The organism is Phytopseudomonas argentinensis, from assembly GCF_900113905.1.
GTDB classification, from domain to species: domain Bacteria; phylum Pseudomonadota; class Gammaproteobacteria; order Pseudomonadales; family Pseudomonadaceae; genus Aquipseudomonas; species Aquipseudomonas argentinensis.
In genome coordinates this window covers 508,476-617,824 of record NZ_FORC01000001.1, presented here as the reverse complement: position 1 = coordinate 617,824, position 109,349 = coordinate 508,476, and the positions used below count along the sequence as shown (strand labels likewise).

95 protein-coding genes and 10 tRNA genes (1 of these 105 only partly in view) are annotated in these 109,349 nt (G+C 62.8%); 78 read left to right on the top strand and 27 right to left on the bottom strand.

Annotated elements, in window-relative coordinates:
* The first annotated feature begins 3 nt into the window (after window positions 1-3).
* Window positions 4-80 (top strand) — tRNA-Arg (locus BM154_RS02845).
* Window positions 81-211: 131 nt separating this feature from the next.
* Here BM154_RS02845 and BM154_RS02840 read toward each other — a convergent pair.
* On the bottom strand, window positions 212-709 hold the full coding sequence (locus BM154_RS02840) for a DUF4124 domain-containing protein (protein WP_074880754.1): 498 nt from the start codon (window positions 707-709) through the stop codon (window positions 212-214).
* 320 nt (window positions 710-1,029) lie between these two features.
* On the opposite strand from BM154_RS02840, the gene mgtE reads away from it, so the two are divergent.
* A complete protein-coding gene (gene mgtE, locus BM154_RS02835) occupies window positions 1,030-2,472 on the top strand; it encodes a magnesium transporter (protein ID WP_074880750.1) in 1,443 nt (480 codons plus the stop codon).
* Between the two features lie 60 nt (window positions 2,473-2,532).
* Here mgtE and BM154_RS02830 read toward each other — a convergent pair whose 3' ends face one another.
* Entirely contained in the window at window positions 2,533-2,862 is a 330-nt protein-coding gene (locus BM154_RS02830) for an Arc family DNA-binding protein (protein WP_074880746.1), read from the bottom strand.
* Window positions 2,863-3,304: 442 nt separating this feature from the next.
* On the opposite strand from BM154_RS02830, the gene phnN reads away from it, so the two are divergent.
* Window positions 3,305-3,886, top strand: coding sequence for a phosphonate metabolism protein/1,5-bisphosphokinase (PRPP-forming) PhnN (gene phnN, locus BM154_RS02825; RefSeq protein ID WP_425272796.1), 582 nt, complete (start codon window positions 3,305-3,307; stop codon window positions 3,884-3,886).
* Here phnN and BM154_RS02820 read toward each other — a convergent pair.
* The 3 genes from BM154_RS02820 to BM154_RS02810 all read right to left on the bottom strand — a co-directional run bounded on the left by BM154_RS02820 (window position 3,883) and on the right by BM154_RS02810 (window position 5,140).
* Window positions 3,883-4,065, bottom strand: a complete 183-nt coding sequence (locus BM154_RS02820) for a PA3371 family protein (RefSeq protein ID WP_074882331.1) — start codon at window positions 4,063-4,065, stop codon at window positions 3,883-3,885. The genes phnN and BM154_RS02820 overlap by 4 nt on opposite strands.
* 189 nt (window positions 4,066-4,254) lie before the next feature.
* Window positions 4,255-4,494 (bottom strand): hypothetical protein, encoded by a 240-nt coding sequence (locus tag BM154_RS02815; protein ID WP_074880743.1) that lies wholly within the window; start codon window positions 4,492-4,494, stop codon window positions 4,255-4,257.
* 178 nt (window positions 4,495-4,672) lie between these two features.
* Window positions 4,673-5,140: an Lrp/AsnC family transcriptional regulator gene (locus BM154_RS02810; protein WP_074880739.1), complete on the bottom strand. Its 468-nt coding sequence runs from the start codon at window positions 5,138-5,140 to the stop codon at window positions 4,673-4,675.
* A 198-nt stretch (window positions 5,141-5,338) separates the two neighbouring features.
* On the opposite strand from BM154_RS02810, the gene BM154_RS02805 reads away from it, so the two are divergent.
* The 4 genes from BM154_RS02805 to BM154_RS02790 all read left to right on the top strand — a co-directional run bounded on the left by BM154_RS02805 (window position 5,339) and on the right by BM154_RS02790 (window position 11,488).
* A complete protein-coding gene (locus BM154_RS02805) occupies window positions 5,339-8,806 on the top strand; it encodes an indolepyruvate ferredoxin oxidoreductase family protein (protein ID WP_074880737.1) in 3,468 nt (1,155 codons plus the stop codon).
* Window positions 8,807-8,885: 79 nt separating this feature from the next.
* A tRNA-Arg gene (locus BM154_RS02800) sits at window positions 8,886-8,960 on the top strand.
* 364 nt (window positions 8,961-9,324) lie between these two features.
* Window positions 9,325-9,981 (top strand): YceH family protein, encoded by a 657-nt coding sequence (locus BM154_RS02795; RefSeq protein WP_074880734.1) that lies wholly within the window; start codon window positions 9,325-9,327, stop codon window positions 9,979-9,981.
* 172 nt (window positions 9,982-10,153) lie between these two features.
* Entirely contained in the window at window positions 10,154-11,488 is a 1,335-nt protein-coding gene (locus BM154_RS02790) for an MFS transporter (RefSeq protein ID WP_074880731.1), read from the top strand.
* Window positions 11,489-11,501: 13 nt separating this feature from the next.
* Here the strand turns inward: BM154_RS02790 and BM154_RS02785 are convergent, their stop codons facing one another.
* The 4 genes from BM154_RS02785 to flgA all read right to left on the bottom strand — a co-directional run bounded on the left by BM154_RS02785 (window position 11,502) and on the right by flgA (window position 14,142).
* Window positions 11,502-12,251, bottom strand: coding sequence for a flagellar brake protein (locus BM154_RS02785; RefSeq protein ID WP_074880728.1), 750 nt, complete (start codon window positions 12,249-12,251; stop codon window positions 11,502-11,504).
* Between the two features lie 77 nt (window positions 12,252-12,328).
* Window positions 12,329-12,796, bottom strand: coding sequence for a flagella synthesis protein FlgN (locus BM154_RS02780; protein WP_074882329.1), 468 nt, complete (start codon window positions 12,794-12,796; stop codon window positions 12,329-12,331).
* A 107-nt stretch (window positions 12,797-12,903) separates the two neighbouring features.
* The gene (gene flgM, locus BM154_RS02775; protein WP_074880724.1) at window positions 12,904-13,239 is read right to left on the bottom strand and encodes a flagellar biosynthesis anti-sigma factor FlgM; all 336 of its coding nucleotides are present in this window, start codon (window positions 13,237-13,239) and stop codon (window positions 12,904-12,906) included.
* Between the two features lie 144 nt (window positions 13,240-13,383).
* The gene (flgA, locus tag BM154_RS02770) at window positions 13,384-14,142 is read right to left on the bottom strand and encodes a flagellar basal body P-ring formation chaperone FlgA (protein ID WP_074880719.1); all 759 of its coding nucleotides are present in this window, start codon (window positions 14,140-14,142) and stop codon (window positions 13,384-13,386) included.
* Window positions 14,143-14,221: 79 nt separating this feature from the next.
* On the opposite strand from flgA, the gene BM154_RS02765 reads away from it, so the two are divergent.
* The 25 genes from BM154_RS02765 (at window position 14,222) to BM154_RS02645 (ending at window position 43,130) form a co-directional block, all read left to right on the top strand.
* A complete protein-coding gene (locus BM154_RS02765) occupies window positions 14,222-15,145 on the top strand; it encodes a chemotaxis protein CheV (protein ID WP_074880716.1) in 924 nt (307 codons plus the stop codon).
* Between the two features lie 107 nt (window positions 15,146-15,252).
* Entirely contained in the window at window positions 15,253-16,080 is an 828-nt protein-coding gene (cheR, locus tag BM154_RS02760) for a protein-glutamate O-methyltransferase CheR (protein WP_074882327.1), read from the top strand.
* Between the two features lie 288 nt (window positions 16,081-16,368).
* The gene (gene flgB / locus BM154_RS02755) at window positions 16,369-16,779 is read left to right on the top strand and encodes a flagellar basal body rod protein FlgB (protein ID WP_074880713.1); all 411 of its coding nucleotides are present in this window, start codon (window positions 16,369-16,371) and stop codon (window positions 16,777-16,779) included.
* A gap of 11 nt (window positions 16,780-16,790) precedes the next feature.
* Window positions 16,791-17,234, top strand: a complete 444-nt coding sequence (gene flgC / locus BM154_RS02750) for a flagellar basal body rod protein FlgC (RefSeq protein WP_074880710.1) — start codon at window positions 16,791-16,793, stop codon at window positions 17,232-17,234.
* A 13-nt stretch (window positions 17,235-17,247) separates the two neighbouring features.
* Window positions 17,248-17,919: a flagellar hook assembly protein FlgD gene (gene flgD, locus BM154_RS02745; protein WP_074880707.1), complete on the top strand. Its 672-nt coding sequence runs from the start codon at window positions 17,248-17,250 to the stop codon at window positions 17,917-17,919.
* Between the two features lie 42 nt (window positions 17,920-17,961).
* On the top strand, window positions 17,962-19,443 hold the full coding sequence (locus BM154_RS02740) for a flagellar hook protein FlgE (RefSeq protein ID WP_074880703.1): 1,482 nt from the start codon (window positions 17,962-17,964) through the stop codon (window positions 19,441-19,443).
* 193 nt (window positions 19,444-19,636) lie between these two features.
* Window positions 19,637-20,377 carry a flagellar basal body rod protein FlgF gene (locus tag BM154_RS02735; protein ID WP_074880700.1) on the top strand — a complete coding sequence of 247 codons (741 nt, stop codon included), beginning with the start codon at window positions 19,637-19,639 and terminating at the stop codon, window positions 20,375-20,377.
* A gap of 44 nt (window positions 20,378-20,421) precedes the next feature.
* Window positions 20,422-21,207, top strand: coding sequence for a flagellar basal-body rod protein FlgG (gene flgG, locus BM154_RS02730; protein WP_074880697.1), 786 nt, complete (start codon window positions 20,422-20,424; stop codon window positions 21,205-21,207).
* A 61-nt stretch (window positions 21,208-21,268) separates the two neighbouring features.
* On the top strand, window positions 21,269-21,982 hold the full coding sequence (flgH, locus tag BM154_RS02725; protein ID WP_074880694.1) for a flagellar basal body L-ring protein FlgH: 714 nt from the start codon (window positions 21,269-21,271) through the stop codon (window positions 21,980-21,982).
* A gap of 11 nt (window positions 21,983-21,993) precedes the next feature.
* Window positions 21,994-23,091 (top strand): flagellar basal body P-ring protein FlgI, encoded by a 1,098-nt coding sequence (locus BM154_RS02720; protein ID WP_074880692.1) that lies wholly within the window; start codon window positions 21,994-21,996, stop codon window positions 23,089-23,091.
* An 11-nt stretch (window positions 23,092-23,102) separates the two neighbouring features.
* Window positions 23,103-24,326 carry a flagellar assembly peptidoglycan hydrolase FlgJ gene (gene flgJ, locus BM154_RS02715; protein ID WP_074880689.1) on the top strand — a complete coding sequence of 408 codons (1,224 nt, stop codon included), beginning with the start codon at window positions 23,103-23,105 and terminating at the stop codon, window positions 24,324-24,326.
* Between the two features lie 6 nt (window positions 24,327-24,332).
* The gene (gene flgK, locus BM154_RS02710; protein ID WP_074880685.1) at window positions 24,333-26,372 is read left to right on the top strand and encodes a flagellar hook-associated protein FlgK; all 2,040 of its coding nucleotides are present in this window, start codon (window positions 24,333-24,335) and stop codon (window positions 26,370-26,372) included.
* A gap of 198 nt (window positions 26,373-26,570) precedes the next feature.
* Entirely contained in the window at window positions 26,571-27,815 is a 1,245-nt protein-coding gene (flgL, locus tag BM154_RS02705) for a flagellar hook-associated protein FlgL (protein WP_074880682.1), read from the top strand.
* Window positions 27,816-27,954: 139 nt separating this feature from the next.
* On the top strand, window positions 27,955-29,076 hold the full coding sequence (vioA, locus tag BM154_RS02700; RefSeq protein WP_074880679.1) for a dTDP-4-amino-4,6-dideoxy-D-glucose aminotransferase VioA: 1,122 nt from the start codon (window positions 27,955-27,957) through the stop codon (window positions 29,074-29,076).
* Complete coding sequence (locus tag BM154_RS02695; protein ID WP_074880676.1) at window positions 29,076-29,798, top strand: class I SAM-dependent methyltransferase; 723 nt, start codon at window positions 29,076-29,078, stop codon at window positions 29,796-29,798. The genes vioA and BM154_RS02695 overlap by 1 nt, the downstream gene beginning before the upstream one ends.
* A gap of 14 nt (window positions 29,799-29,812) precedes the next feature.
* The gene (locus BM154_RS02690) at window positions 29,813-30,421 is read left to right on the top strand and encodes an acyltransferase (protein WP_074880673.1); all 609 of its coding nucleotides are present in this window, start codon (window positions 29,813-29,815) and stop codon (window positions 30,419-30,421) included.
* Window positions 30,422-30,452: 31 nt separating this feature from the next.
* The gene (locus BM154_RS02685) at window positions 30,453-34,022 is read left to right on the top strand and encodes a glycosyltransferase (RefSeq protein ID WP_074880670.1); all 3,570 of its coding nucleotides are present in this window, start codon (window positions 30,453-30,455) and stop codon (window positions 34,020-34,022) included.
* 328 nt (window positions 34,023-34,350) lie between these two features.
* Entirely contained in the window at window positions 34,351-35,538 is a 1,188-nt protein-coding gene (locus BM154_RS02680; RefSeq protein WP_074880667.1) for a flagellin, read from the top strand.
* A 75-nt stretch (window positions 35,539-35,613) separates the two neighbouring features.
* Window positions 35,614-35,982, top strand: coding sequence for a flagellar protein FlaG (locus BM154_RS02675; protein ID WP_074880664.1), 369 nt, complete (start codon window positions 35,614-35,616; stop codon window positions 35,980-35,982).
* 73 nt (window positions 35,983-36,055) lie between these two features.
* Window positions 36,056-37,501 carry a flagellar filament capping protein FliD gene (fliD, locus tag BM154_RS02670; protein WP_074880663.1) on the top strand — a complete coding sequence of 482 codons (1,446 nt, stop codon included), beginning with the start codon at window positions 36,056-36,058 and terminating at the stop codon, window positions 37,499-37,501.
* A 421-nt stretch (window positions 37,502-37,922) separates the two neighbouring features.
* On the top strand, window positions 37,923-38,300 hold the full coding sequence (gene fliS, locus BM154_RS02665; protein ID WP_074880660.1) for a flagellar export chaperone FliS: 378 nt from the start codon (window positions 37,923-37,925) through the stop codon (window positions 38,298-38,300).
* A gap of 28 nt (window positions 38,301-38,328) precedes the next feature.
* Window positions 38,329-38,625: a flagellar protein FliT gene (locus tag BM154_RS02660; RefSeq protein WP_074880657.1), complete on the top strand. Its 297-nt coding sequence runs from the start codon at window positions 38,329-38,331 to the stop codon at window positions 38,623-38,625.
* A 222-nt stretch (window positions 38,626-38,847) separates the two neighbouring features.
* Entirely contained in the window at window positions 38,848-40,320 is a 1,473-nt protein-coding gene (locus tag BM154_RS02655; RefSeq protein ID WP_074880654.1) for a sigma-54 dependent transcriptional regulator, read from the top strand.
* Window positions 40,321-40,520: 200 nt separating this feature from the next.
* Complete coding sequence (locus tag BM154_RS02650) at window positions 40,521-41,726, top strand: sensor histidine kinase (RefSeq protein ID WP_074880652.1); 1,206 nt, start codon at window positions 40,521-40,523, stop codon at window positions 41,724-41,726.
* Window positions 41,727-41,729: 3 nt separating this feature from the next.
* Window positions 41,730-43,130 (top strand): sigma-54-dependent transcriptional regulator, encoded by a 1,401-nt coding sequence (locus tag BM154_RS02645; protein WP_074880649.1) that lies wholly within the window; start codon window positions 41,730-41,732, stop codon window positions 43,128-43,130.
* Between the two features lie 201 nt (window positions 43,131-43,331).
* Here the strand turns inward: BM154_RS02645 and BM154_RS02640 are convergent.
* Window positions 43,332-43,407, bottom strand: a tRNA-Asn gene (locus BM154_RS02640).
* A gap of 65 nt (window positions 43,408-43,472) precedes the next feature.
* Complete coding sequence (locus tag BM154_RS02635; protein WP_074880644.1) at window positions 43,473-44,669, bottom strand: amino acid aminotransferase; 1,197 nt, start codon at window positions 44,667-44,669, stop codon at window positions 43,473-43,475.
* A 165-nt stretch (window positions 44,670-44,834) separates the two neighbouring features.
* Between BM154_RS02635 and uvrB the strand changes: the two genes are divergently transcribed.
* The 8 genes from uvrB to BM154_RS02595 all read left to right on the top strand — a co-directional run bounded on the left by uvrB (window position 44,835) and on the right by BM154_RS02595 (window position 50,286).
* Complete coding sequence (uvrB, locus tag BM154_RS02630) at window positions 44,835-46,850, top strand: excinuclease ABC subunit UvrB (protein WP_074880641.1); 2,016 nt, start codon at window positions 44,835-44,837, stop codon at window positions 46,848-46,850.
* Window positions 46,847-47,353, top strand: coding sequence for a nucleoside 2-deoxyribosyltransferase (locus tag BM154_RS02625; RefSeq protein ID WP_074880638.1), 507 nt, complete (start codon window positions 46,847-46,849; stop codon window positions 47,351-47,353). Before uvrB ends, BM154_RS02625 begins: the two co-directional genes overlap by 4 nt.
* 180 nt (window positions 47,354-47,533) lie before the next feature.
* Window positions 47,534-49,015: a glutamate--tRNA ligase gene (gene gltX, locus BM154_RS02620; protein ID WP_074880635.1), complete on the top strand. Its 1,482-nt coding sequence runs from the start codon at window positions 47,534-47,536 to the stop codon at window positions 49,013-49,015.
* Between the two features lie 157 nt (window positions 49,016-49,172).
* Window positions 49,173-49,248: transfer RNA gene (locus tag BM154_RS02615), tRNA-Ala, on the top strand.
* A 59-nt stretch (window positions 49,249-49,307) separates the two neighbouring features.
* A tRNA-Glu gene (locus BM154_RS02610) sits at window positions 49,308-49,383 on the top strand.
* A 49-nt stretch (window positions 49,384-49,432) separates the two neighbouring features.
* A tRNA-Ala gene (locus tag BM154_RS02605) sits at window positions 49,433-49,508 on the top strand.
* 47 nt (window positions 49,509-49,555) lie between these two features.
* Window positions 49,556-49,631, top strand: a tRNA-Glu gene (locus BM154_RS02600).
* Window positions 49,632-49,851: 220 nt separating this feature from the next.
* The gene (locus tag BM154_RS02595; RefSeq protein WP_074880633.1) at window positions 49,852-50,286 is read left to right on the top strand and encodes an acyl-CoA thioesterase; all 435 of its coding nucleotides are present in this window, start codon (window positions 49,852-49,854) and stop codon (window positions 50,284-50,286) included.
* A gap of 4 nt (window positions 50,287-50,290) precedes the next feature.
* Here BM154_RS02595 and BM154_RS02590 read toward each other — a convergent pair whose 3' ends face one another.
* Window positions 50,291-50,680, bottom strand: coding sequence for a hypothetical protein (locus tag BM154_RS02590; protein ID WP_074880630.1), 390 nt, complete (start codon window positions 50,678-50,680; stop codon window positions 50,291-50,293).
* A gap of 157 nt (window positions 50,681-50,837) precedes the next feature.
* Here BM154_RS02590 and BM154_RS02585 point away from each other — a divergent pair, with 157 nt between their 5' ends.
* Window positions 50,838-51,851 carry a tRNA dihydrouridine synthase gene (locus BM154_RS02585; protein ID WP_074880627.1) on the top strand — a complete coding sequence of 338 codons (1,014 nt, stop codon included), beginning with the start codon at window positions 50,838-50,840 and terminating at the stop codon, window positions 51,849-51,851.
* Here BM154_RS02585 and BM154_RS02580 read toward each other — a convergent pair.
* Window positions 51,835-51,987: an SDR family NAD(P)-dependent oxidoreductase gene (locus BM154_RS02580; protein ID WP_083414440.1), complete on the bottom strand. Its 153-nt coding sequence runs from the start codon at window positions 51,985-51,987 to the stop codon at window positions 51,835-51,837. The two genes, BM154_RS02585 and BM154_RS02580, sit on opposite strands and share 17 nt — an antisense overlap.
* A 118-nt stretch (window positions 51,988-52,105) precedes the next feature.
* On the opposite strand from BM154_RS02580, the gene BM154_RS02575 reads away from it, so the two are divergent.
* Window positions 52,106-52,558 (top strand): Hsp20 family protein, encoded by a 453-nt coding sequence (locus BM154_RS02575; protein WP_070886739.1) that lies wholly within the window; start codon window positions 52,106-52,108, stop codon window positions 52,556-52,558.
* 51 nt (window positions 52,559-52,609) lie between these two features.
* On the opposite strand, the gene BM154_RS02570 is transcribed toward BM154_RS02575, so the two are convergent.
* Both BM154_RS02570 and BM154_RS02565 read right to left on the bottom strand, forming a co-directional pair.
* Window positions 52,610-55,531, bottom strand: a complete 2,922-nt coding sequence (locus BM154_RS02570) for a sensor domain-containing phosphodiesterase (protein ID WP_074880624.1) — start codon at window positions 55,529-55,531, stop codon at window positions 52,610-52,612.
* A 116-nt stretch (window positions 55,532-55,647) separates the two neighbouring features.
* The gene (locus BM154_RS02565) at window positions 55,648-56,529 is read right to left on the bottom strand and encodes a LysR family transcriptional regulator (RefSeq protein ID WP_074880621.1); all 882 of its coding nucleotides are present in this window, start codon (window positions 56,527-56,529) and stop codon (window positions 55,648-55,650) included.
* Window positions 56,530-56,846: 317 nt separating this feature from the next.
* Here BM154_RS02565 and leuC point away from each other — a divergent pair, with 317 nt between their 5' ends.
* The 19 genes from leuC to glpT all read left to right on the top strand — a co-directional run bounded on the left by leuC (window position 56,847) and on the right by glpT (window position 76,701).
* Window positions 56,847-58,274: a 3-isopropylmalate dehydratase large subunit gene (gene leuC / locus BM154_RS02560; RefSeq protein ID WP_074880618.1), complete on the top strand. Its 1,428-nt coding sequence runs from the start codon at window positions 56,847-56,849 to the stop codon at window positions 58,272-58,274.
* 11 nt (window positions 58,275-58,285) lie between these two features.
* Window positions 58,286-58,933 carry a 3-isopropylmalate dehydratase small subunit gene (leuD, locus tag BM154_RS02555; protein WP_074880614.1) on the top strand — a complete coding sequence of 216 codons (648 nt, stop codon included), beginning with the start codon at window positions 58,286-58,288 and terminating at the stop codon, window positions 58,931-58,933.
* A 341-nt stretch (window positions 58,934-59,274) separates the two neighbouring features.
* Entirely contained in the window at window positions 59,275-60,357 is a 1,083-nt protein-coding gene (gene leuB, locus BM154_RS02550) for a 3-isopropylmalate dehydrogenase (protein WP_074880612.1), read from the top strand.
* A 54-nt stretch (window positions 60,358-60,411) separates the two neighbouring features.
* Window positions 60,412-61,524, top strand: a complete 1,113-nt coding sequence (gene asd / locus BM154_RS02545) for an aspartate-semialdehyde dehydrogenase (protein WP_074880609.1) — start codon at window positions 60,412-60,414, stop codon at window positions 61,522-61,524.
* 137 nt (window positions 61,525-61,661) lie between these two features.
* Window positions 61,662-62,669 carry an aspartate-semialdehyde dehydrogenase gene (locus tag BM154_RS02540; protein WP_074880606.1) on the top strand — a complete coding sequence of 336 codons (1,008 nt, stop codon included), beginning with the start codon at window positions 61,662-61,664 and terminating at the stop codon, window positions 62,667-62,669.
* A gap of 147 nt (window positions 62,670-62,816) precedes the next feature.
* Complete coding sequence (locus tag BM154_RS02535; protein ID WP_074880603.1) at window positions 62,817-65,633, top strand: motility hub landmark protein FimV; 2,817 nt, start codon at window positions 62,817-62,819, stop codon at window positions 65,631-65,633.
* A 175-nt stretch (window positions 65,634-65,808) separates the two neighbouring features.
* The gene (gene truA, locus BM154_RS02530; RefSeq protein ID WP_074882325.1) at window positions 65,809-66,639 is read left to right on the top strand and encodes a tRNA pseudouridine(38-40) synthase TruA; all 831 of its coding nucleotides are present in this window, start codon (window positions 65,809-65,811) and stop codon (window positions 66,637-66,639) included.
* A gap of 85 nt (window positions 66,640-66,724) precedes the next feature.
* On the top strand, window positions 66,725-67,357 hold the full coding sequence (locus BM154_RS02525) for a phosphoribosylanthranilate isomerase (protein WP_074880601.1): 633 nt from the start codon (window positions 66,725-66,727) through the stop codon (window positions 67,355-67,357).
* 172 nt (window positions 67,358-67,529) lie between these two features.
* Window positions 67,530-68,414: an acetyl-CoA carboxylase, carboxyltransferase subunit beta gene (accD, locus tag BM154_RS02520; protein ID WP_074880598.1), complete on the top strand. Its 885-nt coding sequence runs from the start codon at window positions 67,530-67,532 to the stop codon at window positions 68,412-68,414.
* A complete protein-coding gene (gene folC, locus BM154_RS02515; RefSeq protein ID WP_074880595.1) occupies window positions 68,411-69,718 on the top strand; it encodes a bifunctional tetrahydrofolate synthase/dihydrofolate synthase in 1,308 nt (435 codons plus the stop codon). Before accD ends, folC begins: the two co-directional genes overlap by 4 nt.
* Complete coding sequence (locus BM154_RS02510) at window positions 69,702-70,340, top strand: SPOR domain-containing protein (protein ID WP_074880592.1); 639 nt, start codon at window positions 69,702-69,704, stop codon at window positions 70,338-70,340. Before folC ends, BM154_RS02510 begins: the two co-directional genes overlap by 17 nt.
* Window positions 70,341-70,419: 79 nt before the next feature.
* A complete protein-coding gene (locus BM154_RS02505) occupies window positions 70,420-70,986 on the top strand; it encodes a CvpA family protein (protein ID WP_074880590.1) in 567 nt (188 codons plus the stop codon).
* 28 nt (window positions 70,987-71,014) lie between these two features.
* Window positions 71,015-72,520 (top strand): amidophosphoribosyltransferase, encoded by a 1,506-nt coding sequence (purF, locus tag BM154_RS02500; RefSeq protein WP_074880587.1) that lies wholly within the window; start codon window positions 71,015-71,017, stop codon window positions 72,518-72,520.
* 65 nt (window positions 72,521-72,585) lie between these two features.
* Window positions 72,586-73,797 carry an O-succinylhomoserine sulfhydrylase gene (locus tag BM154_RS02495; RefSeq protein ID WP_074880583.1) on the top strand — a complete coding sequence of 404 codons (1,212 nt, stop codon included), beginning with the start codon at window positions 72,586-72,588 and terminating at the stop codon, window positions 73,795-73,797.
* Window positions 73,794-74,558 (top strand): SDR family oxidoreductase, encoded by a 765-nt coding sequence (locus BM154_RS02490; RefSeq protein WP_074880580.1) that lies wholly within the window; start codon window positions 73,794-73,796, stop codon window positions 74,556-74,558. Before BM154_RS02495 ends, BM154_RS02490 begins: the two co-directional genes overlap by 4 nt.
* A gap of 99 nt (window positions 74,559-74,657) precedes the next feature.
* Window positions 74,658-74,733: transfer RNA gene (locus tag BM154_RS02485), tRNA-Val, on the top strand.
* A gap of 37 nt (window positions 74,734-74,770) precedes the next feature.
* A tRNA-Asp gene (locus BM154_RS02480) sits at window positions 74,771-74,847 on the top strand.
* A gap of 97 nt (window positions 74,848-74,944) precedes the next feature.
* Window positions 74,945-75,021 (top strand) — tRNA-Asp (locus BM154_RS02475).
* A gap of 333 nt (window positions 75,022-75,354) precedes the next feature.
* Window positions 75,355-76,701: a glycerol-3-phosphate transporter gene (gene glpT / locus BM154_RS02470; protein ID WP_074880578.1), complete on the top strand. Its 1,347-nt coding sequence runs from the start codon at window positions 75,355-75,357 to the stop codon at window positions 76,699-76,701.
* 216 nt (window positions 76,702-76,917) lie between these two features.
* Here the strand turns inward: glpT and BM154_RS02465 are convergent, their stop codons facing one another.
* The gene (locus BM154_RS02465) at window positions 76,918-78,315 is read right to left on the bottom strand and encodes an aminotransferase-like domain-containing protein (protein ID WP_074880573.1); all 1,398 of its coding nucleotides are present in this window, start codon (window positions 78,313-78,315) and stop codon (window positions 76,918-76,920) included.
* A gap of 117 nt (window positions 78,316-78,432) precedes the next feature.
* On the opposite strand from BM154_RS02465, the gene BM154_RS02460 reads away from it, so the two are divergent.
* From BM154_RS02460 to BM154_RS02430, 7 genes are all read left to right on the top strand, one after another.
* Window positions 78,433-79,719 (top strand): hydroxymethylglutaryl-CoA reductase, degradative, encoded by a 1,287-nt coding sequence (locus tag BM154_RS02460; protein WP_074880571.1) that lies wholly within the window; start codon window positions 78,433-78,435, stop codon window positions 79,717-79,719.
* A complete protein-coding gene (locus BM154_RS02455; protein WP_074880569.1) occupies window positions 79,716-80,615 on the top strand; it encodes a hydroxymethylglutaryl-CoA lyase in 900 nt (299 codons plus the stop codon). Before BM154_RS02460 ends, BM154_RS02455 begins: the two co-directional genes overlap by 4 nt.
* Window positions 80,616-80,775: 160 nt before the next feature.
* The gene (locus tag BM154_RS02450) at window positions 80,776-82,014 is read left to right on the top strand and encodes a CaiB/BaiF CoA transferase family protein (RefSeq protein WP_074880566.1); all 1,239 of its coding nucleotides are present in this window, start codon (window positions 80,776-80,778) and stop codon (window positions 82,012-82,014) included.
* Window positions 82,014-82,472: an FAS1-like dehydratase domain-containing protein gene (locus BM154_RS02445; RefSeq protein ID WP_074880563.1), complete on the top strand. Its 459-nt coding sequence runs from the start codon at window positions 82,014-82,016 to the stop codon at window positions 82,470-82,472. Before BM154_RS02450 ends, BM154_RS02445 begins: the two co-directional genes overlap by 1 nt.
* Window positions 82,473-82,486: 14 nt before the next feature.
* Window positions 82,487-82,885 (top strand): hotdog family protein, encoded by a 399-nt coding sequence (locus BM154_RS02440; RefSeq protein WP_208609411.1) that lies wholly within the window; start codon window positions 82,487-82,489, stop codon window positions 82,883-82,885.
* A 101-nt stretch (window positions 82,886-82,986) separates the two neighbouring features.
* The gene (locus BM154_RS02435) at window positions 82,987-83,520 is read left to right on the top strand and encodes a hypothetical protein (RefSeq protein ID WP_139225373.1); all 534 of its coding nucleotides are present in this window, start codon (window positions 82,987-82,989) and stop codon (window positions 83,518-83,520) included.
* Window positions 83,520-84,902 (top strand): tripartite tricarboxylate transporter permease, encoded by a 1,383-nt coding sequence (locus BM154_RS02430; RefSeq protein ID WP_139225372.1) that lies wholly within the window; start codon window positions 83,520-83,522, stop codon window positions 84,900-84,902. Before BM154_RS02435 ends, BM154_RS02430 begins: the two co-directional genes overlap by 1 nt.
* Before the next feature lie 40 nt (window positions 84,903-84,942).
* On the opposite strand, the gene BM154_RS02425 is transcribed toward BM154_RS02430, so the two are convergent.
* Together BM154_RS02425 and BM154_RS02420 are read right to left on the bottom strand one after the other, a co-directional pair.
* On the bottom strand, window positions 84,943-88,077 hold the full coding sequence (locus BM154_RS02425) for an efflux RND transporter permease subunit (protein ID WP_083414438.1): 3,135 nt from the start codon (window positions 88,075-88,077) through the stop codon (window positions 84,943-84,945).
* A gap of 14 nt (window positions 88,078-88,091) precedes the next feature.
* Window positions 88,092-89,258: an efflux RND transporter periplasmic adaptor subunit gene (locus BM154_RS02420; RefSeq protein WP_074880552.1), complete on the bottom strand. Its 1,167-nt coding sequence runs from the start codon at window positions 89,256-89,258 to the stop codon at window positions 88,092-88,094.
* Between the two features lie 177 nt (window positions 89,259-89,435).
* Here BM154_RS02420 and BM154_RS02415 point away from each other — a divergent pair, with 177 nt between their 5' ends.
* From BM154_RS02415 to BM154_RS02405, 3 genes are all read left to right on the top strand, one after another.
* A complete protein-coding gene (locus tag BM154_RS02415; RefSeq protein WP_074880549.1) occupies window positions 89,436-89,987 on the top strand; it encodes a TetR/AcrR family transcriptional regulator in 552 nt (183 codons plus the stop codon).
* Between the two features lie 121 nt (window positions 89,988-90,108).
* Window positions 90,109-90,426 (top strand): helix-turn-helix transcriptional regulator, encoded by a 318-nt coding sequence (locus BM154_RS02410; protein WP_074880546.1) that lies wholly within the window; start codon window positions 90,109-90,111, stop codon window positions 90,424-90,426.
* Window positions 90,423-90,788 (top strand): hypothetical protein, encoded by a 366-nt coding sequence (locus BM154_RS02405; protein WP_074880542.1) that lies wholly within the window; start codon window positions 90,423-90,425, stop codon window positions 90,786-90,788. Before BM154_RS02410 ends, BM154_RS02405 begins: the two co-directional genes overlap by 4 nt.
* Here BM154_RS02405 and BM154_RS02400 read toward each other — a convergent pair.
* Together BM154_RS02400 and BM154_RS02395 are read right to left on the bottom strand one after the other, a co-directional pair.
* Window positions 90,770-92,554, bottom strand: a complete 1,785-nt coding sequence (locus tag BM154_RS02400; RefSeq protein ID WP_074880540.1) for a bifunctional diguanylate cyclase/phosphodiesterase — start codon at window positions 92,552-92,554, stop codon at window positions 90,770-90,772. The two genes, BM154_RS02405 and BM154_RS02400, sit on opposite strands and share 19 nt — an antisense overlap.
* A gap of 219 nt (window positions 92,555-92,773) precedes the next feature.
* A complete protein-coding gene (locus tag BM154_RS02395; RefSeq protein ID WP_439650634.1) occupies window positions 92,774-94,864 on the bottom strand; it encodes a carboxy terminal-processing peptidase in 2,091 nt (696 codons plus the stop codon).
* A 128-nt stretch (window positions 94,865-94,992) separates the two neighbouring features.
* Here BM154_RS02395 and BM154_RS02390 point away from each other — a divergent pair, with 128 nt between their 5' ends.
* Window positions 94,993-95,961 (top strand): NAD(P)H-quinone oxidoreductase, encoded by a 969-nt coding sequence (locus tag BM154_RS02390; RefSeq protein WP_074880534.1) that lies wholly within the window; start codon window positions 94,993-94,995, stop codon window positions 95,959-95,961.
* A 79-nt stretch (window positions 95,962-96,040) separates the two neighbouring features.
* Here the strand turns inward: BM154_RS02390 and BM154_RS02385 are convergent, their stop codons facing one another.
* Window positions 96,041-96,745, bottom strand: coding sequence for an SDR family oxidoreductase (locus tag BM154_RS02385; protein WP_074880529.1), 705 nt, complete (start codon window positions 96,743-96,745; stop codon window positions 96,041-96,043).
* A gap of 105 nt (window positions 96,746-96,850) precedes the next feature.
* Between BM154_RS02385 and BM154_RS02380 the strand changes: the two genes are divergently transcribed.
* Both BM154_RS02380 and BM154_RS02375 read left to right on the top strand, forming a co-directional pair.
* Entirely contained in the window at window positions 96,851-97,747 is an 897-nt protein-coding gene (locus BM154_RS02380; RefSeq protein WP_074880525.1) for a LysR substrate-binding domain-containing protein, read from the top strand.
* Between the two features lie 186 nt (window positions 97,748-97,933).
* Window positions 97,934-99,058: a beta-ketoacyl-ACP synthase III gene (locus BM154_RS02375; protein ID WP_074880522.1), complete on the top strand. Its 1,125-nt coding sequence runs from the start codon at window positions 97,934-97,936 to the stop codon at window positions 99,056-99,058.
* A gap of 87 nt (window positions 99,059-99,145) precedes the next feature.
* On the opposite strand, the gene BM154_RS02370 is transcribed toward BM154_RS02375, so the two are convergent.
* Together BM154_RS02370 and BM154_RS02365 are read right to left on the bottom strand one after the other, a co-directional pair.
* Window positions 99,146-99,841: a DUF2057 family protein gene (locus tag BM154_RS02370; RefSeq protein WP_074880519.1), complete on the bottom strand. Its 696-nt coding sequence runs from the start codon at window positions 99,839-99,841 to the stop codon at window positions 99,146-99,148.
* Window positions 99,842-99,996: 155 nt separating this feature from the next.
* Complete coding sequence (locus tag BM154_RS02365) at window positions 99,997-101,094, bottom strand: porin (protein WP_074880517.1); 1,098 nt, start codon at window positions 101,092-101,094, stop codon at window positions 99,997-99,999.
* Window positions 101,095-101,463: 369 nt separating this feature from the next.
* On the opposite strand from BM154_RS02365, the gene BM154_RS02360 reads away from it, so the two are divergent.
* Window positions 101,464-102,588 carry a GNAT family N-acetyltransferase gene (locus tag BM154_RS02360; RefSeq protein WP_074880515.1) on the top strand — a complete coding sequence of 375 codons (1,125 nt, stop codon included), beginning with the start codon at window positions 101,464-101,466 and terminating at the stop codon, window positions 102,586-102,588.
* Between the two features lie 57 nt (window positions 102,589-102,645).
* On the opposite strand, the gene BM154_RS02355 is transcribed toward BM154_RS02360, so the two are convergent.
* From BM154_RS02355 to BM154_RS02340, 4 genes are all read right to left on the bottom strand, one after another.
* The gene (locus BM154_RS02355) at window positions 102,646-102,909 is read right to left on the bottom strand and encodes a DUF2790 domain-containing protein (protein ID WP_074882321.1); all 264 of its coding nucleotides are present in this window, start codon (window positions 102,907-102,909) and stop codon (window positions 102,646-102,648) included.
* Between the two features lie 182 nt (window positions 102,910-103,091).
* Window positions 103,092-104,927, bottom strand: coding sequence for an ABC transporter ATP-binding protein (locus BM154_RS02350; protein WP_074880513.1), 1,836 nt, complete (start codon window positions 104,925-104,927; stop codon window positions 103,092-103,094).
* Window positions 104,928-105,058: 131 nt separating this feature from the next.
* Window positions 105,059-105,613, bottom strand: a complete 555-nt coding sequence (locus BM154_RS02345) for a peptidylprolyl isomerase (RefSeq protein WP_074880510.1) — start codon at window positions 105,611-105,613, stop codon at window positions 105,059-105,061.
* 98 nt (window positions 105,614-105,711) lie between these two features.
* Window positions 105,712-106,638, bottom strand: coding sequence for a LysR family transcriptional regulator (locus tag BM154_RS02340; RefSeq protein ID WP_074880507.1), 927 nt, complete (start codon window positions 106,636-106,638; stop codon window positions 105,712-105,714).
* A 74-nt stretch (window positions 106,639-106,712) separates the two neighbouring features.
* Here BM154_RS02340 and BM154_RS02335 point away from each other — a divergent pair, with 74 nt between their 5' ends.
* From BM154_RS02335 to BM154_RS02325, 3 genes are all read left to right on the top strand, one after another.
* Complete coding sequence (locus BM154_RS02335; RefSeq protein WP_074880503.1) at window positions 106,713-107,027, top strand: 3-phosphoglycerate kinase; 315 nt, start codon at window positions 106,713-106,715, stop codon at window positions 107,025-107,027.
* A gap of 384 nt (window positions 107,028-107,411) precedes the next feature.
* Window positions 107,412-108,314: an EamA family transporter RarD gene (rarD, locus tag BM154_RS02330; RefSeq protein ID WP_074880500.1), complete on the top strand. Its 903-nt coding sequence runs from the start codon at window positions 107,412-107,414 to the stop codon at window positions 108,312-108,314.
* A gap of 96 nt (window positions 108,315-108,410) precedes the next feature.
* Window positions 108,411-109,349, top strand: partial view of a DEAD/DEAH box helicase gene (locus BM154_RS02325; RefSeq protein WP_074880498.1) — the 5' portion only. Its footprint extends 411 nt past the window's final position; the window shows 939 of its 1,350 coding nt (coding positions 1-939); its start codon is at window positions 108,411-108,413; its stop codon lies beyond the right edge, outside the window.

The window sequence follows — 109,349 nt, the reverse complement described above, 5'->3', positions numbered from 1 at the left end:
AACGGACTCATAGCTCAGCTGGATAGAGTACTCGGCTACGAACCGAGCGGTCGGAGGTTCGAATCCTCCTGAGTCCGCCATACCGAAAGGGCCTGCAGCGATGCAGGCCCTTTTTCTTTGTTCGCGATTTATCCTTGCCGGCCCTGCGCGAAACCAGTTGCCGAGGCGCGCGCCGGTTCTGCGGCCCGCTGCGCTGCGGGGTCTCGACGGCCTAGCGTTTGCCGGCCACGCAGTCGTTCTGGTCGAAGACCACGGTGCGTCGCTCGCTGTTGTGTTTGCTGGCGTAGTGGTAGGTGGTCTGGCCGTTGCGCTTGCTGATGCGTTCTGGCTTGCCCAGGGCGCTTTCCACGTCGCTGCGGGTCATGCCGGCGCGTATCTGCTTTCTGATGATCGCTTCGCGCCTGGCGTTGCCGGTAACGGCGTTGTCGCAGCCATCCTGCCGACCACCGACGATGGTCAGCCTGCGCTCGTTGCCGCTTGCCCTGGCATCTTTGTTACCGACTCGAGGTGTTGCCAGTGGAACGGCTGCGCCGCTGCCGGGTCTGGGATTGTGGGTGTTCTGAATCTGCTGTTGCTGGCTGCCGGCGCAGCCGTGGCGCGTGAAGGTGACATGGCCCGTTTCATCCTCGCAGCGAAACACGTTCGACGCCGGTAGCGGGGCAGGGCAAAGCAGCATGGCGCAGAGGGTTAGGCAGGGTATCCGATGCATGGCGGCGTCCTCCGTGACGTTTCAAGCGGCCTACCCGACAATCTTGCCACTGCCAGGTGTCTTGCCAAGCCCGATGTGCGTCGCAGTATTTCGAACTCTTGCCTACGGGCTCAGGAAAACGCTGCAAGCGCTTGTCCTGCCATGCCTTTGTCACGTACGTGGCCGATTGGCATGGTATTATTCGCCCCGTCAGCCCCGCCGGGGCTTGTGGATCCCTTCCATGGACTTACCCAGTAGTAACTCAGAATTCCAAGTGTGCAATCACGTATTGACTGATTGACCCTCGCTGGCGCGCGCCGCCGCTGGGGGCGGAGTGTGCCATGACCGAAGCAGAAGCCAAGAAGCCGCAAGAAAGCCTGCAGGATCGACTCGCACAGGTCGTCGAGCTGTTGCAGCGGCATCGGCTGGTCGAAGACCTGACCCATCGCCAGGAAGGCCCGCACCAGGACCGTGTCGAAGGCCTGGTGCATCGGCAGAACCTGGCAGAGCTGCAGCGCAAGCTCGATGATCTGCACTCGGCGGACGTTGCCTACATCCTCGAGGCGCTGCCGCTGGAAGATCGCCTGGCCATCTGGCAGTTGGTCAAGGCTGACCGCGACGGCGACATCCTCCTCGAAGTGTCGGATGCCGTCCGTGAAACCCTGCTGGCCGACATGGAGGATCACGAGATCCTCGCGGCGGCCAAGGAGATGGATGCCGACGAGCTGGCCGACCTGGCCTCCGAGCTGCCGCGCGACGTGGTGCACGAGCTCATGGAGACCCTCGATGCCCAGCAGCGCGAGCGGGTGCGTTCTGCGCTCTCCTACGAGGAGGAGCAGGTCGGTGCGCTGATGGACTTCGAGATGGTGACCATTCGCGAAGACGTCAGCCTAGAGGTGGTGCTGCGTTACCTGCGGCGTCTCAAGGAGCTGCCGGGGCATACCGACAAGCTGTTCGTGGTCGATTACGACGGCGTGCTCAAGGGCGTGCTGTCAATCAAGCGCCTGCTGGTCAACGATCCGGAGAAGCAGGTAGCCGAGGTCATGGCCAGTGATCCCGTCAGCTTCCATCCTGACGAGGATGCCTACGATGCTGCCCAGGCCTTCGAGCGCTATGACCTCATTTCGGCGCCGGTGGTAGACAAGAACGGCAAACTCATCGGTCGTCTGACCATTGACGAAATGGTCGACCTGATCCGTGAGGAAAGCGAAAGCGAAGTTCTCAACATGGCCGGTCTGCGCGAGGAGGAAGATATCTTCGCTTCGGTCTGGAAGTCGGTGCGCAACCGCTGGGCCTGGCTGGCAGTGAACCTGGTGACCGCGTTCATGGCCTCGCGGGTCATTGGTCTGTTCGAAGGATCCATCGAGAAGCTGGTGGCGTTGGCGGCGCTGATGCCTATTGTCGCGGGTATCGGGGGGAATTCGGGCAACCAGACCATCACCATGATCGTGCGTGCGATGGCGCTCGATCAGGTCAGTACCGGCAATACCTCGCGACTGATTCGCAAGGAATTGGGTGTGGCACTGATCAACGGCCTGGTATGGGGCGGGGTGATCGGTATCGTGGCCTATGGCTTGTATGACAGCTGGTCGCTGGGCGTGGTAATGACGGCGGCGATGACCCTGAATCTGCTGCTTGCGGCGCTTATGGGGGTGCTGATCCCCATGACCTTGATGCGTATCGGCCGCGATCCGGCGATGGGCGCCAGCGTGATGATCACCGCGGTGACCGACAGCGGCGGCTTTTTTATCTTCCTCGGTCTGGCGTCATTGTTTCTGCTCTGAATGCCTGTGGCGACCAACAAAAAAACCGGCCTTGAGCCGGTTTTTTCATGGGATATCGCGTCAGTCGTCGTTGCCGGCGGCCATCTCTGCGTCATGAGCGATCAGCGACACAAGCGCGTTCTGCTGGCGACGCGACAGCTGGCGAAAGCGTTGCAGGAGCTCGCGCTCGTGCAGTGACAACTCGGGGCTGTCGAGACGAATGCCAAGTTCGTCGTCCAGCGCGCCTTCCTGAAGCATGCTCTGTTCGAGGCGAGCAATAATCTCGGAGTTCATGCTGCGGTGGTGTTGGCGAGCCACATCAGCGATGCGCTCGCGCATGCCGTCTGGCAACCGAACGACGAACTTGTCAGCCGTACGGCTGGAGTAAATAGCCTGTTTCATAGGGCGCATACATCAACCAAATTAGTTCAGGGAAACGAAGCTGTAATGGCATATAGCTACGGAATGTCAGGGTTCTGACCATCTTTTGCCCTTGCCGTTCAGCAACGTCGGCATTTTGTCTGGTGATCGTACTTCTTGCCAGCAGATAATTGACGCCAATTACGTGTCGTATTCTGGACTGGGTACCGGCTTTTTGCCAGCACTACTTCTCGGAATTGTTCCCGATTGCGCGCAGCGTCGCATTTATCAAGGATGGCAGAGGGCCGCACTTGGCAATTTTCGTTCACGAGGGAGTCTGGAAGGGGTATTCCCCGTTTGGGGGGCTGCATCAGGAGGGGCGGCGGTCGACACATTGCAGATGATATCGTTGGGCGCCACCTGCTCCGCAAACCGGGGTTTCAGGGGGCGTGATTCCTTTATGTTGCACAGAGGTGCTGCAATGACGCAGGGCATGCTGATTTACCTGATGGGGCCTTCTGGGTCTGGCAAGGACAGTGTGCTCGCGGCGCTGGAACGGCGCCTGGAGAATCGGCGTTGTCGCATTGCCCGTCGGATCGTTACCCGTGGTGCCGATCTGGGAGGTGAAGAAGCCATTGCCGTCTCGTTCCAGGCGTTCGAGGCCCGGGAATCGGCGGGCGGATTCGCCATGTCCTGGCGGGCCAATGGGCTCGCCTATGGTATCGGCCTGGAAATCGACACGTGGCTCGCGGACGGCTATCTGGTGGTTGTCAATGGGTCGCGTGCCTACCTGGATGAGGCGCGCCGGCGGTATCCGCAGCTGGAAGCCGTGCTGCTGGAGGTCGAACCAGCTGTTCTAAGGTCACGCCTGCTCAGCCGCGCTCGAGAAAGCGCCGCTCAGATCGATGCCAGGATGGCGCGCAGCGCGCACTTCGCTGATAGGCGTGGATCCGCCACTGAGGGCGTCCTGCATATCGACAATTCAGGTCCGCTCGAGCGGGCGGTAGAGAGCATGCTTCGTCTCATTGACAGCTTGCCGGGTCCGCAGGAGGGCCGGTCGCCAGGGGCTGGTTAGCGCAGCACGGGGTCGAACTTCACCCGTTTGCCTATCAGCAGGGCAATCGCCAGCGCGGCGCCGCTTACCGCCAGGCTGATCTTGGCCGCGGCACCAAGCCATTGAGCCTGCTCGGGCAGGGCCAGCATAACGGCGGAAGCCACTGCGATCAGCAGAAAAAACAAGGCGGGTTTGGACATCATGCTTTCCTCGCGCGACAGATTCGCCATCTAGAAAAAAGGATCGTGGGGGCCATTGTGCTCATCGCTGTTGGCGCTGTTTGGCGGCGTCCCATCACAGAGGCCATCAATCAGCCAGATGGCTGTACAGGTGATGGTGGTCAGCAGCAAGACGAAACCGGGAAAGAATATGCTCCACATGACCGGCGCTCAAAACGTGAAGCGCTGCTGTTTCGGGCTGGGCTGCCATTCGCCGGTAGTCAGCGGCTTGGCGGCGAACTGGCCCGGTTCGACCTTGGCGGCATGCTCGAACTGTACCGGGGTCGCGCGCATCTGCTGCACGAGATGCATGGCAGTGGCCTGCTGCTGGTTATTCTGGAAATTGGCGAATGCGGCGCCTGCGAGCAGGGTCAGGGCAACGGCGGTGACCAGGACGATGAGGCTGTTCATGGAATGGGTTCTCGCATTCGGATTCTATGCGAGAGAAATTGCAGTTCCCGTGCCAGGAATTTGAGGTAATTAAATCCTTTTAAATCAATGACTTGGCGTTGTGATTGCGCGGCCTTCTCGTGCATGTTGCAAGATGGCCGAATTGCCGCATTGCAAAATGCAAGGTGGCTATTTTGCCTTATTCCAGCGGCAGCTCCGTAGTGCGCTTTACTTCGCTCATTGCGATGCCTGAATGGGCCTCCTGCACATGGGGCCGTTGCAGTAGTTGGTCGCGTAGAAAACGCTCATAACTGGCGATGTCCCGAGCCACCACTTTGAGCAGATAGTCCGAACTCCCCGCCATGGTGTAGCACTCGATCACCTGCGGATAACCGGCAATCGCCCGTTCGAACTCATCCAGATTGCTACGGCCATGGGCCGACAACTTGATACTGACGAATACCGTGATGGTGAAGCCGAGACGCTTGTGGCTGAGCAGGGCCACCTTGCGTTCGATAAAACCTTCTTCCTGAAGGCGGTTGATGCGCCGCCAGCAGGGCGACTGCGAGAGCTCGACCTTCTTGGCAATTTCAGCAGCGCTGAGGTCGGCGTTGCGTTGCAGGAGACGGAGAATCCGGCGATCGATAGCGCTGAGGGTGTCGTGCATGTTCGTTTCCCATTTTTGATTATTGTCGAAACGTTCATGCGCAGTATCCCCACTAGCGGCATAAATGAGAAAGGAAAAATCGCCAAACTCCGGTCTATGCTTAAGGCATTCATCCCCACAGTGATCCTGGGGGATGTGGGCAGGTGAATAACCCTGTCACTTGACAGCTCGCTATAAAAACAACAGGAGCGCCGTCTTATGTCTCTGGCCGAAATCCGTCTGGACGACAAATACCGTCTCGCTACGGGTCATTTGTATCTCACTGGCACCCAGGCCCTCACGCGCCTGCCCATGCTGCAGAAGCAGCGTGATACCACTGCCGGGCTGAATACCGCCTGCTTCATCTCCGGCTATCGTGGCTCGCCATTGGGCGGGCTGGACAAGAGCCTCTGGGAGGCCCGCGAATTTCTGCAGCAGAACGCCATTCATTTCCAGCCGGGGGTCAACGAGGAGCTCGGGGCCACGGCGGTATGGGGCAGCCAGCAGACCAATCTGTTTCCCGGTGCACGCTACGACGGCGTATTCGCCATGTGGTACGGCAAGGGCCCGGGCGTCGACCGCAGCGGCGACGTGTTCAAGCATGGCAACTCTGCCGGGGTATCGCCCCATGGCGGCGTGCTGGTGCTGGCCGGCGACGACCATGGCTGCAAGTCGTCGACCATCGCCCATCAGAGCGAGCACGCCTTTATCGCCGCCTCGATGCCGGTGCTCAACCCGGCCAATGTTCAGGAAATCCTCGACTACGGCATCATCGGCTGGGAGCTGTCGCGCTATAGCGGCTGCTGGGTCGCCTTGAAAACCATCGCCGAGAACGTCGATTCTTCTGCCGTGGTGGATGTGGACCCGCAACGCATCCAGGTCACGCTGCCCGATGACTTCGAACTGCCCGAGGACGGCGTGCATATTCGCTGGCCGGATCCACCGCTGGCCCAGGAGAAGCGCCTCAACGTCTACAAGATCTATGCAGCCCGCGCTTTCGCCCGTGCCAATGGCCTGAACAAGGTGATGCTCGACTCGGCCAACCCGCGGCTGGGGATCATAACCACCGGCAAATCGTACCTGGATGTGCGCCAGGCCCTGGATGATCTGGGGCTGGATGACGCGCTCTGTGCACGGATCGGCCTGCGTGTCTTGAAAATTGGCATGAGTTGGCCGCTGGAGCCGGTGTCGGTGCATGATTTTGCCGAAGGGCTCGATGAGATTCTGGTCGTCGAGGAGAAGCGCAGCATCATCGAGGATCAACTGACGGGGCAGCTCTACAACTGGCCGGTCGGCAAACGGCCCAGGGTGGTTGGCGAATTCGACGAGCAAGGGCAGTCGCTGCTGCCGAACCTGGGCGAGCTGACCCCGGCGATGATCGCCCGGGTCATTGCTCGTCGCTTAGCGCCGATCTACACCAGTGCCGTGATCGAGGCGCGTCTGGGCTTTCTCGACGCCAAGGAAAAGGCCCTGGCGGCGCGCAGTTACAACACCGTGCGTACGCCTCATTTCTGTTCCGGGTGCCCGCACAACAGCTCGACCAAGGTGCCTGAGGGCAGCCGTGCGATGGGTGGCATCGGTTGCCATTACATGACCCAGTGGATGAACCGCAGCACCGACACCTTTAGCCAGATGGGCGGCGAAGGGGTGACCTGGATCGGCCAGGCGCCATTTACCGATACCCCCCATGTGTTCCAGAACCTGGGTGACGGTACCTACTTCCATTCCGGCCATCTGGCGCTGCGTGCTGCGGTGGCGGCGGGGGTGAACATCACCTACAAGATTCTCTACAACGATGCGGTGGCGATGACCGGTGGCCAGCCCGTGGACGGCGAATTACGGGTCGATCAGCTCAGCCAGCAGGTATTCGCCGAAGGCGTCAAACGCGTCGCGGTGGTCAGTGACGAGCCCGACAAGTACCCCAGCCGCTCGAGCTTTGCGCCGATCACCAGCTTTCATCATCGCCGCGAGCTCGACGCGGTGCAGCGCGAGCTGCGCGAGTTCAAGGGCGTGTCGGTGATCATCTACGACCAGACCTGCGCGACTGAAAAGCGCCGGCGGCGCAAGCGCGGCAAACTGCTCGATCCTGCCAAACGCGCCTTTATCAATGCGGCGGTATGCGAAGGCTGCGGCGACTGCAGCGTGAAATCCAACTGCCTGTCGGTACTGCCGCTGGAGACCGAGTTGGGGCGCAAGCGGGAAATCGACCAGAACGCCTGCAACAAGGATTTCAGCTGCCTCGACGGCTTTTGCCCCAGCTTTGTCACAGTGCATGGCGGTGGGCTGCGTCAGCCCCAGGCGCTCGGCGCCGGCGCGCTGTTCGTGGCCTTGCCTGAGCCCCGGCAGCCCGCCCTGGAGCGACCCTGGAACATCCTTTTGCCAGGTGTTGGCGGAAGCGGGGTGACTACGGTGGGCGCGCTGCTGGGTATGGCTGCGCACCTTGAAGGCAAGGGTTGCACGGTGCTGGATCAGGCAGGCCTGGCGCAGAAGTTCGGGCCGGTGAATACCCATGTGCGTATCGCCGCACGCCAGGACGATATCTACGCGGTACGCATTGCTGCGGGTGAAGCCGACCTGCTGATCGGTTGTGACCTGGTAGTGGCGGCGGGGGAGGACGCGCTGGCCAAGCTCAATGAGCAGGTGTCCCATGCGGTGATCAATGATCACGAGGCAGCGACTGCGGAATTCACTCGCAACCCCGACGCCCAGGTGCCAGGGGCTGCGATGCGTCAGGCGCTGGTCGACGCGGTGGGCGCTGACAAGACCTGGTTCGTCAATGCCACGCAATTGGCGACGCGTCTGCTCGGCGACAGTATCGCCACCAACCTGTTCATGCTCGGCTACGCCTATCAAAAGGGTCTGGTGCCCATCAGTGCCCAGGCCATCGACAAGGCCATCGAGCTCAACAACGTGGCGGTCGAGTTCAACCAGCAAGCCTTTCTCTGGGGGCGGCGCGCGGCCTATGACGCAGCGGCCATCGAGCGCCTGGTGCGTTCGCAGGGCGCCGAAGATACTCGCTGTACCACGCTCGATCAGGTCATCGAGGATCGTGTCGCCCGGTTGACCGCCTATCAGAACAGCCGCTATGCCGAGCGCTACCGGGAGCTGGTCGGTCGTGTTCGCGCACGTGACAGCGATCCGCGTCAACGTCTGACCGAGGCGGTCGCGCGCTATTACTTCAAGTTGCTGGCCTACAAGGACGAGTACGAAGTGGCGCGGTTGTACAGCGACGCTGCCTTCAGCGAAGCACTGCATGCGCAGTTCCAGGGCGACTTCCGCCTGCAGTTCCACCTCGCGCCCTCCTGGCTGAGCCACACGGACAGCGCCACGGGAGAGCCGCGCAAGCGCAGTTTTGGGCCCTGGATGCTCAAGGCCTTCAAGGTTCTGGCGACCTTGCGCTTTGTGCGTGGCACCTGGCTGGATCCCTTCGCTCGCAGCGAGGAGCGCAAGCTGGAACAGGCGTTGATCGGAGATTACGAGCGTAGCGTGGCGTCGCTGCTGGAGGCGCTCACGGCTGATAATTATCAGACCGCCGTGGCCATTGCGGAGCTTCCAGAGCAAATCCGCGGCTACGGCCACGTCAAGGAAAAGGCCGTGGAGCGTGCGCGCGTGCTGGAGCGACAACTGCAGGAGAGGCTCAAGTCGGACAGCGCGGTCATCGTCAGGCTATTCGAACCCGCTGCCTGAATCGGGAGAGTGGCATGACAAATTGCGTTTCGCTGGTTAACATGCCGGCCGGCGTCCTCAAGGGCGCCGGATCAAACGGGTCTCCTTAGTTCAACGGATAGAATAAGCCCCTCCTAAGGGCTAGATGCTGGTTCGATTCCAGCAGGGGACGCCATGATCCACCCTCGCCAAGAGGCACTGGCGCGGGTGCACCCGATTTGCGCAAGCCTGATGAAAAGCAAAAAAAGACCCGGCAAAAAGCCGGGTCAATAACCGTGATTAGCCTGATGAGGAGATAACCTGTCAGCATCCGACCAGGAAGCTTTCAGATTATCGAACCAGCCTCGCGGCTGGTGATGTAGATAATAGTCATTCTCGACTACATGTCAATAAAAATAATTCTCATTCATTTCCGGTCTCTGGGATCTTCTCCCGCGTAGCTCGGAATCGGCGCCTTGCGGCCGCCATACTCGCTTTGTTCATGTCAACTTGGGTGCGCTCAGGCTACCCTAGGGCTTCTCCCAGGATTGGTGAACGACATGACCGATGAATCTCACGACATTCCCGGTACAGAGCCACTCAGTGCAGCGCAGGCACGCATATTGGGTTGCCTGATCGAAAAGCAGGCCACTACCCCAGAAGCCTATCCGCTGACCTTGAACGCAGTGGTGCTGGCCTGTAACCAGAAGACCAGTCGCGACCCCCTGATGAACCTTACCTCCGGCAGCGTAGGGCAGGGCCTGCGTAGCCTGGAAGAGCGCGGTCTGGCGCGGCTGGTGATGGGCAGTCGTGCCGATCGCTGGGAGCATCGGGTGGACAAGTGCCTCGGCTTGGTGGCCCCCCAGGTGACGCTGCTCGGGTTACTGTTGCTGCGCGGGCCGCAGACGACCGGCGAGCTGCTGGCACGCAGCAATCGTCAGTATGATTTCGATGATACGCAGCAAGTGCAGCATCACCTCGAGCGATTGATCGGACGGCAATTGGTAGCCCTGGTTGGGCGTCAGGCTGGCCAGCGTGAGGACCGTTACGCCCAGCTTCTGGGTGACCCGGAGCAGTTGCAGGCGCAGTTGCAAGAGCGTGCGCAGCGCCCGGAGCCGGCGCCTGGCGGTTCAGCCGAGCGCCTTGAGGCACTCGAGGCCAGGATCAACGCCCTGGAAGCACGGCTGGCGGCGCTGGAAGCGGGTGTCGAAAGCTGAGGGAGATGTTCTCGCGGGTACGCAGGGTTTGGAATCAGTGAACTGTGCCGGTTGCGCACTATCAATATGGCACAGCGGCAGGTTGCTGGCCTTGGCAATGGGCAAACCTACCTGGTCGTAAATCGAACAACAGCCTGTTCTCGCAGCCGGTACAAGGAGTCGTTGCAGTCCAATGCGTTTGATCTGGAAGTCCTTCAGTTCCCTGTACATCGCCACCGTCCTGATGCTGCTGGGCTCAGGCTTGCTCAGTACCTACCTGGCGCTACGGCTGGCCGAGTCCGGTGAGGGAATCTGGGCGGGCGCGCTGATGGCGGCCAACTACTTCGGCCTGGTGCTGGGCGGCAAGATCGGCCACCGGCTGATCGCCCGGGTGGGGCACATACGGGCTTACGTCGCCTGCGCCGGTGTGGTAACGGCGGCGGTGCTCGGCCATGGTCTGCTCGACTGGCTACCGGCATGGCTGGTGCTGCGTGTGCTGGTGGGCCTGGGCATGATGTGTCAGTACATGGTGATCGAGAGCTGGCTCAACGAGCAGGCCGAGACCAAGCAGCGTGGCCTGGTATTCGCTGGCTACATGGCTGCTTCCTACCTGGGGCTGGTGCTGGGTCAACTGGTACTCGTGGTGCACCCGACCCTGGGCCTTGAGTTGCTGATGCTGGTGGCTCTGGCGTTCGCCCTGTGCCTGGTGCCGGTAGCCCTGACCCGCCGTCTGCATCCGGCGCCGCTGCGCCCGGCACCGCTGGAAATGCGCTTCTTTTTCCGCCGTGTACCGCTGTCGCTCACCACCATTGGCGTTGCCGGCCTGATGATCGGCGCCTTCTATGGTCTGGCCCCTTTGTATGCCACCGAGATGGGCCTGGCGACTGAGCAGATCGGGATCTTCATGGGCTGCTGCATTCTCGCTGGCCTGGTGGTTCAGGCGCCGCTGGGCTGGCTTTCGGATCGCTTCGACCGGGTGAAGCTGATACGCGGCATGTCAGCCGCGATGGTGCTGGTCGCGGCGCCGCTGGCCATCGTTTCCGAAGCGCCGTTGCTGCTTCTGGTGTCGGTGGGATTTATCGTCAGCATGCTGCAGTTCAGCCTGTATCCGCTGGCCGTGGCATTCGCCAACGACCATGTCGAAGCCGATCGCCGGGTCTCGCTAACCGCCATGCTGTTGGTGACCTTTGGGGTTGGTGCTTGTATCGGTCCGTTGCTGGTTGGCGTGCTGATGCGCTTTTTCGGCGCCAACATGCTGTACGCATTCTTCTGTGTCTGCGGGCTGTTCCTGGTCTGGCGCGTGCGCTCGAACATCGTCACCCACCTGCATCAGGTCGATGACGCACCCCTGCAGCACGTGGCCATGCCGGTGAACATGACCGCCTCACCGCTGATGGCGGCGCTGGATCCGCGCGTCGACGAGCAGGTGGTACAGGAGCAGATGCAGGAGCCTGTGGTGACCAACCCGGATGACACGGTGGATCCGGCTGAGCGCCCGGAGCCGCCGGTCACAGCCCCCCAGGCATGACCAGCCAGGCCGCTTACAGAAAGCTTTCGCTCTCGAAGCGACGCGCCTCGCGCTGCAACTGATAGACGAATCGTTCGATCAGGCGCTGTTGAAGCCCGCTCAGGTTGGCGAAATGCAGGCCTGCAAGGGTGACGTCTAGCTTGTCGTCATAGCGGGCATGGCGCAACTCGACGGCGGCCTCCAGCTTGCCCACTGGCAGTTGCGCACAGAAGTCCTCGTAGATCTGCCCGGGCTGCAATTGCTGGCTGGTATCACCGGCCAGCCGGATCTTGCAGCCGGATGCCGAGATATCGAGCATCAGGCCTTCGAGCGGCGCGCGCAGGCGCGTTCCACTGAGCTGCACCGTGACCTGTTCCGATTGCCTGAGCGCAGCGCGAAAGGCATTACGGCGCTGATGGTAGTGCACCTCGGCGGGGATGGTTCCGATATAGCAGCGCTCACCTTGATACTCGCCGGCGCGCATGCCGGTCGGGCAGTCCCAGGCGATGCGCACGCCGTCATGCATTGATTCGATGCTGAACGGCTCGCCATTTTGCAGATAGCGTTCGCCGTCACTGGGGATCATCTCGTCGAGAACCAGCAGATTGCGTTCCCGGTCGATTTCGATCACATAGCTCTGAAAGCGCTGATTACGCTCCTGGAAAATAAGGATCAAGGGGTCATGGTTGTGTTGCAGGAGACGGAGGTTGGCAATGATTTCCAGCGGTGCCTTGAGCACCTTAGGAGGTTGCGGGCCACACTCCTGAGCGAAGGGGTTGGACACGGTCCAGTGTACTCCGGGGCAAGGTACTGCTGCGTCGGGTGATGCGATACTGCCTCACCGCGCATCTTGTCGTTATGTCAGGCCTGGCTGAGCGGGCGCTTGTTGCCGATCTTAGCGGTACTGCCGCTGCTGTCATAGAGCGAAGGCGTTTCATTGCCGCGCAGGATACCGAGCATGCCGGCAGTGGACTTCTGGCTGGAGCGGATAATGCGCCCGTTTCGCAGGTTGGCCTCCTGGCAGCGCTCGAGCAGTTCGCTCAGCTGCTCACTGGCCCGCAGCAGCTCGTCACCCTGTGTCGAGCGTTCGGCCAGTTGCTGCAAGCCTGCACGGTCAGGGCTCAGCTGCAAACTCAACAATATCTGCGTGCGGCTCTTGCCGTGCTGGTCGAGCGTGGCCAGCAAGGGTTGCTTGCTCGCGAGGATTTCCTGCAATGGGCTCAGGTCATGTTCACCGAGCGCGTGATATTCGGCTTCGATCAGCTCAAGCAGTTGCGCTGCGTGGCCGATATCCTCGTTGAACAGGTCAAGCAGCTGGGTAGCATTCATCATTGCGGCTCTCTGGGATGAAACTTCTTTGCGCATGCCTGCACGCACGTGCGGGCCACCTTCAAAGCGGTTTCCGGGCGTCCAACACCCCAGGGCGAGCCTGACGACTAGCGCTGGGATTCGAAGTTGAGCAGCTTGCTGGCGACGCGCTGGCTGTCGACCTGATAACTGCCGTCAGCAACAGCCTGTTTCAGCTTGGCCACTCGGTCGGTATCGACAGCTGGCTGGTCGCGCAGCTTGTCGACGGTTTTTTGCAACTGCTGTGCCTCGCTGCTCAGTTGAACGGACTCGCCGCTCTTGCTGCTGGCAGCCGCTTTTTGCGCCGCAGCTTCGCTGCCAGCGCTCTTGGTGTCGATGGCTTCGTTCTTGCCGCCCTGGGTGCTGCCTGCACGGGTAGTGCTGGCTGGCGTGGAGCTGTTGAGTCGGTTGAAATCGATGACCATGATGGGAAACCTCTAACGGTGTGTGGACGCTTGCCTAGTGTGTCGGCCATGCCTGAGAAAACTTTAGGCAAAAAAATCGCGTCGCCCACACAGTCTAAAACAGCCTTGTTCGTCCGTCAGCCATTGCTTTGGCCGAGCCGTCTGTCACATCAATACTTCAACCTGCCCGGGGCCGACCACCCTGGCACGTATCACCCGTTGCGAGCGCTGGTTACGCACGCTGATCTGCTTGCCCAGCGAGCCATCGGAAAGCGCCTCGCCGGGCATGCGCACGGTGATGCCGCCACTGCGTGCGCTGATTACCACCTGATCGCCGCGGCGTATCACCTCTGCCTGGCGGATGAAGGTAGGCGACAGCACCTGATCCGCTTGCAGGGGGCGGGTGGTCTTTCTGCCCAGCGCCTGTTCCAGGTCGGTCATATAGCCTTGGTTGAGCAGGCCGACATCGCGTTCGGCAAGCTGCAGGTCGCCTTCGCCGAGTACACCTTCGCGTTTCACGGGGCGTACCACCGTGACCACTTCTCGATAGAGGCGTACCTGGCCCGGCACGAATACCGTCCAGGGCGCTGCGCCGTCGCAGCGTACCCGCACCGTCACGCGGCCAACCGGCTCGGCCGGAGTTTCCAGCGTGGCGCTCAGGGGTTGATCGCACAGTGGCAGGCGCAAACGCGGGTCCAGGCGGCTGACTTGAACCTCGTGGCGAGCCTGAATATTGCTGCGCTGCAAATAGTCTGCAACTGCCTGCTCAAGAAAGCGCTGGGTCTCGCCGATAAGCTGATCGGGCAGGGTGACGGATGCGGTCGTCAGCGTGCTATAGCCGAGCGCCAGTAAAGCAGGTAAAACTGCCAGGCAACGAAGGCTCTTGGCCATCGCGCGTCGGATAATTGTCATTCGTGCATTCATGTCTGGTTCGAAGCAAGGCGCGTGCCGCCTGCTACGCTAACCAAATCTGATGTGTTACTTGAATCTTGGGAGCCCGTACATGGCCGGTGTGATGGATTCGGTCAACCAGCGAACTCAGCTGGTTGGGCAAAATCGCCTGGAACTGCTGCTGTTTCGTCTCGACGGCCCTCAGCTGTACGGGATCAACGTCTTCAAGGTGAAGGAGGTGCTGCAGTGCCCCAAACTCACCATCATGCCCAAGTCGAGCCCGGTGGTTCGAGGCGTGGCCAACATCCGTGGTGGCACCATCCCGATCCTGGATCTGTCCATGGCTACCGGCAAGCGCCCACTGGCTGATATCACGGGTAGCTTCGTTATCATCACCGAATACAACACCAAGGTGCAGGGCTTCCTGGTGCGTTCGGTTGAGCGCATCGTCAACATGAACTGGGAAGAGATCCACCCGCCACCCAAGGGGACCGGGCGCGATCATTACCTTACGGCAGTCACCCGGCTGGATGACAAGCTGGTCGAGATCATCGATGTCGAGAAGATTCTCGCCGAAGTGGCGCCGACCTCCGAAGTGATCTCCGCCGGGGTGATCGACGACGAGGCGCAGACCAAGGCGGTTAGTCAGCATGTGCTGATCGTCGATGATTCTTCCGTGGCGCGTAAGCAGGTGATGCGTTGCCTGCAAACCGTCGGGGTCGAGGTCACTGCGCTCAACGATGGTCGCCAGGCGCTGGACTTCCTGCGCGCCATGGTCGATGAGGGCAAGGCGCCTGAAGAAGAGTTGCTGATGATCATTTCCGATATCGAAATGCCGGAAATGGATGGCTATACCCTGACGGCAGCGATCCGTTCCGATCCGCGCATGCAGAAGCTGCATATTCTCCTGCATACTTCACTGTCCGGCGTGTTCAACCAGGCCATGGTGAAGAAGGTCGGGGCCAATGACTTCCTGGCGAAATTCCGCCCGGATGATCTGGCCGCCCGAGTGGTCGAGCGGGTCAAGGCCGGCTGATCTAGCCGGTAGGCGTGCGGCCAAGGCCGGCAGGCCGGCAGCTGAACCGTCGAGCGCTCCATGAGCGTTCGACGTATCCGATTTTTTAGATGGGCGAGGCCTCACGAGTGTCTTCAGGTAATTTGGATTTCGAACAATTCCGGATCTTTCTGGAAAAGGCCTGCGGCATCGTGCTGGGCAGCAATAAACAGTACCTGGTCTCCAGTCGGCTCAATAAACTGATGGAGAGCAACGGCATCAAGTCCCTGGGCGAGTTGGTGCAGCGTATGCAGAACCAGCCGCGCAGTGGGTTGCGCGAGCAGGTGGTCGATGCGATGACCACCAACGAAACCTTGTGGTTTCGTGACACCTACCCTTTCGAGGTGCTCAAGAACCGCGTGCTGCCCGAGCTGATCAAGGCTTACCCCGGCCAGCGCCTGCGCATCTGGTCGGCGGCCTGCTCGTCCGGCCAGGAGCCTTACTCGCTGTCGATGAGCATCGACGAGTTCGAGCGTAGCAATATCGGCCAGCTCAAGGCCGGCCTGCAGATCGTCGCTACCGACCTGTCGCCCACCATGCTCAACAACTGCAAGTCGGGCGAGTATGACAGCCTGGCCATGGGCAGGGGGTTGGCTGCCGATCGACTGCAGCGTTACTTCGATCCCAAGGGGCCCGGGCGCTGGGTGGTGAAGCCGGCGATCAAGAGTCGCGTGGAATTCCGGCCGCTCAACCTGCTCGACAGTTACGCGAGCCTCGGCAAGTTCGACATCGTGTTTTGTCGTAACGTGCTGATCTACTTCTCCGCCGAGGTGAAGAAGGACATCCTCACGCGCATCCACGCTATGCTCAAGCCGGGCGGCTACCTGTTTCTGGGGGCCTCGGAGGCGCTGAACGGGCTGCCGGAGAAGTATCAGATGGTGCAGTGCAGCCCGGGCATCATCTACAAAGCCAAGTAAAGGCAGCGGTGTCACGGCAAAACGGGAGGCTTCGGCCTCCCGTTTTCGTTTGTCTTGCCGGCGACGTCTGACGGTGTTCCGTCGCTGGTGCGTCAGAAAAGCGGCAAGCTCTGGGGAAATTGCCGCTCTGCGCTTGCCAGGCGGCGGAAAAGCTTTGCCGCCTGTGCCCTCGCAATCACCTGTTGGGTGCTCATCTGCCTGATTTAAAAGTAAAAAAATAAATTGGCACGTGCCTTGCTGTGAACTTTGCACGAAAACAGGCGAGCCACTACGGCAAAGGTCCCTGAGATGAGCATCAGTTTCGACAGTGCACTTGGCATCCACGAGAAGGCGCTGGGCTTCCGTGCCCAGCGCGCCGAAGTGTTGGCCAACAACATGGCGAATGCCGACACCCCCAATTACAAGGCGCGTGATCTGGATTTCGCCTCGGTGCTGGCGCAGCAGGCAGCCAAGGGCAGCGGTGCCGGCAATGCAGGTCTGAGAACCACCAACAGCCGGCATATCGCAGCAGAAGGCGTGCCAATGGGCGATGCCGCATTGGCCTATCGCACGCCGACAGCCCCGTCTATCGATCAGAACACCGTCGACGCTCAGGTGGAGCAGGCCAATTACGCCGAGAACGCGGTGGCCTTCCAGACCAGCTTCACGTTGCTCAACAGTAAATTCAAAGGGCTCATCAGTGCCCTGCGTGGTGAATAAAGGAGCCTGACATGTCCCTTACCAGTGTGTTCAACATCGCCGGAACCGGGATGAGCGCCCAGAGCACTCGCCTCAATACCATCTCCAGCAACATTGCCAACGCCGAAACCGTCTCGTCGAGCATCGACCAGACCTATCGCGCACGCCATCCGGTATTCGCCACGGTATTTCAGAATGCCCAGGGCGGTAATAACGGTTCGCTGTTCGCCGACCAGGATCAGTCCGGTGCCGGCGTGCAGGTGATGGGCATCGTCGAGGATCAGAGCAGCCTGATGGCGCGCTACGAGCCCAATCATCCCGCGGCGAACGAGGAGGGCTATGTGTATTACCCCAACGTCAACGTGGTCGAGGAGATGGCGGACATGATTTCCGCCAGTCGTGCCTTCCAGACCAACGTGGAAATGATGAATACCGCCAAGCAGATGATGCAGCGCGTATTGACCCTGGGGCAGTGAGCAGGAGTGACACATGAGCACCGTTGACGGCATAGGCTCCAGTTCCGCACTGGACAAGTATCAGTTGAAGCAGGACGGCACGCAGAACAAGGAGCTGGGCAAGGACCAGTTCCTCAATCTGCTGGTGGCCCAGCTGAACAACCAGAACCCGCTCGAGCCCCAGGGCAACGGTGAGTTCATCGCCCAGCTGGCGCAGTTCAGTACGGTGGAAGGCGTCGAGAAACTCAACTCGAGCATGGAAACCATCCTGTCCGGCTATCAGTCCTCCCAGGCGCTGCAGGCTTCCTCCCTGGTCGGGCGCAAGGTGATCGTGCCGGTCGACAAGGCGGTGGTCGATACCAGCGAGAGCTTCAAGGCCAGTGCCGTGCTGCCCACCAGCAGCAGCAACGTGTACGTCAACGTCTACGACAGTGCCGGCACGGTGGTCAGCCGCATCAACCTCGGCGAGCAGCAGGCCGGCAACCTGAGCTTCATCTGGGATGGCAAGGACTCGAGCGGCAACGTGATGAAACCGGGCACCTACAAGTTCGAGGCCCAGGCCACCTACGGCAACGAAACCAAGGGGCTTTACACCTTGCTGCCGGCCAACGTCGACAGCGTCACCCTGGGTGGCAACGAATTGATGCTCAACCTGGCGGGAATCGGCAACGTGCCGTTGTCGCAGGTGCAGGTCATTGGTCAGTAATTAACAGGCTGTAACTGCCGGGCTATCGGCAAGGAGATTTTCATGTCGTTCAATATCGGTCTGAGTGGCCTGCGTGCTGCAACCAGTGACCTCAATGTGACGGGTAACAACATTGCCAACGCCGGCACCGCTGGCTTCAAGCAGTCACGTGCCGAGTTTGCCGACCTGTATGCCTCGTCGATGCTCAGCAGCGGCTCGAATCCGATCGGCAGTGGCGTGCTGCTCAGTGATGTGTCCCAGCTGTTCAGCCAGGGCAACATCAACTACACCAAGAACTCGCTGGATCTGGCCATCAATGGCAGCGGCTTCTTCCGTACCAGCAATAACGGCGATATCAGCTACACCCGTGCCGGCTATTTCGGCACTGACCGTCAGGGCTTCATCGTCAACAACTTCGGACACAACCTGCAGGGTTACGGAGTGGATGCCAACGGCAACCTGCAGAACGGCATCATCGGCAACCTGAAGGTGGAAACCGCCAGCCAGGCGCCGCGCTCGACGAGCACCATCACTCAGCCGTTCAACCTGAATTCGACCGAGAGCGTGCCGGTGCTGCGCCAGAGTGCCTATGATGGCGCCTATCAAAACGCCTTCAATGGCTCCCTGCTGCCGGGTGTCGCCAATCCGACGCCTGCTCAGATTGCAGCGGCGACTGCGGCGGCGACGCCAGCTCAGCTGGCTGCTGCGAATGCGGCAGGGGCGGCGGCGGGCACCACGGCGGCCAATGCCTCGTTCAACCCGGCCGACCCGACCAGTTACAACCGCTCCACCTCGGTGAACATCTATGACGCCCAGGGCAATGCGCATTCCTTCACCCAGTATTTTGTGAAAACCGGGGCCAACAACTGGGACGTGAAGATCCTGGTCGATGGCCGTAACCCGCTGAACCCGGCCAACACCCAGCCGCTGTCGGCCGGCATCAGTTTCGATGCGGCCGGCAAGCTGCAGAGCGTCGATCCGGCCGGCTTGAGCGCCGGGCTGAGTGTCAATCCGGACGGCACCATCAGTATGAACGGCTGGATTCCGGCGGCGCCGACCAATGCCGAAGGCACTACCTGGGCTGCCAACGGCTCCGAAGCCAGCGCCGCGGTGAAGTTCGATTTCCGCGGCTCCTCGCAGTACAACAGTACCTTCTCGGTGGCCAAGGTCGTGCAGGACGGCTACAGCACGGGCGAACTGGCGGGGTTGGAAATTGACGAGACCGGCGTGCTGTTCGCGCGCTACACCAACGGCCAGACCAAGGTTCAGGGTCAGCTGGTGCTGGCCAACTTCGCCAACATGCAGGGGCTGACACCGGTTGGTAAAACCGCCTGGGTGCAGTCCTCCGAGTCGGGCGAGCCGGTGGTCGGTACGCCAAAAAGCGGCACCCTGGGCACCCTGCAGTCCGGTGCCCTGGAAGACTCCAACGTCGAACTGTCCGACCAGTTGGTCAACCTGATCGTGGCGCAGCGCAACTACCAGGCCAACGCCAAGACCATCGAAACCGAAAGCGCCATCACCCAGACGATCATCAATCTGCGCTGATAGCGTCAGGGAGTCGTTGCCGTAGGCGGCAACGACTCGCCAGGCGACAAATTACAGGCTCCCCAGGGAGCCTTTTTTATTGAGGTAATGTCTTTAAAATCAATGATTTAGTTTTATTTTTGGATTGTGGCATGTGAATTGCTTTTGAGGTGTGGTCAGAGCCGCGGGCGCGTTGCCCACCTCGGAGGAAAACATGGACAAGATGCTGTACGTCTCCATGACTGGTGCCCACAACAACACGTTGGCCCAGCGTGCCCACGCCAACAATCTGGCGAACATCTCCACCACCGGTTTTCGCCGTGATTTCGAGCAAGCGCGCTCGATGCCGATCTTCGGCGAGAGCCAGCCCTCGCGCGTGTTCGCCATGAGCGAACGGCCAGGGACCGACTTCACGCCGGGCACACTGCAGGAAACCGGGCGTGATCTGGACGTGGCCATCGGTGGCAAGGGCTGGCTGGCGGTGCAGGCGCCTGATGGCACCGAGGCCTATGTGCGCACGGCGAGCCTGAACGTTGACGCCCAAGGCATGCTGCGCACCGGCAATGGCATGCCGGTGATGGGCAATGCCGGGCCGATCGCCGTGCCGCCGGAGCAGAAGATCGAGATTGGTCAGGACGGCACCATCAGCATTCGCGCCCTGGGTGAAGCACCTCGGGTGCTCGCCGAAGTCGACCGGCTGCGGCTGGTCAATCCCGATCTCAAGCAAATGCAAAAGGGTACCGACGGGATGATCCGCTTCAACGGCCCGCAGCCGCCAGCTGCAGACGCCACTGTGCAGATCACCTCGGGTTTTCTCGAGTCCAGCAACGTCAATGCGGTCGAGGAGATGACCTCGATCCTGGCGCTGTCCCGGCAATTCGAACTGTCGGTCAAGATGATGCGCACTGCAGAAGATAATGACACCGCCATGGCGCGCGTCTTGCAAATGAGCTGATAACCAACACGCGGTGCCATAATCCGGCACCCGAGGAGAACGCTATGCTTCCGGCACTTTGGGTCGCCAAGACCGGCCTGTCTGCTCAGGACATGAACCTGACGACCATTTCCAACAACCTGGCCAACGTCTCCACCACGGGCTTCAAGCGCGATCGCGCCGAGTTCGAGGACCTGCTGTACCAGATCCGTCGTCAGCCAGGCGGCCAGTCCAGCCAAGACAGCCAGCTGCCGTCCGGCCTGCAACTGGGTACCGGTGTGCGCATCAATGGCACGCAAAAGATCTTCACCGCCGGCAGCCTGCAGACCACCGAGCAACCGATGGACATGGCCGTCAATGGTCGTGGCTTCTTCCAGGTGCTGATGCCCGATGGCACGGTGTCCTACACCCGTGATGGCAGCTTCCACCTGAATTCCAACGGCCAGGTGGTCACATCCCAAGGCTTCGCGCTCGAGCCTGCCATCGTGCTGCCGCCGGAAGTGCGCACCTTCACCGTCGGCGAGGACGGCACCGCGTCGGTCACCACCACCGGCAACCCGCAGCCGCAGGTCGTTGGCAACATCCAGATCGCCGACTTCATCAACCCGGCAGGGCTGGAAGCGATCGGCAACAACCTGTTCCTGGAGACTGCCTCCAGCGGTGCGCCGCAGGTGGGTACCCCCGGCCTCAATGGCCTGGGTACCACATTGCAGAACACCCTGGAGAACTCCAACGTCAGCGTGGTCGAGGAGATGGTCAACATGATCACCACCCAGCGCGCCTACGAAATGAACTCCAAGGTCATCTCTACCGCTGACCAGATGCTGTCCTTCGTTACCCAGAACCTTTAAACCCCCGGGGTAGGGCGCCCGCCCGCCTCCTGATACGCCTGAACGCTGTGAGGTAGTGGTTATGAACCGCTTGGTGTGTGTGTTCTCGATGCTCGGCAGCGTAGTGCTGAGTGGTTGCGTGGCGCCTGCCGCGAAGCCCAACGATCCCTACTACGCACCCGTTTTGCCGCGTACACCGCTGCCGGCCGCGCAGAACAATGGCTCGATCTTCCAGTCCGGGTTCGAAAACAACCTGTACGGTGATCGCAAGGCCTTTCGCGTGGGTGACGTGATCACCATCAGCCTCAACGAGCGTACTCAGGCTAGCAAGAACGCTACCTCGAAGATCGCCAAGAACAGCAATACCAATATTGGCCTGACCTCGCTGTTCGGTGGCGGGGTGTCGGTCGACAACCCCAGTACCGGCCTCAACCCGCTGAAGGCCGAGAACCTCGGGCTCAGCGCGCAGTACGGCGGGCAGCGCAGTACGGATGGTTCTGGTCAGGCGGGGCAGAGCAACAGCCTGACCGGCTCGATCACCGTAACCGTCGCCGAAGTGCTGCCCAACGGCCTGCTGGTGGTGCGTGGCGAGAAATGGATGACCCTCAATACCGGTGACGAGCTGGTACGTATCGCCGGCCTGGTGCGTTCCGATGACGTGGCCCGCGACAACACCGTGGCCTCGACCCGCATCGCCGATGCGCGCATCACCTATTCCGGTACCGGCGCCTTCGCCGATGCCAGCCAGCCGGGTTGGCTGGACCGCTTTTTCGCCAGCCCGCTGTTTCCGTTCTGAGGTCAGTGATCATGCGTAAATGGATCATCAGCGTTGCCGTGTTGCTGCTGGCCTCGACCGCTCAGGCCGACCGGCTCAAGGACCTGGCCAGCATCCAGGGTGTGCGCAGTAACCAGTTGATCGGCTACGGCCTGGTGGTCGGCCTCAATGGCAGCGGCGACCAGACCACCCAGACGCCGTTCACCGTGCAGACCTTCAACAACATGATGGCGCAGTTCGGCATCAAGGTGCCCGAAGGCGGCAACGTGCAGCTCAAGAACGTCGCGGCAGTGTCCATCCATGCCGACCTGCCTGCCTTCGCCAAGCCGGGTCAGACCATCGACGTGACCATTTCCTCGATCGGCAACGCCAAGAGCCTGCGCGGTGGCAGCCTGTTGATGACGCCTCTCAAGGGTATCGACGGCAACACCTACGCCATCGCCCAGGGCAACCTGGTGGTGGGCGGTTTCGACGCCAGCGGCGCCGATGGTTCGCGCATTACCGTCAACGTCCCGTCGGCCGGGCGCATCCCCGGCGGCGCCACGGTGGAACGCCCGGTGCCGAGCGGCTTCGACCAGGGCAACACCCTGACCCTGAACCTCAATCGTCCGGATTTCACCACGGCCAAGAACATCGTCGATCACATCAACGAGCTGCTTGGCCCCGGTGTGGCCCAGGCACTGGATGGCGGTTCGATTCGCGTCAGCGCGCCGCTCGATCCGAGCCAGCGGGTCGACTACCTGTCGATCCTGGAGAACCTCGAGGTCGATGTCGGGCAGGCGGTGGCCAAGGTCATCATCAATTCGCGTACCGGCACCATCGTCATCGGTCAGAACGTGCGCGTGCAGCCTGCCGCCGTGACCCACGGCAGCCTGACGGTGACCATCACCGAAGACCCGATCGTCAGCCAGCCGGGCGCGCTGTCCGGTGGCGAGACCGCCGTGGTGCCGCGCTCGCGCGTGGGTGCCGACGAAGAAAAGAAACCGATGTTCAAGTTCGGCCCCGGTACCACCCTCGACGAGATCGTGCGGGCGGTGAACCAGGTCGGCGCTTCGCCTTCCGACCTGATGGCCATCCTGGAGGCGCTCAAACAAGCCGGCGCCCTGCAGGCTGACCTGATCGTGATTTAAGGGAGCACGCTATGGATACTCGACTCTCGGCCGCCGGCACCAGCACCGTCGACAGTGGCGCCTACACCGATCTCAATCGCCTCAACCAGTTCAAGGTGGGTGGCGACAATGAAGAGAACATTCGCAAGGTTGCGAAGGAGTTCGAGTCGCTGTTCCTCAACGAAATGCTCAAGACCATGCGCTCGGCCAACGAAGTGTTCGGTGAAGGCAACTTCATGAACAGCAACGAGGCCAAGACCTACCAGGACATGTATGACCAGCAGCTGTCGGTGACCATGGCCGGCAACAAGAACGGCATCGGCCTGGCCGACGTGATGGCCCGGCAGATGTCGAAGATGAAGAACGCCAGCGAGCGGCCCAACCCGTTTGCCCAGGTCGACGCGCCCGTGCCGGCTGCGCCAAGCAAGCCGCTGGCACGTGGCGAGGCGGCTGCCGATGTGGCGCCGACCCGAGTCGAGAAGATCACCGCCGCGGTCGATCCCGAGCGCAACGACATGACGCTGATCAATCAGCGCCGCCTGTCGCTGCCAGGCACGCTGGCCCAGCGCATCCAGGCGGGGATCGTGCCGGGCGCCGAGACGGCCAGCCCGGCCACCGTGGCCAATACCCCTGCCGGCGATGCGGTGGGCAAACCCCTGGCCAAGGGCGACTGGCTGCCGGCCAGGGCCTACGCAGCGCCGGCCGAGCGCAGCCTGAACATCAATGGCAGCGAAGAAATCGCCAACCGCACCTCGTTCAAGTCGGCCAAGGAATTCATGGAAACCATGCTGCCGATGGCCGAGAAGGCGGCCGCCAAGCTGGGCGTCGATCCGACCTACCTCGTCGCCCAGGCAGCGCTGGAAACCGGCTGGGGCAAGTCGATCATCAAGCAGGGCGACGGCAGCAGCAGCCATAACCTGTTCGGCATCAAGACCCATAGCACCTGGAGCGGCGACTCTGCGCGGGTGATGACCACCGAGTACCAGAACGGCAAGCCGGTGAAGGAAGCCGCTTCGTTCCGCTCCTATGAATCCTTCGCCCACAGCTTCGATGATTACGTGAGCTTCCTGCAGAGCAACGGGCGCTACGAGAAGGCCTTGAGCTCCACCGCCAACCCCGAGCAGTTTGCCCGCGAACTGCAGAAAGCCGGTTATGCCACCGACCCGCAGTACGCCCGCAAGGTGTCGCAGATCGCTCGCAAGCTGTCGACCTACCAGATGATCGCGGCCAATGGCGCGCCCTCGAACAAGGGATGATGAAGCATGGCTGACTTACTGAACATTGGCCTGTCGGGCCTGGCGGCGAACAAGACCTCGTTGTCCGTTACCGGCCACAACATCACCAATATCAACACCCCGGGGTTCTCGCGCCAGGACACCATCCAGGCAACGCGGACCCCGCAGTTCAGCGGCGCCGGCTATATCGGCAGCGGCACCTCGCTGGTGGACATCCGCCGCAGCTACAGTGAGTTTCTCACCACGCAGCTGCGTAGCAGCACTTCGCTGAGCAGCGATGTGGCTGCTTACAAGAGTCAGATCGATCAGCTGGACTCGCTGCTGGCCGGCACCACCACGGGGGTCACCCCCTCGTTGCAGAAGTTCTTTTCGGCCATGCAGACGGCTGCCGAGGATCCCTCCAACCTGCCTGCGCGCCAGCTGGTGCTTTCCGAGGCGCAAGGGCTGAGCCGGCGCTTCAACACCGTCTATGACCGCCTGAACGAGCAGAACAGCTTCGCCAACAAGCAAATGGGCGCCGTTACCGAGCAGATCAACCGCCTTGCCGGCTCCATAGGCCGACTCAACGAGTCGATCGCCATTGCCCAATCCAACGGCAGCCAGCCCAACGACCTGCTGGATGCGCGTGAGGAGGCGGTGCGTCAGTTGGCGACTTTCGTGGGCGTCAACGTGGTGGCGCAGAACGACGGCTCGCAGAACGTTTTCATCGGCTCGGGGCAGCCGCTGGTGATCGGCAGCAACGCCGCTCGCCTGGAAGTGGTACCTGGCAGCAACGACCCGAACCGTTCCGAAGTGCAGTTCATCGTGGGTGCAGCCCGGCAGACCATCACCACGCAGGTGACCGGGGGCGAGCTGGGCGGCATCCTGCGTTATCGCGAAGACGTTCTGGACAAGACCTTCAACTCGCTGGGACGCCTGGCGCTGTCGATCAACGATCAGGTCAACAGTCAGCTGGGCCAGGGCCTGGACCTCAAGGGGCAGGTCGGTACCAAGCTGTTCGGGGACTTCAATGAGGAGTCGCTGGCGCGCCTGCGCGTGCTGCCGTCCACCACAAACAGCAGCAATGCCTCGCCAATCTTGAACATCAGCAACAGTTCGTTGTTGACCACCAGTGATTACCGCCTGGAGTTCGATGGCAGCAATTACACCGCGCGTCGACTGAGCGACAACCAGTCGATGACCGTCACGCAGAACCCGCCGGGCACCCTGAGCTTTCAGGACAGCGCCGGCCGCAACCAGGGTTTCCAGATCGTTGTCGGTACCCCTGCACCGGCCGCCGGCGACTCCTTCGTGCTGCAGCCGACCCGTATCGGCGCCTCGACCATGTCCACCGTGCTGGATCAGGCCGACCAGCTGGCCTTCGCCGCGCCGATTCGCTCCGAGGCCAATCTGCAGAACCGCGGCAATGGGGTGATCAGCCAGCCGACATTGCAGCCTTCGGGCAGCAGCATCAATCCCGCTGCATTGCAGGCCGCCTTTCCACCCGTCACGCTGACCTATGACTCGGCGTCGGGGGGCTTCACCGGCCTGCCAGCAGGTGCAACCTTGGTCCGCGTCGACAACAAGGGGCAGCCGATCACGCCAGCGCCGACGCCCCTGTTCGAGCCGGGCCTGCAGAACAACTACCAGCTGACCATGGCGGACGGCACCCGGGTCAACATGAGCCTCAGCGGCCGCCCGCAAAATGGCGACCGCTTCGACATCGCCTTCAACCAGAACGGTGTCTCGGACAACCGCAACGCGCTGGCATTGGTCGGCCTGCAGAACAAGCAGGTGGTAGGGGTCGATCCCACCGTTACCGGCGTCGCCACCGGCTCCAGTTTCACCGACAGTTACGGCGACCTGATCGAGCGCGTCGGTACCCTGACCGCCCAGGCCCGCCAGGACAGCGAGGCGACCGGTGCTATTCTCAAGCAGGCACAGGACAACCGTGATTCGCTGTCTGCGGTCAACCTGGACGAAGAGGCGGCCAACCTGATCAAGTTCGAGCAGTACTACAACGCGTCCGCCCAGGTGATTCAAGTTGCGCGCTCGTTGTTCGATACCCTTATCGGAGCATTCAGGTAGCGAGTAGTGGCGTCGCGCTCGCCGTGAGGCGAGCAGGGTCGTAACGAGGTGTCAGCGTTGTCCACTGGATGTGCCGCGCAAGCGCGCCACTAACGATTATCCGTTCGACCACCCGGCAAACGGCAGGTGGTTCAACAAATCCCCAAGCGGGTGCGGGGCTGGCCAATGTCAGCCACCGTCAGAGAAGACGAGGCTGTTATGCGCATTTCCACTGTTCAGGCGTTCAACAACGGCGTGCAAGGCCTGCAGCGCAACTACGCCAATGCCATTCGCACCCAGGAACAGATCAGTACCGGTAATCGCATTCTCACTCCAGCTGACGATCCGGTCGCGTCGGTGCGCCTGTTGCAGCTCGAGCAGCAGCAGAACGTATTGAGTCAGCACAAGGAAAACCTCACGGCGGCCGATAACAGCCTGGTGCAGGAAGAGTCCGTTCTCAACTCGATCAATACCGTCCTGCTACGTGTCCAGGAGCTTGCCGTTCGCTCTGGCAGTGGCTCGCTCAGTGCCGATGATCGCAAGTCCAATGCGGCCGAATTGCGCGAGCGGGAAAATGAGCTGCTGGGCCTGATGAACACCAAGAATGCCCGCGGCGAGTACCTGTTCTCCGGCTTTCAGGGCAAGGCCGAGCCTTTTGTCCGCAATGCCGATGGCACCTACAGCTATCAAGGTGACGAGGGGCAGCGCAAGTTGGAAATTGCCAGCTCGCTGAATGTGGCGATCAGCGATAACGGCAAGAAGGTTTTCCAGAATGTCACCAATGCCGGGCGGCTGGATGCCACGCCGACGCTGCAGGCAGGCTCGACGCTGCGTGCCTCTACCCCTTTGGTGCAGGATGAGGTGGCGTTTACCGGCACGCCCGGTTTCCCGGACGGCGGTGTCGATATCGTGTTTGGCAACCCCAGTGCCACCAGCTATGAAGTGTTCGCGGCTGGCACTACGACGCCGCGCCTGGCCGCAGGCTCCATGGATGAAAACGAGAAAACCGCCGACAAGTTGGTATTTCGCGGGGTCATGATCAATTTCGATGGCGTGCCGGCCGCTGGTGATCGCATCACCGTGACAGCCGACCCCAACAGACAGGCCCAAGGCGTTCTGGATTCGATTGCCAATCTGCGCAAGGCGCTCGAAGAAACGCCGTCGACGCCTGAGGGCGGCCTGATGGTCCGAGATGCGGTCGCCGAGGCCATCACCAATCTGTCCAATGCCAGTATCGTGATCGACAGCACGCGTGGTGACATCGGTGCGCGGCGCAACATCATCGATACCACGCTCACCAGTAACGAAGACTCGGCCCTGGGCAACAAGGCCGTGCAGGCCGAACTGCGTGAGCTGGATTATCCAGAAGCCCTTTCTCGCCTGTCTTTCCAAAGCCTGATTCTTGACGCGGCGCAGCAGAGCTACGTGAAGATCAGTGGTCTTAACTTGTTCAGCAAGTTGTAAGGCGGCATAAGCGCGCGGGACATTTTTAGTTTGGCTAGCTTCTTGCTACTGACATCGAGTTGACTGGTGCAGTCGCGGAATATTGGCGGTTCCGCTTTCGGGTCAAGCCAGGCTTATCTTGAACTCAGAGATTTCTCTCATGGTGAAACCCGTTCCGGTTACCAGCCCGCTGCTTCCTCCGCTGGAAGACTTCATTCCCTACCTGCAGCAGATATGGGACAGCCGGCGACTGACGAATGGAGGGCCTTTTCACGAGCAGCTGGAAAAGGAGCTGGCTGAGTACCTTGGTGTTGAGCATCTCTGTCTGTTCGCCAATGGAACATTGGCGCTGGTCACCGCATTACAAGCGTTGCGTGTCACCGGGGAAGTCATCACCACCCCGTACTCCTTCGTGGCTACCGCACACTCGTTGCTGTGGAACGGGTTGAAGCCCGTCTTCGTCGATATCGATCCGCACACCTGCAACCTCGATCCCGCCAAGATCGAGGAGGCGATCACTCCGTTAACGACGGCCATCCTGCCCGTGCATTGCTACGGGACGCCCTGCGACACAAGCCGGATCCAGCGCATCGCAGACACCTATGGATTGAAAGTCATTTATGACGCGGCACATGCATTCGCGGTACGCCAGGACGGTACCAGCATCCTGCGTAATGGCGATCTGTCGATCCTGAGTTTTCATGCCACCAAAGTCTTCAATACCTTCGAAGGCGGTGCGATCATCTGCCCTGACGCCAAGATCAAGCAGCGTGTCGATTTTCTGAAGAACTTCGGCTTCGCCGATGAAGTGACGGTGGTTGCCCCCGGCATCAACGGCAAGATGAGTGAAGTGAACGCGGCATTCGGCCTGTTGCAGCTCAAGCACATCGATGCGGCGCTAGCCCGGCGCCAGCGTATCGACGGCATGTACCGCGATGCCCTGAAGGCGGTGAAGGGCATCAGCTTCGCTTGCCAGGATCGACAAGGGCACAATTATTCCTACTTTCCGATCCTGGTCGGAGACGATTTCGGTATCTCCCGTGACGAACTTTATGAAAGTTTCCGCGAGAGAGATATCTTGGTCCGTCGCTATTTCTATCCGTTGATTTCGCAATTTCCCATGTATCGGGGTGGCGACTCCGCGCGCGACGCACGCCTGCCGATCGCCCGGGAAATATCTTCCCGAGTCTTGTGTCTGCCCATCTATGACAGCCTAAGCGACGAACTGCTGGAACAGGTGGTCGCACTGATCAAGGCTCACGCTGCCGAGAGTTCCCGATAATGCGTACATGTCCCGTTTGCGCTTCACGGTTTCCCAACTTTCTGCCACTGCCGGCCAAGTACTTCGAGGTCTTTCACAGGCTCAAGGTCTTCTATTCCCTGGAGGATTTCGAGACCTTGAACATCGGCCAGTACAGCTGCCCGGCTTGCCAGTGCTCCGACCGCGACAGGCTGTACGCCTTGTATATTGCGCAGTTCCTGCCGAGGCCGGAAGGTCGGCCGCTGCGCATCCTGGACATCGCCCCGGCGCCTGTCCTGTCGAAGCTGCTGCGGGGCCTGACGAACGTGCAGTATCGATCTGCCGACCTGTACTCGGAACTGGCGGATGACAAGGTCGACATCACCGACATGCACCTTTACCCGGACGAGTCCTTCGATTTCATCGTCTGTTCCCACGTGCTCGAACACGTGCCAGACGATGCCAAGGCCATTGCCGAACTGCACAGGGTGCTGGCGCCCGGTGGCCGCGCGATCCTGATGGTGCCGATCCTCACCACGATCCACGAAACCGACGAAGACCCGAACGAAAAGAGCGTGGATGAGCGCTGGGCGCGTTTCGGTCAGGACGACCATATACGCATGTATGCAAAGGACGATTTTCTCGGACGCCTGAAAAAAGGCGGGTTCGCTGTTGAATCCTTCGACAGCGCCCGTTTCCGCGAGGGCGCGTTCAGGATGCACGGTATTACTGAGACGTCCATTCTGTACGTTGGCAGTAAGTGAGCGAGGAGGGGAATATGACTGCTCCAGGCGACACCTTGTCCGGATTCCGTAAAGTGGGCAGCAATGTGCACATCTTTCCTGGCGCCAAGGTCATCGGGCGGGAACATATCAGCATCGGCGACAACGTCATCATCGACGACTTCGTTTTCATCTACGCCACCGCGCCGATGTTCATCGGCAGCTATGTGCACATCGCGTCGTTCTCCTCCGTCACGGGCGGAGGGGTGGTGGTACTCGAGGACTTCTCGACACTTTCGTCCGGGGTACGGGTGCTCTGCGGTAGTGATGATTTCCTCGGTGGAGGGTTAACCAATTCGACCATTCCGGGCGCTTATCGAGCCGTCACCCGCTCCCATGTGCGTATCGGCCGCCATGCCATCATTGGTGCCAATACCGTGATCCTGCCTGGCGTGACTGTGGGCGAGGGGTGTGCGGTAGGTTCGGGCTCCGTGGTCACCAAATCGCTGGAGCCGTGGGGGGTCTACGTCGGATCGCCTGCTCGCCATATCAAGCCAAGACCGTCTGACCTCATCGCCGAAAGTGAGCGCGAGCTGCAGGCCGAGCGGCCGTTCGAGCCGTTGACCCTGGCGATGTTCGAAGCGGCGCTTCCCAAACCGACCTGACGGGTCGCTACGTCAATCCAGGATGTTTCCGATGAGTTCTACCAGACTGGTCAGTATCGTGATTCCGGCCTATAAGGCCACCTACTTCGAAGCCGCACTGAGCAGCGCCTTACGCCAGAACTACGATGACATAGAAATCGTGATCGGCGACGATTGTCCGGACGACGGCATTGCCACAATCGTCGAGAAGCTCAAGGCAAAGAGCCCCTGGCCCATTCGTTATATACGTAACCAGGTGGGGCTGGGCGAGATTGGCAACGTCACGCGTTGTGTGGCGGAAGCCCGCGGCGAGTACATCAAGTTCCTCTACGACGACGACGTCATTGTCCCGGACTGCATTCGCCTGCTGGTCGACACGCTGGAGAACACCCCGGGCGTTTCGCTGGTCTCGTCGCGGCGTCGGCTGATCGACAAAGACGGGGATTTCCTACCGGACATTTCCGCCACCGTTTTTCCCTTCGAGGGCGACGCGCTGCTCAATGGGCCTGACGTCGTTTCCTTCTGGGGCGACCACACCGTCAACTTCGTCGGTGAACCCAGCTCCGTGCTCTGTCGGCGCGCGGATCTGCTGGCGTTTGGCGATGGCATCTTTTCGCTCGACGGGCAGGAGATAGACTGGATCGGCGACCTGGCCATCTACGCAAAACTGCTGCGTCAGGGCAACCTGGCCATGCTGGCGCGGCCACTGTCGTATTTCCGTATCTCCAGCGAGCAATACAGCCAGCAGGCGCGTGACGATCAGAGTGTCGGGATAGAGTGGCACAGGAAATTCAAGGAGCTGATTCGCCACCTGGGCTGGGTGAGTGATGGCGGCGACAATGGTGTCATACGGGTAGCGGCGCTGAGCGAGCCCGGCGAGTTCCGCGACTACGATCTGCTCGCCCGGTTTACCAAGCCTGCGGAGAGCAAGAGGGTTCCACAGCAGCAGCTGCAGGAGTGGCTGGCCGGCCGTACCGCCACGGCTATCGAGATGCAGCATATTCGCCAGCGCCTGGCCGCCCTCAGCGGGGGCGCACGTTTCCTGATCGTACTGTCCGACCCGCAGGGGCAACCCGAGTCCGTGATGACCACGCTGCGCAGCCTCGAGCAGAGCGGCCCTGTCTTCGAGCAGACTCGTGTGGCTGTGCTGTCATCGTCGGCGGAGCGGCCTGAGAGCTCGCTTGGAGAACGTCTGGTCTGGCGGACAACCAGCGATGCTGAGCGGGTAGCGGCGATTAACGGGCTGATCGGTGAGCTCGACTTCGACTGGTTGCTGCTTGCTGATGCAGGTACCGAGTTCACGGCCAGCGGCTTGCTGATGGTCGCTCTCGAGCTGCTCGGTGACCACCAGTGCCGGGCCTTGTACGCCGACGAGCTGCATCGCGCCAAGGATGGAAGCTTGACTGTGGCTCTGCGTCCGGATTTCAACTTGGATCTGCTGTTGAGCTTCCCTGCGAGCATGGCCAAGCACTGGCTGTTTCACCGCGACACGCTGCTCGATTTGCAAGGCTTCGACACCAGCTGCCCGGAGATCGCGGAGTTCGATCTGATTCTGCGGCTTCTCGAGCAGGGTGGCATGGCGGGGCTGGGCCATGTGGCAGAGCCGATCTGTATCGCCGAGGCGCCACTGATGCAGGATAGTGCGCTGGAGCGCCAGCGCATCCAGCGTCATCTGCAGACGCGTGGGTACTCGTCGGCTCAAGTCGATTCCAAATTCCCTGGCTGTTATCACCTCCAATACGGGCATGGCGAGCGGCCGCTGGTTTCGATCCTTATTCCCACCAAGGATCAGCTGGCAATGGTGCAGCGCTGTGTGGAGAGCCTGCTCGAACAGACTCGCTATTCCCACTACGAGGTTCTGATCATCGATAACGCCAGTGAAACGCCCGAGGCGCAAGCCTGGCTGGCCGGTATCGAGGCGCTTCAAGAGGAGAAGATCCGCGTGTTGCGCTACCCGCAGCCGTTCAACTTCTCGGCGATGAACAATTTCGCAGCACGTGAGGCACGGGGCGAGTACCTGGTACTGCTCAACAACGACACGGCGATCATTCGCGAAGACTGGTTGGACGAGATGCTCAACCACGCGCAGCGCCCGGAGGTCGGCATCGTCGGTGCCAAGCTGCTTTACCCGAGCGGGCGTATCCAGCACGCCGGCGTGGTGCTGGGCCTCAACGGCCCGGCCGACCATCCGTTCATCGGCGAGGCAGTCGATACCCCGGGTCATATGTGGCGTTTGCAGGTCGATCAGAACTACAGCGCGGTTACCGCCGCCTGCCTGATGATTCGTCGATCCCTGTACATGGAGGTCGGCGGCATGGACGAGGAGGCCTTCAAGGTTTCCTACAACGATGTCGATCTCTGTCTCAAGGCCGGCCAAGCCGGCTACCTGACTGTCTGGACGCCCCATGCCTTGGTACTCCACGAAGGCAACGTGAGCCAGAAGGCGATCGATCCGCAAAAGCAGGAGATCAAGCGAAAACGCTTCGTGGCCGAGCAGGCCATCATGTACGAGCGCTGGCTGCCGCTGCTTGCCCGTGACCCTGCATACAACGCCAATCTATCGCTGGTTCAGCGGGGCGGTTTCAAGTTGACCGACAACGCGATCAGCTGGCGGCCGCTGCAGACTTGGCGCCCATTACCCACGTTGCTCGTCCATCAGGCCGACATGCAGGGCTGCGGCCACTATCGGGTAATTCAGCCTTTCATTGCCATGAAGCAGCAGGGGCTGGTCGATGGCGCGCTTTCGCGCGGCTTGATGCATACGCCTGACTTGGAGCGCTACGACCCGGACTCCGTGGTGCTGCAGCGCCAGGTTGGCGAGGACCGGATTCAGGCCATGCAGCGAATGAAGGCGTTTTCCCGGGCCTTCAAGGTCTACGAGCTGGACGACTACCTGCCCAACTTGCCGGTCAAGAACATCCATAGAAGCCACATGCCCAAGGACATTCTCAAGACCCTGCGCCGCGGGCTCGGCTTCGTCGATCGTTTCGTGGTGTCCACCGATGCGCTGGGCGAAGCCTTTTCCGGGCTTCACGACGATATCCGGGTGGTCAAGAATCGCCTGCCCACCCAGTGGTGGCAGGGGCTGGAAAGCGCGCGACGTGTTTCCGCCCGGCCTCGGGTCGGCTGGGCCGGCGGTATCAGCCACACCGGCGATCTCGAGATGGTCGGCGATGTGGTGCGGGAGTTGGCCAACGAAGTGGATTGGGTGTTCTTCGGCATGTGCCCGGAAAACCTCAAGCCCTATATCCGCGAGTTTCACCCGGGCGTGCACATCGAGAGTTATCCGGCTGCGTTGGCAAAACTCAACCTGGATCTGGCCATCGCGCCGGTCGAGCAGAACCTGTTCAACGAATGCAAGAGCAACCTGCGACTGCTTGAGTACGGCGCCTGTGGATTCCCGGTGGTGTGCAGTGACATTCGTTGCTATCAGGACGATGCCTTCCCGGTCACCCGCGTGAAAAATCGCTACAAGGATTGGGTGGACGCTATCCGCATGCACCTGGCCGATCTGGACGCGACTGCCCGCATGGGCGACGAGCTGCAGAAGATCGTACTGAGTGACTGGATGCTGCAAGGTGAAAACCTGGACGCTTGGGCCCGGGCCTGGTTGCCGGACTGATCCGGCGCTCCAGCTTAACCGGCCGGCAAGCGTGTCAGCTGCTTCCCGGCCATTGATTCCCGACCAATTGCTGCCGCTCAAGTTTTTGCGTTGGGCGGCGATAACCTTCACGACGGTTGCGCCGCTGCCTCGACGCTTTTAGTGGGCATGGTGCACCGAAGAGTTATCGCCAAGTAAGACAGGGTAAGAAAAAGCTGTTTCAGACCCTAAAGCTTCTCGTCAAGGTGACGATAACTAATTCGAACGCGAACTAAATGGGTGCCTGGGCAATGCCTCACCCGAGGTCGCAGGCTTAGGCAAGCATCACAGTCCTGTGGAGGACAGCATCATGGCTCTTACTGTCAACACCAACGTGGCGTCGCTGAACACTCAGCGCAACCTGAACACTTCTTCCAACTCGCTGAGCACCTCCCTGCAGCGTCTGTCCACTGGTAGCCGTATCAACAGCGCCAAGGATGATGCCGCCGGTCTGCAGATCTCCAACCGTCTGACCAGCCAGGTCAACGGCCTGAACGTCGCCACCAAGAACGCCAACGATGGCATCTCGCTGGCCCAGACCGCTGAAGGTGCGCTGCAGCAGTCCACCAACATCCTGCAGCGTATGCGTGACCTGTCCCTGCAGTCTGCCAACGGCTCCAACAGCACCTCGGAACGCGACGCGCTCAATAGCGAAGTCGGCCAGCTCAAAAAGGAACTGGACCGTATCAGCAACACCACCACCTTTGGTGGTCGTAAGCTGCTGGACGGCTCTTTCGGTACCGCGAGCTTCCAGGTGGGTTCGGCTGCGAACGAAATCATCAGCGTCGGCATCGACGAGATGAGCGCCGAGTCGCTGAAAGGCTCGTACTACACTGCCAGCGGTGGCGCGACCACCTTCGCGACTGGTTCTTCTGCGAGCACCGGCAGCGTTACCATCAACACTGCGGCCGTCAACGGCGCTGCCAGTGGCGAGACCAAGATCACCGTCAACTTCAAGGGCAATGAAACCACCGAGCAGGCAGCTGCCAAGATCGCCGCGGCGGTCAACGATGCCAACATCGGTGTGGGCGCCTTCGTCGATGGCGACAAGATCAGCTACGTTGCCCGTTCTGGTGTAGATGCCTCCGGCGCTGCCACCGGCAGCATCACCTCGATCTCCTTCGACGGTGCTGCGTCCGGCGCCACTGCGGTCACCGCTTTCGAGGCCTCGGCTTCCGGCGACAGCCGCGTGTCCGACATCGACATCAGTTCGGCCAGCGGTGCACAAGCTGCGGTACTGGTCATCGATGATGCGCTGAAAATGATCGACTCCCAGCGCGCTGATCTGGGTGCCATCCAGAACCGCTTCGACAACACCATCGCCAACCTGCAGAACATCGGCGAGAACGTGTCGGCAGCCCGGGGTCGTATCCAGGACACTGACTTCGCCGCAGAAACGGCCAACATGACCAAGAACCAGGTGCTGCAACAGGCAGGTACCGCGATTCTGGCCCAGGCCAACCAGTTGCCGCAGTCGGTTCTCAGCCTCCTGCGCTAATCGGTACGAAGGTCAGGGAAAACTCGGGGGGGAGCGTTCGCGCTTCGCCCCGTTCTTCGTTGAGAGGTCAGCATCATGGACATTAAGTCGATCAGTAACCAAGGAGTCATCCCTGTCGATCGCCTGTCGAATAAAAATGCCGCAGCTCTGGTTATGCAGCAACAAGCTGCACCCTCATCCGCGGTGGCGCAGTTTCCTGCCGAAGATGTCCGTGATCCATCCAGGGAGGAATTGCAGCAGGCGGTGGCGAGTGTCGAGTCCTTCACCCAGAGCATTCGCCGCGATCTCAAGTTCTCAATGGATGATGAGAGCGGTAAGGTGGTCGTAAAAGTAACCGATTCGAAGACCGGCGAAGTCATTCGTCAGATGCCTTCGGAAGAGGCGTTGAAGCTCGCGCAGCGGCTTGAAGAAGCGCGCAGCCTGTTATTCAAGGCCGAAGCTTGAGGATTCTGGCGCGTATGCTGCAATGAATTACTCATATGCGGCGTTGCCGTCAATGAACTGACGAGGGTTTGTCATGGCTGTCACGACAATCAATGGTTTCAACTCAGGGCTTAACATCAAGGAAATCGTCAAAGCCATGGTTGACGCTGAGAGAGCGCCGAAAACTGAACAGCTTTCCAAGCTGCAGTCGAAGACCATGGCGCAGATTTCCGGTTTGGGCTCCTTGAAGTCGGGCATCTCCAACCTGCAAGGCGTGATGAAGGATCTGAACAGCGCCAAGTTGTTCCAGGCGCGCACGGTGACCTCGTCGGAAGCTACCCAGGTTTCAGCAAAGGCTGATGCGACAGCAACGCCTGGCACCTACAAGATCGACGTCACGCATCTCGCCACCGCCAGTACCGTGGCGAGCGCCGCAGTCGAGAAGGATGCGAAGTTCGCTGCCGGTGGCAGCCTGACGATCAGTGTCGGTGACGAAGCGCTGAAGACGGTAACCTTGCCCTCGGGCAAAGACTTGTCGTTGTCCGAAGTAAGTTCGGCGATCAATGCCCAGCTTAAAGATCAGGGCATATCGGCCACCGTCGTGACCAATCCGAGCGATGGCAAGTCCCGGCTGATGCTGACCTCCAGCAAAACGGGCGCCGGCAACGACATCACCCTGTCCGCAAGTGGCGATCTCGCCAAGCTGGCCATACCCGCAAAAAGCGCCGACACCCCTTCGCCAGATGGCGTGCAGTACATTTCCAAAGCGACCAATGCGCAGTTGAGCATCAACGGCCTGAGTGTCGAGAGTGCCAGCAACACCGTGAGCGACGCGATCGAGGGCGTCACTCTGACCCTGACGGCCCCTACGACCACCAACTCCACTGTCAATGGCGAGACGGTTTCGACCAGCAAGCCCATCACGCTGACAGTCGCCGAGGATAAATCCGGCGTCAAAGCCAACGTCAAGAAGTTCGTCGAGGCATACAACAGCCTGATTTCGACGACCAGTTCGCTTACCCAGGTTACCAAGGTCGGTGAGGATGGAACCCCCATCGCCGCTGCGCTCGTTGGCGATGCCGGGGTTCGTCAGTTGTTGGGCAACATGCGTACCGAGCTGGGTAATCCCCAGGCCGGTGGCGACGGAGGTGTGCGTATCCTCGCCGACATGGGTATCACCACGGGCAAGGACGGCAAGCTCGTCATCGATGACGCCAAGCTGACCAAGACCCTGGACGAGAACTATGAGGCTGTCGCCGGCTTCTTCACCGGTGATGACGGCCTGATGAGCCGCCTGAGCAGCAAGCTGGAAATCTACACCCAGACCGGTGGCATCCTCGAGTCACGCATCAGCGGTTTGAACGGTACGATCAAGTCGGTCGACAAACAGAATGAAGCGCTCACCATGCGTATGGACAAGTTGCAAGCTCGCTTGTTGGCTCAGTTCAATGCCATGGACGGTCTATTGGGGCGGATGAATTCGACAAGCAATTCACTGGCTTCAGCGTTATCCAGCCTGCCGGGTGTGGTGCGCTCCTGATACACAGGTAGCGGCTAATCTTGCGCTTATCAAGCGCAGCGATTTCAACGGGCATATGGCTTGGTAAGTGGGCGTTCTCTACCGCCGCTTGGGCGTGCCGATCGAAATCGCGGCGGGCTGGTCGACCGCTTTCAGGCTGCAGCCCGACCTCGGCGTACCGCAATGCGCCGTCTTATGCAGGTGCGTGCTTTTACGCGGGCGCAGCACCGCAGCTCTGTCTCAGGTAGCGTGCTGTAGCTGTGAGCTGCGCGAACATGCGATCCCGTTATGCTCGTTTACCAGCGCCGCTGGTTGCCAGCAGGCGATGGCGATTCTGGCCAAGCACGCCAGGGCATGGCGATAAAGCTTGAATCACTGCTAAAGCTCAGGCCGAGCATGCCGATACACTGAGTATTCCCGCTTTACACTGGAGTACATCAGCATGAATGCCATGGCCGCTATGCGTCAGTATCAAAACGTCAACACCCAGGCCCAGGCTGCCGATGCGAGCCCGCATCGCCTGATTCAAATGCTGATGGAAGGTGGCCTGACTCGTCTGGCACAAGCGCGTGGTGCCATGGAGCGTGGGCAGTTTGCGCTCAAGGGTGAGTTGATCGGCAAGGCCATTGGTATCATCGGCGGGCTGCGTGAAGGCCTGAACTTTGAGCAGGGCGGTGAGTTGGCCCATAATCTCGATAATCTGTATGACTACATGAACCGTCGCTTGCTCGAAGCAAATCTGAAGAACAGCGTCGAACCACTCGATGAAGTTGCAGACTTATTGCGCAACGTGAAGACCGGCTGGGATGCCATCGCTTAGTGATTGGCGTGCTGAAAGGAGCTTTTCCATGAATACATCTGTTCAGCGTCTCCAGAATACCGGTACGGCCATGCGCCACGCCTTGTCCACACAAGACTGGGAAGCCATTGGCGAACTGGATCAGCAGTGCCGGCAGGCTGTCGAAGATGCCATGGTGGATGCTGCCGGCGATGACGGGGCGTTGCGTGAGCGCATGCAGGAGCTTCTGGATCTCTACAAGGATCTGGTAAGTGCCTGTCAGGCTGAGCGGCAGCGTTTGGCCAACGAGCTTTTGCAATTCAATCAGTCGCAACAGGGGGCAAAGGTCTATCAGCTGTTTGGCTGAGCGGCCTATCAGCCCTTTTGGCATGCTGGTCTGCCGTGTTGAATGGTGTTTCGCCGTTTTCCTGCGCCCTCGAGTTCTCGTAGGCCTGCCCCATGTGGGCTAGCCAACTTCTAGCAAATATTCACGCCATAAAATTGACTAAGCGCCAATAATTTACTTTACTGCTGGCCATATGCCGGCGCTCTGGCGATCGGTGGCTTTTTCTTTCTGGGCCGAACAATTATGTGGCGTGAAACCAAGCTTCTGCTGATCGATGACAACCTTGAACGACGCCGCGACCTGTCGGTAATCCTCGATTTCCTAGGGGAAGATCATCTCGCGTGTGGCAGCGGCGACTGGCGCAAGGTGGTCGAGCAGATCGATTCCAGCAGAAGCATCTTGGGTGTCCTGCTTGGCGAGGTACAGCTCAAGGGCGGCGCATTGGATCTGCTCAAGGAGTTTGCCGCCTGGGACGAGTACCTGCCGGTGCTGATGCTGCACGAACATGTCACCCATGAGTGGCCGGAAGAGTTCCGCCGTCGCGTGTTGGCAACCCTGGAAATGCCGCCCAGTTACAACAAGCTGCTCGACTCGCTGCATCGCGCCCAGGTCTACCGCGAGATGTATGATCAGGCCCGCGAGCGCGGCCGGCAGCGCGAGCCCAACCTGTTCCGCAGCCTGGTCGGCACCAGCCGCGCCATTCAGCAGGTTAGGCAGATGATGCAGCAGGTGGCCGATACCGAGGCCAGCGTGCTGATCCTCGGCGAGTCTGGCACTGGCAAGGAAGTGGTCGCGCGTAACCTGCATTACCATTCCAAGCGCCGTGAGGCGCCGTTCGTGCCGGTCAACTGCGGCGCGATTCCGGCCGAGTTGCTGGAAAGCGAGTTGTTCGGCCATGAGAAGGGCGCGTTTACTGGCGCCATCACCAGCCGGGCCGGGCGCTTCGAACTCGCCAATGGCGGTACGCTGTTTCTCGATGAGATCGGCGATATGCCGTTGCCGATGCAGGTCAAGCTGTTGCGTGTGTTGCAGGAGCGCACCTTCGAACGGGTAGGCAGCAACAAGACCCAGAACGCCGATGTGCGCATCATTGCAGCCACTCACAAGAATCTCGAAAGCATGATCGAAGGCGGCAGCTTCCGTGAGGATCTGTATTACCGGCTCAACGTGTTCCCCATCGAGATGGCGCCCCTGCGCGAGCGCATCGAAGACATCCCGCTGCTGATGAACGAACTGATTTCCCGCATGGAGCATGAGAAGCGCGGTTCCATCCGCTTCAACTCCGCCGCGATCATGTCGTTGTGCCGCCATGACTGGGCGGGCAACGTCCGTGAGCTGGCAAACCTGGTCGAGCGCATGGCGATCATGCATCCCTATGGTGTCATCGGCGTAGGTGAGCTGCCGAAGAAGTTTCGGCATGTCGACGACGAGGACGAGCAGCTTGCCGCCAGTCTGCGCGACGAGCTGGACGAGCGTGCCGTGCTCACATCGTCCTCGCCTTCGGCGCTGTCGCCGGCCATGCTGCCTGCCGAAGGCCTGGACCTGAAGGATTACCTGGGCAATCTGGAGCAGGGTCTGATCCAGCAGGCGTTGGACGACGCTGGCGGGATCGTGGCACGTGCCGCCGAGCGTTTGCGAATCCGGCGTACCACCCTGGTCGAGAAAATGCGCAAGTACGGCATGAGCCGCCGTGACGACGAGGCCGGCGAGGACTGAGCCGTGGCGTCAGCGGATGAGCGCAGCGTGGCGATATGTCCAGCGTCGCCGGGCTCGTGCAGGCAGTCGAGTAATTGACGGCGCCGCTTTTATTTAGACCCTATCTTTTTGAAAATAAAGCATTTTATTTTCAGGCATGAGTATTGCTACCTCCTTGGCAAATGACCGTCCGATGACGGCTCGCCACGCGAGAGAGTGCAATGAAACCAGCCCCACAACGCCAAGCCCCTCTGACTGCCCAGCCCCCGCTGCCGACGGCGCGTGGGGAGCTGGAGCAGTCGCTGGCCTTGTTCGAGCAGATATCGGGGCGCCTGGGCAGTTCATACAGCCTGCTGGAAAACCGCGTCAATGAACTGACTGGGCAACTGGCCCAGGTCAGCGAGCAGCGCGTGCAGGAGCTGAACGAAAAGGAGCGGCTGGCCCACCGCCTGCAGAGCCTCCTGGATTTGCTTCCCGGGGGCGTGGTGGTGATCGATGGCCATGGCGTGGTACGCGAAGCCAATCCGGTGGCCCGCGACATGCTGGGAGAGCCGCTGCTGGGCCGGCTCTGGCGCGACGTGATTGCGCAGCGCTTCGCACCCCGTCGTGACGATGGCCATGAGATTTCCCTGGCTGACGGCCGGCGGTTGTCGATTTCCACCCGCTCGCTGCAAGGCGAGCCGGGGCAGCTGGTCTTGCTGACCGACCTGACGGAAACCCGTCGCCTGCAGGATCAGCTGTCGCGGCACGAACGCCTCAGCGCCATGGGGCGCATGGTGGCATCGCTGGCGCATCAGATCCGTACCCCCTTGTCGGCCGCTCTGCTGTACGCCAGCCATCTGACCGAGCAGGTATTGCCTGCGCAGCAGCAGCAGCGCTTTGCAGGCCGCTTGAAGGAGCGGCTGCACGAACTCGAGCACCAGGTGCGCGACATGCTGGTATTCGCCCGCGGCGAGCTGCCGTTGTCGGATCGGCTCGCTCCGGCCCAGCTGTTCGAAGCGCTCAGGCACGCCGGGGACGCCGTTATGCCGGGTGTGAACGTGCGCTGGCAGTGCGACGCGCGCGGCGGCGCACTGCTGTGCAATCGCGATACGCTGGTGGGCGCCCTGATGAACCTGGTCGAGAATGCCAGTCAGGCAGCGGGGCAGGGGGCTCGGCTCAAGGTGCATGCCTATGTGCGTGGCGACACCTTGCGCCTGTGCATCAGTGACAACGGCCCCGGTATCGATACGCCGACCCTGGCGCGCCTGGGGGAGCCGTTCTTCACCACCAAAACCACCGGAACGGGCCTTGGGCTGGCGGTGGTCAAAGCCGTCGCCCGTGCCCACCAGGGGGAGCTGCAGCTGCGCTCGCGGCCAGGGCGTGGTACCTGCGCGATGTTGATTCTGCCGCTGATCACCCCAGCGCACCCCACGAGTAAGGAGTGACCCATGGCTGGCAAAGTCCTGCTGGTTGAAGACGACCGCGCGCTGCGCGAAGCCCTGGCCGACACGCTGGAACTCGGCGGCCACGATTATCGAGCCGTCGACTGCGCCGAAGCAGCGTTGCTGGCCATTGGCGAAGAGGCCTTCGGGCTGGTGATCAGTGATGTGAACATGCCGGGGATGGATGGGCATCAATTGCTTTGCGCCATCCGTGAGCGGCAGCCGCAATTGCCGGTGCTGTTGATGACCGCTTTTGGCGCCGTCGAGCGCGCCGTCGAGGCGATGCGCCGTGGTGCTGCCGATTATCTGGTCAAGCCCTTCGAGCCCAAGGTGCTGCTGGCACTGGTCGCCCGGCATGCCCTCGGCCATGCGGGCGGGCTGGAGCAGGACGGCCCGGTGGCACGCGAGCCGGCCAGCCTGCAGCTGCTGGAATTGGCTGCGCGGGTGGCGCGTAGTGATTCCACGGTGCTGATCACCGGCGAGTCCGGTACCGGCAAGGAAGTGCTGGCCCGTTATCTTCATCAGCAATCACCGCGCTCGAGCGGGCCCTTCGTGGCCATCAACTGCGCGGCGATTCCGGACAACATGCTCGAAGCCACGCTGTTCGGTCACGAGAAGGGCGCCTTCACGGGCGCCGTGGCCAGTGCCCCGGGCAAGTTCGAGCTGGCCGAGGGTGGCACCATTCTGCTCGATGAAATCTCCGAGATGCCACTCGCCCTGCAGGCCAAACTGTTGCGCGTACTGCAGGAGCGGGAGGTCGAAAGGGTTGGCGCGCGCAAGCCGATCCGTCTGGACATCCGCGTCCTGGCGACCAGTAACCGTGACCTGGCGGCCGAGGTCGCGGCGGGTCGCTTCCGGGAGGATCTGTTCTATCGCCTTTCGGTGTTCCCGCTGGCCTGGCGACCGTTACGTGAGCGCCCGGCGGATATCCTGCCCCTGGCCGAGCGGCTGCTGGCCAAGTACGTGAAGAAGATGAACCTGGCGCCGTTGCGGCTCTCCGTCCAGGCTGTCGCCTGCCTGACGGGGCATGCTTGGCCGGGCAACGTGCGTGAGCTGGACAATGCCATTCAGCGCGCGGTCATCCTTCAGCAAAACGGCGTTATCGAGCCCCATGACCTGTGCCTGACCGCGCCAATCGGTTTCGCGCAGCTGTCCCAAGCTCCCCAGGCGGTGGTACCAGGCGTGGCCATGCCTGCGGTGCCGGACGCCATCGTGGCGGATGGTGCGTTGGGCGAGGACCTGCGGCGCAGGGAGTATCAGGTGATCATCGATATCCTGCGCGCCGAGCGAGGTCGCCGCAAGGAGGCGGCCGAGCGCCTGGGCATCAGCCCGCGCACCTTGCGCTACAAGCTGGCGCAGATGCGTGATGCGGGGATGGATGTCGAGGCTTATCTCTACGCCAGCTGAGGCCGGGTAGCCTGGGTTGAGCGAAGCGATACCCGGGGCAAGCAGCGCTTCGCGGGCATGGCCCGCTCCCACAAGGCTGCTGAGTCCGTAGGATGGGTGAAACCCATCAAATGGCGGGTGTGGATTTCCCTCGGTACCACGGATTGCACGGGTTTCGACGGGCAATAAAAAACCCGGCCTATTGACCGGGTTTCTCGAATTTGGCTCCGCGACCTGGACTCGAACCAGGGACCCAATGATTAACAGTCATTTGCTCTACCGACTGAGCTATCGCGGAACAACGACGCGTATCCTACTGATTACGAAGGGGAAGTCAAGCATCTGCCGACTTCCCCTGGCAACTTACAGAACGGCGGCAATCGCCTTGGTCACCACCGGCAGGTTGCGGGTGTTCAGGGCCGCCACGCAGATGCGGCCGGTGCCCACCGCGTAGATGCCGAACTCGCTGCGCAGACGCTCGACCTGTTCGGTGGTCAGCCCCGAATAGGAGAACATGCCGCGTTGCTGCGCGACGAAGCCAAAGTCGCGCTTGGCGTTCAGGTCAGCCAGCTGCTCGACCATAGCCAGGCGCATGGTGCGGATGCGGTCACGCATTTCGCCCAGCTCGGTTTCCCACATCACCCGCAGCTCTGGGTTGTTCAGTACCGCGGCAACCACACTGGCGCCATGGGTCGGCGGGTTGGAGTAGTTGGTGCGGATCACTCGCTTGACCTGGGACAGCACACGGCTGCCTTCTTCCTGGTCGCCAACGACGATGCTCAGGGCACCGACGCGCTCGCCATACAGGGAGAACGACTTGGAGAACGAGCTGGAGACGAAGAAGGTCAGGCCAGATTGGGCGAACAAACGTACCGCCGCGGCGTCTTCTTCAATACCGTCGCCAAAACCCTGATAGGCGATGTCGAGGAAGGGTACATGCTCGCGTTCGCGCACGATTTCCAGTACCGCTTGCCAGTCTTCGGGCGTCAGGTCGACACCGGTCGGGTTGTGGCAGCAGGCATGCAGCACGACGATGGAGCGCGCCGGCAGGTTCTTCAGGTCTTCGAGCAGGCCGCCGCGGTTCACGCCGTTGCTGAAGGCGTCGTAGTAGCGGTAGTTGCGTACCGGGAAACCGGCGGCTTCGAACAGCGCGCGGTGGTTCTCCCAGCTCGGGTCGCTGATCGCCACGGTGGCGTCGGGGAGCAGGCGCTTGAGGAAGTCCGCGCCGGTCTTCAGGGCGCCGGTACCACCGATGGCCTGGGTGGTGATCACCCGGCCCTGCTGGATCAGCGGCGAGTCATTGCCCAGCAGCAGTGTCTGTACCGCCTTGTCATAGGCGGCGATGCCTTCGATCGGCAGGTAGCCGCGCGGGGCACGGGCGGCGGTCAGGGCGGCTTCCGCTTCGACCACGGCACGCAGCAAGGGAATGCGACCTTCTTCGTTGGTGTAGACACCCACGCCAAGGTTGACCTTGTCAGGGCGTTTGTCGGCGTTGAATGCTTCGTTGAGGCCCAGGATAGGATCGCGCGGAGCCATTTCGACGGCGGAGAACAGACTCATGGGGCGGCAGCTCTGTGGTGAGGTGAGTTTCGAGCAACCCGGCAACTGGATTAGGGGTTGCGCAAGCGGGCCGTTAGTATAGCGGCCCATATTCTGTGTCGCGACAGCGTACACCAGGTATGACGCACGCTTTCTTGCGGCGTCACAGCCTTTGCAGAGGTATTTATGTCCGAGTTCCAACTGGTCACCCGTTTCGAGCCTGCCGGCGACCAGCCCGAGGCGATCCGGCAGATGGTCGAGGGCCTGGAAGCCGGGCTTTCGCACCAGACGCTGCTCGGCGTGACGGGGTCCGGCAAAACCTTCAGCGTGGCCAACGTGATTGCCCAGGTACAGCGCCCGACCCTGGTGCTGGCACCGAACAAGACCCTGGCAGCACAGCTGTATGGCGAGTTCAGGTCGTTCTTCCCGAACAATGCGGTCGAGTACTTCGTTTCCTACTACGACTACTACCAGCCCGAGGCCTACGTGCCGTCATCGGACACCTTCATCGAGAAGGACGCCTCGATCAACGACCACATCGAGCAGATGCGCCTGTCGGCGACCAAGGCGCTGATCGAGCGCAAGGACGTCATCGTGGTCTGCACCGTGTCCTCGATCTACGGCCTGGGCAGCCCCGAGGAGTACCTGAAGATGGTGCTGCACCTCGATCGCGGCGACAAGATGGACCAGCGCGCCTTGCTGCGTCGCCTGGCCGAGCTGCAGTACACCCGCAACGACATGGACTTCGCGCGCGCGACCTTCCGGGTGCGCGGCGACGTGATCGATATCTTTCCGGCCGAATCGGACCTGGAAGCCATCCGCGTCGAGCTGTTCGATGACGAGGTGGAGAACATCAGCGCCTTCGATCCGTTGACCGGTGAGGTGCTGCAGCGCCTGCCGCGCTTCACCTTCTACCCCAAGACCCACTACGTGACGCCACGCGACACGCTGCTCGAGGCCATGGAGAAGATCAAGGTCGAGCTCAAGGAGCGTCTCGATTACCTGCGCGGCGCCAACAAGCTGGTCGAGGCGCAGCGCCTGGAGCAGCGTACCCGCTTCGACCTGGAGATGATTCTCGAACTGGGTTACTGCAACGGTATCGAAAACTACTCGCGCTATCTGTCCGGGCGCGACCCGGGGGCGCCGCCGCCCACGCTCTACGATTACCTGCCCGCCGAGGCGCTGCTGGTGATCGACGAGTCCCACGTCAGCGTGCCGCAGGTCGGCGCCATGTACAAAGGTGACCGCTCGCGCAAGGAAACCCTGGTCGAGTACGGTTTTCGCCTGCCCTCGGCCCTGGATAACCGCCCCATGCGCTTCGAGGAATGGGAGGCGGCGAGCCCGCAGACCATTTTCGTCTCCGCCACGCCAGGCCCGTACGAGGCTGAGCATGCCGGCCGGGTAATCGAACAGGTGGTGCGCCCAACCGGTCTGGTCGACCCCGAAGTCGAGATACGCCCGGCGCGTACCCAGGTCGATGACCTGCTATCGGAAATCAACAAGCGTGTCGCCCTCGAGCAGCGTGTGCTGGTCACCACCCTGACCAAGCGTATGGCCGAGGACTTGACCGACTACCTGGCCGATCATGGCGTCAAGGTGCGCTACCTGCACTCGGATATCGATACGGTCGAGCGGGTGGAGATCATTCGTGACCTGCGCATCGGCACCTTCGACGTGCTGGTCGGCATCAACCTGCTGCGTGAAGGCCTGGATATGCCCGAGGTCGCCCTGGTGGCGATTCTCGACGCCGACAAGGAAGGCTTCCTGCGCAGCGAGCGCTCGCTGATCCAGACCATCGGCCGGGCCGCCCGTAACCTCAATGGCCGGGCGATTCTCTACGCCGACAACATGACCGGCTCCATGGAGCGGGCCATTGGCGAGACCGAGCGGCGGCGGCAGAAGCAGTTGGCCTTCAACGAGGCCAACGGCATCGTGCCCAAGGGGGTAGTCAAGGACATCAAGGACATCCTCGAGGGTGCCGTGGTGCCGGGCGCGCGCAGCAAGAAGCGCAAGGGCATGGCCAAGGCGGCCGAAGACAATGCGCGCTACGAAGCCGAGCTGCGTTCACCGGCGGAGATCACCAAGCGCATCCGCCAGCTTGAGGAGAAGATGTATCAGCTGGCGCGGGATCTCGAGTTCGAGGCGGCCGCACAGATGCGCGATGAAATCCAGAAGCTGCGTGATCGGTTGCTGGCAGTATGAGCATGGCGGGGCATGGGCAGGTTTACCTGGCGGGCTTCGATGTATTCAGGCCGGACGCGATCGAGCAGGGCGAATACCTCAAGCGCCTGTGCCGCGAGCAGGGGCTGCAGGGGCTCTACCCGTTCGATAACGAGGTGACCGAGGAGTTGGCACCGACCGAGCGCGCGGCGCTGATCTGCCGGCTCAACCTGGCGATGATCCGCCGTGCGGATGCGGTGCTGGCCAACCTCAATCTGTTTCGTGGCTTGGAACCGGACTCTGGCACGGCATTCGAGGTCGGCGCCGCCGTGGCACTGGGCAAACCGGTGTGGGCCTATTTTCAGCCCGCTGGCAGCATGCGCCAGTGGCTGCCTGGCGACGAACACGGGCGCGATGCCGAGGGCTACTGCATCGAGGACTTCGGCCTGCCGCGCAACCTGATGCTGGCGTGCTCCTGGGCCGGCTGCAGCGCCAGCGCGGAAGAGGGCATCGTGGCGCTGAGCCGGTACCTGCGCCGATCCTAGGGCTTGGCGGCTCGCTGTAGCTCAACGGCAGCCGGTGCGCTGGAGCCAGCCGGGGCTGGCCTGTTAATATTCGTTCCCTTCGCTTTCTCGCGTCATCCATGGCACCTGCGCCGGTCGCTTATGCTGCCCGGGCGCGGGTCGGCCCATGCCATTTTCAGTCTTACTTGCTCGGGACTTTCCATGACCACCGTTCGCACTCGCATCGCCCCGTCGCCCACTGGCGATCCTCACGTCGGTACTGCCTACATCGCCCTGTTCAACCTGTGCTTTGCCAGGCAGCACGGCGGCGAGTTCATCCTGCGTATCGAGGACACCGACCAGGTGCGCTCGACCCGCGAGTCGGAGCAGCAGATCTACGACGCCCTGCGCTGGCTGGGCATCGAGTGGAACGAAGGCCCGGACGTCGGCGGCCCCTATGGCCCCTATCGGCAGAGCGAGCGCGGCGAGATCTACCGCAAGTACGCCCTGGAGCTGGTGGAGAAGGGCCATGCCTTCTACTGCTTCTGCACCCCGGAAGAACTCGACCAGATGCGTGCCGAGCAGATGGCCCGTGGCGAGACGCCGCGCTACGACGGTCGCGGCCTGCTGCTTTCCGAAGAGGAAGTGCAGCGCCGCCTGGCCGCCGGCGAGCCCCACGTGATCCGCATGAAGGTGCCGAGCGAGGGCGTCTGCGTGGTGCCGGACATGCTGCGCGGTGATGTCGAGATCCCGTGGGATCGCATGGACATGCAGGTGCTGATGAAGACCGATGGCCTGCCGACCTACTTCCTGGCCAACGTGGTCGACGACCACCTGATGAAGATCACCCATGTGCTGCGTGGTGAAGAATGGTTGCCCTCGGCGCCCAAGCTGATCCTGCTCTATGAGTACTTCGGCTGGGAGAAGCCGCAGCTGTGCTACATGCCGCTTCTGCGTAACCCAGACAAGAGCAAGCTGTCCAAGCGCAAGAACCCGACCTCGATCACCTTCTACGAGCGCATGGGCTTCCTGCCCCAGGCGATGCTCAACTACCTGGGCCGCATGGGCTGGTCGATGCCCGACGAGCGCGAGAAATTCACCCTCGAGGAGATGATCGAGCACTTCGACGTACAGCGCGTTTCCCTTGGCGGGCCGATCTTCGATCTGGAGAAGCTGTCCTGGCTCAACGGCCAGTGGATGCGCGACCTGAGCGTCGAGGAATTCGCCGCTGGCGTGCAGAAGTGGGCCTTCAACAGCGACTACCTGATGCAGATCGCGCCGCACGTGCAGGGCAGGGTGGAAACCTTCAGCCAGATCGCGCCCTTGGCCAGCTTCTTCTTCGCCGGTGGCGTGCAGCCGGACAAGGCGCTGTTCGCCCACAAGAAGCTGTCCGACGATCAGGTGCGTCAGCTCATGCAACTGATCCTCTGGAAGCTCGAAGCGCTGCGCCAGTGGGAGAAGGAGCGCATCACCGGGTGCATCCAGGCGGTGGTCGAGCACCTTGAGCTGAAGCTGCGCGATGCCATGCCGCTGATGTTCGCCGCCGTCACCGGTCAGGCCAGCTCGGTGTCGGTGCTCGACGCCATGGAGATTCTCGGCCCGGACCTTACCCGTTTCCGCCTGCGCCAGGCCATCGAGCTGCTCGGTGGCGTGTCGAAAAAGGAGAACAAGGAATGGGAAAAGCTGCTGGCCAGCATCGCCTGATCACCGGTGGTTTTTCGGCCGCTGGTCGCGGTGTGCGACTGGCAGCCCGCGGTTTGCGGTAAGTGTTTGTTATGTCAGCGAAAAAAAATAAGGCAGGCGCTAATTTTTTGTTGACAGGGTGCAGGGGTGCACTTAACATGCGCCCCGTCCTCGAGATGGGGCTATAGCTCAGCTGGGAGAGCGCTTGCATGGCATGCAAGAGGTCGACGGTTCGATCCCGTCTAGCTCCACCAATCTCGGATGCCACAACCGGTTCCTAGGAACAGGTTGAGTTGTAAAGAAGGGCATTTGCGTCCCCTTCGTCTAGTGGCCTAGGACACCGCCCTTTCACGGCGGTAACAGGGGTTCGAGTCCCCTAGGGGACGCCATTATTTCCAGCTGCAGCGCCTTGGTGCTGCAGCCAGACCGCAAGGTTCTGGGGCTATAGCTCAGCTGGGAGAGCGCTTGCATGGCATGCAAGAGGTCGACGGTTCGATCCCGTCTAGCTCCACCAATCCACGACAGGCCAGCCTAGTGCTGGCCTTGTTCTTCGAAGGTTTCGTCCCCTTCGTCTAGTGGCCTAGGACACCGCCCTTTCACGGCGGTAACAGGGGTTCGAGTCCCCTAGGGGACGCCATTTTTGCCCGCTCTGCGGGATTTTTAAGGGTCACTTCTCACGAAGTGGCCCTTTTGTTTTTTGCGCGCTCGAAAAAGTGCCGTTCGCCTACGCTGCTGCGCTTGCGTTGCAGCAGGCAAAGCCCCTAAGGTCGGGCTCACCGCGTCGACAAGGGAGGCTACCGCATGAAGCTGATTTATATCACCGCACTGCCGAGTGCACCCATGCGCGAGCGTCAGTCATGAACTGGGACCGCCCCGACCCGTTCACCATCGAGCTGCTGGTCGGCAGCGAGGATATCGATGGCCTTGGCCACGCCAACAACGCCGTTTACGTTGCCTGGCTGGAGCGCTGCGCCTGGCGGCATTCGCAGTCGCTGGGGCTGGATCTGGTCGAGTACCGGCGCCTGGATCGCGCCATGGCGGTGGTGCGTCACGAGATCGATTACCTGAGCAGTGCCTACGAAGGCCAGGAACTGGTCATGGGCACCTGGATCGTCGAGTCCGACCAGCGCTTGAAGATGGATCGCTGCTTCCAGCTGATACGCCCGCAGGATGGCGCCACGTTGCTGCGTGCACGCACCACCTTCGTGTGCATCGAGCTGTCCAGCGGGCGGCCCAAGCGCATGCCGGCCGAGTTCGTCGAAGGCTATGGCAAGGCACTGCTGCCTGCCTGAAGCGTCAGGGTTGCGGTGCGAGAAACAGCTTCTGTTCTTCGTAAACGGCTTGGTAGCTTCGGACCTCACCAGGCTGTAACAGGATCGACTGGCTGCTCGCCAGCTCTACCTGGGCGCAGAAACCTTCCCGTGAGGGTGTGAGGACGATGGTCCTTTCGCCGCTGGGTACGTCCAGCGTGACGCTCTCACCGGCTGGCAGTGCCACCACCAATTGCTCGTCGACGCGCAGCTGCAGGTCGCAGGCATTGGGCGCGTTGCGGTCGCGGCTGACGATCAGTTTGGCGGTGGCCGCCGGGTCGATAGGCACGCCCTCGGAGATGGGCGTCACGGCAAAGCTCGCCGTGCTGATCAGCAGCAGGGCCAGCGGTGCGCCGGGCAAGCGAAGTCGGCTCATGGTCATTCCAGGTTGGCATTCGGTAATGCAATGGACTGCCCGTGATGGCAGGTGTTCAGCTGCCGAGCCGCTGGGCTGATGCGAGTCTCGCCGCTACACTACGCGCCGCCTTTCACCGGCATGCAGATGCCGCCACTATCTTTTCGAGAGTACCGCCATGCAGATCGCCCTGGCGCCCATGGAGGGGCTGGTCGATGAAATCCTTCGCGACGTGCTGACCCGGGTGGGTGGCATCGACTGGTGCGTGACCGAGTTCATCCGCGTCACCGATCGCGTGCTGCCCAGGTCGACCTACCGCAAGCTGGCGCCGGAGCTGTTCAATGGCGCCAGAACCGCGGCCGGCACGCCACTACGTGTGCAACTGCTCGGCTCCGATCCCAAGTGCCTGGGTGACAATGCCGCCTATGCCTGTGTGCTGGGTGCGCCGGTGATCGACCTGAATTTTGGCTGCCCGGCCAAGACGGTGAACAAGTCCCGCGGCGGGGCGGTGCTGCTCAAGGAGCCCGAGCTGTTGCACGCCATCGTGCGCGAGGTGCGTCGCAGCGTGCCGGCGGCCATTCCCGTTACCGCCAAGATGCGCCTGGGCTTCGATCACAAGGATCTCGCCCTCGATTGCGCCCGGGCCCTGGCCGAGGGAGGCGCCGCGCAGATCGTCGTGCACGCGCGCACCAAGGTCGAGGGCTACAAGCCGCCGGCGCACTGGGAGTGGGTGGCGCGAGTGCAGGAAGTGGTCGCCGTGCCGGTATATGCCAACGGCGATATCTGGTCGCTGGACGACTGGCGGCGCTGCCGCGAGGTCAGCGGCGCCGAGAACATCATGCTTGGCCGCGGCGTGGTGGCACGACCCGATCTGGCGCGGCAGATCGCGGCGGCGCGGGCAGGCGAGGATGCCGGTGTGATGAGCTGGGAGGCGCTGCAGCCGCTGCTCGCCGATTTCTGGCTGCAGGCACGCCGCAAGATTTCCCCGCGCTATGCGCCGGGGCGACTCAAGCAGTGGCTGGCGATGCTCACTCGCAGCTACCCCGAGGCGGTCGAGCTGTTCGCCCTGGTGCGCCGGGAAACCCGCTGCGAGGCCATCGATGCGTTGCTGGGGGTAAGCATTGCGCCGGCGGAGGCGAACGTCCTGCCGATATACGAGGCGGACGGCGAGGCGCTCAGCGACCTCCAGTGACGTCGGGCAGCGCCTCGGCTGTCTCGCGCTGGCGCCGATAATTGATCACCACGCGGTAGCCACGCCCGACGGCCAGGCGCGCGGTGGCCGTACCGATGCCGCGGCTGACGCCGGTGATGAGGATCACCTTGCTCATCAAAAAATCTCCTTTTCAGGCCCTTGAAATTTTTTTCGGCATCCACATTTTTTTCACCGTGGGATGCCGAAGACGGGTCCCGCACCTAATCACTCGCTGACTAATCAGGAGATTTACCATGAGCACTGCATTTTCCATGACCCCGCTGTTCCGTCAGTCCATTGGCTTCGACCGCTTCAACGATCTGTTCGAGTCGGCGATGCGCAACGAGACGAGCAGCAGCTACCCGCCCTACAACGTCGAGAAGCATGCCGACGACCAGTACCGGATCGTCATCGCTGCAGCCGGTTTCCAGGATGAAGATCTGGACCTGCAGGTCGAACGTGGCGTGCTGACCGTGACCGGCGGCAAGCGTGCGGGCAATGGCAACGGTGACAATGTCACCTACCTCTATCAGGGCATCGCTCAGCGTTCGTTCAAGCTGTCGTTCCGTCTGGCCGATCATATCGAGGTCAAGAGCGCCAGCCTGGTGAACGGCCTGCTCAATATCGAGCTGGAGCGCCATGTACCGGAAGAGGCCAAGGCCAAGCGAATCCCGATCGGGTCTGCACGTCCGGCGCTGGAGAACTGATTTCCATCACCGGTACAACGGAAAAGGCGCCCTCGTGGCGCCTTTTCTGCTTCAGCTGACGGTGTCGGCTGCGTGGGCGAGCAGGGCGCGAAAGGCCTGCAGCGGTTGCGGGCGGCTGAACAGGTAGCCCTGGTAGCAGTGGCAGCCCTGGCTTTGCAGAAAATCCAGCTGGCTCTGCTGCTCCACTCCCTCGGCGATAACTTCCAGGCCCAGGCTCAGGCCGAGCGCCACCACGGCGCGGATGATTTCCGCATCGCTTGGGTTGCTGGTGGCATCGCGTACGAATGACTGGTCGATCTTCAGCACGTTCACCGGCAGGCGTTTGAGGTAGGTGAGCGACGAGTAGCCCGTGCCGAAGTCGTCCATGGCGAAGCTCACGCCCAATTGGCGCAGGCGATTCATCTTGGCGATGGTGTCGTCGATGTCCTGGATGACGATCCCTTCGGTGATTTCCAGCTTGAGCATGCCGTGGGGCAGCCTGTTGTTGCGCAGGCAATGCTCGACGCGCTCGACGAAGTCGCTTTGCCGGAACTGCCGCGTGCTGATGTTCACGCACAGGCTGAAGTGCTCATCAATGATGCGCTCCTCGAGCAGTTGCGCGCAGGCATGGCAGGCTTCGACCAACACCCAGGCGCCGACCTCGAGGATCAGCCCGCTTTCCTCCAGCACATGGATGAACAGTGCCGGTGATTGCTCGCCGAGGGTGGGGTGAGCCCAGCGCAGCAGGGCCTCGGCACCGATCACATGGCCGCTGCGGGCATCCACCTGGGCCTGGAAATACAGCTCGAACTCGCCGCGGCTCAGCGCCGTGCGCAACTCGTTCTCCAGGCGCAGGCGCTCGCTGGCAGCGTGCTGCATGGAGCTGTGGAACAGCTGGATGGTATTGCGCCCCGAATCCTTGGCGCGGTATAGGGCGATGTCGGCGCGCTTGAGCAGGTCGGCGGGTGTCTGGCCGTGGTCCGGGATCAGCGCAATGCCGATGCTTGGCGTGACCTGCAGACGATGGCCGTCGAGCAGCATCGGCTCACTGAGCAGCGTGCGTAGCTTTTCGGCCGCCAGGCCGGCGTGGCTGATGACCTGCTGCAGGTCACCCTCGAGGCCGGTGAGGAGCACCACGAACTCGTCGCCGCCCAGGCGCGCCACGGTGTCTTCTTCGCGTACGCTGACTTCCAGGCGGGCAGTGATCAGCTTGAGCACCGCATCACCGAACGGGTGGCCGAGCGAGTCATTGATGTGCTTGAAATGATCGAGGTCGAGAAACAGCAGGGCGCCGCGCAGGCCATGGCGTTGCAGCAGGGCGATCTGCTGGGTCAGGCGATCCATCAGCAGTGCGCGATTGGGCAGGCTGGTCAGCGGGTCATGGTAGGCCAGGTGCTGAATCTGTTTCTGGGCGGCCTTGAGTTCGCCGATGTCGCGGGCGGTTACCAGCAGGCAGGGCGTAGCATCCAGTTCGATCGGCTCGAAGGAGACTTCCACCTCGAGCTGATTGCCGTGGCGATCGCGGCCGGTCATCTCGATACGCTGGATATGGCCCTCGAGTCGCAGGGTCTCGAGCAGGCGCTGGCGCTGTTGCTCGTCGGGCCAGATCCCCACTTCGGTGGACGTGCGGCCAATGACTTCCTCGGCGTTGTAGCCGGTGAGGCGGGTGAAGCCGTCGTTGATCTCGATATAGCGGCCGGCGTCGCGGGTGGTGATGGTGATCGCATCCGGGCTTGAGTGAAAGGCCTTGGAAAACTTCTCCTGGCTGGCCTTGAGCGCCGATTCGGCGCGCTGTTGTTCGGTGATGTCACGATAGTTGCTGAGCACGCAGGGTTGGCCGGCGAGCTCCAGGCGCCTGCAGGACACGATGCAGCTCATCAGGCGGCCCTGGGGGTCGCGCAGATCGATGCGCTCGTCGGTGAGGTCGGTGCCGCTGAGAATCTTGGCGCGCAGTGGCGAATCCCCCGCCAGCGCCTGCCAGGGTGCGAGCTTGAAGATATTGCGGCCGGTGACTTCCGCGGCCCGCCAGCCGAAGGCCTGGGTGAAGGCCGGATTGATCTCCAGAATGCGGCCTTCGGGCAGCGTGGTCACGCAGATCGGATCCGGGCTGGCTTGGAAGACCGTGGCGAACTTGCGTTCGGAGGCTTGCAGGCGTTGCTCGCGCAGGGTGCGCTCGCTGGTGTCGATCATGATGCCGGTCATGCGTACGGGTTGGCCCTGGGCATCGCGGTGCAACTTGGCGGTGCTCTCCAGGTAGTAGGTCTGTCCGTTGGCATGCAATGTTCGATAGGTGAGCTGAGAATCCTGGCCGTTATCGGCTAGCAGGTCGCGGTAGGCCTGGCGCAGCGCCTCGAAGTCCGGCGCGGGCACATGGCGGAAAAAATCCGGAAAACGGCCCTGGAAAGGTTCGGCAGGCAGGCCATGCAGCGCGGCGGCGCGCGGCGAGGCGAACATGGTGTTGCTGGGGATATGCCAATCCCAGGTGCCCAGATCCGCCGACTCGAGTGCCATGCGCAGGCGCTCCTGGCTGTCGGCCAGCGCCTGTTCCTGGGTGCGTTGGCGGGTAATGTCGCGGATCACGCCGAACATCCGGTTCTGGCCACCGTCGCCGGCCTGCAGGCTGCCGGTGATCTCGATCCAGCGCAGGCTGCCATTGGGCAATCGAATACGATGGCGGATGGGCTCGGTGGTGGGGGAGCCGTCGACCACTGCCTGGAACAGGCGCAGCACCTCGTCGCGCTCCTCCTCGGGAATCAGCCCGATGTAGTCGACCGGTGCGCTGAGCGGCCGGGTCGGGTCGAGGCCGAAGACCTTCTGGGCGCCACGCGACCAACTGACCTCGCCGGTGTCGACGTTCCAGAACCAGGCGCCGAGCCCCGCACCATTGAGGGCGGCCAGCAGGTGCTGGCTGTCGTGCCAGGTCTTTTCGAACTCGGCCGGATCGAGCACCGGTACATGGGGCAATGGTGGGCGTTTGTCGTTGGAGTTGCCCATTGAGCTTTCCTCTACAAAAGCCCGCTGGGAACGGTTGACCGGGCTGTTGGCACGTGTGCCGCTTGGATACCGGCAGATGGCCGCTATGGGTGTTCACGTTAGCCGTTGCCCAGGCGCTAAAGCAAGCTGTCACGCTGGCCGTCGAGCAGTTGCATGAAGGCCCTGGCAGCGTTCGACAGGGTACGCTCGGTGTGCACGATATAGCCGAGCTGGCGCGACAACTGAATGCCGGGTAGCGGCAGACGGGCGACCTGCTCATCGAGCATGGTACGTGGCAACACGCTCCAGGCCAGGCCAATGGAAACCATCATCTTGATGGTCTCCAGGTAGTTGGTGCTCATGGCGATGTTGGGCGTCAGGTCCTCGGCCTCGAACAGGCGCTGCACGATATGGTGGGTAAAGGTGTTGCCGCCGGGAAACACCGCCGGGTGCAGGGCGACATCGGCGAGTGTCACGCCCCTGGCCTGGGCCAGGGGATGCTCCGGGGCGGTGACGAAATCCAGTGGATCATTCCATACCGGGACGGCGCGCACCGGGTCGCGGGTATCCGGCGCCAGGGTGATCACCGCCAGTTCGGCGCGGCCATGGAATACCTCGTCATAGGCCACTTCCGAATCGAGAAACTGGATGTCCAGCGCCACTTGCGGGTGCGCGCGGGTAAAGGCGCGCAGCAGCGGCGGCAGGCGATGCAGGCCGATGTGGTGGCTGGTGGCGAGGGTCAGCCGGCCGGTGATCTCGCCATTGAGGTTGGTCAATGCCCGCCGGGTATCCTCCAGTACATTGAGAATCTGGTAGGCGCGCGGCAGCAGGGCGCGGCCGGCCTCGGTCAGGCTCACCTCGCGGCCCAGGCGGTCGAACAGGCGCACACGCAGTTGCTGCTCGAGGCTGGCGATGCGTTTGCTGACTGCCGGTTGGGTCAGGTGCAGGCGTATCGCCGCCTCGGAAAAGCTGCCGAGTTCGGCGATGGCGATAAAGGCATTGAGGGTGGCGAGATCCATAGGTCTTCCAATGGCGATCCAGACGGGTGATCGCGCGATGCTATATGAATTCCGACCAGGAATCTTCTGGATGAAAAATATGAATTGGAGTTATTCGCCAGCCGCGCATAGCATTCTCCCCATAAGCCACGGGGCTATTGCCCCGGCATAGAACGGGCGCCTCTAAAAACGTAGGCGAGGCAGTCAGCGCAAGGCGAAGGCAGGCGAGAAAGCGGAGTTTACGGGTTGTAAATGAGCATTTTGAGACTGCTTTCAACGCGGCGATGACAACGCAGGTAGTTTTTAGAAGTGCCCGAAGACTGATGAGGAACAGGCTGATGGTTGGCAAGACGCTCTACGACAAGTTGTGGGAAATGCACGAAGTGAAGCGACGCGACGACGGCTCGTCGCTGATCTACATCGACCGCCACATTCTTCACGAAGTGACGTCGCCCCAGGCCTTCGAAGGCCTGCGTCTGGCAAGCCGCAAGCCGTGGCGCATCGACGCCAACATCGCCACCCCGGACCATAACGTGCCGACCACCCGCGCCGAGCGCCTCGGCGGCCTGGACGCCATTGCCGATGAAGTCTCGCGTATCCAGGTCAAGACCCTGGACGAGAACTGCGACGACTTCGGCATCCTCGAATTCAAGATGAACGACGTGCGCCAGGGCATCGTCCACGTGGTCGGCCCGGAGCAGGGGGCCACCCTCCCGGGCATGACCGTGGTCTGCGGCGACTCGCACACTTCGACCCATGGCGCCTTCGGCGCACTGGCCCACGGCATCGGCACCTCGGAAGTCGAGCACGTGCTCGCCACCCAGTGCCTGGTCGCCAAGAAGATGAAGAACATGCAGGTGCGCGTCGAAGGCAAGTTGCCGTTTGGCGTCACCGCCAAGGACATCGTCCTGGCGGTGATCGGCAAGATCGGCACCGCCGGCGGTAACGGCCATGCCCTGGAATTCGCCGGTAGCGCGATTCGCGAGCTGTCCCTGGAAGGGCGCATGACCATCTGCAACATGTCCATCGAGGCCGGTGCCCGGGTTGGCCTGGTGGCGGTGGACGAGAAGACCATCGCTTACGTGAAGGATCGCCCCTATTCGCCCAAGGGCGAGCATTGGGAGCAGGCGGTTGCCGTATGGCGCGACCTGGTGTCCGACGCCGATGCGCACTTCGACACCGTGGTCGAGTTGCGTGCCGAAGACATCAAGCCACAGGTCAGCTGGGGCACCTCGCCGGAGATGGTCCTGGCCGTCGACCAGAACGTGCCGGACCCGGCCCGTGAAAGCGACCCGGTGAAAAAGGATTCGATCACCCGCGCCCTCAAGTACATGGGCCTGGCCGCTAACCAGCCGATCACCGATATCCGGCTCGATCGCGTGTTCATTGGTTCGTGCACCAACTCGCGGATCGAGGATCTGCGTGCTGCCGCCGAGGTGGCCAAGGGCCGCAAGGTCGCCGCCACCGTCAAACAGGCGTTGGTAGTGCCGGGCTCCGGTCTGGTCAAGGCCCAGGCGGAAAGCGAAGGGCTGGACAAGATCTTTATCGAGGCCGGTTTCGAATGGCGTGAACCCGGCTGCTCCATGTGCCTGGCGATGAATCCGGACAAGCTTGGCAGCGGCGAGCACTGCGCCTCGACCTCCAACCGCAACTTCGAAGGCCGCCAGGGCGCCGGTGGTCGTACCCACCTGGTCAGCCCGGCCATGGCCGCCGCTGCCGCGGTGACCGGCCGCTTCATCGATGTGCGCGAATTGATCCAGGCCTGAGGAGAGAGATGATGAAAGCCTTCACCCAACATACCGGCCTGGTTTGCCCGCTCGACCGTGCCAACGTCGACACCGACCAGATCATCCCCAAGCAATTCTTGAAGTCGATCAAGCGCACCGGCTTCGGCCCCAACCTGTTCGACGAGTGGCGTTACCTGGATGTCGGCCAGCCGAACCAGGACAACTCCAATCGGCCGATCAACAAGGACTTCGTGCTCAATTTCCCGCGCTACCAGGGCGCCAGCGTGCTGCTGGCGCGGGAGAACTTCGGTTGCGGCTCCAGTCGCGAGCATGCGCCCTGGGCGCTGGACGAATACGGCTTCCGCGCCGTGATTGCGCCGAGCTTCGCCGATATCTTCTTCAACAACAGCTTCAAGAACGGCCTGCTGCCGATCGTATTGGCTGAAGAGGAAGTCGATGCGCTGTTCGAACAGGCCGAAGCCACCGAAGGTTACCAGTTGACCGTCGACCTCGCCGCGCAGACCGTGACCCGCCCCGACGGCGTGCAGTACAGCTTCGAGGTCGATGCCTTTCGCAAGCATTGCCTGCTCAATGGTCTGGACGACATCGGCCTGACCCTGCAGGACGCCGAGTCGATTCGTGCCTTCGAGGTCGGTTACCAGCAGCGTCAGCCGTGGTTGTTTGGCGCTATCAAGTAAGCCGGCCCAAGCCAACTGGGCATCTCTAAAAACGTAGGCGAGGCCGTCAGCGCAAGGCAAAAACAGGCGAAAAAGCACAGTTTACGAATTGTAAATGAGCATTTTGAGCCTGTTTTTAACGCCGCGATGGCAACGCAGGTAGGTTTTAGAGGTGCCCTGGTGGTGGCGCGGAAAGAACAGGTTACGTGTTATCAGCGAATGGGCCCGTAGCGCCTTGACCGCGCCGCGACGGACGCCGAACATGGCGCCCCTCGCTGCAGGGTGATGGCCGCGGGCCTGTTCGGGTTTTCACAGGTCGCACACGGCAAGGCCGGCGATCCGAACGTAATGAAGGAAAACGTATGAGCAAGCAGATTCTGGTTCTTCCCGGTGACGGTATCGGCCCTGAAATCATGGCCGAAGCGGTCAAGGTGCTGCGCCTGGCCAACGACAAGTTCGCCCTCGATGTCGAGCTGTCGTTCGACGAGCTGGGTGGCGCCGCCGTCGACAAGTACGGCGTACCGCTGGCCGACGAAACCCTGGAGCGCGCCCGCGCTGCCGACGCCGTGCTGCTCGGCGCGGTCGGTGGCCCTAAGTGGGACAAGATCGACCCGGCCATCCGCCCTGAGCGCGGCCTGCTGAAGATCCGCTCGCAGCTGGGGCTGTTCGCCAACCTGCGCCCGGCCATCCTTTACCCGCAGCTGGCTGACGCTTCGTCGCTCAAGCCCGAAGTAGTGGCTGGTCTGGATATCCTGATCGTCCGCGAGCTGACCGGCGGCATCTATTTCGGCCAGCCGCGCGAGAGCAAGGTGCTCGATAATGGCGAGCGCATGGCCTATGACACCCTGCCGTACAGCGAAAGCGAGATCCGTCGCATCGCCAAGGTCGGCTTCGACATGGCCCGCGTACGTGGCAGCAAACTGTGCTCGGTGGACAAGGCCAACGTACTGGCCTCCAGCCAACTGTGGCGCGCGGTGGTCGAGGAAGTCGCCAAGGACTACCCGGACGTCGAATTGAGCCACATGTACGTCGACAACGCGGCCATGCAGCTGGTGCGCGCGCCCAAGCAGTTCGACGTGATGGTCACCGACAACATGTTCGGCGACATCCTCTCCGACGAAGCCTCTATGCTCACCGGCTCCATCGGCATGCTGCCGTCGGCGTCCCTGGATGCCAACAACAAGGGCATGTACGAGCCGTGCCACGGCTCCGCTCCGGACATTGCCGGGCAGGGCATCGCCAACCCACTGGCGACCATCCTGTCGGTGTCCATGATGCTGCGCTACAGCTTCAACCAGACCGAGGCCGCCAATGCCATCGAGCAGGCGGTCAGCCGCGTGCTCGACCAGGGCCTGCGCACTGGCGACATCCACTCGGCCGGTACGACCAAGGTCGGCACGGCAGCCATGGGTGATGCAGTAGTCGAAGCGCTGCGTAGTCTGTAATCTTCCAGGCCGTCGGAAAGTGGCCGGCGGCTTGTTCATATAGGTGTAGTGGTTATGAAACGTGTAGGTCTTATCGGTTGGCGTGGCATGGTCGGTTCCGTGCTCATGCAGCGCATGCTGGAAGAACAGGATTTCGATCTGATCGAGCCGGTGTTCTTCACCACCTCCAATGTCGGCGGCCAGGGTCCGGCCATCGGCAAGGAAACCGAAGCGCTCAAGGATGCCTACAGCATCGACGAGCTCAAAGGCCTGGACGTGATCCTCACCTGCCAGGGCGGCGACTACACCAACGAAGTCTTCCCCAAGCTGCGTGAAGCCGGCTGGAAGGGCTACTGGATCGACGCGGCGTCCTCGCTGCGCATGGCCGACGACGCGGTGATCGTGCTCGACCCGGTCAACCGCAAGGTCATCGACCATGCGCTGGATGCCGGCACCAAGAATTACATCGGCGGCAACTGCACCGTCAGCCTGATGCTGATGGCCCTGGGCGGCCTCTACGAAGCCGGCCTGGTCGAGTGGATGAGCGCCATGACCTATCAGGCGGCCTCCGGTGCCGGCGCGCAGAACATGCGCGAGCTGATCAAGCAGATGGGCACCATCAATGCCACCGTGGCCGATGAGCTGGCCGACCCGGCCAGCGCCATCCTCGACATCGACCGCAAGGTCGCCGAGGCCATGCGTGGTGATGCGTTCCCGGTCGACAACTTCGGCGTACCGCTGGCCGGCAGCCTGATTCCCTACATCGACAAGGAGCTGCCCAACGGCCAGAGCCGTGAAGAGTGGAAGGCCCAGGCGGAAACCAACAAGATCCTCGGTCGCTTCAAGAATCCGATTCCGGTCGACGGCATCTGCGTGCGCATCGGCGCCATGCGCTGCCACAGCCAGGCGCTGACCATCAAGCTGAACAAGGATGTGCCGCTGACCGACATCGAAGGCTTGATCAGCCAGCACAATCCCTGGGTCAAGCTGGTGCCCAACCACCGCGAAGCGAGCATCCGCGAACTCGGCCCGACGGCCGTTACCGGCACCCTGAGCGTACCGGTCGGTCGCTTGCGCAAGCTCAACATGGGCTCGCAGTACCTGGGCGCCTTCACCGTGGGCGACCAGCTGCTGTGGGGCGCTGCCGAGCCGCTAAGGCGTATGCTGCGCATCCTGCTGGAGCGCTGATGGGTTTCCGGCACGCCGCCTGGTGTGCCGTCTGTGGGGGCGGGTAGAGGGCAGTCGCTGGCGATTGCCGTCGCCCGCCCCTTTGCTTTTCGGTAGAGTGCCGGTCTGTTTCAGCCACCGAGCGTCAGCCTTTCTCCATGACTTCTACCTTTGCTATCGCCATCGTCGGCGCCACCGGCAGTGTCGGCGAATCCCTGCTGCAAATCCTCGAAGAGCGCGAGTTTCCGGTCGCTGACCTGCACCTGCTGGCCAGTAACGAGTCGGCCGGCCGTACGCTGGCCTTCAAGGGCCGCAACCTGCGAGTGCGTACCGTTGAGGGTTTTGATTTTCGCAGCGTGCAACTGGTGTTCTTCGCCGCCGATCAGGCGGTGACCCTGGCCCACGTCGAAGCGGTGCGCAAGGCTGGCTGCTCGCTGATCGATGTGACCGGGGCGCTGCCCAGTGAGGTGGCACCACGGGTGGTGCCGGAAGTAAACGGCGCGGCAATCGCCGGTGAAGCACCTTTCGCCGTGACCAGTCCGTCCTCGGTGGCGGTGGCCGTCGCTCTGGTGCTTGCGGCCGTGGGCGAACAGGTACAGGTGCGCCGGCTGGTCATCGACGCCGGATTGGCGGTCTCCAGTCGTGGGCGTGAGGGCGTGTCAGAACTGGCGCGGCAAACCGCCGAGCTGCTCAACGGTCGTTCGCTCGAGCCTCGTCTGTTCGATCGGCAGATGGCGTTCAACGTGCTCGCCCAGGTTGACGAGCCGGATGCCGATGGCCATGGCCGCCTGGAGCGCCGTACCAATGCGGACATCAAGGCGTTGTTCGCTGATCAGTCGCTGAATGTCACCGTCAGTTGCCATCAGGTACCGGTATTTTTTGGCGATAGTTTGAGTGTCACCGTGCAGGCGTCTACACCTGTAGAGCTGGACAAGGTGATTGCCGCACTGGACGCCGCTGTGGGCATCGAGCGGGTGGATGCCGGTGATTACCCTACGGTTATCGGTGATGCCGTCGGCCAGGATGAAGTCTACGTAGGCCGCGTGCGGCGCGGGATTGATGACCCCTGCGAGCTCAGTTTGTGGATTGTGTCTGATAATGTGCGAAAAGGTGCGGCTTTGAACGCCGTGCAACTGGGCGAGTTATTGATAAAACACCATCTGTAAAAGATACTTATCCGGAAATCTGCATATTTATTCGAGCTTGGCAATTACTGAGCGCGCTGATCGTTGACTGGGGGGCCTGCAAAGGGGCAGCCGACGATCACCTATCCTCTCGTTGCGCGAGAGACAGTTAACACAAAGGAAAAGGCTATGGTTCGGGTTCGTAAACTGGTACTGGCTATCGCTGCGGCGACGGCGCTGTCTTCCGGTATGGCGCATGCGCTGGGTGTCGGCGAGCTGACACTGCAGTCATCTCTGAACCAGCCTCTGGTAGCGGAAATTGAATTGCTGGACGTGCGCGATCTGTCCGCCGCGGAAATGCGCCCGTCGCTGGCCTCTCCGGAAGAGTTCAACAAGGCGGGTGTCGATCGCCAGTATTTCCTGACCGACCTCAAGTTCACGCCCATCGTCAAACCCAACGGCAAGAGCGTGATTCGTGTCACCTCGAGCAAGCCGGTTCGCGAGCCCTACCTGAATTTCCTCGTCGAAGTGCTCTGGCCCAATGGCCGTCTGCTGCGCGAGTACACCCTGCTGCTCGATCCACCGCTGTACTCGCCGCAGGCCGCCGCTGCCCCGCAGTTGCCGGTTGCTGCACCGGCACCGCGCCCGGCCCCTAGTGCCGCGCCGCGTGCCGCTGCGCCTTCGGCCACGCCAGCTGCGCCGCGTGCCGGCAGCGCCAGCGGCGGTGACTACCGGACCAATGCCAACGACACGCTTTGGGAAGTTGCCCAGCGTGCAGGTGGCAGCGGTAGCGTTCACCAGAAGATGCTGGCCATCCAGGACCTCAATCCCGATGCCTTTATCGGTGGCAATATCAACCGTATGAAGAGCGGCCAGGTACTGCGTCTGCCCGATGACCAGCAGATCGCCCGCCGCAGCCAGTCCGAAGCCCTGGCCCAGGTCGGTGAACAGAACAGTGCCTGGCGTCAGGGGCGTAGCGCGCCGGCCGCTGCCGGTACCCGGCAGATCGACGCGACCCGCCGCAGTGGTGCTGGCGCCGCGCCGGCCCAGGTCACCGCCGAGGACAAGCTCAAGCTGGTCGCCGCCGAAGCCGGCAAGGCGACTGCTGGCAGCGAGAGCGGCACCGCCAACAATGCCGCGTTGGCCAACCAGCTTGCCGTGACCCAGGAAAGCCTGGACTCCACGCGCCGTGAGAACGACGAACTCAAGGATCGCATGGGCGATCTGCAGAGCCAGCTGGACAAGCTGCAGCGGCTCATTCAGCTCAAAGACAATCAGCTGGCCAAATTGCAGGCCGATGTATCGGCACCGGCTGGCCAGGCCGCCGACAACGCTGCTGCTGGCGCTGCCGCCGCTCCGAGCGCACCGGTAACCCCGCCTGCCGAAACCCCAGCTGCCGCTGCGCCAGCCGGTGAGCCGCCCGCCGCCAATGAGGCCGCGCCGGAGCCGGCGCCTGTCGACCCATCGGTCGCCCAGCCAGCTGGCGAGCCGGCTGTCGAGGCACCAGCCGCCGAGAACGCGCCTGCGCCCACTCCGGAGGCCGCTGCACCCGCCGAGCCGGCTGCGCCTGCTGCCGAAGTGCCTGCCCAGGCACCGGTCGCCGCGGCGCCCGAGCCGGTCGAAGAAGACAGCGCCCTCGACAACCTGTTGGCCAACCCCATGATGTTGGGCCTGATCGGCGGCAGTCTGCTGCTGGCGCTGTTGCTGGTGCTGCTGATCCTGTCGCGCCGTAATGCTCGCAAGGCCGAAGAGGAAGAAGCCAGCCTGGCGGTCTATGAAGAAGACACCCACCGTTTCGACAGCGACCTGGAGCTGCCTGCCGACAGCCTGAACGAGCTGTCGGACGATCAGGTTGCCCTGTCGCAGCCCCTAGGTGAGGAGCGCGTCACTGCTCAGACCGGCGACGCCCTGGGCGAGGCCGATATCTATATCGCCTACGGTCGCTTCAACCAGGCCGCCGAGCTGCTGCACAACGCGATCAACGATGAGCCGCAGCGCACCGACCTGCGCCTGAAACTGATGGAAGTGTATGCCGAGCTGGGTGACCGCGAAGGCTTCGCCCGTCAGGAAAACGAGCTGCGCGAGATCGGTGGCGCCAATGCCCAGGTCGAGCAGTTGAAGAGCCGTTACCCGGCGATGGTCGTGCTCGGTGGCTCCGCGGCCGTGGCGGCCTATGCCGCAGCCGATGACCTGGACTCCTTCAGTCTGGATGATCTGGCGCTGGACGAGCCCGAGCCGCAGCTGGCGCGACAGCCAGCCGCTGACGACGCCTTTGACCTGGATCTGGACGCCCTCGAGGCAGAATTCGCGGCAGACCCGCAGCCCAAGGCGCAGGATGGCGCTGCCAGCTTCGACGAGATCGACACCCTGAGCCTGGACTCCGACCTGGATCTGCCAGCCGAGCCGCCGGTTGTCAAAAAGGATGACGCAGTGGATTTCGACCTGGATCTGGGCAGCGAGACCAGCAATCGCCAGGAGTTGGGTGGTGAGCTGGCGGACTTCAATCTGGATCTCGATACGCCGGCCTCTCCGGCGTCTGCGCAGGACGATGACTTCCTGCTGAGCCTGGATGATGAAGCCGACAAGCCGGCTGCTGATCTGCCGGACCTGTCAGCGGCCCTGGATAACCACAAGGGGGATGATTTTGGCCTGCCTGCGGACTTCGACCTGTCGCTCGCTGACGAGCCCGAGCAGCCGAGCAGTGGTGCCAGCTTTGCCGCCCAGCTCGACGACGTGACCGCCGAGCTCGATCAACTGGTCGAGAGTCTTGAGCAGCAAGGCCAGGCGCCGCAGGACCTGCAGGCCGAGCCAGTGTCACTCGATGAAGACGATGACTTCGACTTCCTCTCCGGTACCGACGAGACAGCCACCAAGCTGGATCTGGCGCGGGCTTACATTGACATGGGGGATTCCGAGGGTGCCCGTGACATCCTCGATGAAGTGATCGCAGAAGGTAACGAAGGTCAGCAGCAGGAAGCGCGCGAGCTGATCGGCAAACTGGTTTGACGAGCAGTTGATTGGCATTGACGGCAGCCCCTCAGGCTGCCGTTTTTGCATCTGCTGCGCACAACTAAATCGGCTGCCGGCATGCTAGCCAGGCATCGTGGCGGTATAATTGCCGGCATTGCAGCTCTGATCTGGTCATCACCAATTGATTAACGAACCAATGACGGCAGCCGAAATGGCTGCCGTCGGCATTTACAAGATTGCCCTGGGTGTCGAATACCGCGGCGCCCGCTACCGTGGCTTCCAACGCCAGCGTGACGGCGTGCCTTCGATCCAGGCGGCCCTGGAGAAAGCCCTTTCCAAGGTTGCCGGTGGCGCGCCCGTGACGCTCAGTTGTGCCGGGCGTACCGACGCCCTGGTGCACGCCAGTGGCCAAGTGGTGCATTTCGACACCGCGGTTGAGCGTTCCATGCACGCCTGGGTGATGGGTGCCAACATGAACCTGCCAGGCGACATCAGCGTAACCTGGGCCAAGGCCATGCCCAGCCATTTCGATGCGCGCTTCTGCGCCATGGCACGGCGCTATCGCTACGTGATCTACAACGACCAGATTCGCCCGGCGCACATGGCCGAGGAAGTGACCTGGAACCATCGCCCGCTGGATATCGAGCGCATGCGTGAGGCTGCGCGGGTATTTCTCGGCACCCATGACTTCAGCGCCTTCCGTGCCCGGCAATGCCAGGCCAAATCGCCGATCAAGACGGTGCATCACCTGGAGTTGCTGCAGCATGCCCGTTTTATCGTCCTGGATATCCGTGCCAATGCTTTCCTGCATCATATGGTGCGCAACATCGCCGGCGTGCTGATGACCATCGGTGCCGGCGAGCGGCCGGTGGAATGGGCAGGGGAGGTACTGCAGACCGGCGTGAGGCGCACCGGCGGGGTCACGGCGCACCCTTACGGCCTGTATCTGGTGCAGGTGGATTACCCGCAAGAATTCGACTTGCCGACCCGCTACCTGGGGCCGCACTTTCTGTCCGGCCTGGAAGACGTGGCGGCACGCTGAGCGTGCAGGGCGGGGCGCAGCAATTAATGGCGCGTCTTGGTCGGTCATTTGTTACCATCCGGCCTTTCGCGGAGGTATTCGTCTTTTGTCAGTCGTTCGCAGCAAGATCTGTGGGATTACCCGACTTGAGGATGCGCTGGCCGCCGTGGCGGCAGGTGCCGATGCCATTGGCCTGGTGTTCTATGCACGCAGCCCGCGTGCGGTTTCGGTGCAGCAGGCCCAGGCCATCCTGGCCGGCTTGCCGCCGTTCGTGACCACCGTGGGCCTGTTCGTGGACATGCCGCAACACGAGATCGAAGCGGTGCTGGCCGCCGTGCCCCTGGATCTTCTGCAGTTTCACGGCAATGAGCGCGCCGCCGACTGCGACGCGCTCGCTCGGCCCTATATCAAGGCGCTGCGGGTGCGCGCCGAGGACGATGTCGCCGCGCTGGTGGATGCCTACCCGGGTGCCCGAGCGGTGCTGCTCGATACCTATGTGGACGGTGTACCCGGTGGTACGGGGCAGGCGTTCGACTGGGCGCTGGTACCGGCCGTGTTGAGCAAGCCGGTGATCCTGGCCGGTGGCCTGACCGCCGATAACGTGCCGGCAGCCATCACCCAGGTGCGCCCCTATGCGGTGGATGTGAGTGGCGGCGTCGAGGCGAGCAAGGGCATCAAGGATGCCGCCAAGGTCAAGGATTTCGTGCGCGCCGTGCGTGCGGTTGGAGAGCTGATGTGACGGCGCCGCGCAGCGAGCCGTCCATACTCCTAGCGTCGCGGACAGCCCGCGCCTTTTTTCGTGGTCGAGCCGGGTGGCGGGCATGATGCCAGCCCCGGCGAGACCGCTTTGTGAATTCGCTTGTCATGTGCAGCAAGCATGTTGAAGCCTACAGCGTTGGAGAATTGAGAGCATGAGCAACTGGCTGGTAGACAAACTGATCCCATCGATCATGCGTTCCGAGGTCAAGAAGAGTTCGGTGCCCGAAGGCCTGTGGCACAAGTGCCCGTCCTGCGAGGCCGTGCTGTACAAGCCGGAGCTGGAAAAGACCCTGGACGTTTGTCCCAAGTGCAGCCACCACATGCGCATCGATGCACGTGCTCGCCTGAACATCTTTCTGGATGCCGACGGCCGCGAAGAGATCGGTGCCGACCTGGAGCCGTCCGATCGCCTGAAATTCCGCGACAGCAAGAAATACAAGGACCGCCTGGTCGCTGCCCAGAAGCAGACCGGCGAGAAGGATGCGCTGATTGCCATGAGCGGCAGTCTGGAAGGCATGCCGGTGGTGGCTTGTGCATTCGAGTTCGCCTTCATGGGCGGTTCCATGGGCGCCATCGTCGGCGAGCGTTTCGTCCAGGCCGCCAATGTGGCCCTGGAAAAGCGCTGCCCGTTCATCTGCTTCGCTGCCTCCGGTGGGGCGCGCATGCAGGAAGCGCTGATCTCGTTGATGCAGATGGCCAAGACTTCTGCCGTGCTGGCGCGCCTGCGTGAAGAGGGCATCCCGTTCGTGTCGGTGCTCACCGACCCGGTGTACGGCGGCGTTTCCGCCAGCCTGGCGATGCTCGGTGACGTGATCGTCGCCGAGCCCAAGGCGCTGATCGGCTTCGCTGGCCCGCGGGTGATCGAGCAGACCGTTCGCGAGAAGCTGCCGGAAGGCTTCCAGCGCAGCGAGTTCCTCATCGAGCATGGCGCCATCGACATGATCATCCACCGTGCCGAGCTGCGCCCGCGCCTGGCTCGCCTGCTGGCGCAGTTCACCCACCAGCCGTCTCCTGCTGCACTGCCGGTCAGCGCATGACCTCGCGCTCCCTGGCCGAGTGGCTGGCGTACCTGGAGCGTCTGCATCCGAGCGCCATCGACATGGGCCTTGAGCGCTCCCGCGAGGTCGCGGCACGCCTCGGCCTTTCCCGACCGGCGCCGCGGGTGATCACGGTCACCGGCACCAATGGCAAGGGTTCGACCTGCGCCTTCATCGCTTCGCTGCTGCGCGCCCAGGGCCTGAAGGTCGGCGTGTACAGCTCACCCCACCTGCTGCGCTACAACGAGCGGGTGCAGATCGCTGGCGAGCAGGCGAGTGATGCCAGCCTCTGTGAGGCATTCAGCGCCGTCGAGGCCGCCCGTGGCGAGACCTCGCTGACCTATTTCGAAATGGGCACCCTGGCGGCGTTCTGGTTGTTCGAGCGTGCCGATCTGGATGTCGCGGTGCTCGAAGTCGGCCTGGGCGGGCGCCTGGACGCCGTCAACCTGATCGATGCCGACCTCACTCTGATCACCAGTATCGGCGTCGACCATGCCGACTGGCTGGGTGATACCCGGGAGTCGGTGGCCTTCGAGAAAGCCGGCATCATGCGGGCAGGCAAGCCGGCGCTGTGTGGCGACTTCGATCCGCCATTGCCGCTGCTCGAGCGGGTTGCCGAGCTGGATTGCCCGTTGTTCCTGCGTTGCCGGGACTTCGATCTGAGCGTCACTGAATCGGGCTGGAACTGGTATGGGCTGACCGTCACCGGCCAGGTGCTGCACCTGCAGGATCTGCCGCTGCTCGATCTGCCCATGGAGAATGCCGCGCTGGCGCTGCAGGCCTACGCCTTGCTGGACCTGCCCTGGGAGCCCGAGCGCCTGGCTGAGGCTTTGCGGGCGACCCGGGTGGCCGGCCGCCTGGATCGTCGTCACTTGAACTGGCGCGGCAAGTCCCTCACCCTGTTGCTCGACGTGGGGCACAATCCCCATGCCGCACAGTTTCTCGCCGGCCGTTTGCAGGCGCGCGGGTTCGCTGGCCAGCGCCTGGCGGTGTTCGGCCTGCTGGCCGACAAGGAACTGCCCGGCGTGGTGGGGCCTCTACTGGGTGACATCGCTCACTGGGCGGTGGCGACGCTACCCAGCGAGCGCTCCCGTGGTGCCGCCGAGTTGCATGCTCATCTCACCGCCTGCGGGGCCCGGGTCGAGGCCCATGGCGATGTCGCCGGGGCACTGCAGGCCCAGTGCGAGCGCGCTGCGGCAGGGGATGAAATTCTGCTCTTTGGGTCTTTTTTCTGCGTGGCCGAAGCCTTGATGTGGCTGGAGCGTCACGCCCAGGAGGATGTGCAGGATGGCAATGCTCGATAGTGCAACCAAGCAACGTATCGTTGGCGCCCTGGTGCTGGTCGCCCTGGCGGTGATTTTCCTGCCGATGCTGCTTTCCCGGCCCGACGAAACGCGTCACGTGGTGGTCGATGCACCCAGTATCCCGGCCCAGCCGGTGACCCCCGAAATCGAGATGCAGCCGGTGATCGTGCCCGATCCGCAGGAGCTGCCCCAGGAGCCCGTGCCAGGTGACAGCGCGGCAGCCGAGCAGGCCCAGGCGCCTGTCGAGCAGCCGATTGGCGAGCTGCCGGGCAGCGACGCGCCGGCGGCCACGCCGCCGCCAGCCGCTCAGCCGGCCCCCAGCAAGCCCGCCGAGGTAGCGCCGCCGCAGAAAGCCCCCGCCGAGCGTCTGGATGCCAACAGCCTGCCGGTCAGCTGGTCGGTACAGCTGGCCAGCCTGTCCAGTCGCCCTGGCGCGGAAACGCTGCAGAAAACCCTGCGTGCCCAGGGCTACAACGCCTATATCCGTACTGCCGATGGCATGAACCGGGTGTTCGTCGGGCCGCTGGTCGAGCGTGTCGAAGCGGACCGCCTGCGTGACCAGCTCAACCGTCAGCACAAGCTCAATGGCTTCGTGGTGCGCTTCCAGCCGGAAAGCAACTGACGCATCACATGTATCTGCGCTTAACCGATGGGCAGGGCTCTGTTAAAATGCAGCGCCTCTTCCATCGGTAGCCTGCATCGTGGCATTCACCTGGGTCGATTGGGCGATCATCGCCATCATCGCCGTTTCGAGTCTGATCAGTTTGAGCAGAGGCTTCGTCAAGGAAGCCCTGTCGCTTGTTACCTGGATCATTGCTGGCGTGGTCGCCTGGATGTTCGGGGGCGCGTTGTCCCAACACCTGGGGGCCTACATCGAAACGCCGTCGGCCCGTGTCATCGCTGCCTGTGTGATCTTGTTCGTATTGACGCTGCTGGTCGGTGCGCTGATCAACTACCTGATTGGCGAGCTGATCCGGGTGACCGGCCTGTCGGGCACCGACCGCTTTCTGGGGATGGTGTTCGGTGCTGCACGGGGTGCCCTGCTGGTCGTGGTGGCTGTCGGGCTACTCAGCCTGGGGCCGGTGCAGCAGGATGCCTGGTGGCAACAGTCAGCATTGCTTCCGCATTTCCTGCTGATTGCAGATTGGTCGAAGAACCTCATATTGGGTGTGTCCAGCGAATGGCTGGCCAGCGGTATTCGCGAGCCGGTCGAGCTTCCATTCAAAGAGGTGCTGCAGGGGGCTACCCCCGTTGGCACCGGTAAATAGTCGTTTCACTGAGTAGGGGTTGCGTCACATGTGTGGCATTGTCGGTATCGTCGGTAAATCGAACGTCAATCAGGCGCTGTATGACGGCCTCACCGTCCTCCAGCACCGCGGCCAGGATGCTGCCGGTATCGTCACCAGCCATGAAGGCCGCCTGTTCCTGCGCAAGGACAACGGCCTGGTGCGCGACGTGTTCCAGCAGCGCCACATGCAGCGGCTGATCGGCCACATGGGCATCGGCCATGTGCGCTACCCCACGGCGGGCAGCTCCAGTTCGGCGGAGGCCCAGCCGTTCTACGTCAACTCGCCGTATGGCATCACCCTGGCGCACAACGGCAACCTGACCAACGTCGAACAGTTGGCCAAGGAGATCTACGAATCGGATCTGCGCCACGTCAACACCAGCTCCGATTCCGAAGTGCTGCTCAACGTGTTCGCCCATGAACTGGCCGTGCGCGGCAAGCTCAACCCCAGCGAAGAGGACGTGTTCGCCGCTGTCAAGGACGTGCACAAACGCTGCCGCGGCGGCTATGCGGTGGTGGCGATGATCACCGGTTACGGCATCGTCGGCTTCCGCGACCCCAACGGCATTCGCCCGATCGTCTTTGGCCAGCGCCACACCGATGAAGGCGTCGAGTACATGATCGCCTCCGAAAGCGTGGCCCTGGACGTGCTCGGCTTCACCCTGATCCGCGACCTGGCGCCGGGCGAAGCGGTGTACATCACCGAGGAAGGCCAGCTGCATACCCGCCAGTGCGCGCCCAATCCGCAGCTCAAGCCGTGCATCTTCGAGCACGTCTATCTGGCGCGTCCGGACTCGATCATGGATGGTGTGTCGGTGTACAAGGCGCGCCTGCGCATGGGCGAGAAGCTGGCCGACAAGATCCGCCGCGAGCGTCCGGAGCACGACATCGACGTGGTCATCCCGATTCCCGATACCAGCCGTACTTCGGCACTGGAGCTGGCCAATCACCTGGGTGTGAAGTTTCGCGAAGGCTTCGTCAAGAATCGCTACATCGGCCGTACCTTCATCATGCCGGGCCAGGCCGCGCGCAAGAAATCGGTGCGCCAGAAGCTCAACGCCATCGAACTGGAGTTCCGCGGCAAGAACGTCATGCTGGTGGATGACTCCATCGTACGCGGCACCACCTGCAAGCAGATCATCCAGATGGCCCGCGAAGCCGGTGCCAAGAACGTCTATTTCTGCTCGGCAGCGCCCGCCGTGCGTTATCCGAACGTGTACGGTATCGATATGCCGAGCCCCCACGAGCTGATCGCCCATGGCCGTACCACCGAGCAGGTCGCCGAGCTGATCGGTGCCGACTGGCTGATCTATCAGGATCTCGATGACCTGAAGGAAGCGGTCGGTGGCGGCAAGATCAAGATCGAGCATTTCGACAGTGCGGTGTTCGACGGCGAGTACGTGACCGGCGATGTCGACGAGGCCTATCTGAACCGCATCGACCTGGCGCGTAATGACGGCTCCAAGAGCAAAGGGCAGGCGGTCAGCGAGATCATCGATCTGTACAACAACTGATCGACAATAAAGCGTAAATATCCGGGCCCATGTGGCCCGGAATGGTTTCTGGACGAGGACGCGATATGACGCAGGAATGGGATGCCGGTCGGCTGAACAGTGATCTGGAGGGGGTCGGCTTCGACACCCTAGCGGTACGTGCCGGGCAGCACCGCACGCCGGAAGGCGAGCATAGCGAGGCGCTGTTCACCACCTCCAGCTACGTATTTCGCACCGCTGCCGATGCGGCTGCGCGTTTCGCCGGTGAAGTGCCGGGTAACGTCTATTCGCGTTACACCAACCCGACCGTACGGGCCTTCGAAGAGCGCATCGCCGCCATGGAGGGCGCCGAGCAGGCAGTCGCCACCGCGTCGGGCATGTCGGCGATCCTGTCCATCGTCATGAGCCTGTGCAGCGCCGGTGATCATGTGCTGGTCTCGCGCAGCGTGTTCGGCTCGACCATCAGCCTGTTCGAGAAGTACCTCAAGCGCTTCGGCGTGGAGGTCGACTACGTGCCCCTGGCCGACCTGCAGGGCTGGGCCGGCGCCTTCAAACCCAACACCAAGCTGCTGTTCGTCGAGTCGCCCTCCAATCCACTGGCCGAGCTGGTGGATATTGCCGCTCTAGCAGCGATCGCCCACGAGCGTGGCGCGCTGCTGGCCGTGGACAACTGCTTCTGCACCCCGGCCCTGCAGCAGCCGTTGAAACTCGGTGCAGATATCGTCATGCACTCGGCGACCAAGTTCATCGACGGTCAGGGGCGGGCGATGGGCGGGGTAGTGGCCGGCAGCGCCAAGCTGATGACCGATGTGGTGGGCTTCCTGCGTACCGCCGGGCCAACCTTGAGCCCGTTCAACGCGTGGATTTTCCTCAAGGGCCTGGAGACCCTGCGCATCCGTATGCAGGCCCATTGCGCCAGTGCCCTGGCGTTGGCCCAGTGGCTCGAGCAGCAGGACGGCATCGAGCGGGTCTACTACGCCGGGCTTGCCAGCCATCCCCAGCATGAGCTGGCAGCGCGGCAACAGAGTGCCTTTGGCGCGGTGGTCAGTTTCGAGGTCAGGGGCGGCAAGGAGGGCGCCTGGCGTTTCATCGACGCCACGCGGGTGATCTCCATCACCACCAACCTGGGGGATACCAAGACCACCATCGCTCATCCGGCGACCACCTCCCATGGTCGCCTGTCGCCCCAGGAACGTGACAATGCCGGGATCCGCGACAGCCTGATCCGGGTGGCCGTGGGCCTGGAAGACGTCGCCGATCTCAAGGCTGACCTGAGCCGCGGTTTGCAAGCGCTGTGAGTGCGGGCGGTGTTGAGGAACAGGGCCGTGTCGCGCTGGTCACCGGCGCTGCCCGCGGCATTGGTGAAGGTATCGCGCGCTGGCTGTTGGCTCGTGGCTGGCGGGTGGCGCTCTGCGACCTGGCGGACAGCCATGGCGATGCGGTGGCTGCAGCCCTTGGCGACAACGCGATGTTCGTGGCCATGGATGTGGCCGACGAAGGTCAGGTCGAGGGCGGTGTAGCGGCGGTCATCGCCCGGTTCGGCAGGCTCGACGGCCTGGTATGCAACGCCGGGGTGGCCAGCCCCCATAACGGCCCATTGGAAGAGCTGTCGCTGGCGCAGTGGAATCAGGTGCTGGCGATCAACCTCAGCGGGCCGATGCTGTTGGCCAAGCACTGCACGGCGCACCTGCGCGCCAGCGGTGGTGCCATCGTCAATATGGCATCGACCCGCGCCAGTCAGTCGGAGCCAGAAAGCGAAGCCTACGCGGCCAGCAAGGGTGGGTTGCTGGCCTTGACCCATGCGCTGGCCATCAGCCTTGGCCCGGACATTCGGGTAAATGCGGTAAGCCCCGGCTGGATCGATTCCCGAGATCCACAAGAGCGTGCCGAGGCGCCGCTGAGCGCTGACGACCATGCCCAGCACCCAGTCGGCCGGGCAGGGCAGGTGGACGACGTGGCGGCGCTGGTCGCCTGGTTATTGTCTGGCGAGGCGGGCTTCGTGACCGGCCAGGAGTTCGTTACCGACGGCGGTATGGCGCGCAAGATGATCTACCGTTGAAGAGCAGCCGTGGGTACGTCGGCTTTTTTGAAAAAAATTCAACGGCGGCCTTGACTTAGGTCGGGTGCCCGCGTAAATTTCGCCTCCTCGCAAGGCCAAGGGTGATTAGCTCAGCCGGGAGAGCATCTGCCTTACAAGCAGAGGGTCGGCGGTTCGATCCCGTCATCACCCACCACTTGCCTTGAGAGAATTGGACGCAAGTCCACCGACGCGCAGCGGTAGTTCAGTCGGTTAGAATACCGGCCTGTCACGCCGGGGGTCGCGGGTTCGAGTCCCGTCCGCTGCGCCATATTTTCCATCTGAGATTCAATTCTGAGATGTGACGGGAAAGCCAGGCTTTCACATCTGACGAAGCACGAGTTCCATGGACGCAAGTCCACCGACACGCAGCGGTAGTTCAGTCGGTTAGAATACCGGCCTGTCACGCCGGGGGTCGCGGGTTCGAGTCCCGTCCGCTGCGCCACATCCACCTGCCTAGAGCAGGTTTCCTGAAAAGCGGCCATTGGTCGCTTTTCTTGTTTCTGCCCGCCGGCTCCTGCGTGCTTGTGACTGACAGGCGTGTGCGGCGCCCCTTCAAGTGCTTGCCTATCTCGCTCCCGCTTGCGCGTTGCGCACCCATTCACTTACGTGATCACCGATCGTTCGCGCAGCCTTCGGTCAGAATCGTAGATTTAGTTCGAATTCCAACAGATCCCCAGCTTTACCGCTTCACTAGCGAGTGCTATTTTCGCAAATGAAAATGTCACATAATTGTCACATTCGCCTGCGCAGCTAAAACAATAACTGGAGCCTTTGGATGTTTGCCTTCTTCCGTCCTGCCCCCCATCGGGAAACCCTGCCCGATGACCAGATAGACAACACCTACCGCCGCCTTCGTTGGCAGATCTTCGCCGGTATCTTCATCGGTTATGCCGGCTACTACCTGCTGCGCAAGAACTTCTCCCTGGCCATGCCGTTCCTGATCGAGGAGGAGGGCTACAGCCGTGGGCAGCTGGGCCTGGCGATGTCCGCTATCGCCATCTCCTACGGCTTGTCGAAATTCCTTATGGGGCTGATTTCCGACCGCTCCAATCCACGCTATTTCCTGCCATTCGGGCTGATGGTGTCGGCTGGGGTGATGTTCGTTTTCGGTTTCGCGCCCTGGGCAACGTCCAGCGTGACCATCATGTTCATCCTGCTGTTCATCAACGGCTGGGCCCAGGGCATGGGCTGGCCGCCCAGTGGCCGAACCATGGTTCACTGGTGGTCGCAGAAGGAACGTGGTGGCGTGGTGTCGGTGTGGAACGTCGCCCACAACGTGGGTGGTGGCCTGATTGGCCCGCTGTTCCTGCTCGGCATGGGCCTGTTCAACGACTGGCATGCGGCTTTCTACGTACCCGCTGCGGTCGCCATGCTGGTTGCCGTGTTCGCCTTTGCGACCATGCGCGACACCCCGCAATCGGTTGGCTTGCCGCCGATCGAGAAATACAAGAACGACTACCCGGAAGGCTACGACGAGAGCCACGAGAAGGAATTCAGCACCAGGGAAATCTTCGTCAAGTACGTGCTGCGCAACAAGATGCTGTGGTTCATCGCCCTGGCCAACGTGTTCGTCTACCTGCTGCGCTATGGGGTACTGGACTGGGCGCCGACCTACCTGAAAGAGGTCAAGCACTTCACCGTCGACAAGAGCTCCTGGGCCTACTTCTTCTACGAGTGGGCGGGCATTCCCGGCACGCTGTTGTGTGGCTGGATGTCCGACAAGGTGTTTCGCGGCAACCGTGGTCTGACCGGCGTGGTATTTATGGCGTTGGTGACCGTTGCAACCGTGGTGTACTGGCTCAACCCGCCGGGTAATCCCGTCGTCGACATGGCCGCACTGGTCACCATCGGCTTCCTGATCTACGGCCCGGTGATGCTGATCGGCCTGCATGCGCTGGAGCTTGCTCCGAAGAAGGCAGCGGGTACTGCCGCCGGTTTCACCGGCCTGTTCGGCTACCTCGGCGGTTCGGTCGCGGCAAGTGCGGCGATGGGCTACACGGTCGACCATTTCGGCTGGGATGGCGGCTTCGTGCTACTGGTCGGTGCCTGCCTGCTGGCCATTGTGTTCCTGATCCCGACCTTGTGGCACAAGCAGATACCGAGCGCAGAGCGCGCGACCTGATCGCACCGTCCAGCGCGTGGCAACCGCCATGCGTTGGACAGCTTTTGCGGCTGGCGATCTCCCGCATCCCGCCAGCCTGCTTATGCCGAAGCGCAATGCCCGGCAGCCAGCTTTGCGTCACACCATTTCCAGCCCTCGCCGATGGCATGCCGAGTGACAAGCGCGTGGCTACTTATGCTGCCCGGCGCTCAGCAAGTGCTCTGGTGAACACCGACGTCAACGTGCACCGACAACCTGCTGCCCTTGGCGCTGCAGGCTGCTGCGGAACGCCGGGTCATCCAGATAGGCCACGTTGAGCCGCGTCCAGGGCACCGGTGTCTGCCGATTGACGGCGAAGATCGACCCCGGCGCAAGCATCACGCCCTGGGTCAGGCAATGGCGGGTCAGGGCATTGGCGTCCGCGACGCCGGGAAAGCGCGCCCACAGGTAGAGGCTTTGCTCTGGCCTGCAGAACACTTCGGCACCCAGTTCATCGAGCACCGCGAGCCCGCGTTGCGTGGCGGCGTGCAGGCGATCCTGCAGGCGTGACAGGTGGCGCAGGAAATGCCCTTCGCCGAGGATCACCTCGATGGTGCGTTCGCTGTATTCGGCGCCGCTGTTGTGCAGCAGCATCTTCAGGTCGGCCAGCTCCTCGATGCGCTGTTTGCTGCCGGCGATGAAGCCGACGCGCAGGGCGGCGGAAATCGATTTGGAAAAGCTGCCCAGGTACAGGGTGCGTTCGCACTGGTCCAGTGCCGTCAGCTTGGTGGCCGAGCTGGGCTTGAAGTCGGCCATGGCATCGTTCTCCACCAGCAGCAGGTCGTGCGCTTCGGCAATCTGCAGCAGGCGGTGGGCCTTGGCGGGCGAGATGTCCGAGCCGGTGGGGTTGTGGCCCACCGACTGGAGGAAGAACAGCTTGGGCCTTGCCCTTTTCAGCACCCGCTCCAGGGCATCCAGATCCGGCCCGTCGGCCTCCCGCGGCACGCCGAGCATGTGTGCGCCCTGCAGCTGCAATTTGCCGAACAGCGGGTAATAGCCGGGGTCTTCGACCAGCACGGCGTCGCCGGGAGTGACGTAGCGGCGGATGACCAGATCCATGCCATGGTTGGCGCCCAGGGTGGTAACCAGTTGCCGGGGCGTGACAGCGATGCGGTAGTCCGCCAGCTTCTGCGCCAGGCGCTGGCGCAGGCCAGGGTTACCCAGCCGCGTGCCGTAGCGAAACAGGGTGGTTACGCCGCCGCGCACCACCTGGCGGTGAAATTTGTCCAGGCGCATGTCCATCAGCCACTCCACCGGCGGAAAGCCCTCGCCAAGGTGTGAATGGCCGGGGTCGCGGACGAACTGCTGGCGCATCATCCAGATAGTGTCCAGCGCGCGGGTATAGGGCTGCGACTCGTCATCCTCGACACTGGCACTGACGGTCCTGCAGACGAAGAACCCCTTGCCGTGGCGGGCCTCCACCAGCCCCTGGGAGGCCAGGTGTTCATAGGCGGTGATGACGGTGTTCTTGGAGTGTCCGTGCAGGCGCATGTACTCGCGCAGCGAGGGCAGTTTGCTGCCTGCCTGCAGGGCACCATCGGCAATCTGCCTGGCGATGGCATCGGCGACTTTCTGGGCGAGGGTGGGTCTGGGCATGGCGCAAATCCCTGGGTACAGGAATGAAGTGTCCGGGCAAACTGTACCTTCTTTCAGGGATACAGTGCGGCTAACGTTCATCTCAACCAAGAACAAACGACTCCCCGAGGAGCGCCCATGTCGATCGATTCCCGTCTGCCCGATTTCCGTAACCTGTCCCCCTCGCAACGTCTCGACCACGTGCAGCAACTGCTCGGCCTGTCCGCCGCGGACACCGCGCTCTTGCGTGACGCCGGTGCGCTGCCGCTGGAGATCGCCGACGGCATGATCGAGAACGTGATCGGCAAGTTCGAGCTGCCCTATGCCCTGGCCAGCAACTTCCGTATCAACGGCCGGGAGATGCTCATTCCTCTGGTGGTGGAAGAGCCTTCGGTGGTCGCTGCGGCCTCGTTCATGGCCAAGCTGACCCGGCCGGCCGGTGGTTTCCAGACTTCCAGCAGCGCGCCACTGATGCGTGCCCAGGTACAGATCATCGGTGTCAGCGATCCCTACAACGCGCGCCTCAGCCTGCTGCGCAACAAGGACGAGATCATCACCCTGGCCAACAGCAAGGACCAGTTGCTGAACAGCCTGGGCGGCGGTTGCCGTGATATCGAGGTGCACACCTTCATCGACAGCCCGCGCGGGCCGATGCTGGTCGCGCACCTGATAGTCGACGTACGCGACGCCATGGGCGCGAATACGGTGAACACCATGGCCGAAGCCGTGGCGCCGCTGATGGAGCAGCTCACGGGCGGCAAGGTGCGCCTGCGCATCCTCTCCAACCTCGCCGATCTGCGCCTGGCGCGTGCCCAGTTGCGGATTGCTCCGGAACATCTGGATACCACCGAGTACAAGGGCACCGATGTCATCGAGGGGGTGATCGATGCCTATACTTTCGCGGCCATCGATCCGTACCGCGCCGCGACCCACAACAAGGGCATCATGAATGGCATCGACCCGCTGGTGGTGGCCACCGGCAACGACTGGCGGGCCGTGGAGGCGGGCGCCCACGCCTATGCCTCCCGCCATGGCCATTACGGCTCCCTGACCACCTGGGAGAAGGACCGCGAAGGCCACCTGGTGGGCACCCTCGAGATGCCGATGCCGCTCGGCCTGGTCGGTGGCGCCACCAAGACCCATCCACTGGCGCAGCTGTCGTTGCGCATTCTGGGCGTGAAGAGTGCCCAGGAACTGGGCGAGATCGCCGTCGCCGTCGGCCTGGCGCAGAACCTCGGGGCATTGCGCGCCCTGGCCACCGAAGGAATCCAGCGTGGCCACATGGCCCTGCATGCACGCAATATCGCGCTGTCTGCCGGGGCCCGGGGCGATGAGCTGGACTGGCTGGTCAAGCGCATGGTCGAGACCCGTGACGTGCGTGCCGACCGCGCCGAGGCGTTGTTGCGCGAAAAGCGCGGGCAATGAGCATGGATGCGGTCAGGCTGGTGGAGGTCGGCGCCCGCGACGGCCTGCAGAATGAGGCCCTGACCCTGCCGGTCGAGGTGCGCGTGGCACTGATCGAGCGGCTGGTCGCGGCCGGGCTGCGTACCCTCGAGGCCGGGGCATTCGTGCCGCCACGCTGGGTGCCACAGATGGCCGACTCCGATCGGGTGCTGCGCCACCTCGGGCAACGCCCGGGGGTGACCTACACGACGCTGGTGCCCAATCTGCAGGGGCTGGATGCTGCACTGCAGGCCGGGTGCCGGGAGGTGGCGGTATTCGCCGCCGCCTCCGAGGCGTTTTCACAGAAGAACATCAATTGCTCCATCGCCGAAAGCCTGCAGCGCTTCCAGCCGGTAATGGCCAAGGCGCTGGAGCAGGGCGTGGCGGTGCGCGGCTATGTCTCCTGCGTGCTCGGTTGCCCGTTCACTGGGGATGTGCCGGTGGCGGACGTGGTGCGGGTCGTCCGCGAACTGCATGCCATGGGCTGCTACGAGATCAGCCTTGGTGACACCATCGGCCGAGGTACGCCGGGCAAGGCCAGAACGCTGATCCAGGCCTGCGCCAGCGAGGTGCCGATCACGGCGCTGGCCGGGCATTTCCACGACACTTACGGCATGGCGGTGGCCAATGTCCAGGCTGCTCTGGAGGCCGGGGTAAGGGTGTTCGACAGTTCGGTTTCCGGGCTCGGTGGCTGCCCGTATTCGCCCGGCGCCACCGGTAATGTGGCCACCGAGGAGCTGGTCTACTTGCTCGAAGGCCAGGGCCTGGCAACCGGGGTGGATCTGGCTGCATTGCTCGAGGCCGGGGCTTTCATCGACGCGGCGCTGGGCAAGCCCTCGGCCTCGAGAGTGGCCAACGCCCTGCGCAGGGCGCATTGACCGAATAGAACCACAACCCGGAAAGGATGCGGGCAAGCGGCGACAGCCATCAGGTCGCATTGCGCGGATCACTCCGTCCACTCACTGTCCCAGCGTACATCGACTTTCCCATGGCTGCGCCTCTGCGCCCCGACGGCGATGTACCGACACAGGAGAATCCATGAATTCACTGACCGATGCACTGGCGAGCTTCGCCAGAACGGCCGGGCCCCTGAAGGGCGTGACCATCCTCGACCTGACCCGCGTCGTCGCCGGCCCCTACTGCGCCATGCTGCTGGCCGACATGGGCGCCACGGTGATCAAGATCGAGAACCCCGCCGATCCCGACCTTACCCGGGAGTTTCCGCCGCTCAACCGCAACAGCGACGAGCCGGTTAGTGGCTTCTTCGCCCAGTTCAACCGCAACAAGATGGCGGTCGGCCTGGATCTGAAGAAGGCCGAGGGCAAGGCCACCTTCCTGGACATGGTGCGCAAGGCCGATATCGTCATCGAGAACTTTCGGCCCGGCACCATGGCCAAGCTGGGGCTGGGCTACGAGGTGCTCAGGGAGGTCAACCCGGCCATCGTGTTCACCGCCATCAGTGGCTTCGGCCAGTACGGCCCGAACTCGCTGCGCCCGGCATTCGACAGCAGTGCCCAGGCCAGCGGCGGCCTGTGGTCCATGAATGGCACGCTGGAAGAGCCGATGCGCGTGGGCACGGTGCTGGGTGACCTGTCCGCTGCGCTGTATGCGGCCATCGGTACCCTCGGTGCGCTGCGTGAAGCGGAGCGCACCGGCCAGGGCCAGCTGGTCGACGTATCGCAGCAGGACTCGATCGTCTCGCTCACCGAGAACGCCCTGGTGACTTACACCGAAACCGGCAAGGTCACGGTGCCCGAGGGCAATGGCCATCCGTTCGTGCGCCCCTACGGGCGCTACGCCTGCAAGGATGGCTACGTGTTCTTCGGTGCCTACACCGACAAGTTCTGGCGCGAGGCCTGCCTGACCTTCGGTGACGAGGCGATGGCCAGCGACCCCGAAGTCGACAGCATGGCCAAGCGCTTCGAGACCGACGTCTACCTGCGCAAGGTCAAGCCGGCCGTGGAGCGCTGGCTCGGCGCCCACACCAAGGCCGAACTGGAAGCCATGACCGGTGACCGTTTTCCGCTGTCGCCGATCAAGAGCATCGATGAAGTGGTGGCCGATCCCCATCTGCGCGAACGCGACATGGTGGTGCCCGTCGACTGCCAGGGGGCGCGTTTCGAGGTGTTCGGCAACCCGATCAAGCTCTCCGGTGGCACCCTGGAACGCGGCGCCAGCGCCCCCGCGGTCGGCCAGCACAATGCGTCCATCTATCGCCAGTGGCTGGGTCTGGACGAAGACGAATACGCCGAGCTGGTCCGGCTGGGAGTGATCTGATGGAGAGTCTGATCAGCGATGCGGCACGGCGCAGCATCGGCACTTCGCTGCCGCCGTCGCGCTTCGAAGTGAACCGCAACGACATCAGAAAATATGCAGTGGCCACCGGGCAGCGTCAGCGCCGTTATCTCGATGGTGACGAAGCGCCGCTGCTGTTCCTGTTCAGCGCGATGATGCCGGTGCTGCCGCTGGAGCAACTGCTCGAAGACGGACACAAGCCCGACGACCCGCTGATCCCCGAGTTGCCGCTCAAGCGCATCATGGCTGGCGGCAGCGAGTACCAGGTGCACCGCAGGATATTTGCCAGCGACGTGCTGCTGTGTCGGCAGACCTTGCTGGACATCTACCAGAAACAGGGTGCCGAAGGGCCGCTGATCTTTCTGGTGTTCGAAAACCGTTTTGAAACCGAATCAGGCGAGCCGGTGGTGACCGAACGCCTGACCCGGATCGCGAGGTGAGCATGGACAGGCAGATGATCAGAGCAGGCCAGCTGTTGCCCGAGCGCGAATACAGACCCGGCACCGTGCAGCTGTTTTTGTACAACGCGGCCATCTGGAATGCCCACCGTATCCACTATGACCTGCCCTATGCCCAGCAGTGCGAGGGGCATCCGGCGCTGCTGGTGGACGGCCCGCTGCAGGGCGATTGGCTGACCCAACTGGTTTACGACTGGATGGAGGAGGGCGACGAGCTGCTGAGCTTCCAGTACAGCAATCGGCGCGCCGCTTATCTCGGCGATGTGCTGAGCGCCGCTGGTGAAGTCGTCGCGGTGGAGGCCGGGCGAGTGACCCTGGTGCTGCGCCTGACCAACCAGGCGGGCCAGGTGATCACCCAGGGAGGTGCCAGCGTACGCCTTGCCGACGCGGCCTGAACGACAGAGACGCGGGCGCCCTGGCCGGTACCTGACGTGCAAACCAACCCGACCAGCTGCTTCCTCAATAACAACAAGAGCCCGAAAGGGCGGGGGACACCATGAGCCAAGAGCTTGCCAGACCGGCCGCGACACCGCCCAGCGCGGACGCGGCGCGCAACACCGACAACCTCTACGAGGTGTGGGGCGACACCGTCGATGCCCGGCATCTGGTGCTGGCCATCACTGTCAGCGCCATCGTCAGCCTGGGTGCCTATGGGCTGGCGCTGTTGATACTTGGCGGCCTCGTCGAGTCGGCGCAGATGGCCAAGGCCTACGCCATGCTGTTCGGCATTCTCGGGTGCCTGGGCGGTGGCGCGATCAGCGCCGTGCTGTTCAAGCCCAAGCGTGACGTGGTCGAGCACGTGGCGGATCCGGCCTTTCGCGAGCAGGTGGTGGGTGACCTGCTCAAGGAATACGGCAGCCTCGGCCGTCTCGAGGACACCTCGCCCGAGGTGGTCGCCGAACTTCACGAGCTTGGCCTCTACGAGCTGTTCCGGGATGCCCAGGCCCGGGAAGAGCAGGCCTGCGAGCCGGGCGCCGATGCCGATGTGGATGCGCGCGCATCCCTGGCACTGAGCGGAGGGCGCCGGTGATGGAAGGCCTGCTCTACGAAATCCTCATGGCCCTGGCACTTGGCCTGTTCGGCGCGGTGCTGTTCTCCGCCATCGGCCTGGTATCGGGAACCGACGAAACCACCACCCTGGCCCCGCTGACCATGCTGGTGGTGCTGCTCGGCGCGCCGCCGGCCGGCATCCTCACCTTCTTCCTGGCCGGTGCGGTGGCCAAGCACATGACCCACGCGGTACCCACCGCCTTGCTGGGCATTCCCGGTGATACCTCGGCGACCGCGCTGATCGGCGACGCCAACCACCTGCGCCGCCTCGGCGTGCCCCACGTGGCGCTGCGCAAGATGATTTCCGGTGGCGCCGTGGCGGCCGTCATCGCGGTGCCCCTGGCGGTGCTGTTCGCCGTCCTGCTGGCGCCGTTTGGTGACGTCATCAAGCAGTTCGCCCCCTGGGTGTTCCTCTGCGCCGCCTTTACCATCGCCTACTTCTCGGCGGGGCGCTGGGCCTCGGTGCTGGCCTTGCTGCCGTTCGTGCTGGTGATCGTCGCCCTGCAGACCCTGACGGCCCAGTACGGGGTCAAGCTGGCGGTCAGCTATTTCCTCGGCATCGCCGTGGCACCGCTGATCACCTCGCTGTTCTCGATGCTGGCACCCGCCGAGCGTGAACGCATGCGTCGCGACCAGTATCGGGTGTTCTCCCTGGCGCCGGACATGAAGGGCTGGCGCGGCTACTTTCCCAATCCGCTGCGGGTGATCAACAAGCGCCAGGCACGCATGACCGCCATGGCGGCGAGCGTCACCAGTGCCACCTTCGTGTTCAGCCCGGTGGCCATGACGGTGATCATGGGCGAGTTGATCGGTGCGCGCATCAAGCAGGCCTACGAGCGACTGACCACAGTGATCACCGCCCGTAACGGGGTCACCGAGTCGACCTACATCGCCGAGGCGTTGATCCCGCTGATCGCCTTCGGCCTGCCGCTCAGCCCGGTGGCTGCCGGGCCGGCCGCGCCGCTGTTCAATGCACCGCCACGCTTCACCGTGGACAGCGTAAGCGGTGAGGTCAACAACCTGCATAACCTGCTCAACAACTGGGAGTTCTTCGGCTACGGCATGATGGCGGTACTGGTGGCCATTCTGATCGCCTACCCCTTCACCATGAACTTCGCCCACCAGGCGGCTTCCTTCGTGTCGCGCAGGATCAGCCACGAAGCGGTGATCGCCACCTTCATCGGCCTGGTGCTGGTGGTCGGGATCTGGGAGGGTGGCCTGCTCGGGCTGCTGGTGATCGTCACCGTCGGTCTGCTCGGTGGCTTTCTGGGGCGCTTCCTGGGCTTCAACATCGGCGTGCAGTTCATGGGCTACTACACGGCGGTACTCAGCGTGCCGGCGTTGATCGCCTTGTTGAACTGAACCAGCAGGGCGTGCAGCTTTCGCTTGCACGCCCCTTTCATCATTGCGCCTTGTGCAGGGGGTGATAGTCGGTTTGCTTGGGCTTGGTACGCAGCAGCGACAGCACCCAGACGAAGAAGATCGGCACGAAGATCACCCCCAGCAGGGTCGCACTGAACATGCCGCCCAGTACCCCGGTGCCGATGGCACGCTGGCTGGCCGCGCCGGCGCCGGTGGCGATCACCAGCGGCACCACGCCGAGCATGAAGGCCATGGAGGTCATGATGATCGGCCGGAAGCGCAGGCGCGCCGCTTCGATGGCAGCATCACGCAGCGAGTAGCCGTCTTCCCACAGGTCCTTGGCGAACTCGACGATGAGGATGGCGTTCTTCGCCGCCAGGCCGATCACGGTGATCAGGCCGACCTTGAAGTACACATCGTTGGGCAGGCCGATGGCGGTTACCGCGAGCACCGCACCAAGGGCGCCGACCGGCACGATGAGCATCACCGCCAGGGGGATCGCCCAGCTCTCGTAGAGGGCCACCAGGAGCAGGAACACCACCACGATGGCCAGGGCGAAGAGCAACGTCGCCTGGCCGCTGGCGACCTTCTCCTGGTAGGACAGGCCGGTCCATTCGTAGCCGATGCCTTCCGGCAATTCGGCGGCGATGCGCTCCAGCTCGGCCATCGCCTCGCCGGTGCTGACGCCAGGTGCGGCGTCGCCGGAAATGCGGATCGACGGGTAGCCGTTGTAGCGCGCCACCTGCACCGGGCCTTCTTCCCACTGGGTGGTCACGAAGGCGCTGAGCGGCACCAGGCTGCCGCTGTCGTTGGGCACGTGCAGCTTGAGCACGCTGTCCGGGGTCATCCGTGCGCCTTGCTCGGCCTGCACCACCACGCGCTGCTGGCGCCCGGCATTGGCGAAGTCGTTGATCACCGAAGAGCCGAAGGCGGTGGACAGCGCATTGCTGATCGACTCGAAGCTGACCCCCTGGGCACGTGCCTTGTCGCGGTCGATGACCAGGCGCAGCTGCGGTGCCTCGGCCAGGCCCTCCATCATGCCGTAGAGAAACAGCGGGTTGCCGTTGACCTTGCCGAGCACCTGGTCACGCGCAGCGAGCAGCGCCTCGCGGCCAAGGCCGCCACGGTCCTGCAGGCGCAGGGAGAAACCGCCCGAGTTGCCCAGGCCGTCGATCGGTGGCGGTGGCACGGCCATCATGGCGCCGTCGTCGAGGTTGGCGAAGCGGCCGTTGACCGCGGCCGTCTCGGCCTCTACCGACTGCTCCGAGTCACGCTCGGACCAGTCCTTGAGCAGCGGAAAGGCGATGGCGGCGTTCTCGCCCATGCCCGAGAAGCTGAAGCCCAGCACCAGGAAGGAGGTCGCCACGGCATCGCGGGAGGCGAGGAACTCTTCCAGCTGCTTGCCGGTCGCCGAGGTACGCTCACGCGTCGCGCCGGGGGGCAGCTGGATATCGACGATCATGTAGCCCTGGTCTTCGACCGGCACGAAGGATTCCGGCAGGCGCAGGTAGAAGAAGCCCATCAGCACCACGATACCCAGGTAGATGAACATGAAGCGTCCGGCACGCGGCACCAGCTTGCTGTTGAGTTTCGTGTAGCGCCCGGTCAGCCCGGTGAATCTGCGGTTGAACCAGCCGAAGAAACCGGTCTTTTCGTGATGGCCCTGGGGGATCGGCTTGAGCAGGGTGGCGCACAGCGCCGGTGTGAAGGTCAGCGCCAGGAAGCCCGAGAACAGGATCGACACCGCCAGCGACAGCGAGAACTGCTGGTAGATCACGCCCACCGAGCCGGCCATGAACGCCAGGGGCAGGAACACCGCCGACAGCACTAGGGTGATGCCGAGGATCGCCCCGGACACCTGGCCCATCGCCTTGATGGTCGCCGGCACCGGCTCCAGGCCTTCTTCGGCCATGATCCGCTCGACGTTCTCGACCACCACGATGGCATCGTCGACCAGAATGCCGATGGCCAGCACCATGCCGAACATGGTCATCATGTTCACCGAGAAGCCCAGCAGGTACATGAAGGTCAGGGTGCCGAGCAGGCACACCGGCACCACGATGGACGGGATCAGGGTGTAGCGCACGTTCTGCAGGAACAGGAACATCACCAGGAACACCAGCACCATGGCCTCGAGCAGGGTCATGATGACCTTGTCGATGGCCACGTCGACGAACCGCGAGGTGTCGTAGGGCACCGAGAATTGCACGTTGTCCGGGAAGTTGGCCGACAGTTCGGTGAGCCGCTGCTTGACCGCTTCGGCGGTCTGGATGGCGTTGGCGCCTGGCGCCAGCTGCACGGCGGCGGCCACGGCCGGCTTACCGTCCTGGCGCGAGCCGAAGTTGTAATCCTGGCTGCCGACCTCGATGCGCGCGACATCGCCCAGAGTCAGGCGCGTGCCGTCCTGGTTGGCGCGCAGCACGATGGCGGCGAACTCCTCGGGGTTGTCCAGGGTGCCCTTGACCGCCAGCGTCGCGGTCAGCTCCTGCTCGGCCGTACCGGGCGTACTGCCGAAGGCGCCCGCCGGTACCTGCACGTTCTGAGCACGGATGGCGTTGTTGACGTCGTCGATCGCCAGGCCGTAACCGACCAGCTTCTGCGGGTCGATCCATACGCGCATGGCCGCTTCGGAGGCGAAGAACTGCAGCTTGCCGACCCCCGCAACCCGGCGGATCTCGTTGTTGATGTTGCGCGCTGCGTAATCGGCCAGGGCCGTGGTGTCGTCGTTGGCGCTGCCGTCCTTGTAGGTCAGCGAATAGATCAGCAGAAAACCGGCGGTGGCCTGTTCGGTCTGGATACCAAGGGTCAGTACGGCCTGGGGCATACGGGCTTCGGCACGTTTCAGGCGGTTCTGCACGTCGACCTGGGCCAGCTCCGGGTCGGTGCCCGGCTGGAAGGTCACGGTGATCTCGGCGATGCCGTTGGCGTTGCTGGTGGACTCGAAGTACAGCAGGTTCTTGGCGCCGTTGAGCTCTTCCTCGATCACGCTGGTGACCGAGTCGGTCAGCACCTGGGCCGAGGCGCCCGGGTAGGTCGCGGTGACGGTGATCTGCGGCGGCGCCACGTTGGGGTACTGCGCCACGGGCAGGAAGGGAATGGCCAGCAAGCCGCCCATGGTGATGAACAGCGCGACCACCCAGGCGAAGTTCGGCCGCCGGATAAAAAACAAGGACATGTCGATGCTCCGGCTTATTGCGCCTGGGAAGGGGTGTCGTTCTGGGGCTCTGCGCCTGGCTTGCGCGGTACCACCTTGGCGCCGGGGCGGATGGCCGACAGCGAGCTGGTGATCACCTGGTCACCAGCCTTCAGGCCGTCGGTGATCTGCCAGCGCGCGCCCTGCATGGTGCCAGTGGTGACCGGCCGCGCTTCCACGGTGTCGTCGGCGCCGAGCAGCATCACGCTGGCCTTGCCGTCGGCGGAGCGCTGCACCGCCCGTTGCGGCACCAGGATGGCGTTCTGATCAAGGCCCTGTGGGGTGCTCACACGCACGTACATGCCGGGCAGCAACACGCCCTGGGGGTTGTCGAAACGTCCGCGCAGGGCGATCTGCCCGGTGCTGCGGTCCACCGAAATGTCGGTGAACAAGAGGGTGCCCTTACTCTCGATGTCGGTGCCGTCGACGCGTAGCGACAGCGTCTTGTCGCCATCGCCGGAGACCTTGCCGTCGGCGATGGCGGCGCGCAGGCGCAGGGCATCGGCAGCCGGCTGGCTGAAGTCGGCGTAGACCGGGTCGAGTTGCTGGATACGGGCGAGCAGGGTGGTCTCACCCTGGCCGACCAGTGCGCCCTCAGTCACCTGGGCCCGGCCGATGCGCCCGGCGATGGGTGCGCGTACCTGGGCGTAACCCAGGTCCAGCTTGGCGGTTTCCACGTTGGCCTGGGCCGAGCGCTTGTCGGCCTGGGCGCTGCGCAAGGTGGCGCGGGCCACGTCGAAGTCCTGTTGGCTGACCGCGTTGATCTTCACCAGCGGCTCGTAGCGCTTGACCGTGGCCTGGGCCTGGAACAACTGCGCATCGGCGCGGGCCAGTTCGGCCTCGGCACGCGACAGTGCAGCCTTGAACGGCGCGGGGTCGATCTGGAACAGCAGGTCGCCGGCCTTGACGTCGGCGCCTTCTTCGAAGGTGCGCTTGAGCACGATGCCGGCGACCCGGGCGCGAACCTCGGCGACCCGCACAGGTTCGATACGACCCGGCAATTCGGCGACCACGGTAAAGGGCTCGGTCTTGACGGTGAGGACATCGACCTCGCGAGGTGGCGCCTCGCCCCAGCCCTGTTCGCCTCTGTCACAGCCCGCCAGGCCGATGACGATTGAAAGGGTGATCGCCGATGCGACGTGACCTGTGCGAATCCTGCTCATGCTTCACCTGGGGCCGATGCCCAATCCAGTTATCCTTCGAAAGGTGCGAATGGTCGGCTATAGATGAGGGTGAGTCAATATTGTCTCATTTGCATTTTATGTGACTAAACTTGCCAGCCCTTTGGAACAAATGGGCTTTTCCTGCACAATGACGCGTCTACCGAGAAGAGCCTATAGATGCCAAGACCCGTTGCTGAAGAAAAACTGCTCAAGGCCCTGGCCGTGGCCATGGTCGAGCACCCGCGGGGCACTTTCAAGGAGATCGCGCAGGCGGCAGGTGTCAGCAAGGCAACCCTGAACCGTTTTTGCGGCACCCGCGACAACCTGATCGAGATGCTCTTCGACTACGGCTCAGAGGTCATGAACCAGGTCATCGCCGAGGCCGACCTGCAGCATGCGCCGCTGTCCGAAGCCTTGCAACGCTTGGTGGACGGGCATCTGGTGCATCGCGATCTGCTGGTTTTCCTGATGTTCCAGTGGCGCCCCGACTCCCTGAACGAGTGCGGCGAACAAGCGCGCTGGCTGCCATACACCAATGCCCTGGATCAGTTTTTCCTGCGCGGGCAGCAGGAGGGCGTCTTTCGCATCGACATTGGCGCGCCGGTACTGACCGAGCTGTTCGCCTCGCTGCTGTTCGGCCTGGTCGACGGCGAGCGTCGCGGGCGTGTGGCGCGGGCCAGCATGGGCTCCTCGCTGCTGCAGTTCTTCATGCAGGGGGCCGCGACCTGACGGGGTATCGAGCAGCGGTGACGTCTGACAAGCGCGGCGGGTACGGGGGCTGGTAGTATGCGGTCATGGCGTGGCGCCGAGCCGAATGCACAGAGACGCTGCGCCTCGCGGAGAACTAAGCATGAATGTACAAATAATCGAGCGCGACGGTGAGCCGGAATACGCGGTGGTGCCTTGGGCCGACTATCAGGCGCTGCTCCAGGCTGCCGGCAAGAGCGCCGTGGCAGTGCCCAACCAGCCCGACGCCGAGGCCGCTCAGCCACTGAACCAGTTGAGTGCACTACGCGAGGCCAAGGGCCTGAGCCGCGATGAGCTGGCGCGTGCCGTGGGGATCAGCCCGCATTACCTGGGCATGATCGAAAGCGGCGAGCGCCAGCCCGATGCCGCGATCCTGCGTGCACTGGCCTGGGTACTCGGCATCTCGGGTTGGCAGGCATGAGCGTGCGCATCAGCCGCGCACACTGGGAGGCCCTGCTCGCCGCCCTCGAGGACGCCCGAAGGCAGCGCCACCTGCTGACCTACCGGGCGCTGATCGAACGCCTGTCGCTGCCGGCGCCCGCCATGCAGACCCTCACCGCCGCGCTGGAGCACCTGGCCGCGCTGGATGCCCGCAGCGACCGCCCGCTGCGTAGCGCCCTGGTAATCAGCCAGGGCGCCAGCCGCCTGCCACGCACCGGTTTCTTCGAATGCGTGGCACGCCTGGGCCGCTTCGACGGTGCTCCCGATGGCGTCGCCGCGGCGTCCTGGCATGCCTCGGAAGTGGCGCGGGTGTTCGAGTTCGTCTATCCCGCAGAAGCGTGAGCGGGTCGCTCGTTCAGCGTATGGGTATCGATCACCTGCAGGCTATAGCCCGGCACCGCCTTGGCCTGGCGCTTGGCTTCCGAGGCCAGGCCGGCCAGTTCGCTGGCGTCCAGCAATGGGCAGTGTTGCGGGTGCAGATGGACTACCCCGAGCGACAGTGACAACAACGGAAACTCTTCGCGCTGGCCCTGGCGGTTGTGGCTGATGAAACAACCGGCATCCAGGTGCTCGTCCAGATAGAAGCGCCGGCACTGCGCCTGGAAATCTTCCAGCAACTTATTGAGGCGCGTGCGCCAGTCCCGCGAGCCGAACACCAGCAGAAAATCATCGCCGCCGATATGGCCGACGAAATCGCGGCTGGGATCGATGCGTTCATTCAGGCAGTGGGCCAGGCACAGCAGCACTTCATCGCCCTTGGCATAGCCGTACAGGTCATTGAAGGGCTTGAAACTGTCGATGTCGACGTAGCATACCGCCGCTTCGCGATTCTGCTGCAGCAGCCGCGCCAGGCATTGCTGAATGGGCACGTTGCCCGGTAGCAGGGTCAGCGGGTTGGCGTAGCGGGCCTGCTGGATCTTCAGCTCGGTGATCAGCTTGAGCACGTCGATCACCCTGCCCAGGCCCTGGTAGCAGCCGTCGATGGTGATCACGAAATCCTCTTCCATGCGCTGGCGGGCGCGGCTGGTCAGCAGTCGGCTGACCTGCTGCAGCGACTGGCTGATCTCCACGGCAAGAAAATCGTTGCTCATCAGGCGGCTGATCGGCTTGCGCGCATACAGTTCGGTGGCGAAGGGCTTGAGCAGCACATCGGACAGCGAATGGCGGTGCACGATGCCCACCGGGCGCTGGGTATCGTCCAGTACTGCCAGGGAGTTGAGGTTGGCCTGGGCACGAAACGCCTCCAGCACATCGGCGGTCGGCGTGGTGATGGACACCGCCAGCTGCTCGTTGAGCAGAGCGGTGAGATCGCTGCCTTCTTCGCCCAGGGGTGTCGGTGCCTGGCCCATGGCGGGCAGCATCTTGCGGGCGTCGGTAAGGGGTGCTTCCTGAGGCCGGCAGAGCAGGTAACCCTGAAGCAGGTCGACGCCCATTTCACAGAGTACGGCGAGTTCCTCCTCCAGTTCGATACCTTCGGCGATCACCTTGGCCCGCGAGGCTCTGGCCATCTGCAGGATCGAACCGACGAATTCGCGTTTGACCGCGTCGCGGTGAATGCCGTCGATGAAGTGGCGGTCGATCTTCACGTAGTCGGGGCGCAGCTCGGACCACAGGCGCAGGCTGGAGTAGCCGGCACCCAGGTCGTCGAGGGCGATGGAAAAGCCCATGTCGCGGTAATGGTGCAGGGCGGTGTCGAGCAGGTAGAAGTCATCGGTAGGCGACTGCTCGGTCAGCTCGATCACCACCCGACTCGGTGCGATGCCGTAGGTCTGCAGCAACTGCAGCGTGCGACCGGGCTGATGGTTGGCGTCGAGCAGCGAATCCGGTGACACGTTGAGAAACAGCAGGCCTTCGAGCTGTTGCTCGCTGAAGCGTCGGCAGGCGCTTTTTCTGCAGGCAAATTCGAGCTCGCAGAGCATGCCGGTCTGGCGCGCTGCGGCAAACAGCGTGAGCGGGGAGTGCAGCGGGCTGTTGGAAGGCCCGCGCGTCAAAGCCTCGTACCCGAGGATGCGACGCTCCGCGACCGAGACAATGGGCTGGAACAGGCTATGCAAGTCGCCGTGGGCGAGGATCTGGCCCAGCGAGCTCAACTGCTCGGTAACGGTCATGGCGGATCTCTGTGCAATCGGTAAGCGGGTGATGGCTATTGGCCATGCAGGGTGCGTCCCGCTAGATGCGCATGATTTGACTACAGAATGATGACCGATTGATGACCTGGGCCGGGTGTCAAAAGATAAGTAGCTGTTTTCTGACGCCCCGCGCCTTGGGCCGGGCAATAAAAAAGGGCGTCGTATGAGGACGCCCTTCGGGTTACCGCCGGCCAGCGATCACTGCTTGGCGAGGCGAGTATTGAGCTTGAGGTAGTCGATCAGGATGTGCCCGGTTTCCGCCAGGTAGGCGTCGTCTTCCGGCTTGGTCTTCTTGTCTTCCTCGTTCTGTGCCAGCACGTCGTCCTCGTCTTCCTTCTTCAGCTCCTTGAGCGGCTCTTCGCCCTTGGCGACGCGGCGGGCGTTCTCGATCGCCAGTTGGCGTTTCTCGATATCCGCCTGCTGGGCACGGCGCTTGGCTTCGTTGAGGCTGACGGTCTTCTCGGCCATCAGTTCACGGGACAGGGCCAGGCGTTCGCGGGCAAAGTTGAAGTCCGGGTTGTCCGCGGTGCGAGCGTCGTAGCGGTTCTTCAGCTCGGTGAGGAACGGCTTGATCGGATCCAGCTCCGGCTTGATGGCCGGGCGGATGCTGTCCCACGGCATGGCTTCGGGCAGCGCGCTTTCGCCGATCTCCTTGTTGTCCATCACGTCAGGGTAGGCGATGTCCGGCACCACGCCGCGGTGCTGGGTGCTCTGCCCGGAAACGCGGTAGAACTTGGCCAGGGTCAGTTTCAGCTCACCATGGTTGAGCGGCTGGATGGTCTGCACGGTGCCCTTGCCAAAGGTCTGGCCGCCGAGGATCAACGCGCGGTGGTAGTCCTGCATGGCGCCGGCGAAGATTTCCGAAGCCGAGGCGGACAGGCGATTGATCAGCACGGCCATCGGGCCCTTGTAGAAGGCACCATCCTGTTCGTCTGCCAGCACGTCGACGCGGCCATCGCTGTTGCGCACCAGCACGGTCGGCCCCTTGTCGATGAACAGGCCGGTCAGCTCGGTGGCTTCCTGCAGCGAGCCACCACCGTTGTTGCGCAGGTCGATGACGATGCCATCGACCTTGTCGGCCTGCAGCTCGGTGATCAGTTTCTTGACGTCGCGGGTGGTGCTCTTGTAATCCGGATCGCCAGCGCGGAAGGCCTTGAAGTCCAGGTAGAAAGCCGGAATCTCAATCACGCCCAACTTGTAGGGGCGACCGTCCTGTTCAATCTTGAGGATGGATTTCTTGGCAGCCTGCTCTTCGAGTTTCACCGCTTCACGGGTGATGCTGACCACCTTGCTGGTCATGTCGTTCGGGGCGTTGCTGGCCGGAATCACTTCCAGGCGCACCTTCGAGCCTTTCGGGCCGCGGATCAGCTTGACCACTTCATCGAGACGCCAGCCGATCACGTCGACGATTTCCTCATCGCCCTGGCCGACACCGACGATCTTGTCGGCAGGCGAGATCTGCTTGCTCTTCTCGGCCGGGCCGGCTGGCACCAGGCGCACCACCTTGACGTGCTCGTTGTCGCTCTGCAGCACGGCGCCGATGCCCTCGAGGGACAGGCTCATGTTGATGTCGAAGTTTTCCGCGCTGTCCGGCGACAGGTAGTTGGTGTGCGGATCGTAGGTCATGGCGAAGGCGTTGATGTAGGCCTGGAACACGTCTTCGCTGCGGGTCTGCTGCAGACGTGCCTGCTGGGCCTTGTAGCGCTTGGTGAGCAATTCCTGAATCGCCTTGGGCTCCTTGCCGGCGAGTTTCAGACGCAGCACTTCGTCCTTCAGGCGCTTGCGCCACAGGTCGTCGAGTTCGGCGACATCCTTGGCCCAGGGGGCTTTCTCGCGATCGACCAGCAGGCTCTCGTCAACCGTGAAATCGATCTTGTCGACGCCCTTGGCCAGCAACCCCTGCACGTAGTTCAGGCGGTCCTGCTGGCGTTCGAGCTGGCGCTTGTAAATGTGGAAGCCGGGTTCAAGGTCGCCCTTTTTCAGCAAGTCGTCGAACTTGTCCTTCCAGCGGTCGAATTCGGCAATGTCGGCGGCGGTGAAGTAGCTGCGCGCCGGGTCGAGCATTTTCAGGTAACCCTGATAGATCTTTTCCGAGCGGGCGTCGTCCAACGGAGGCTTGCTGTAGTGATGACGCTGCAGCAACTCGACCACGTTGAGGCTGGCGATCACCTGATCGCGATCAGGTTGCAGGTATTCCCACGGATCGGCCTGGCTGGTTTTGGCGGCGAGGGGCAAAGCGCCCAGCCCGAGAACGAGGGCCAGGGTAGCGCTGATAAAGGATCGCTTCATGCTGATTCGACGTGGGGACAGTTGATAACGCATATTAGGCCGTCTTTGAGGGCGCCAGGTTCCATCGGCGCAATGCAAAGGCCCGTCGCTGAGCGACGGGCCAGGTTCAAATGCACTATGGAGGCACCGTGAAAGCATTGCAAGGCGTTGAAGGGCAGGTGGAATGGGTCGATCGTCCCACACCTGCCTGTGATGTAGGGGAAGTACGCATTCGTGTGGCGGCAGCGGGCCTGAACCGCGCCGACCTGTTGCAGCGGGCCGGCAATTACCCGCCGCCGCCGGGCGCCAGCGATACGCTGGGCCTGGAGTGTGCGGGCGTTGTCAGTGAAGTGGGCGCCGGTTGTGACGACTGGCAGGTTGGCGATCGCGTCTGCGCATTGCTGGCCGGCGGCGGCGTGGCCGAAGAGGTGGTGGTCGATGCTCGCCATGTGCTGCCGGTGCCGGAAGGCCTGTCGCTGCATGAGGCCGCGGGGTTGCCGGAGGTGTATGCCACGGCCTGGCTCAACCTGTTCCAACTGGCCGGCCTGAAACCCGGCGAGAAGGTGCTGCTGCACGCGGGCGCCAGCGGTGTCGGCTCGGCCGCCATCCAGCTGTGCAAGGCCTTTGGCAGCAGCTGCTGGGTGACCGTCGGCTCGCAGGAGCGCCTAGCGTACTGCGAGAGCCTTGGGGCCAACGGCGGCGCGATTCGTGACAAGGACGGCCTCAAGGTGCCCGATGATTTCGGCCCCTTCGAGGTCATCCTCGACCCGGTTGGCGCCAGCTATGCCGGGCTCAACCTCAAGCTGTTGGCGCTCGACGGGCGTTGGGTGAACATCGGTTTGATGGGCGGACGCAAGGCCGAGATGGACATGGCGCTGGTGCTCGGCAAACGCATCCAGCTGATCGGCTCGACCCTGCGCAACCGCGACGACCTGTTCAAGGCCGAGTTGCTGCGCGATCTGCGCCAGCACGTGTGGCCGCTGTTCAGCGAGGGCCGCCTGAAGCCACAACTGGCCAGAACCTTCCCGGTTGCCGAGGCCCATGAGGCCTATGCGACCCTGGAAGGCAACCAGGTCAACGGCAAGCTGGTGCTGGTCATCGACGACAGCCTGAGCTGATCCGGGGCCACGAGCGCCCTTCGATAGTCGGGCGCTCGTGGGTGTCTCGCTGCTGGAGGCCGATGCATGCGCCGGCCGTTCAGACGGCGCGGGTAATGCCGCCATCCACGCGGATGTTCTGTGCGGTGATGTAGGCGGCTCCCTCGGAGGCCAGGAAGGCGATGGTCGCGGCCACTTCCTCGCTGCTGCCATAGCGTTGCAGGGGCACGCTGGCCCGGCGTTCTTCGGTGGCCGGCAGGCTGTCGATCCAGCCCGGCAGTACATTGTTCATGCGGATATTGTCGCGGGCATGGGTGTCGGCGAAGATCTTGGTGAATGATGCCAGGCCGGCGCGGAACACCGCTGAGGTCGGGAACAGCTCACTGGGCTCGAATGTCCAGGCGCTGGAGATATTGATGATCACCCCAGACTTCTGTCGTTGCATGGCCGGCGTCACCAGACGGGTGGGGCGAATCACGTTGAGCAGGTAGGTATCCAGGCCGCGGTACCAGTCCTCGTCGCTGATTTCCAGAATCGGCGCGCGCGGGCCGTGACCGGCGCTATTGACCAGTACATCGATGCGTCCCCAGCGCGACAGCGTGCCGTCGACCAACCTGCCGAGATCCTCGCTGGACTGGTTGCTGCCAGTCACGCCGAAACCGCCCAGCTCGGCAGCCAGCGCCTCGCCCTTGCCAGACGACGAGAGAATGGCGACCTTGAAGCCATCGCTGGCCAGGCGCCGCGCAGCAGCGGCGCCCATGCCGCTGCCTCCTGCGGTGATGATTGCTACTTTTTCTACAGGCATTCTATTGTCTCCATTGCAGTCCCGACGATAGCCACTAGGCTAGCAGCCAGCTGCACGGCTAGAGAGGCAGCTCCGCTACCCTGAATCTGTAGAAAAACTACACCCATGTCTGAAGAATTCGGTCATCTCCCTTCGCTCAACGCCTTGCGTACCTTCGAGGTGGTGGCGCGGCACCTGAATTTCCGTATCGCCGCCGATGAGCTGGGCGTGACCCAGAGCGCGGTGGCCCAACAGGTTCGTGCTCTGGAGCAACACCTGGGGCTCAGGCTCTTCGAACGCCAATCGCGGGGCCTGGCACTGACCGAGAGCGGCAGGAGTTACAGCCTTAGCGTGCGCCGGGCATTCGAGCTGATCGCCGACGCCACCCAGGCGCTGCGGCCGGCGCCGCTGCACCTGACGATCAGCGTGACGCCGACCTTCGCCTCCAAGTGGCTGATCCCGCGGTTGCCGGACTTTTCTCGACAACATCCGCAGATAGATCTGCGAATCCTCGCCAGCGAGCGGCTCTCCAGCTTTCACAACGATGGCGTGGATATGGCCGTACGTTATGGCTGCCCGCCGTTCGGCCCTGGGCTGCATAGCGAGCTGTTGCTGGAGCAGGCCATTGTTGCCGTGGTGAGCCCTGGCTTGGTCCAGCGCTTCGGCGCCCCGGGCGATCTGCAGGTATTGGCGCGTTATCCCTTGCTGCATGATGCGCATAACCTCTGGCCGCGCTTTCTCGATCTGCTGTTCCCCGAGGCGCTGCAGGCCACCGCCAGGAACGTGCGCTTCAATCAAACCTCATTGGCCATCGAGGCTGCCGTCGCCGGCCAGGGCATTGCCCTGGCCAACCGCTTCTTCGTCGCGCGGGACATTCAGGCCGGACGGCTGATCGATCCTTTCGGCGCCACCCTGCAGGACGAATGCGGGTTCTATCTGCTCAGCCCGCGGCGAGTACGCCAACAGGCGCCGTTCGCGGTAGTTCGTGACTGGTTGCTGGGGCAGACGCGCGGTGATCGATAGCGTGCTCGGCCATGCCCGGGCGGTGCCAGTTTATCTGCGCAATGGGCGCGAGCGCTGAGGCTGTGGCACACTTGAGCGCCAGTGAATACGGGTTATGAGGTGGCGTGTGTCGCCCGCCCGTGCACCGGTGCCGTCGGCCGTCTGCCACGGCCTGCCCGGCAACAGCCCCGAACAAGAGGAAACAGCGTGCATAACGTCGTCATCAGCGGCACAGGCCTGTACACACCGGCCAACAGCATTTCCAACGACGAGTTGGTGGCGTCCTTCAATGCCTACGTGCAGCAGTTCAACAGCGACAACGCCGAGGCCATCGAGCGTGGCGAGGTCGAGGCGCTGAGCGAATCGAACAGCGCCTTCATCGAAAAGGCCTCGGGCATCAAGAGCCGTTTCGTGATCGACAAGCAGGGTATTCTCGATCCGCAGCGCATGGTGCCCTTCATCCCTGAGCGGGATAACCAGCAGTGGGGCATTCTCTGTGAGATGGCAGTGGCGGCAGCGCAAGAGGCGCTGGCCCGCGCCGGCAAGAGCGCCGCGGACATCGACGGGGTGATCGTCGCCTGTTCCAACCTGCAGCGCGCCTACCCGGCGGTGGCCATCGAAGTGCAGGCGGCTCTGGGCATTCGGGGCTTCGGCTTCGACATGAATGTGGCCTGCTCCTCGGCCACCTTCGGCATCCAGGCCGCCGCCAACAGCATCCAGCTGGGCCAGGCGCGAGCGATCCTGATGGTCAACCCGGAGATCTGCACCGGGCACCTGAACTTCCGCGACCGCGACAGCCATTTCATCTTTGGCGATGCGGCCACGGCGGTGATTCTGGAACGCGCGGATCTGGCGACCTCCGAGCATCAGTTCGAGATCGTCGGCACCAAGCTGCTGACCCAGTTTTCCAACAACATCCGCAATAACTTCGGCTTTCTCAACCGCGCTGCCGACGAGGCAGGTGCAGTGGCCGAAGGCCGGCTGTTCGTGCAGGAAGGGCGCAAGGTGTTCAAGGAAGTCTGCCCGATGGTCGCCGAGCTGATCGCTGCCCATCTGCAGGAGAACGACCTGGATGTGGCCGATGTGAAGCGCTTCTGGCTGCACCAGGCCAACCTCAACATGAACCAGCTGATCGCCCGCAAGCTGCTGGGTCGCGACCCCGAGGCCCATGAGGCGCCGGTGATTCTCGACACCTACGCCAACACCAGTTCGGCCGGTTCGGTGATTGCCCTGCACAAGCATCAGGATGATCTGCCGGCAGGTAGCCTGGGCGTGCTCAGCTCGTTTGGCGCCGGTTATTCGATCGGTAGCGTGATTCTGCGCAAGCGTTGAGTGCGTGCGGAGGAGGGGCTTGCGAGGTCTATAAGCGCTGAGCGCTGAGAATGAGCTCCCGCCGGCGGCGGGAGCTCGGTTCATCACTTACGGCTTGGCCCATTTCAGGAAGGCGCTGCGGCTTTCCGGGGTCAGCAGGTTCCACATTTGCTGCAGGGTGGTGAGGGTGGCGTCGTTGTGCGGCAGGGCGGCAGCCTGGCTCGGCGCGGGCTGCAGGGCCACGGGCTGGGCAGCTTGTGCCGGAGCGCTGCCCAGCGGGGCAACGGTGGTGGGCTGGGTGGCGACTTCACTGGTGCCCATGAGGGCCGCAAGTGCCGAAACGTTGCGATTACCCTCTTGGGCCTGTTCCCGTTCGCCGGTGCGCGTGTTCACTGCCCAGGCCTTGAATTCTTCTTCGAACTTCTTGGCTTCGGCCAGGTTCTGCGGGCGGTCGAATTCCAGGCGCCACACGTCGCCCGCTTTGCCATCGATGTCGAAGATTGCAGTGCGGCTGCGCACTACTTCATGGCTGATGCCGCCGGCAACGTCGAAGCCATTCTTGTAGAACGCTTGAATTTGATAGGCACCCGGCTGCAGCAACAGCTGCTTGTCATCCAGGTTGTAGGCAGCATTGGCCGCCTTGTAGGGCTGGCCGTTGATGCTGCGGATTTCCAGCTCGCCAGGTACTACGACAGTCAGCACTTCGCTCTGCGGCTGAGGTGCACCGGAATACAGCTGAACTTTGGGCTGCTGAGCGCAAGCGGCCAGCAGCCCGGCCAGGGCGATAACGAACAAACGGCGCATGAAGACTCCTAGGCAGAAGACCCGCCGGTGGCGGCGGTATGGGGACGGTTACATTTCGAACGCGAGAATAAGACGGAGAGGTGTCAGTTAAATGACAAGCCGGGCTGCTCTCGAAGAACAGCCCGGCTCGTTTTCACTCCAATCCGCGGGCGGGATCAGAAGTCGTAGCGCAGACCTACGGTGAAGCCGGCGGCTTTTTCACCAGCAGCTTCGTTCACGCCGTTGACGACCGACTGGTTCTGCGGGTTAGCGGTACGGGATTGCATCCACGGCGAGTAGGCGACGTTGTCGTCGTTATCTACTACCGCATAGTTGGCATAGACGCGTACGGCCTTATCCAGCTTGTGCTCGATGCCTACGACCCACATGGTGGCGTCGGAATCATCGGCGTCGCTGTCGTTGGTCATCCAGGTGGCTTTCAGTGCGGTGTTCTTGGCAATGGCGAACTCGCCACCCAGACCGTAGACGTTGAAAGTACCGGCATCGCGCTGAGCGCTGGTGGTGGTGCTGACACCATCGAAATCGGTGGTCTGGTAGAAGCCGACCAGCTTGAAGTTGTCGACGATCTTGTAGGCGACAGCGGCGCGGATGGAGTCGGCTTCGCCGCGCAGGGTGTCTTCTTCGACTTTCTCGTAGGCCAGGGAGGCTTCCAGCGGGCCGCCGAGGTAGTTCAGCGAGGTGCTGAAGGCGTCGCTGTCTTCGTTGTTCGCAGTGGTGTCGGTGATGTTGAGCGACTGGCCGCGGTACATCGAATAGGCCACTTTGACGTTGAAGCCGCTGAAGTCCGGGGTGGTGTACTGGATGGTGTTGTCGTAACGCTCGTCGAGGCGGCCGGCAGTGACGCGGGCGAGGTTGTTCATGTCGCCGACCTGGTCACCGAACAGGTTGAACGGGCCGCGAGCGACTTTGAACGGGCTGTCGAAACGGCCGACCTGAATGGCGCCGAAGTTGCCGCCCAGACCCACGAAGGTATCGCGGGTGGCGAAGCTGGTGCCGCCATCGGACGAGCCAGTGGTGAAGTTGATCTGCTGCTCGATCTGGAAGAAGGCTTTCAGATCCGGATTGATTTCATGGTCGCCCTTGAAGCCCAGACGTGACGAGTTGCTCGACAGGTTGGTTTCGGAGTAACGGGCACCGTCATCGAGGTAGTCAACCGATACGTGCGCACGGCCATAGATGCTCACGTCTGCCATTGCTACAGCAGGCACCGACAGTGCAGCACCAACAGCAACCGCAATCAACTTCATCTTCATTGAAAAAAGCTCCTTCGTTTATGAAACGCCGTCAGTGCCGTTGGCATGACATCGTCGGTTTGGACGGAGGCGATTATGGAAATCGGATATGACAGAAGGCTTGCTGTGGCGTGACATTTTCAAGTCTGAGGAACTTTTTTAGAATCAAACGGTTGCGTTGTATATGAGGCGTTTTTCGAAGGCGTTGGGCGGGGTATAGATCGGGCGTAATTATGCGGCCGAACCTTATAGGCCGATTGTTAAAGTTTGAGGGTGACGGCGGTTGTGATCGCAGGTATGCGACGGCATCATGCTGATCAGGGCTTGCCCTCGCTGGTGCGTTTGCAGCCCCGTCACCGGCCCCGAAATATTTCCTGCTGGAGCCATGCCATGACCCTTGTTCTCGCCGATTCCTTGCACGGCGTGCCGGCTGCGAGTTGGGATGCGCTGTCGTCCAGCGAGCAGCCGTTTCTGCGCCATGCCTTCTTGGCCACGCTGGAAGACAGCGGCAGCGTAGGCGGGCGCAGCGGTTGGCAGGCGGCCCATCAGGTACTGCTGGGTAGCGATGGTCAGCCATCGGCGGCCTTGCCGGCCTATGTCAAATACCACTCCCAGGGCGAATACGTGTTCGATCACGGTTGGGCCGATGCCTGCCGTCGCGCCGGGATTGGCTACTATCCGAAACTGCTCGGCGCCATTCCGTTTTCGCCGGTGACGGGCCAGCGCCTGTTGGGTTCGCCAGAAGCGGCAGGGCGGTTGCTCGATACGCTGACCGCGAGCCTCGAAGAGCAGGGGCTGTCCAGTCTGCACGTGAATTTCACCGATGCCGCCGCAGATGCGCTGCTGCAGGGGCGCGATGGCTGGCTGCAGCGCCTGGGCTGCCAGTTTCACTGGCACAACCGCGGCTACCGGGATTTCCAGGATTTTCTCGATACCCTCAGCTCGCGCAAGCGCAAGCAGATGCGCAAGGAGCGCGAGCAGGTGGCGGGGCAGGGCATCGCGTTCGACTGGCGCGAGGGGCACCAGTTGAGCGAATCGGAGTGGGATTTCGTTTTCCACTGCTACGCCAATACCTACCACGTACGTGGCCAGCGGCCCTACCTGCCCCGGGAGTTCTTCAGCCTACTGGCCGAGCGCATGCCCGAGGCGATTCGTGTGGTGCTGGCCTGTCGCGGCACCCAGCCGGTGGCCATGGCCTTCAGCCTGCAGGGCGGCGACAGCCTGTACGGGCGCTACTGGGGATGCCTGGCGGAGTTCGACCGGCTGCACTTCGAAACCTGCTTCTACCAGGGCATGGAGCAGGCCATCGCCCAGGGGCTGCGCCGCTTCGACGCCGGTGCCCAGGGGGAGCACAAGCTGATACGCGGCTTCGAACCGACCATCACCCATTCCTGGCACTACCTGGTACATCAGGGGTTGCGTGATGCGGTGGCGGGGTTTCTGCGCGAGGAGCGCGAGGGGGTGCTGGCTTATGCCGAGCAGGCGCGGGAGATGTTGCCGTACCGGCAGGCGTGAGCTGCCGCGGTGGCGCGCTGGGGTGGCCCACAGCGCGCGAGCGCGGCACGCGACCGATCAACCGTCGTAACGGCCGCCCCACTCCAGGAAACGCATCTTGTGGGTCTCACCCTGGCTGTCGGTGAACACCATGATCACGGGCACGACGCCGCGCTTGTCGGAGACGTCGGTGCGGTACAGCACTTTCTGTACATCGACTTTCATGCCGTAGTGGTAGTCCTCGGTCGGCAGGCCGGCGCCGGGTTTGGGCTGCATGTCGGCGGCGAACACGGCAGGCGCGAGACTGGAAAGCAGGGCGGTAACGGCGGTGGCGATTTTCATGATGAAGTCCTCGATCATTTCGATGTGAGGCAGCCTTACCGAACCAGTCGGTTGCGTTGCCTCGTGAGGCTTATATGACCAGCAATGTCGGCATCGCGGAAATTGATGCCTTTGCTAGTGGACATCATGAAAAATGATGATGTTAGCAAGCTAACTATTTTCATGGCGCGGGCGCACCGGCCTCAATCGACGCCGACGAAGCCGCCGGTCTGGTGCTGCCAGAGGCGCGCATACAGGCCGCCGCGGGCGATCAGCTCGGCGTGGGTACCGGTCTCGATGACCTGGCCCTTATCGATCACCACCAGGCGATCCATGCGTGCGATGGTCGACAGGCGGTGGGCGATGGCGATCACCGTCTTGCCATCCATGAGGCTGTCGAGGCTTTCCTGGATCGCCGACTCGACTTCCGAGTCCAGCGCCGAGGTGGCTTCGTCCATGATCAGGATCGGCGCGTCCTTGAGCAGTACCCGGGCGATGGCGATGCGCTGGCGCTGGCCACCGGAGAGCTTGACGCCGCGTTCACCCACCTGGGCGTCGAAGCCAAGGCCGCCCTGACTATCGTCGAGGGTGGCGATGAAACCCTCTGCACGGGCCTTGCGGGCAGCGGCCCAGAGCTCTTCATCGCTGGCCTCGGGGCGGCCGTAGCGCAGGTTGTCGCGAATCGAACGGTGCAGCAGGGAGGTGTCCTGGGTAACCACGCCGATGTTGGCGCGCAGGCTTTCCTGGCTGACCGTGGCGATGTCCTGACCATCGATAAGGATGCGCCCGCTTTCCAGGTCATAGAGGCGTAGCAGCAGGTTGACCAGGGTCGACTTGCCGGCGCCGGAGGGGCCGACCAGGCCGATCTTCTCGCCGGGACGAATGGTGATGTCCAGGCCGCTGATCACGCCGCCTGTCTTGCCGTAGTGAAAGTGCACGTCTTCGAAGTGCACGCCGCCTTGCTGCACCTGCAAGGGTTTGGCGTCTTCGCGGTCGACCACGTGACGTGGCTGGACGATGGTCTGCATGCCGTCCTGCACGGTGCCGACGTTCTCGAAGATGCCATTGACCACCCACATGATCCATTCGGCCATGTTGTTGATGCGGATCACCAGGCCAAGTGCCAGGGCGATGGCGCCGGTGCTGATCAGCGCCTCGCTCCACAGCCACAGCGCAAGGGCGCCGGTGCTGACGATCAGCAGGCCGTTCATGCAGGTGATCAGGAAGTCCAGGCTGGTGATGGTGCGCGACTGCAGGCGGAACTTGTCGAGCAGCTCCTGCATGGCCTCGCGGGCGTAGGTTTCTTCCTCTCGGGAATGGGCGAACAGCTTGAGCGTGGCCACGTTGCTGTAGCCGTCGACCACTCGGCCCATAACCTTGGAACGCGCCGCCGAGGCAGCGGCCGAACGGGCCTTGATACGCGGCACGAAATACCAGAGTGCCGCGCTGTAGCCGATGATCCACAGGGTCAATGGCACGATCAGCCGCAGGTCGGCGGCAGCGAACAGGTACAGCGCGCTGCCGGCATAGACCACCACGTGCCATAGGGCGTCGATCACCTGCATGGCCGAGTCGCGCAGCGAGGGGCCGGTCTGCATGACCCGTTGGGCGATACGCCCGGCGAAGTCGTTCTGGAAGAAATTCAGGCTCTGCTTGAGCACATAGCGGTGGTTCTGCCAGCGGATCAGGTTGGTCAGCCCCGGGTTGATCGCCTGGTGGGTGAGCAGGTTGTGCAGGCCGAACACCAGAGGTCTGATGATCATTGCCACCAGGGCCATCCACAGCAGTTCGCCCTGGTATTCGGCGAAGAAGGTGCGGGCATCGCTGGTGGCCTGTGCCATGTCGATCAGCTGGCCGAGGAAACTGAACAGCGCCACTTCGATCACCGCGGCGAAGAAGCCGACCACCAGCACCACCACCATCAACGGCCACACCTGCTTCAAGTAGTGGGCGTAGAAGCGCAGCATGCCGTCGGGCGGCGCCACGTCGGGGCTGGGTTTGAAGACGTCGATGAGGTTTTCGAAGCGGCGAAACAACATGGGGTGCAGTCTGCTCTGGCGGATGATGGGTGGTGGCGGGTAAAGAAGGCTGCCGAGGGGGGCAGGAGCGCAGGGCGCTGAAGTAAGCCCACGCGTTCAGGCGCGTGGGTTACCAGGGGAGGGTAGCAGTATCAGAGGCGCTTGGCGTCGAGAATCACCACCGGGTCGACCGGTACGTTCTGCTGGCCGGCGCGGTTGGCGGTGCGCACCTGGGCGATGCGGTCGACCACTTCCATGCCGCTGGTCACCTTGCCGAACACGGCGTAGCCGAAGTCACGCGAGCCATGGTCGAGGAAGGCGTTGTCGGTATGGTTGATGAAGAACTGGCTGGTGGCCGAGTCGCGAACCTGGGTACGCGCCATGGCCAGGGTGCCGCGCACGTTGTGCAGGCCGTTGTCGGCTTCGTTCTTGATCGGCGCCTGGGTCTGCTTCTGACGCATGCTTTCGTCGAAGCCGCCGCCTTGCACCATGAACCCCGGGATCACCCGGTGAAACACGGTGCCCTTGTAGAAACCGCTATCCACGTAGGCGAGGAAGTTCTGGGTGCTGACCGGGGCTTTCTGCTCGTCGAGCTGCACTTCGATTTCACCCAGGCTGGTGGTCAGCAACACGGTGGGGTTTTCCGCCGCCATCAGGTGGGCAGTGAACAGTAGCGAGCAGGCGGTGAGGGCGAGTTTCTTCAGCATCGGGTCTAGTCCTTGGATGAGTAGTCGGCAGTGTTTTCGACTTCCCGCAGAAAGGCAAGCCTGCAGTCGCCCACGCGAAACAGGCCATGGGGCAGGGCTCAGGCGGGCGAGGCGCGCGAACCGAGAACGGCATCGAGCGGGGCCGCATCGAAGCGCTGGATCAGGTCGGTCAGGATCTGCGTGGCCGGACCCAGCGCCTTGTCCTTGCTGGCGTAGAGAAAGAACACCGGCTTGCGGCTGCCACCCTTGTCCAGCGGCAGGGGCTTGAGCAGGCCATCACCGAGCTCGCGTTCGATCATGTGGCGCGGCAGCCAGGCAAAACCCAGGCCGCTGCCGACGAAGGTCGCCGCCGTGGCCAGGCTGCCCACCGTCCAGCGCTGCTCGGCGCCGAGCCAGCCCATATCGCGAGGCTGATGACGCCCGGAGTCACGGATCACCACCTGCATCTGGGTTTCCAGGTCCTGGAAATTCAGCTCGCGCTGCAGGCGATGCAACGGATGCTCGGGGTGGGCCACGGCGATGAATTCCACCGGACTCATTTCCGAGCCGAGAAAACCGGGGATGTTGTAGGCGCTGATCGCCAGGTCGGCGACGCCTTCCTTGAGCACTTCCTCGACGCCGGACAACACCTCCTCGCGCAGGCGCACCCGGCAGCCACGGCTCTGCGGCATGAAGGCGGTCAGGGCACGGACCAGGCGGGCGCTCGGGTAGGCAGCATCGACCACCAGCCGCACTTCGGCCTCCCAGCCTTGCTCCATATGGTGCGCCAGGTCCTCGAGCTGGCTGGCCTGCTTGACCAGTTGCCGGGAACGGCGCAGCAGCACGTCGCCGGCTTCGGTTAGTACCGCCTTGCGCCCGTCGATGCGCAGCAGCGGCACGCCAAGTTGTTCTTGCATGCGCGCCACGGTGTAGCTGACCGACGATTGCGAGCGGTGCAGCACGTCGGCCGCCTGGGCAAAGCCGCCGTTGTCGACCACGGCCTGGAGGGTGCGCCACTGGTCGAGGGTTACACGTGGAGCCTTCATCTGATCTCCTTTGGCAGAGGCTGTGCACGGGCAGGCACTGGCTCTAAACTGTCGGTCAACCTCGGAGGCCAACCATGAAAAAACTCCTTTGCGTGCTGCTCGCCTGCTCGCCGCTGGCTGCACAGGCCTATCCCATCGAGCTGGAAAAACAGTTCAACGGCGCCGAGGTTTCGGCCAGCAGCCAGGAGATCGATCACAACATGGCGGCCGTGCGCGTGCAGAACTACGGGCAGCAGGCGGCGTCCTGCAAGGCGGTGTTCCGTAATGGCCCCGAGGCGCCGCGCACTCGCAGCGCGACCCTGGCCGCCGGGCAGAGCGCCAATCTCACCGTGAAATTCGCCCGCAGCATCATCCGCTTGCGGGTTCAGCTCACCTGCGAGCCGCAATAGGTCGCCAGCCTAGGATCAGTCAGCGTACAAATCAACTTAATCGATAGGTAGCAGTGAATCGCCAGGCTTTTTTATCGGCTTCAGCCTGTTCGCCCGCACTGCCAGCATCCTCGGTTATCGATCTTACCGAAGCTGCTGGTGCTCGCCAGCCGCGGGTGCCGGCCGCGCCTGATTAGCTGCTGCGGCCCGCTCGACGGTGCGCCGGGCGGGCATGGCGGTGTACTGCGCTGGCTATCACCTGCAAAGTCTCGCCAGCTGGATTGTCGGGCCGTCGGCGAACCGTTATGGTGCGCCGCTTCGCCTTGATGGCGCTGGCGTAGCGGCCGCGTCGTCGCCGCAGCGCGGGCACGGTAGACCCCGCTGGCTATTTTCTCGAGGTGCGTGATGACGCTTTCCGGACCCGGGGTGCTGCTTTCCGTCAGTGCCTCGATCCTCTTCGCCCTGATTCCTGGCTACGTGCAGATGCTCACGCCGCTGGACGGTTTTCAGGTGTTCGCCCAGCGTGTGCTGTGGTCGATTCCGGCCGTGCTGTTGCTGCTCACCCTGTTGCGTCAGTGGACGTTGCTGCTGGGCGCCCTACAGCGCCTGCGTCGCGAGCCGTTGCTGCTGGCGGCGCTGCCGGTCGCCGCGGCGCTGCTCGGTCTGCAGTGGTTCCTGTTCGTCTGGGCGCCGCTGACCGGGCACATGCTGGATGTGTCCCTGGGTTACTTCCTGCTGCCGCTGGCCATGGTGCTGGCCGGCCGGGTGTTCTATGGCGAGCGCCTGCGCCCGCTGCAGCGGATTGCCGTGGCCTGCGCCTTGGCCGGCGTGCTGCATGAGCTGTGGCAGTCCCAGGCGTTTTCCTGGGTCACGCTGGTTACCGCCCTGGGTTATCCGCCGTACTTCATGCTGCGTCGCTGGATGCGCCTGGACCCGCTGCCTGGGCTGATCCTCGAGATGCTGGTGATGGCGCCCCTAGCCATCTGGCTGATCGTCTACTGGGCGCCGGCCGGGATGTTCGTCGAGCATCCGCGCCTGTGGTGGATGGTGCCGGGCATGGCGCTGCTGGGCACCATCGCCCTGGCGCTCATGATGGCCTCGTCACGCCTGCTGCCCCTGGGCCTGTTCGGCATTCTCAGCTATGTGGAGCCGGTGCTGCTGTTCATGGTCAGCCTGTTGTTCCTGGGCGAGCAGTTCGAGGCGGATCAGTTTATGACCTACCTGCCGATCTGGCTGGCGGTGGTGCTGGTGGGCTGGGACAGTGGTCGGCTGCTGATCAAACAGCGGCGCCGGCAGACGGTGGCCTGAGTTCTTTCGGCTGCTGGCTAGAGAAAGCATTCGGCCCCGAGGCGCGAACGCGGTAACCTATGCGGCTGATTTAGCATTTGCATCGAGGTTGCCCCCGTGTTTGCCCAATTTGCCCTGCATGAACGCCTGCTCAAAGCCGTGGCCGAGCTGAAATTCACCGAGCCGACCCCGGTGCAGGCCGCTGCCATTCCACCGGCACTGGAAGGCAAGGACCTGCGGGTAATCGCCCAGACCGGCAGTGGCAAGACCGCCGCCTTCGTGCTGCCGATGCTCAACCGCCTGCTCGGTGATGGCAGCTCCAATGCCCGCGTGAGCGTGCGCGCGCTGATCCTGCTGCCAACCCGTGAGCTGGCCCAGCAGACCCTCAAGGAAGTCGAGCGCTTCGCCCAGTACACCTTCATCAAGGCGGGGCTGATCACTGGCGGCGAAGACTTCAAGGTGCAGGCCGCCATGCTGCGCAAGATCGATATCGTCATCGGTACCCCCGGCCGGCTGATCGAGCATGCCAACGCCGGCAACCTGCTGTTCGACGACGTCGAAGTGCTGGTGCTCGATGAGGCCGACCGCATGCTCGACATGGGCTTCGCCGAAGACGTGCAGCGCCTGGCCGAATTGTGCGGCCGTGAGCACCAGACCCTGCTGTTCTCCGCCACCAGCGGTGGTGCTGGCCTGCGCGAGGTGGTCGGCAAGGTGCTGCGTGATCCCACCCACCTGCAGCTCAACCGGGTCAGCGAACTGGCCGAGGGCACCCGCCAGCAGATCATCACCGCCGACCACAACTACCACAAGGAACAGCTGGTCGAGTGGTTGCTGAGCAACGAAACCTACGACAAGGCGATCATCTTCACCAACACCCGAGCCCAGGCCGACCGCCTGTACGGCAAGCTGGTGGCCAAGGAATTCAAGACCTTCGTGCTGCACGGCGAGAAGGATCAGAAGGATCGCAAGCTGGCCATCGACCGCCTGCGCCAGGGCGCCGTCAAGGTACTGGTCGCTACCGACGTGGCCGCCCGCGGCCTGGATGTCGAAGGGCTG

Bases quoted from the DNA above. Each gene is read 5' to 3' on its own strand.
- BM154_RS02840 (WP_074880754.1), bottom strand. From the start codon at position 709: ATGCATCGGATACCCTGCCTAACCCTCTGCGCCATGCTGCTTTGCCCT.
- mgtE (WP_074880750.1), top strand. From the start codon at position 1,030: ATGACCGAAGCAGAAGCCAAGAAGCCGCAAGAAAGCCTGCAGGATCGA.
- BM154_RS02830 (WP_074880746.1), bottom strand. From the start codon at position 2,862: ATGCGCCCTATGAAACAGGCTATTTACTCCAGCCGTACGGCTGACAAG.
- phnN (WP_425272796.1), top strand. From the start codon at position 3,305: ATGCTGATTTACCTGATGGGGCCTTCTGGGTCTGGCAAGGACAGTGTG.
- BM154_RS02820 (WP_074882331.1), bottom strand. From the start codon at position 4,065: ATGTCCAAACCCGCCTTGTTTTTTCTGCTGATCGCAGTGGCTTCCGCC.
- BM154_RS02815 (WP_074880743.1), bottom strand. From the start codon at position 4,494: ATGAACAGCCTCATCGTCCTGGTCACCGCCGTTGCCCTGACCCTGCTC.
- BM154_RS02810 (WP_074880739.1), bottom strand. From the start codon at position 5,140: ATGCACGACACCCTCAGCGCTATCGATCGCCGGATTCTCCGTCTCCTG.
- BM154_RS02805 (WP_074880737.1), top strand. From the start codon at position 5,339: ATGTCTCTGGCCGAAATCCGTCTGGACGACAAATACCGTCTCGCTACG.
- BM154_RS02795 (WP_074880734.1), top strand. From the start codon at position 9,325: ATGACCGATGAATCTCACGACATTCCCGGTACAGAGCCACTCAGTGCA.
- BM154_RS02790 (WP_074880731.1), top strand. From the start codon at position 10,154: ATGCGTTTGATCTGGAAGTCCTTCAGTTCCCTGTACATCGCCACCGTC.
- BM154_RS02780 (WP_074882329.1), bottom strand. From the start codon at position 12,796: ATGAATGCTACCCAGCTGCTTGACCTGTTCAACGAGGATATCGGCCAC.
- flgM (WP_074880724.1), bottom strand. From the start codon at position 13,239: ATGGTCATCGATTTCAACCGACTCAACAGCTCCACGCCAGCCAGCACT.
- flgA (WP_074880719.1), bottom strand. From the start codon at position 14,142: ATGAATGCACGAATGACAATTATCCGACGCGCGATGGCCAAGAGCCTT.
- BM154_RS02765 (WP_074880716.1), top strand. From the start codon at position 14,222: ATGGCCGGTGTGATGGATTCGGTCAACCAGCGAACTCAGCTGGTTGGG.
- flgB (WP_074880713.1), top strand. From the start codon at position 16,369: ATGAGCATCAGTTTCGACAGTGCACTTGGCATCCACGAGAAGGCGCTG.
- flgC (WP_074880710.1), top strand. From the start codon at position 16,791: ATGTCCCTTACCAGTGTGTTCAACATCGCCGGAACCGGGATGAGCGCC.
- flgD (WP_074880707.1), top strand. From the start codon at position 17,248: ATGAGCACCGTTGACGGCATAGGCTCCAGTTCCGCACTGGACAAGTAT.
- BM154_RS02740 (WP_074880703.1), top strand. From the start codon at position 17,962: ATGTCGTTCAATATCGGTCTGAGTGGCCTGCGTGCTGCAACCAGTGAC.
- BM154_RS02735 (WP_074880700.1), top strand. From the start codon at position 19,637: ATGGACAAGATGCTGTACGTCTCCATGACTGGTGCCCACAACAACACG.
- flgG (WP_074880697.1), top strand. From the start codon at position 20,422: ATGCTTCCGGCACTTTGGGTCGCCAAGACCGGCCTGTCTGCTCAGGAC.
- flgH (WP_074880694.1), top strand. From the start codon at position 21,269: ATGAACCGCTTGGTGTGTGTGTTCTCGATGCTCGGCAGCGTAGTGCTG.
- BM154_RS02720 (WP_074880692.1), top strand. From the start codon at position 21,994: ATGCGTAAATGGATCATCAGCGTTGCCGTGTTGCTGCTGGCCTCGACC.
- flgJ (WP_074880689.1), top strand. From the start codon at position 23,103: ATGGATACTCGACTCTCGGCCGCCGGCACCAGCACCGTCGACAGTGGC.
- flgK (WP_074880685.1), top strand. From the start codon at position 24,333: ATGGCTGACTTACTGAACATTGGCCTGTCGGGCCTGGCGGCGAACAAG.
- flgL (WP_074880682.1), top strand. From the start codon at position 26,571: ATGCGCATTTCCACTGTTCAGGCGTTCAACAACGGCGTGCAAGGCCTG.
- vioA (WP_074880679.1), top strand. From the start codon at position 27,955: ATGGTGAAACCCGTTCCGGTTACCAGCCCGCTGCTTCCTCCGCTGGAA.
- BM154_RS02695 (WP_074880676.1), top strand. From the start codon at position 29,076: ATGCGTACATGTCCCGTTTGCGCTTCACGGTTTCCCAACTTTCTGCCA.
- BM154_RS02690 (WP_074880673.1), top strand. From the start codon at position 29,813: ATGACTGCTCCAGGCGACACCTTGTCCGGATTCCGTAAAGTGGGCAGC.
- BM154_RS02685 (WP_074880670.1), top strand. From the start codon at position 30,453: ATGAGTTCTACCAGACTGGTCAGTATCGTGATTCCGGCCTATAAGGCC.
- BM154_RS02680 (WP_074880667.1), top strand. From the start codon at position 34,351: ATGGCTCTTACTGTCAACACCAACGTGGCGTCGCTGAACACTCAGCGC.
- BM154_RS02675 (WP_074880664.1), top strand. From the start codon at position 35,614: ATGGACATTAAGTCGATCAGTAACCAAGGAGTCATCCCTGTCGATCGC.
- fliD (WP_074880663.1), top strand. From the start codon at position 36,056: ATGGCTGTCACGACAATCAATGGTTTCAACTCAGGGCTTAACATCAAG.
- fliS (WP_074880660.1), top strand. From the start codon at position 37,923: ATGAATGCCATGGCCGCTATGCGTCAGTATCAAAACGTCAACACCCAG.
- BM154_RS02660 (WP_074880657.1), top strand. From the start codon at position 38,329: ATGAATACATCTGTTCAGCGTCTCCAGAATACCGGTACGGCCATGCGC.
- BM154_RS02655 (WP_074880654.1), top strand. From the start codon at position 38,848: ATGTGGCGTGAAACCAAGCTTCTGCTGATCGATGACAACCTTGAACGA.
- BM154_RS02650 (WP_074880652.1), top strand. From the start codon at position 40,521: ATGAAACCAGCCCCACAACGCCAAGCCCCTCTGACTGCCCAGCCCCCG.
- BM154_RS02645 (WP_074880649.1), top strand. From the start codon at position 41,730: ATGGCTGGCAAAGTCCTGCTGGTTGAAGACGACCGCGCGCTGCGCGAA.
- BM154_RS02635 (WP_074880644.1), bottom strand. From the start codon at position 44,669: ATGAGTCTGTTCTCCGCCGTCGAAATGGCTCCGCGCGATCCTATCCTG.
- uvrB (WP_074880641.1), top strand. From the start codon at position 44,835: ATGTCCGAGTTCCAACTGGTCACCCGTTTCGAGCCTGCCGGCGACCAG.
- BM154_RS02625 (WP_074880638.1), top strand. From the start codon at position 46,847: ATGAGCATGGCGGGGCATGGGCAGGTTTACCTGGCGGGCTTCGATGTA.
- gltX (WP_074880635.1), top strand. From the start codon at position 47,534: ATGACCACCGTTCGCACTCGCATCGCCCCGTCGCCCACTGGCGATCCT.
- BM154_RS02595 (WP_074880633.1), top strand. From the start codon at position 49,852: ATGAACTGGGACCGCCCCGACCCGTTCACCATCGAGCTGCTGGTCGGC.
- BM154_RS02590 (WP_074880630.1), bottom strand. From the start codon at position 50,680: ATGAGCCGACTTCGCTTGCCCGGCGCACCGCTGGCCCTGCTGCTGATC.
- BM154_RS02585 (WP_074880627.1), top strand. From the start codon at position 50,838: ATGCAGATCGCCCTGGCGCCCATGGAGGGGCTGGTCGATGAAATCCTT.
- BM154_RS02580 (WP_083414440.1), bottom strand. From the start codon at position 51,987: ATGAGCAAGGTGATCCTCATCACCGGCGTCAGCCGCGGCATCGGTACG.
- BM154_RS02575 (WP_070886739.1), top strand. From the start codon at position 52,106: ATGAGCACTGCATTTTCCATGACCCCGCTGTTCCGTCAGTCCATTGGC.
- BM154_RS02570 (WP_074880624.1), bottom strand. From the start codon at position 55,531: ATGGGCAACTCCAACGACAAACGCCCACCATTGCCCCATGTACCGGTG.
- BM154_RS02565 (WP_074880621.1), bottom strand. From the start codon at position 56,529: ATGGATCTCGCCACCCTCAATGCCTTTATCGCCATCGCCGAACTCGGC.
- leuC (WP_074880618.1), top strand. From the start codon at position 56,847: ATGGTTGGCAAGACGCTCTACGACAAGTTGTGGGAAATGCACGAAGTG.
- leuD (WP_074880614.1), top strand. From the start codon at position 58,286: ATGAAAGCCTTCACCCAACATACCGGCCTGGTTTGCCCGCTCGACCGT.
- leuB (WP_074880612.1), top strand. From the start codon at position 59,275: ATGAGCAAGCAGATTCTGGTTCTTCCCGGTGACGGTATCGGCCCTGAA.
- asd (WP_074880609.1), top strand. From the start codon at position 60,412: ATGAAACGTGTAGGTCTTATCGGTTGGCGTGGCATGGTCGGTTCCGTG.
- BM154_RS02540 (WP_074880606.1), top strand. From the start codon at position 61,662: ATGACTTCTACCTTTGCTATCGCCATCGTCGGCGCCACCGGCAGTGTC.
- BM154_RS02535 (WP_074880603.1), top strand. From the start codon at position 62,817: ATGGTTCGGGTTCGTAAACTGGTACTGGCTATCGCTGCGGCGACGGCG.
- truA (WP_074882325.1), top strand. From the start codon at position 65,809: ATGGCTGCCGTCGGCATTTACAAGATTGCCCTGGGTGTCGAATACCGC.
- accD (WP_074880598.1), top strand. From the start codon at position 67,530: ATGAGCAACTGGCTGGTAGACAAACTGATCCCATCGATCATGCGTTCC.
- folC (WP_074880595.1), top strand. From the start codon at position 68,411: ATGACCTCGCGCTCCCTGGCCGAGTGGCTGGCGTACCTGGAGCGTCTG.
- BM154_RS02510 (WP_074880592.1), top strand. From the start codon at position 69,702: ATGGCAATGCTCGATAGTGCAACCAAGCAACGTATCGTTGGCGCCCTG.
- purF (WP_074880587.1), top strand. From the start codon at position 71,015: ATGTGTGGCATTGTCGGTATCGTCGGTAAATCGAACGTCAATCAGGCG.
- BM154_RS02495 (WP_074880583.1), top strand. From the start codon at position 72,586: ATGACGCAGGAATGGGATGCCGGTCGGCTGAACAGTGATCTGGAGGGG.
- glpT (WP_074880578.1), top strand. From the start codon at position 75,355: ATGTTTGCCTTCTTCCGTCCTGCCCCCCATCGGGAAACCCTGCCCGAT.
- BM154_RS02465 (WP_074880573.1), bottom strand. From the start codon at position 78,315: ATGCCCAGACCCACCCTCGCCCAGAAAGTCGCCGATGCCATCGCCAGG.
- BM154_RS02460 (WP_074880571.1), top strand. From the start codon at position 78,433: ATGTCGATCGATTCCCGTCTGCCCGATTTCCGTAACCTGTCCCCCTCG.
- BM154_RS02455 (WP_074880569.1), top strand. From the start codon at position 79,716: ATGAGCATGGATGCGGTCAGGCTGGTGGAGGTCGGCGCCCGCGACGGC.
- BM154_RS02450 (WP_074880566.1), top strand. From the start codon at position 80,776: ATGAATTCACTGACCGATGCACTGGCGAGCTTCGCCAGAACGGCCGGG.
- BM154_RS02445 (WP_074880563.1), top strand. From the start codon at position 82,014: ATGGAGAGTCTGATCAGCGATGCGGCACGGCGCAGCATCGGCACTTCG.
- BM154_RS02440 (WP_208609411.1), top strand. From the start codon at position 82,487: ATGATCAGAGCAGGCCAGCTGTTGCCCGAGCGCGAATACAGACCCGGC.
- BM154_RS02435 (WP_139225373.1), top strand. From the start codon at position 82,987: ATGAGCCAAGAGCTTGCCAGACCGGCCGCGACACCGCCCAGCGCGGAC.
- BM154_RS02430 (WP_139225372.1), top strand. From the start codon at position 83,520: ATGGAAGGCCTGCTCTACGAAATCCTCATGGCCCTGGCACTTGGCCTG.
- BM154_RS02425 (WP_083414438.1), bottom strand. From the start codon at position 88,077: ATGTCCTTGTTTTTTATCCGGCGGCCGAACTTCGCCTGGGTGGTCGCG.
- BM154_RS02420 (WP_074880552.1), bottom strand. From the start codon at position 89,258: ATGAGCAGGATTCGCACAGGTCACGTCGCATCGGCGATCACCCTTTCA.
- BM154_RS02415 (WP_074880549.1), top strand. From the start codon at position 89,436: ATGCCAAGACCCGTTGCTGAAGAAAAACTGCTCAAGGCCCTGGCCGTG.
- BM154_RS02410 (WP_074880546.1), top strand. From the start codon at position 90,109: ATGAATGTACAAATAATCGAGCGCGACGGTGAGCCGGAATACGCGGTG.
- BM154_RS02405 (WP_074880542.1), top strand. From the start codon at position 90,423: ATGAGCGTGCGCATCAGCCGCGCACACTGGGAGGCCCTGCTCGCCGCC.
- BM154_RS02400 (WP_074880540.1), bottom strand. From the start codon at position 92,554: ATGACCGTTACCGAGCAGTTGAGCTCGCTGGGCCAGATCCTCGCCCAC.
- BM154_RS02395 (WP_439650634.1), bottom strand. From the start codon at position 94,864: ATGAAGCGATCCTTTATCAGCGCTACCCTGGCCCTCGTTCTCGGGCTG.
- BM154_RS02385 (WP_074880529.1), bottom strand. From the start codon at position 96,745: ATGCCTGTAGAAAAAGTAGCAATCATCACCGCAGGAGGCAGCGGCATG.
- BM154_RS02380 (WP_074880525.1), top strand. From the start codon at position 96,851: ATGTCTGAAGAATTCGGTCATCTCCCTTCGCTCAACGCCTTGCGTACC.
- BM154_RS02370 (WP_074880519.1), bottom strand. From the start codon at position 99,841: ATGCGCCGTTTGTTCGTTATCGCCCTGGCCGGGCTGCTGGCCGCTTGC.
- BM154_RS02365 (WP_074880517.1), bottom strand. From the start codon at position 101,094: ATGAAGATGAAGTTGATTGCGGTTGCTGTTGGTGCTGCACTGTCGGTG.
- BM154_RS02360 (WP_074880515.1), top strand. From the start codon at position 101,464: ATGACCCTTGTTCTCGCCGATTCCTTGCACGGCGTGCCGGCTGCGAGT.
- BM154_RS02355 (WP_074882321.1), bottom strand. From the start codon at position 102,909: ATGAAAATCGCCACCGCCGTTACCGCCCTGCTTTCCAGTCTCGCGCCT.
- BM154_RS02350 (WP_074880513.1), bottom strand. From the start codon at position 104,927: ATGTTGTTTCGCCGCTTCGAAAACCTCATCGACGTCTTCAAACCCAGC.
- BM154_RS02345 (WP_074880510.1), bottom strand. From the start codon at position 105,613: ATGCTGAAGAAACTCGCCCTCACCGCCTGCTCGCTACTGTTCACTGCC.
- BM154_RS02340 (WP_074880507.1), bottom strand. From the start codon at position 106,638: ATGAAGGCTCCACGTGTAACCCTCGACCAGTGGCGCACCCTCCAGGCC.
- BM154_RS02335 (WP_074880503.1), top strand. From the start codon at position 106,713: ATGAAAAAACTCCTTTGCGTGCTGCTCGCCTGCTCGCCGCTGGCTGCA.
- rarD (WP_074880500.1), top strand. From the start codon at position 107,412: ATGACGCTTTCCGGACCCGGGGTGCTGCTTTCCGTCAGTGCCTCGATC.